This window comes from Neobacillus muris (assembly GCF_943193175.1).
GTDB classification, from domain to species: Bacteria; Bacillota; Bacilli; order Bacillales; family Cytobacillaceae; genus Neobacillus; species Neobacillus muris.
In genome coordinates this window covers 1-114,754 of record NZ_CALPDF010000009.1, presented here as the reverse complement: position 1 = coordinate 114,754, position 114,754 = coordinate 1, and the positions used below count along the sequence as shown (strand labels likewise).

At 42.2% G+C, this 114,754-nt stretch carries 123 protein-coding genes and 1 riboswitch; of the genes, 100 read left to right on the top strand and 23 right to left on the bottom strand.

The window, feature by feature from the left end; genetic code table 11:
• The first annotated feature begins 24 nt into the window (after positions 1–24).
• The 9 genes from NFS43_RS09300 (at position 25) to NFS43_RS09260 (ending at position 7,172) form a co-directional block, all read left to right on the top strand.
• Positions 25–582, top strand: coding sequence for a DUF4912 domain-containing protein (locus tag NFS43_RS09300; RefSeq protein ID WP_251551384.1), 558 nt, complete (start codon positions 25–27; stop codon positions 580–582).
• Positions 575–1,813: a glycosyltransferase family 4 protein gene (locus NFS43_RS09295; RefSeq protein WP_251551383.1), complete on the top strand. Its 1,239-nt coding sequence runs from the start codon at positions 575–577 to the stop codon at positions 1,811–1,813. The genes NFS43_RS09300 and NFS43_RS09295 overlap by 8 nt, the downstream gene beginning before the upstream one ends.
• Positions 1,814–1,833: 20 nt before the next feature.
• Positions 1,834–2,466, top strand: a complete 633-nt coding sequence (locus NFS43_RS09290; RefSeq protein WP_251551382.1) for a hypothetical protein — start codon at positions 1,834–1,836, stop codon at positions 2,464–2,466.
• A gap of 56 nt (positions 2,467–2,522) precedes the next feature.
• Positions 2,523–2,672 (top strand): 50S ribosomal protein L33, encoded by a 150-nt coding sequence (gene rpmG, locus NFS43_RS09285; protein ID WP_042355049.1) that lies wholly within the window; start codon positions 2,523–2,525, stop codon positions 2,670–2,672.
• Positions 2,673–2,722: 50 nt separating this feature from the next.
• Complete coding sequence (locus NFS43_RS09280; RefSeq protein ID WP_251551381.1) at positions 2,723–3,289, top strand: 5-formyltetrahydrofolate cyclo-ligase; 567 nt, start codon at positions 2,723–2,725, stop codon at positions 3,287–3,289.
• The gene (locus NFS43_RS09275) at positions 3,286–4,068 is read left to right on the top strand and encodes a DUF92 domain-containing protein (protein WP_251551380.1); all 783 of its coding nucleotides are present in this window, start codon (positions 3,286–3,288) and stop codon (positions 4,066–4,068) included. The genes NFS43_RS09280 and NFS43_RS09275 overlap by 4 nt, the downstream gene beginning before the upstream one ends.
• An 86-nt stretch (positions 4,069–4,154) precedes the next feature.
• Complete coding sequence (locus NFS43_RS09270; protein ID WP_251551379.1) at positions 4,155–5,099, top strand: L-lactate dehydrogenase; 945 nt, start codon at positions 4,155–4,157, stop codon at positions 5,097–5,099.
• A 125-nt stretch (positions 5,100–5,224) separates the two neighbouring features.
• Positions 5,225–5,422 carry a hypothetical protein gene (locus tag NFS43_RS09265; protein ID WP_251551378.1) on the top strand — a complete coding sequence of 66 codons (198 nt, stop codon included), beginning with the start codon at positions 5,225–5,227 and terminating at the stop codon, positions 5,420–5,422.
• A gap of 220 nt (positions 5,423–5,642) precedes the next feature.
• Positions 5,643–7,172, top strand: coding sequence for a rhomboid family intramembrane serine protease (locus NFS43_RS09260; protein ID WP_251551377.1), 1,530 nt, complete (start codon positions 5,643–5,645; stop codon positions 7,170–7,172).
• On the opposite strand, the gene NFS43_RS09255 is transcribed toward NFS43_RS09260, so the two are convergent.
• The gene (locus NFS43_RS09255) at positions 7,135–7,998 is read right to left on the bottom strand and encodes a hypothetical protein (RefSeq protein WP_251551376.1); all 864 of its coding nucleotides are present in this window, start codon (positions 7,996–7,998) and stop codon (positions 7,135–7,137) included. The two genes, NFS43_RS09260 and NFS43_RS09255, sit on opposite strands and share 38 nt — an antisense overlap.
• 214 nt (positions 7,999–8,212) lie before the next feature.
• On the opposite strand from NFS43_RS09255, the gene NFS43_RS09250 reads away from it, so the two are divergent.
• The 4 genes from NFS43_RS09250 (at position 8,213) to NFS43_RS09235 (ending at position 11,067) form a co-directional block, all read left to right on the top strand.
• Entirely contained in the window at positions 8,213–8,425 is a 213-nt protein-coding gene (locus tag NFS43_RS09250; protein WP_251551375.1) for a YqgQ family protein, read from the top strand.
• Positions 8,426–8,434: 9 nt separating this feature from the next.
• Positions 8,435–9,415, top strand: a complete 981-nt coding sequence (locus tag NFS43_RS09245; protein WP_251551374.1) for an ROK family glucokinase — start codon at positions 8,435–8,437, stop codon at positions 9,413–9,415.
• 111 nt (positions 9,416–9,526) lie between these two features.
• Complete coding sequence (locus NFS43_RS09240) at positions 9,527–10,669, top strand: YqgU-like beta propeller domain-containing protein (protein ID WP_251551373.1); 1,143 nt, start codon at positions 9,527–9,529, stop codon at positions 10,667–10,669.
• 80 nt (positions 10,670–10,749) lie between these two features.
• On the top strand, positions 10,750–11,067 hold the full coding sequence (locus NFS43_RS09235) for an MTH1187 family thiamine-binding protein (RefSeq protein ID WP_251551372.1): 318 nt from the start codon (positions 10,750–10,752) through the stop codon (positions 11,065–11,067).
• A gap of 28 nt (positions 11,068–11,095) precedes the next feature.
• On the opposite strand, the gene NFS43_RS09230 is transcribed toward NFS43_RS09235, so the two are convergent.
• Positions 11,096–11,272, bottom strand: a complete 177-nt coding sequence (locus NFS43_RS09230; protein WP_042458374.1) for a DUF2759 domain-containing protein — start codon at positions 11,270–11,272, stop codon at positions 11,096–11,098.
• Between the two features lie 253 nt (positions 11,273–11,525).
• On the opposite strand from NFS43_RS09230, the gene NFS43_RS09225 reads away from it, so the two are divergent.
• Positions 11,526–12,161: an MBL fold metallo-hydrolase gene (locus tag NFS43_RS09225; protein ID WP_251551371.1), complete on the top strand. Its 636-nt coding sequence runs from the start codon at positions 11,526–11,528 to the stop codon at positions 12,159–12,161.
• Positions 12,162–12,303: 142 nt separating this feature from the next.
• The gene (locus tag NFS43_RS09220) at positions 12,304–13,395 is read left to right on the top strand and encodes a class I SAM-dependent methyltransferase (RefSeq protein WP_251551370.1); all 1,092 of its coding nucleotides are present in this window, start codon (positions 12,304–12,306) and stop codon (positions 13,393–13,395) included.
• 44 nt (positions 13,396–13,439) lie between these two features.
• On the opposite strand, the gene NFS43_RS09215 is transcribed toward NFS43_RS09220, so the two are convergent.
• Both NFS43_RS09215 and NFS43_RS09210 read right to left on the bottom strand, forming a co-directional pair.
• A complete protein-coding gene (locus NFS43_RS09215; protein ID WP_251551369.1) occupies positions 13,440–13,682 on the bottom strand; it encodes a DUF2626 domain-containing protein in 243 nt (80 codons plus the stop codon).
• An 85-nt stretch (positions 13,683–13,767) separates the two neighbouring features.
• On the bottom strand, positions 13,768–14,463 hold the full coding sequence (locus NFS43_RS09210) for a helix-turn-helix transcriptional regulator (protein WP_251551368.1): 696 nt from the start codon (positions 14,461–14,463) through the stop codon (positions 13,768–13,770).
• Positions 14,464–14,688: 225 nt separating this feature from the next.
• Here NFS43_RS09210 and comGA point away from each other — a divergent pair, with 225 nt between their 5' ends.
• From comGA to NFS43_RS09170, 8 genes are all read left to right on the top strand, one after another.
• On the top strand, positions 14,689–15,774 hold the full coding sequence (gene comGA, locus NFS43_RS09205) for a competence type IV pilus ATPase ComGA (protein WP_251551367.1): 1,086 nt from the start codon (positions 14,689–14,691) through the stop codon (positions 15,772–15,774).
• Positions 15,761–16,792, top strand: coding sequence for a competence type IV pilus assembly protein ComGB (gene comGB / locus NFS43_RS09200; protein WP_251551366.1), 1,032 nt, complete (start codon positions 15,761–15,763; stop codon positions 16,790–16,792). Before comGA ends, comGB begins: the two co-directional genes overlap by 14 nt.
• Positions 16,793–16,810: 18 nt before the next feature.
• On the top strand, positions 16,811–17,170 hold the full coding sequence (comGC, locus tag NFS43_RS09195; protein WP_251551365.1) for a competence type IV pilus major pilin ComGC: 360 nt from the start codon (positions 16,811–16,813) through the stop codon (positions 17,168–17,170).
• Positions 17,167–17,607 (top strand): competence type IV pilus minor pilin ComGD, encoded by a 441-nt coding sequence (comGD, locus tag NFS43_RS09190; protein WP_251551364.1) that lies wholly within the window; start codon positions 17,167–17,169, stop codon positions 17,605–17,607. Before comGC ends, comGD begins: the two co-directional genes overlap by 4 nt.
• Positions 17,591–17,926, top strand: a complete 336-nt coding sequence (locus NFS43_RS09185; RefSeq protein ID WP_251551363.1) for a hypothetical protein — start codon at positions 17,591–17,593, stop codon at positions 17,924–17,926. The genes comGD and NFS43_RS09185 overlap by 17 nt, the downstream gene beginning before the upstream one ends.
• Positions 17,874–18,350 carry a competence type IV pilus minor pilin ComGF gene (comGF, locus tag NFS43_RS09180; protein WP_251551362.1) on the top strand — a complete coding sequence of 159 codons (477 nt, stop codon included), beginning with the start codon at positions 17,874–17,876 and terminating at the stop codon, positions 18,348–18,350. The genes NFS43_RS09185 and comGF overlap by 53 nt, the downstream gene beginning before the upstream one ends.
• Positions 18,347–18,727: a competence type IV pilus minor pilin ComGG gene (comGG, locus tag NFS43_RS09175; RefSeq protein WP_251551361.1), complete on the top strand. Its 381-nt coding sequence runs from the start codon at positions 18,347–18,349 to the stop codon at positions 18,725–18,727. The genes comGF and comGG overlap by 4 nt, the downstream gene beginning before the upstream one ends.
• Positions 18,728–18,789: 62 nt before the next feature.
• A complete protein-coding gene (locus tag NFS43_RS09170; RefSeq protein WP_251551360.1) occupies positions 18,790–18,978 on the top strand; it encodes a YqzE family protein in 189 nt (62 codons plus the stop codon).
• 46 nt (positions 18,979–19,024) lie between these two features.
• Here the strand turns inward: NFS43_RS09170 and NFS43_RS09165 are convergent, their stop codons facing one another.
• Both NFS43_RS09165 and NFS43_RS09160 read right to left on the bottom strand, forming a co-directional pair.
• Positions 19,025–19,816, bottom strand: a complete 792-nt coding sequence (locus tag NFS43_RS09165) for a YqhG family protein (protein ID WP_251551359.1) — start codon at positions 19,814–19,816, stop codon at positions 19,025–19,027.
• Positions 19,794–21,485 (bottom strand): DEAD/DEAH box helicase, encoded by a 1,692-nt coding sequence (locus NFS43_RS09160; RefSeq protein WP_251551358.1) that lies wholly within the window; start codon positions 21,483–21,485, stop codon positions 19,794–19,796. Before NFS43_RS09160 ends, NFS43_RS09165 begins: the two co-directional genes overlap by 23 nt.
• A 149-nt stretch (positions 21,486–21,634) precedes the next feature.
• A riboswitch (glycine riboswitch) is annotated at positions 21,635–21,725 on the top strand.
• 209 nt (positions 21,726–21,934) lie between these two features.
• On the opposite strand from NFS43_RS09160, the gene gcvT reads away from it, so the two are divergent.
• Genes gcvT through gcvPB form a run of 3 tightly spaced genes read left to right on the top strand, consistent with a single transcriptional unit; the run spans position 21,935 to position 25,862 of the window.
• The gene (gcvT, locus tag NFS43_RS09155; RefSeq protein WP_251551357.1) at positions 21,935–23,041 is read left to right on the top strand and encodes a glycine cleavage system aminomethyltransferase GcvT; all 1,107 of its coding nucleotides are present in this window, start codon (positions 21,935–21,937) and stop codon (positions 23,039–23,041) included.
• Between the two features lie 18 nt (positions 23,042–23,059).
• The gene (gcvPA, locus tag NFS43_RS09150) at positions 23,060–24,406 is read left to right on the top strand and encodes an aminomethyl-transferring glycine dehydrogenase subunit GcvPA (protein WP_251551356.1); all 1,347 of its coding nucleotides are present in this window, start codon (positions 23,060–23,062) and stop codon (positions 24,404–24,406) included.
• Complete coding sequence (gene gcvPB, locus NFS43_RS09145) at positions 24,399–25,862, top strand: aminomethyl-transferring glycine dehydrogenase subunit GcvPB (protein ID WP_251551355.1); 1,464 nt, start codon at positions 24,399–24,401, stop codon at positions 25,860–25,862. Before gcvPA ends, gcvPB begins: the two co-directional genes overlap by 8 nt.
• A 34-nt stretch (positions 25,863–25,896) precedes the next feature.
• Here the strand turns inward: gcvPB and NFS43_RS09140 are convergent, their stop codons facing one another.
• The gene (locus NFS43_RS09140; protein WP_420910315.1) at positions 25,897–26,241 is read right to left on the bottom strand and encodes a rhodanese-like domain-containing protein; all 345 of its coding nucleotides are present in this window, start codon (positions 26,239–26,241) and stop codon (positions 25,897–25,899) included.
• 216 nt (positions 26,242–26,457) lie between these two features.
• Between NFS43_RS09140 and NFS43_RS09135 the strand changes: the two genes are divergently transcribed.
• From NFS43_RS09135 to NFS43_RS09105, 7 genes are all read left to right on the top strand, one after another.
• Complete coding sequence (locus NFS43_RS09135; protein ID WP_251551353.1) at positions 26,458–27,294, top strand: lipoate--protein ligase family protein; 837 nt, start codon at positions 26,458–26,460, stop codon at positions 27,292–27,294.
• Between the two features lie 332 nt (positions 27,295–27,626).
• Positions 27,627–30,185 carry a vitamin B12-dependent ribonucleotide reductase gene (locus tag NFS43_RS09130; protein ID WP_251551352.1) on the top strand — a complete coding sequence of 853 codons (2,559 nt, stop codon included), beginning with the start codon at positions 27,627–27,629 and terminating at the stop codon, positions 30,183–30,185.
• A 307-nt stretch (positions 30,186–30,492) separates the two neighbouring features.
• On the top strand, positions 30,493–31,227 hold the full coding sequence (locus NFS43_RS09125; protein ID WP_251551351.1) for an urease accessory protein UreH domain-containing protein: 735 nt from the start codon (positions 30,493–30,495) through the stop codon (positions 31,225–31,227).
• A 166-nt stretch (positions 31,228–31,393) separates the two neighbouring features.
• Entirely contained in the window at positions 31,394–31,600 is a 207-nt protein-coding gene (gene copZ, locus NFS43_RS09120) for a copper chaperone CopZ (protein WP_251551350.1), read from the top strand.
• Positions 31,601–31,682: 82 nt separating this feature from the next.
• On the top strand, positions 31,683–34,091 hold the full coding sequence (locus NFS43_RS09115) for a heavy metal translocating P-type ATPase (RefSeq protein WP_251551349.1): 2,409 nt from the start codon (positions 31,683–31,685) through the stop codon (positions 34,089–34,091).
• Positions 34,092–34,213: 122 nt separating this feature from the next.
• Positions 34,214–34,900: a response regulator transcription factor gene (locus NFS43_RS09110; protein WP_251551348.1), complete on the top strand. Its 687-nt coding sequence runs from the start codon at positions 34,214–34,216 to the stop codon at positions 34,898–34,900.
• Positions 34,901–36,277, top strand: a complete 1,377-nt coding sequence (locus tag NFS43_RS09105) for a sensor histidine kinase (protein ID WP_251551347.1) — start codon at positions 34,901–34,903, stop codon at positions 36,275–36,277.
• 46 nt (positions 36,278–36,323) lie between these two features.
• Here NFS43_RS09105 and NFS43_RS09100 read toward each other — a convergent pair whose 3' ends face one another.
• Positions 36,324–38,114, bottom strand: coding sequence for an urease accessory protein UreH domain-containing protein (locus NFS43_RS09100; protein ID WP_251551346.1), 1,791 nt, complete (start codon positions 38,112–38,114; stop codon positions 36,324–36,326).
• A gap of 222 nt (positions 38,115–38,336) precedes the next feature.
• On the opposite strand from NFS43_RS09100, the gene NFS43_RS09095 reads away from it, so the two are divergent.
• Entirely contained in the window at positions 38,337–39,221 is an 885-nt protein-coding gene (locus tag NFS43_RS09095; protein ID WP_251551345.1) for a patatin-like phospholipase family protein, read from the top strand.
• Between the two features lie 29 nt (positions 39,222–39,250).
• On the opposite strand, the gene NFS43_RS09090 is transcribed toward NFS43_RS09095, so the two are convergent.
• Positions 39,251–39,631 (bottom strand): SA1362 family protein, encoded by a 381-nt coding sequence (locus tag NFS43_RS09090; protein WP_251551344.1) that lies wholly within the window; start codon positions 39,629–39,631, stop codon positions 39,251–39,253.
• Between the two features lie 363 nt (positions 39,632–39,994).
• On the opposite strand from NFS43_RS09090, the gene NFS43_RS09085 reads away from it, so the two are divergent.
• From NFS43_RS09085 to NFS43_RS08895, 39 genes are all read left to right on the top strand, one after another.
• Positions 39,995–40,498, top strand: coding sequence for a YqhR family membrane protein (locus NFS43_RS09085; protein ID WP_251551343.1), 504 nt, complete (start codon positions 39,995–39,997; stop codon positions 40,496–40,498).
• 68 nt (positions 40,499–40,566) lie between these two features.
• On the top strand, positions 40,567–41,628 hold the full coding sequence (locus tag NFS43_RS09080; protein ID WP_251551342.1) for a M24 family metallopeptidase: 1,062 nt from the start codon (positions 40,567–40,569) through the stop codon (positions 41,626–41,628).
• 24 nt (positions 41,629–41,652) lie between these two features.
• Positions 41,653–42,210: an elongation factor P gene (gene efp / locus NFS43_RS09075; protein ID WP_251551341.1), complete on the top strand. Its 558-nt coding sequence runs from the start codon at positions 41,653–41,655 to the stop codon at positions 42,208–42,210.
• A gap of 160 nt (positions 42,211–42,370) precedes the next feature.
• Positions 42,371–42,817 carry a PCYCGC motif-containing (lipo)protein gene (locus tag NFS43_RS24520; protein ID WP_338150597.1) on the top strand — a complete coding sequence of 149 codons (447 nt, stop codon included), beginning with the start codon at positions 42,371–42,373 and terminating at the stop codon, positions 42,815–42,817.
• A 10-nt stretch (positions 42,818–42,827) separates the two neighbouring features.
• Positions 42,828–43,505, top strand: a complete 678-nt coding sequence (locus NFS43_RS09065; RefSeq protein ID WP_251551340.1) for a c-type cytochrome — start codon at positions 42,828–42,830, stop codon at positions 43,503–43,505.
• A 220-nt stretch (positions 43,506–43,725) separates the two neighbouring features.
• The gene (locus NFS43_RS09060) at positions 43,726–44,787 is read left to right on the top strand and encodes a hypothetical protein (RefSeq protein ID WP_251551339.1); all 1,062 of its coding nucleotides are present in this window, start codon (positions 43,726–43,728) and stop codon (positions 44,785–44,787) included.
• Between the two features lie 15 nt (positions 44,788–44,802).
• On the top strand, positions 44,803–45,255 hold the full coding sequence (locus NFS43_RS09055; RefSeq protein ID WP_251551338.1) for a cytochrome c maturation protein CcmE: 453 nt from the start codon (positions 44,803–44,805) through the stop codon (positions 45,253–45,255).
• Between the two features lie 25 nt (positions 45,256–45,280).
• The gene (locus tag NFS43_RS09050) at positions 45,281–47,263 is read left to right on the top strand and encodes a heme lyase CcmF/NrfE family subunit (RefSeq protein ID WP_251551337.1); all 1,983 of its coding nucleotides are present in this window, start codon (positions 45,281–45,283) and stop codon (positions 47,261–47,263) included.
• A gap of 1 nt (position 47,264) precedes the next feature.
• Complete coding sequence (locus tag NFS43_RS09045; RefSeq protein WP_251551336.1) at positions 47,265–47,768, top strand: cytochrome c-type biogenesis protein; 504 nt, start codon at positions 47,265–47,267, stop codon at positions 47,766–47,768.
• Positions 47,769–47,780: 12 nt separating this feature from the next.
• Entirely contained in the window at positions 47,781–48,155 is a 375-nt protein-coding gene (locus NFS43_RS09040) for a hypothetical protein (RefSeq protein ID WP_251551335.1), read from the top strand.
• Positions 48,152–49,147, top strand: a complete 996-nt coding sequence (locus tag NFS43_RS09035; RefSeq protein WP_251551334.1) for a hypothetical protein — start codon at positions 48,152–48,154, stop codon at positions 49,145–49,147. Before NFS43_RS09040 ends, NFS43_RS09035 begins: the two co-directional genes overlap by 4 nt.
• A gap of 25 nt (positions 49,148–49,172) precedes the next feature.
• The gene (ccmA, locus tag NFS43_RS09030; protein WP_251551333.1) at positions 49,173–49,877 is read left to right on the top strand and encodes a heme ABC exporter ATP-binding protein CcmA; all 705 of its coding nucleotides are present in this window, start codon (positions 49,173–49,175) and stop codon (positions 49,875–49,877) included.
• Complete coding sequence (locus tag NFS43_RS09025; protein WP_251551332.1) at positions 49,874–50,554, top strand: heme exporter protein CcmB; 681 nt, start codon at positions 49,874–49,876, stop codon at positions 50,552–50,554. The genes ccmA and NFS43_RS09025 overlap by 4 nt, the downstream gene beginning before the upstream one ends.
• A gap of 3 nt (positions 50,555–50,557) precedes the next feature.
• Positions 50,558–51,319, top strand: a complete 762-nt coding sequence (locus NFS43_RS09020) for a cytochrome c biogenesis protein (RefSeq protein WP_251551331.1) — start codon at positions 50,558–50,560, stop codon at positions 51,317–51,319.
• Positions 51,320–51,330: 11 nt separating this feature from the next.
• Entirely contained in the window at positions 51,331–51,462 is a 132-nt protein-coding gene (locus NFS43_RS09015) for a CcmD family protein (protein ID WP_251551330.1), read from the top strand.
• A gap of 70 nt (positions 51,463–51,532) precedes the next feature.
• On the top strand, positions 51,533–52,042 hold the full coding sequence (locus NFS43_RS09010) for a TlpA family protein disulfide reductase (protein ID WP_251551329.1): 510 nt from the start codon (positions 51,533–51,535) through the stop codon (positions 52,040–52,042).
• Between the two features lie 230 nt (positions 52,043–52,272).
• Complete coding sequence (gene spoIIIAA, locus NFS43_RS09005; protein WP_251551328.1) at positions 52,273–53,190, top strand: stage III sporulation protein AA; 918 nt, start codon at positions 52,273–52,275, stop codon at positions 53,188–53,190.
• The gene (gene spoIIIAB, locus NFS43_RS09000; RefSeq protein ID WP_251551327.1) at positions 53,191–53,706 is read left to right on the top strand and encodes a stage III sporulation protein SpoIIIAB; all 516 of its coding nucleotides are present in this window, start codon (positions 53,191–53,193) and stop codon (positions 53,704–53,706) included.
• 11 nt (positions 53,707–53,717) lie between these two features.
• Positions 53,718–53,921, top strand: a complete 204-nt coding sequence (spoIIIAC, locus tag NFS43_RS08995) for a stage III sporulation protein AC (protein ID WP_251551326.1) — start codon at positions 53,718–53,720, stop codon at positions 53,919–53,921.
• 16 nt (positions 53,922–53,937) lie between these two features.
• Complete coding sequence (gene spoIIIAD, locus NFS43_RS08990; protein WP_251551393.1) at positions 53,938–54,327, top strand: stage III sporulation protein AD; 390 nt, start codon at positions 53,938–53,940, stop codon at positions 54,325–54,327.
• 88 nt (positions 54,328–54,415) lie between these two features.
• Positions 54,416–55,615 (top strand): stage III sporulation protein AE, encoded by a 1,200-nt coding sequence (spoIIIAE, locus tag NFS43_RS08985; protein WP_277613918.1) that lies wholly within the window; start codon positions 54,416–54,418, stop codon positions 55,613–55,615.
• Between the two features lie 16 nt (positions 55,616–55,631).
• Positions 55,632–56,267: a stage III sporulation protein AF gene (spoIIIAF, locus tag NFS43_RS08980; RefSeq protein ID WP_251551324.1), complete on the top strand. Its 636-nt coding sequence runs from the start codon at positions 55,632–55,634 to the stop codon at positions 56,265–56,267.
• Entirely contained in the window at positions 56,257–56,925 is a 669-nt protein-coding gene (spoIIIAG, locus tag NFS43_RS08975) for a stage III sporulation protein AG (protein ID WP_251551323.1), read from the top strand. The genes spoIIIAF and spoIIIAG overlap by 11 nt, the downstream gene beginning before the upstream one ends.
• Before the next feature lie 14 nt (positions 56,926–56,939).
• The gene (locus NFS43_RS08970; protein ID WP_251551322.1) at positions 56,940–57,500 is read left to right on the top strand and encodes a SpoIIIAH-like family protein; all 561 of its coding nucleotides are present in this window, start codon (positions 56,940–56,942) and stop codon (positions 57,498–57,500) included.
• Between the two features lie 356 nt (positions 57,501–57,856).
• Positions 57,857–58,372: an acetyl-CoA carboxylase biotin carboxyl carrier protein gene (accB, locus tag NFS43_RS08965; protein WP_251551321.1), complete on the top strand. Its 516-nt coding sequence runs from the start codon at positions 57,857–57,859 to the stop codon at positions 58,370–58,372.
• 13 nt (positions 58,373–58,385) lie between these two features.
• Positions 58,386–59,741 (top strand): acetyl-CoA carboxylase biotin carboxylase subunit, encoded by a 1,356-nt coding sequence (gene accC / locus NFS43_RS08960; RefSeq protein ID WP_251551320.1) that lies wholly within the window; start codon positions 58,386–58,388, stop codon positions 59,739–59,741.
• Positions 59,742–59,759: 18 nt separating this feature from the next.
• Positions 59,760–60,167 carry an Asp23/Gls24 family envelope stress response protein gene (locus NFS43_RS08955; protein ID WP_251551319.1) on the top strand — a complete coding sequence of 136 codons (408 nt, stop codon included), beginning with the start codon at positions 59,760–59,762 and terminating at the stop codon, positions 60,165–60,167.
• Positions 60,168–60,345: 178 nt separating this feature from the next.
• Positions 60,346–60,744 (top strand): transcription antitermination factor NusB, encoded by a 399-nt coding sequence (gene nusB, locus NFS43_RS08950; RefSeq protein WP_251551318.1) that lies wholly within the window; start codon positions 60,346–60,348, stop codon positions 60,742–60,744.
• Positions 60,745–60,775: 31 nt separating this feature from the next.
• On the top strand, positions 60,776–61,630 hold the full coding sequence (gene folD / locus NFS43_RS08945) for a bifunctional methylenetetrahydrofolate dehydrogenase/methenyltetrahydrofolate cyclohydrolase FolD (protein ID WP_251551317.1): 855 nt from the start codon (positions 60,776–60,778) through the stop codon (positions 61,628–61,630).
• Between the two features lie 122 nt (positions 61,631–61,752).
• The gene (gene xseA, locus NFS43_RS08940) at positions 61,753–63,117 is read left to right on the top strand and encodes an exodeoxyribonuclease VII large subunit (protein ID WP_251551316.1); all 1,365 of its coding nucleotides are present in this window, start codon (positions 61,753–61,755) and stop codon (positions 63,115–63,117) included.
• Positions 63,101–63,334, top strand: a complete 234-nt coding sequence (locus NFS43_RS08935) for an exodeoxyribonuclease VII small subunit (RefSeq protein WP_251551315.1) — start codon at positions 63,101–63,103, stop codon at positions 63,332–63,334. Before xseA ends, NFS43_RS08935 begins: the two co-directional genes overlap by 17 nt.
• A 2-nt stretch (positions 63,335–63,336) precedes the next feature.
• Positions 63,337–64,227, top strand: coding sequence for a polyprenyl synthetase family protein (locus tag NFS43_RS08930; protein ID WP_251551314.1), 891 nt, complete (start codon positions 63,337–63,339; stop codon positions 64,225–64,227).
• A gap of 147 nt (positions 64,228–64,374) precedes the next feature.
• A complete protein-coding gene (gene dxs, locus NFS43_RS08925; RefSeq protein ID WP_251551313.1) occupies positions 64,375–66,270 on the top strand; it encodes a 1-deoxy-D-xylulose-5-phosphate synthase in 1,896 nt (631 codons plus the stop codon).
• 4 nt (positions 66,271–66,274) lie between these two features.
• Complete coding sequence (locus NFS43_RS08920; RefSeq protein WP_251551312.1) at positions 66,275–67,105, top strand: TlyA family RNA methyltransferase; 831 nt, start codon at positions 66,275–66,277, stop codon at positions 67,103–67,105.
• Between the two features lie 178 nt (positions 67,106–67,283).
• Entirely contained in the window at positions 67,284–67,733 is a 450-nt protein-coding gene (gene ahrC / locus NFS43_RS08915; protein WP_251551311.1) for a transcriptional regulator AhrC/ArgR, read from the top strand.
• A 16-nt stretch (positions 67,734–67,749) separates the two neighbouring features.
• A complete protein-coding gene (recN, locus tag NFS43_RS08910) occupies positions 67,750–69,447 on the top strand; it encodes a DNA repair protein RecN (RefSeq protein WP_251551310.1) in 1,698 nt (565 codons plus the stop codon).
• 145 nt (positions 69,448–69,592) lie between these two features.
• The gene (gene spoIVB / locus NFS43_RS08905; RefSeq protein WP_420910312.1) at positions 69,593–70,888 is read left to right on the top strand and encodes a SpoIVB peptidase; all 1,296 of its coding nucleotides are present in this window, start codon (positions 69,593–69,595) and stop codon (positions 70,886–70,888) included.
• A gap of 268 nt (positions 70,889–71,156) precedes the next feature.
• The gene (gene spo0A, locus NFS43_RS08900; protein ID WP_251551308.1) at positions 71,157–71,951 is read left to right on the top strand and encodes a sporulation transcription factor Spo0A; all 795 of its coding nucleotides are present in this window, start codon (positions 71,157–71,159) and stop codon (positions 71,949–71,951) included.
• A gap of 150 nt (positions 71,952–72,101) precedes the next feature.
• Positions 72,102–72,827: a glycerophosphodiester phosphodiesterase gene (locus NFS43_RS08895; RefSeq protein ID WP_251551307.1), complete on the top strand. Its 726-nt coding sequence runs from the start codon at positions 72,102–72,104 to the stop codon at positions 72,825–72,827.
• Between the two features lie 33 nt (positions 72,828–72,860).
• Here the strand turns inward: NFS43_RS08895 and NFS43_RS08890 are convergent, their stop codons facing one another.
• Entirely contained in the window at positions 72,861–73,100 is a 240-nt protein-coding gene (locus NFS43_RS08890; protein ID WP_251551306.1) for a DUF2627 domain-containing protein, read from the bottom strand.
• Between the two features lie 168 nt (positions 73,101–73,268).
• Between NFS43_RS08890 and NFS43_RS08885 the strand changes: the two genes are divergently transcribed.
• The 13 genes from NFS43_RS08885 (at position 73,269) to NFS43_RS08825 (ending at position 89,777) form a co-directional block, all read left to right on the top strand.
• Complete coding sequence (locus tag NFS43_RS08885; protein ID WP_251551305.1) at positions 73,269–75,341, top strand: sigma 54-interacting transcriptional regulator; 2,073 nt, start codon at positions 73,269–73,271, stop codon at positions 75,339–75,341.
• 196 nt (positions 75,342–75,537) lie between these two features.
• Positions 75,538–76,641, top strand: a complete 1,104-nt coding sequence (gene bcd, locus NFS43_RS08880) for a branched-chain amino acid dehydrogenase (protein ID WP_251551304.1) — start codon at positions 75,538–75,540, stop codon at positions 76,639–76,641.
• A 113-nt stretch (positions 76,642–76,754) separates the two neighbouring features.
• Positions 76,755–78,176, top strand: coding sequence for a dihydrolipoyl dehydrogenase (gene lpdA, locus NFS43_RS08875; RefSeq protein WP_251551303.1), 1,422 nt, complete (start codon positions 76,755–76,757; stop codon positions 78,174–78,176).
• Positions 78,177–78,213: 37 nt separating this feature from the next.
• Positions 78,214–79,206, top strand: coding sequence for a thiamine pyrophosphate-dependent dehydrogenase E1 component subunit alpha (locus tag NFS43_RS08870; protein WP_251551302.1), 993 nt, complete (start codon positions 78,214–78,216; stop codon positions 79,204–79,206).
• A gap of 12 nt (positions 79,207–79,218) precedes the next feature.
• On the top strand, positions 79,219–80,202 hold the full coding sequence (locus NFS43_RS08865) for an alpha-ketoacid dehydrogenase subunit beta (RefSeq protein ID WP_251551301.1): 984 nt from the start codon (positions 79,219–79,221) through the stop codon (positions 80,200–80,202).
• A 77-nt stretch (positions 80,203–80,279) separates the two neighbouring features.
• A complete protein-coding gene (locus tag NFS43_RS08860) occupies positions 80,280–81,560 on the top strand; it encodes a dihydrolipoamide acetyltransferase family protein (protein WP_251551300.1) in 1,281 nt (426 codons plus the stop codon).
• A gap of 120 nt (positions 81,561–81,680) precedes the next feature.
• Entirely contained in the window at positions 81,681–83,543 is a 1,863-nt protein-coding gene (locus tag NFS43_RS08855) for a methylmalonyl-CoA mutase family protein (RefSeq protein WP_251551299.1), read from the top strand.
• 40 nt (positions 83,544–83,583) lie between these two features.
• A complete protein-coding gene (scpA, locus tag NFS43_RS08850) occupies positions 83,584–85,722 on the top strand; it encodes a methylmalonyl-CoA mutase (RefSeq protein WP_251551392.1) in 2,139 nt (712 codons plus the stop codon).
• Positions 85,723–86,772 (top strand): methylmalonyl Co-A mutase-associated GTPase MeaB, encoded by a 1,050-nt coding sequence (meaB, locus tag NFS43_RS08845; RefSeq protein ID WP_251551298.1) that lies wholly within the window; start codon positions 85,723–85,725, stop codon positions 86,770–86,772. It abuts the gene before it with no gap.
• Between the two features lie 89 nt (positions 86,773–86,861).
• Positions 86,862–87,299, top strand: coding sequence for a BrxA/BrxB family bacilliredoxin (locus NFS43_RS08840; RefSeq protein WP_251551297.1), 438 nt, complete (start codon positions 86,862–86,864; stop codon positions 87,297–87,299).
• Between the two features lie 243 nt (positions 87,300–87,542).
• Entirely contained in the window at positions 87,543–88,322 is a 780-nt protein-coding gene (locus NFS43_RS08835) for a transporter substrate-binding domain-containing protein (RefSeq protein ID WP_251551296.1), read from the top strand.
• A gap of 80 nt (positions 88,323–88,402) precedes the next feature.
• Positions 88,403–89,062, top strand: a complete 660-nt coding sequence (locus tag NFS43_RS08830) for an amino acid ABC transporter permease (RefSeq protein ID WP_251551295.1) — start codon at positions 88,403–88,405, stop codon at positions 89,060–89,062.
• Complete coding sequence (locus tag NFS43_RS08825; protein ID WP_251551294.1) at positions 89,055–89,777, top strand: amino acid ABC transporter ATP-binding protein; 723 nt, start codon at positions 89,055–89,057, stop codon at positions 89,775–89,777. The genes NFS43_RS08830 and NFS43_RS08825 overlap by 8 nt, the downstream gene beginning before the upstream one ends.
• A 130-nt stretch (positions 89,778–89,907) precedes the next feature.
• On the opposite strand, the gene prli42 is transcribed toward NFS43_RS08825, so the two are convergent.
• A complete protein-coding gene (prli42, locus tag NFS43_RS08820) occupies positions 89,908–90,006 on the bottom strand; it encodes a stressosome-associated protein Prli42 (RefSeq protein ID WP_251551293.1) in 99 nt (32 codons plus the stop codon).
• A 161-nt stretch (positions 90,007–90,167) separates the two neighbouring features.
• Here prli42 and mce point away from each other — a divergent pair, with 161 nt between their 5' ends.
• The 4 genes from mce to NFS43_RS08800 all read left to right on the top strand — a co-directional run bounded on the left by mce (position 90,168) and on the right by NFS43_RS08800 (position 94,694).
• Entirely contained in the window at positions 90,168–90,581 is a 414-nt protein-coding gene (gene mce, locus NFS43_RS08815) for a methylmalonyl-CoA epimerase (protein WP_420910311.1), read from the top strand.
• Complete coding sequence (locus NFS43_RS08810; protein ID WP_251551292.1) at positions 90,581–92,131, top strand: acyl-CoA carboxylase subunit beta; 1,551 nt, start codon at positions 90,581–90,583, stop codon at positions 92,129–92,131. The genes mce and NFS43_RS08810 overlap by 1 nt, the downstream gene beginning before the upstream one ends.
• A 91-nt stretch (positions 92,132–92,222) precedes the next feature.
• Positions 92,223–93,344, top strand: coding sequence for a tripeptidase T (locus NFS43_RS08805; protein WP_251551291.1), 1,122 nt, complete (start codon positions 92,223–92,225; stop codon positions 93,342–93,344).
• Between the two features lie 75 nt (positions 93,345–93,419).
• Entirely contained in the window at positions 93,420–94,694 is a 1,275-nt protein-coding gene (locus NFS43_RS08800; protein WP_251551290.1) for a DNA polymerase IV, read from the top strand.
• A gap of 116 nt (positions 94,695–94,810) precedes the next feature.
• Here the strand turns inward: NFS43_RS08800 and zwf are convergent, their stop codons facing one another.
• Positions 94,811–96,280, bottom strand: a complete 1,470-nt coding sequence (gene zwf / locus NFS43_RS08795; RefSeq protein WP_420910314.1) for a glucose-6-phosphate dehydrogenase — start codon at positions 96,278–96,280, stop codon at positions 94,811–94,813.
• A gap of 225 nt (positions 96,281–96,505) precedes the next feature.
• Between zwf and rnz the strand changes: the two genes are divergently transcribed.
• Both rnz and NFS43_RS08785 read left to right on the top strand, forming a co-directional pair.
• Complete coding sequence (rnz, locus tag NFS43_RS08790) at positions 96,506–97,432, top strand: ribonuclease Z (RefSeq protein ID WP_251551288.1); 927 nt, start codon at positions 96,506–96,508, stop codon at positions 97,430–97,432.
• A 54-nt stretch (positions 97,433–97,486) separates the two neighbouring features.
• Positions 97,487–98,614: a Gfo/Idh/MocA family protein gene (locus NFS43_RS08785; RefSeq protein ID WP_251551287.1), complete on the top strand. Its 1,128-nt coding sequence runs from the start codon at positions 97,487–97,489 to the stop codon at positions 98,612–98,614.
• A 112-nt stretch (positions 98,615–98,726) separates the two neighbouring features.
• On the opposite strand, the gene namA is transcribed toward NFS43_RS08785, so the two are convergent.
• Together namA and proC are read right to left on the bottom strand one after the other, a co-directional pair.
• Complete coding sequence (gene namA / locus NFS43_RS08780; protein ID WP_251551286.1) at positions 98,727–99,749, bottom strand: NADPH dehydrogenase NamA; 1,023 nt, start codon at positions 99,747–99,749, stop codon at positions 98,727–98,729.
• A 90-nt stretch (positions 99,750–99,839) separates the two neighbouring features.
• Entirely contained in the window at positions 99,840–100,679 is an 840-nt protein-coding gene (gene proC / locus NFS43_RS08775; RefSeq protein WP_251551285.1) for a pyrroline-5-carboxylate reductase, read from the bottom strand.
• Between the two features lie 513 nt (positions 100,680–101,192).
• Here proC and NFS43_RS08770 point away from each other — a divergent pair.
• On the top strand, positions 101,193–102,155 hold the full coding sequence (locus NFS43_RS08770) for an MBL fold metallo-hydrolase (protein ID WP_251551284.1): 963 nt from the start codon (positions 101,193–101,195) through the stop codon (positions 102,153–102,155).
• Positions 102,156–102,186: 31 nt separating this feature from the next.
• A complete protein-coding gene (locus tag NFS43_RS08765) occupies positions 102,187–102,984 on the top strand; it encodes an SDR family NAD(P)-dependent oxidoreductase (protein WP_251551283.1) in 798 nt (265 codons plus the stop codon).
• Between the two features lie 82 nt (positions 102,985–103,066).
• Here the strand turns inward: NFS43_RS08765 and NFS43_RS08760 are convergent, their stop codons facing one another.
• From NFS43_RS08760 to NFS43_RS08750, 3 genes are all read right to left on the bottom strand, one after another.
• Positions 103,067–105,175 (bottom strand): MMPL family transporter, encoded by a 2,109-nt coding sequence (locus tag NFS43_RS08760; RefSeq protein ID WP_251551282.1) that lies wholly within the window; start codon positions 105,173–105,175, stop codon positions 103,067–103,069.
• 105 nt (positions 105,176–105,280) lie between these two features.
• Positions 105,281–105,859: a TetR/AcrR family transcriptional regulator gene (locus NFS43_RS08755; RefSeq protein ID WP_251551281.1), complete on the bottom strand. Its 579-nt coding sequence runs from the start codon at positions 105,857–105,859 to the stop codon at positions 105,281–105,283.
• Positions 105,860–105,922: 63 nt separating this feature from the next.
• Positions 105,923–106,114 carry a YqzH family protein gene (locus NFS43_RS08750; RefSeq protein ID WP_251551280.1) on the bottom strand — a complete coding sequence of 64 codons (192 nt, stop codon included), beginning with the start codon at positions 106,112–106,114 and terminating at the stop codon, positions 105,923–105,925.
• A 157-nt stretch (positions 106,115–106,271) separates the two neighbouring features.
• On the opposite strand from NFS43_RS08750, the gene NFS43_RS08745 reads away from it, so the two are divergent.
• Together NFS43_RS08745 and NFS43_RS08740 are read left to right on the top strand one after the other, a co-directional pair.
• Positions 106,272–107,531 (top strand): Y-family DNA polymerase, encoded by a 1,260-nt coding sequence (locus NFS43_RS08745; protein ID WP_251551279.1) that lies wholly within the window; start codon positions 106,272–106,274, stop codon positions 107,529–107,531.
• A 179-nt stretch (positions 107,532–107,710) separates the two neighbouring features.
• Positions 107,711–108,046, top strand: a complete 336-nt coding sequence (locus NFS43_RS08740) for a YolD-like family protein (protein ID WP_251551278.1) — start codon at positions 107,711–107,713, stop codon at positions 108,044–108,046.
• Positions 108,047–108,088: 42 nt separating this feature from the next.
• On the opposite strand, the gene NFS43_RS08735 is transcribed toward NFS43_RS08740, so the two are convergent.
• The 4 genes from NFS43_RS08735 to NFS43_RS08720 all read right to left on the bottom strand — a co-directional run bounded on the left by NFS43_RS08735 (position 108,089) and on the right by NFS43_RS08720 (position 110,554).
• On the bottom strand, positions 108,089–108,295 hold the full coding sequence (locus NFS43_RS08735) for a CDGSH iron-sulfur domain-containing protein (protein WP_251551277.1): 207 nt from the start codon (positions 108,293–108,295) through the stop codon (positions 108,089–108,091).
• A gap of 110 nt (positions 108,296–108,405) precedes the next feature.
• Positions 108,406–109,323: an alpha/beta hydrolase gene (locus NFS43_RS08730; RefSeq protein ID WP_251551276.1), complete on the bottom strand. Its 918-nt coding sequence runs from the start codon at positions 109,321–109,323 to the stop codon at positions 108,406–108,408.
• Positions 109,324–109,441: 118 nt separating this feature from the next.
• Positions 109,442–109,582 carry a hypothetical protein gene (locus NFS43_RS08725; RefSeq protein ID WP_251551275.1) on the bottom strand — a complete coding sequence of 47 codons (141 nt, stop codon included), beginning with the start codon at positions 109,580–109,582 and terminating at the stop codon, positions 109,442–109,444.
• 57 nt (positions 109,583–109,639) lie between these two features.
• On the bottom strand, positions 109,640–110,554 hold the full coding sequence (locus NFS43_RS08720; protein ID WP_251551274.1) for a hydroxymethylglutaryl-CoA lyase: 915 nt from the start codon (positions 110,552–110,554) through the stop codon (positions 109,640–109,642).
• Between the two features lie 174 nt (positions 110,555–110,728).
• On the opposite strand from NFS43_RS08720, the gene NFS43_RS08715 reads away from it, so the two are divergent.
• Entirely contained in the window at positions 110,729–110,980 is a 252-nt protein-coding gene (locus NFS43_RS08715; protein ID WP_251551273.1) for a YqkE family protein, read from the top strand.
• Complete coding sequence (locus tag NFS43_RS08710) at positions 110,981–111,508, top strand: GrpB family protein (protein ID WP_251551272.1); 528 nt, start codon at positions 110,981–110,983, stop codon at positions 111,506–111,508. It begins immediately after the preceding gene.
• A 20-nt stretch (positions 111,509–111,528) separates the two neighbouring features.
• Here the strand turns inward: NFS43_RS08710 and NFS43_RS08705 are convergent, their stop codons facing one another.
• Both NFS43_RS08705 and mciZ read right to left on the bottom strand, forming a co-directional pair.
• Complete coding sequence (locus tag NFS43_RS08705; RefSeq protein ID WP_251551271.1) at positions 111,529–112,440, bottom strand: aldo/keto reductase; 912 nt, start codon at positions 112,438–112,440, stop codon at positions 111,529–111,531.
• Between the two features lie 66 nt (positions 112,441–112,506).
• Positions 112,507–112,638 carry a Z-ring formation inhibitor MciZ gene (gene mciZ, locus NFS43_RS08700; RefSeq protein WP_251551270.1) on the bottom strand — a complete coding sequence of 44 codons (132 nt, stop codon included), beginning with the start codon at positions 112,636–112,638 and terminating at the stop codon, positions 112,507–112,509.
• A 74-nt stretch (positions 112,639–112,712) separates the two neighbouring features.
• Between mciZ and NFS43_RS08695 the strand changes: the two genes are divergently transcribed.
• Together NFS43_RS08695 and NFS43_RS08690 are read left to right on the top strand one after the other, a co-directional pair.
• On the top strand, positions 112,713–113,267 hold the full coding sequence (locus NFS43_RS08695) for an NUDIX hydrolase (RefSeq protein WP_251551269.1): 555 nt from the start codon (positions 112,713–112,715) through the stop codon (positions 113,265–113,267).
• Entirely contained in the window at positions 113,264–114,427 is a 1,164-nt protein-coding gene (locus tag NFS43_RS08690) for an endonuclease Q family protein (RefSeq protein ID WP_251551268.1), read from the top strand. Before NFS43_RS08695 ends, NFS43_RS08690 begins: the two co-directional genes overlap by 4 nt.
• The last annotated feature ends 327 nt before the right edge of the window (positions 114,428–114,754 follow it).

Sequence of the window (114,754 nt, the reverse complement as noted above, 5' to 3'; positions counted from 1 at the left end):
ATGATAGGTTAAGGTTGAAGAACTATGATGAAGCTTAATAAAATCAACGAATTGGCACAACTGAAAAAGAAAGAGGAACCCTCCGTCTATTCGCTGCCGCCTCACTTTGAACCTCCGATAAATGAAATAAAAATGAGGCTGGTTTCTCCTGATAAAATCGCATTATTCTGGGATACAACAGATCTGCCAAAAAAAATAATCCAATCGTTTTTTTGTCTCCGGTTTGACGACTTAATTACCGTTATCAGAATATATGACGTTACTGATATTAATTTTAATGGAAACAATGCTCATCACTTCTATGAATTAGCCATCCCCTATCAGAATGGCTGCTGGTTGATTAAGGGATTGTCCGGAAATCGCTGGTATTTGTCGGAAATAGGGGTGTACCTGAATGAAAAGCAGTTTTTCCCATTTTTTCGCTCCGGCAGCATTCAGCTGCCAAATAACCAGCATCTGAATGCCTATGATTCCAATCATGAATTGCCGCAAGTTAAGCAGGCTAATCAGGGTGGCCCTAACTGGCGTGATTATGTCAGTACCTATAGTTATTATCGGAACCGGGAGGGCAATCATGACTGATGTTCTTCAAAAGGGTATCACTCCCTCAGGGTTAAAGATACTAATGCTTTGTTGGGAATATCCTCCAAATGTAGTCGGCGGATTATCCAGACATGTCTTTGGTTTATCGGTTCATCTCGCCAAAGCCGGTCATCAAGTTCATGTAATTACTGCAAGTATTGAGGGTCTAACGCCATTTGAAATCATTGATGGAGTGCATGTTCACCGCGTAAAGCCCGTCAATGGCGATGATGGGGATTTTCTGGCATGGATTGCCGGGCTAAATTTGGCAATGGCCTTTATGGGAGATAAATTGAACGGAGGAATGAAGTTTGATTTGATTCATGCCCATGATTGGCTTGTCGGGGCAGCAGCGATTGTTTTAAAGGACTCATTAGGTGTTCCCGTCTTATCAACCATACATGCCACCGAGCATGGCAGAAATAATGGCATCCATACAGAATTTCAGCGGTTTATACATGAAAGAGAGCAGCAGCTAATTTCAGAATCCCAGCATTTGATCGTCTGCAGTGATTATATGAAGCAGTCCTTAACCACTGTTTTTTCAGTGACTCCGAACAAACTTTCAGTCATTCCAAATGGAGTTGGCACTTCTACTTCTGTACAGGTAATGGTGGAGGAAATCTTTCCTTCATTAAGTCAGCGTAAATATATTTTTTCAATTGGCAGAATGGTCAAAGAAAAAGGATTCGAAACGATTATGGAGGCGGCAGCAATCGCCAAACAGAGGAAGCTGGATTATTTTTTTGTTATTGCCGGCAAGGGGCCAATGCTGCTTGAATATAAGAAACAGGTTGAACAGCAGGGCTTAACCGATTTTGTAGAATTCATTGGCTTTGTAACGGACGTACAAAGAAATTCCCTTATAGCTGGCTGTGAAATGGCTGTCTTTCCTAGTCTTTATGAGCCCTTTGGCATTGTCGCCCTTGAAACGATGATTTTTGGGAAACCGACGATCGTTTCTAATACAGGAGGGTTAAAGGGAATTGTGAAACATCTGAAAACAGGCTTGCTGATGAATCCAGGAAATGCCGAAAGCCTGTTAAATCAAGCTGCCTATTTGATGGAGAACCCAAAAATATCGAAAGAAATAGGTTCTAGGGGCAGACAGATAGCGTTGAGTTTATATGGCTGGAAGAGAATTGCTAATGAAACTGGGAAATTAATGGAGGACATTGTATTAGGCATGCAGGTACATGGGGATGAGGAAACCTTTACAATGAAATCTTAATAAAAATTGGGGTAATGAAGATGAAATTAATCAAACCGCAAAAACCGAGTGAGACTGTCAAGCGCCGATATTCAGCGGAACACCTTCAATTTGTGCCTGGAATATGGGTGAATGAGAAGTACTATTGGCTTTATAACAGTACCGAAAAAGTGATTTATGATGAGTCATTAATTGTGAGAGTGAAACAGGAGCATATTCATTCGAAAATTCGTTTTTCAAAAATAATCGTCAGTAATCACAGTCATCAAGAAAAAGATATCAAGCTCATGGCCATGCATTATTTTCCATCTATTGACCAAGACCACTTGACCTTTGTTTCCCCGGCAGATAATCGCATTTTTCATCTAAATGGTGAGGAAGTATTTTTAGTTAACGGTAAAACGGCTGATAGCGGAATCCACCAATACACGACAATCCCAATTTGGAAGGCTTTTACCAGCCACATATGGAATTCACCGCAAAATGGGGCATTAAAGTATCAGCCGATGGCTAAAGGGCCGGCAGCGAGTATTTTTGCCATGGATCTGAAGGTGGAACAGCATGGATCCATTAAAGCCAATACATGGACGATTACTGGAGCAGGGAGAAATGAAGTAATTTCTATGGAGCAAGCTCTTTTAAAAAACAGACTAGCATTTCCCTTTGAAAAATGATATTATAGAAAAGTCGTATGGACTTTACTAGCTTAATCGTTTGGAGGGAAATGAACATGCGTGTAAATATTACGTTAGCTTGCACTGAGTGTGGAGACCGTAACTATATTTCTACAAAAAATAAACGTAACAACCCAGATCGTCTTGAGCTTAAAAAATATTGCCCAAGAGAAAAGCGTACAACTGTACACCGTGAAACAAAATAAGCAGCAGGGCTTCCTGCTGTTTTTTTTATATGAAAAAAGGAGGGAGAGCCATGTCGGATAAAATCTCTATTCGAGCTGGGATGAAACAGGCCCTTTCTAAACTGAGTAAACCGATTTACGAGGATTATTCATATAAGATTGCCTGCAGACTTTATCAGGAAAAAGTGTGGAATGAAGCACAAGTCATAGGCATCACTGTTTCAAAGCCGCCTGAACCTGATACATACCAAATTATCCGCAAAGCATGGGAAGCAGGGAAACAAGTGGCTGTCCCAAAATGCCATTCCCGTGACAAGCAGTTAACTTTTCGGACTCTAACTGAATTTTCTCAGCTTGAATCTGTTTTTTTTGGATTATATGAACCGAGGGAGGAAATGACTAACGAAGTAATTGCGGATCGGTTGGATTTAGTTATCGTGCCGGGATTAGCCTTTTCAACGGACGGCTTCCGTATTGGCTTTGGCGGCGGATATTATGACCGTTTTTTAAGCCGTTATTCAGGAAATACGCTATCGCTGGCATTTAATGAACAAATCATGGATGAGCTTCCTGCTGAAGACCATGACATCCCTGTTCAATGCATTATTACTCCTGATAGGATTTTGAAAATTAGATGAACCAAACCGTTTTTTTCATCGTCGTTATTGTGTTAGGCGGCTTAGCTGGTTATCATTTTAAATTTTTAGATAAATCCGGGGCCATTGCAGCCATGGCGGTTGGAATTTCTATTTTAATCGGGATTGGCCTCAGAGGCTTATTGCTGCTGGGTATATTTTTCACTACCTCTAGTTATTGGTCTATTTATAAAAAATCGGCAAAGCACCGTATGGAAGAAAAATTGGCTAAGGGCTCAACAAGAGATTGGCGCCAAGTTGCAGCGAATGGAGGAGCAGCCAGCCTTTATAGTATCCTATACTATTTTGATCATAACCCAGTCTGGTTTATCGGCTTTGCCGTTAGTCTTGCCAGTGCCAATTCTGATACATGGGCATCCGAAATAGGCAGTTTAAGTAAAAGAGAACCAATTTTTATTAAAACGATGAAACCGGTTGAAAGAGGGACATCTGGTGCGGTCAGTTTATTGGGAAGTATTGCAGCACTGGCAGGCTCCCTGTTAATTGCCTTCATTAGTTATTGGCTGTTTAGTCTAACCTTTTTCGTTAGTCTGGCTATTTTTATTTTTGGATACATAGGGAATGTCATTGATACTTTGATTGGTGCTTTTTATCAACAAACTTACCACTGTCGGATTTGTGGTCTCACGACAGAGAAAAGGGTTCACTGCAGTCAGCCTACGGACAAAATAAAAGGCATTTCATTGGTGGACAATGATATGGTGAATTTTTTATCAAGTTTGCTGGCCTCCATGGCGGCAATTGGATTCTTTTTATTATAATAGGCAAAGGGTTCATCCAAATGGCAGATGACCATTTGGCTATCAAAATTTTTTTGTTTAATACAATCTTTTTCGGAGGGATGGCTATGTTACATCGGGTAAATCGAGTAGCGCTTATAGGCACAGGATTTGTTGGTTCAAGCTATGCGTTTGCTATGCTGAATCAAGGAATAACAGAAGAACTTGTCTTAATAGACTTAAATAAAGAAAAAGCTGAAGGGGATGCCATGGATTTAAATCATGGTCTTCCTTTTGCTCCGTCACGCACAAAAATTTGGTTTGGCAGTTATGAGGATTGTGGGAAAGCCGATATTGTGGTCATCACTGCGGGGGCCAATCAAAAACCTGGTGAAACCCGTTTGGACCTTGTTGAAAAAAATACGAAAATTTTTAAGAGTATTGTTGATGGAATACTAGCAAGCGGATTTGATGGGATTTTCTTGGTGGCAACCAATCCAGTTGACATTTTGACCTATGCTGTTCGAAAATTCTCTGGTTTTCCAAAAGAGAGGGTCATTGGCTCTGGAACCATTTTGGATACCGCACGTTTTCGGTTTTTGCTGGGGGATTATTTTGATGTAGATACCCGAAATGTTCATGCTTATATCATTGGCGAACATGGTGATACAGAACTCCCTGTTTGGAGCCATGCCGATATTGCTGGTATGGAGATAGAAAAATGGAAGAAAACGCACGGAACCAGCCAGAAAGATTTAGATCAAATGTTTGAGAATGTCCGAGATGCAGCCTACCATATCATCGAGCGCAAAGGGGCTACCTATTATGGGATTGCCATGGGGCTGGTGAGGCTGACAAAAGCCATTTTGCAAAATGAAAACTCTGTACTGACCGTTTCCGCCTATTTGGATGGGGAATATGGACAGAATGATATTTATATTGGCGTGCCGGCTATTGTAAATCGAAAGGGAATTAGAGAGATTGTAGAACTGGAATTAAATGAAACTGAGAAACAAAAGTTCGAGCATTCTGTCAACGTCTTAAAGAAAACAATGGAATCTGTTTTTAAATAATCCTGACCTCAAATAACGGCTGTTTCAATTTGGTGCCTGCCGGAAGGTATGTATTGAAGCAGCAGTTATTTTTTATGGATAAAATTTGCGTGTATTTCAAAGGATAATCAATAGGAGGGATTTACATGTCACGCATTTTATCCACTATTTTGATGATTGTCTCATTAGGGTTTATTGTTTACAAGTACCGTTACCGGATCATTAACATTCTCCTTGGCTTAAGCTGGATACGCCGGCTGGCGGTCGGTTCAATGATGCGTTTGCCGGGTGTAAAACAAAAATTAATGGGATCTGCATTTGGAGGAGGACCATCTGAATGGTGAATGCCGCAGATGGTTTTTTTTTTTTTGAAATCGTTACTACTATTTTTTAAATGTTTAGTCATTAATTTTCTATGGCATTTCATATAATCCTATCTCCCGTTTTCGATTATAATGAAGGTATGGCAAACGAATAAGATGATGTTAAGCAAAAAATAATACATACTGTTTAATGGAAAGTAGGGGAGAAATGAGCAATAGAGAGAGTTATGTTTTCTGGAGGATGGCGAATGCTTTAATAACTGAACATGGGTATCGAATCATTCAACTATTCGAAAACCAAAGGGAACTTTGGCTTGAAAAAATGGAAAACAGGAATGCCCCAGTAATTAGAATGTTACTCGAAAACATGGACTGGGGAAATGCGATGCAGCGTGATATAGAATTTACTGCCGCTAATGGGGAAAGCGTGCGCAAGCAGCTTGGCCGAAATAAGTTAGATGTAATAAATATATATATTAGTGAGTTTCCCCCGGTTGATGATTATAAGTTTCGTCTCGAGAATCCATTTGTTTTTCCGGACAAAAATAAAACAACGGTCCATTCTTTTCTTTTTGCAAGGGGCATAAGTGAAACAGCTTTTCAGCTGCTTTCAACCCGGCTTGGAAAAGATCTTCAATTTTCTATTGCTGATGATTATTCAGAGCAGGAGATTCATCTGCAGAAAAAGGCTGCTGTGGATTATGCGATTAATCAGGTAAAACAAGACCGGGCCATTTTGCAGAATAGTAAACCTTTGTTTACCTATGTGTTTATCATTATTCAAATAGCCGCTTTTTTATGGCTGGAGCTAAATGGCGGCAGCACCAACACATCCACCCTTATTAAATACGGCGCAAAAGTCAATCAGCTAATTGATCAAGGAGAATGGTGGAGGTTTATCACACCTGTCTTTCTTCATATAGGCCTTTTGCATTTGGTCATGAATACGATTTCCTTATATTTTTTAGGAACATTGGTCGAACGTATATATGGCAGGTTCAGATTTCTGCTGATTTATTTGATTGCCGGATTTGCAGGAGTAATAGCCAGCTTTATTTTTAGTCCGAACCTTTCAGCAGGAGCGAGTGGCGCCATATTTGGCTGCTTCGGGGCCCTGCTGTATTTTGGCGCCGCAAATCGCAAACTATTTCTCCGTACCATGGGTTTAAATGTCATTATTATTCTGATTATTAATCTTGTTTTTGGATTCACTACATCAGGCATTGATAATGCTGGCCATTTGGGAGGATTAGCCGGAGGGTTCTTGGCTGCCGGAATCACCCATTTTCCTAAAAAAAGAAGCGTTTTGCGCCAGTTAGGCTTTTTGATTTTAACAGGAGGCATTGTTTGGGCCTCGCTATCCTATGCGTTTAGTGGATCGGGGCATTCTCAAGATGAGAGTACTGTTTTGGTTTTAGCCCAAGACTATCTGAAGCAAAATAATTATCAAAAAGCGTATGAATTGCTCAGCAGATTTGAAGGCACTTCAGAATCTCCTACAGAAAGAACTTATTTTCTGTTGTCGTATGTTGAAATAAAGCAGGGTAAACTAGATGATGCCAAATTACATCTTCAACAGGCAATTAAACTAGATTCAGGTTTCCATGAAGCCTATTTTAATCTGGCGCTTGTTAATCTTGAGCAAAATGATTTAGAACAGGCAAAAATAAACGCTCAAAAAGCCGCTGACCTAGAACCGGACCAAGAGGAATATTCTGCATTGGTCCAAGAAATCAATGGGCGGCTTCAATCATCTGGCGAAGAAGAATAGGGCTGCCGTCCTTTGTCTCTGTCAGAACTAATAAATGAGTTTGATTTTTAGCTAAAAGAATGAGCGGGATGGTGCTGCCTTCAGGAGAGACGGTAGTGCCATCCTGTTTTTTTATGCCGTTAATATAATTTTTATAGATGCCTTCCCAAAGCTGCCCTATGATTTTGTCCGAGGCAGCTTTTGAAAAACCAGGGAGACCGGTTTTGGCACGATTATTGAAAATGGGCAGCGGATAGGCCTGGTATTCACTAAGTGGAACGGAAAAATGCCTCACCCCTCTATTCCAGCTGTAATAGAGCATCCGCTCTGTTTGTTCATCCAATTTCTGTTTCCATTCCCGCTCTGAATTTGTTTTTGGTGATCGAAATGAAAAAACAGAGTTCGGAGGCTGAGAAATAATATACAAAGAGTCTTCCGACATCGCCTGCGAGCTGAAAATTTCGCTGTTCCCCTCATGGAGCTCGGCATGATGAAAGGTGATTGCTTGAAGCAAGCCGGTTTGCCTTGGAAGACTTTTTTCTTGCGCAAGTGAAGCCGTATTTTGCTTCCACTCCCCAAGTTTTTCAATCAGCCGGCCATTCAAAAATAACAAGCCGGCATCTTGGCGCAAATATGCCTTTCGGTCCAAAGTAGAGCTGATTTTCCAAGAAATGGATTTAGGATCCTCCAGTGAAAGCGAGGTCTTAACCGTCTTAAAGGAGACGTTTGGTTCGATTGGAAAAAAAGTAATACTTTCTATAGCCTTTGGGGCACTAAGAAAGTGAAATATAATATAGGCTGCTATGGCAATCATACCTAATCCTGCCGCATAATATGTGTTTTTCAAGAAAGCATTCATCCCTCCGCATTTTTTTGGACAGTAAAGATTGTCCTACTATTGTTATATGGGATTAGAATGCATGAAATGCCTAAAACAAATGGGGGGATCTGGGAAATTTTAATCCGCGGGGATGACAAGATTGCCTTGAGGACTCATTTGCCATAGGGTATACTTTGATTGTAGATTATGCTCTCCATAATAGGTTAAGGTGAAAGAAACTATGAAAACGATTTATGAAATTCAACAATACTTGAAAAGATTTGGATCCATTATTTATATTGGTGACAGAACAGCAGATCTTCAATTAATGGAATTGGAGTTAAGGGATTTGTATCAGTCACAGCTTATTGAAACGAAGGATTATCAAACTGCTTTGTTAATTTTACGGCATGAAATTCAATTAGAAAAAGAGAAAAAGTCTAAGCAAAGTTAGGTGAAGAGAATGGCAAATCAATGGATTGCAGCAATCGACTTGGGTGGGACCACTTCTAAAATTGCCTTTATTTCTCAAGGCGGAGAAATTATTCATAAATGGGAAATTCCTACTGATAACTCAAATGAAGGTGCAAATATAACTGCCAATATAGCAGCATCCATAGATGTAAAGCTAAAAGAAATCGGGGCCACCAAGGAAGATTTACTGGGAATTGGTATGGGCGCACCGGGCCCTGTAGATTATGAAACTGGGGTTATATTAAATGCGGTTAATTTGGGCTGGAAGGATCATTTTCCGTTAAAGCAAAGTTTGGAGGCAGCCAGCTTATTGCCAGCTGCTGTTGAAAATGATGCCAATTGTGCAGCACTAGGTGAAATGTGGATGGGTGCAGGAAAGGGAGCAAGGGATCTGGTTTGTGTCACACTTGGAACAGGTGTGGGAGGTGGGGTTATCGTCGATAGCCGCATCGTCCAAGGCGTAAATGGGGCTGCAGGAGAAATTGGCCACAGTACAGCTGTTCCATTTGGTGGTGCCCCTTGCAATTGCGGTAAAACTGGCTGTCTTGAAACGATTGCTTCTGCGACTGGTATTGTTCGTTTGGCACTGGAGGAAATTAAGAAGGGTGATCTCCAAGGAGAATTAACATCCATGTATGCTAATCAGCAAAAAATTACTGCTAAGGATGTTTTTGATTTGGCGAAGACCGGGGATCCGATTGGACAAAAAGTGTTAAATGAAGTTTCCTTCCATTTAGGATTAATTTTGGCGAATTTAGCGAATACCCTTAATCCGGAGAAAATTGTGCTTGGCGGAGGTGTTTCCAAAGCGGGCAGCATTTTGCTAGACTCTGTTAATGACTATTTTGCAAAATTTGCCTTTCCAGCCGTGAAAAATTCTACTAAACTAGCCTTAGCTACTTTAGGAAATGATGCGGGAGTCATTGGGGCTGCCTGGCTCATTAAAAATAATTTGCCATCCACTATTTAGTGCCTGCTGAAATGCAGGTTTTCTTTTTCGAATAAATGACTGTCTGAATTTTTTAGAAATTGAAACATTACGATAGGATTTAACGTAATATCATGTGAGAGGAGGGGGGAAATGCTTCTTAATCACTGGAGAGATTTTTCAAAAGAATATACTCTGATTTTACTTGTCATGGTGATTACCCTTCTCTTAGGGGCATGTAAAAATCAAAATCCGTCCAAGCTTGCTAATCCGGCTGAAAATGAAATAAATAACCCTCCGGCAGAAGCGTCAGTGGGACAATGGAAACTGCCCATATCTATTCAAGAGGGTGAATTTTATAAAGTTATAGGCTGGACCTCTGACACGGAAGTGGTCTATATAACCAATCAGGGGCAAACTTCTTCCATCTATCGATACAATCTCTTATCAGGGACGAGTGAGCTCATCTATCGAAGTGAATCACCTGTTGTTACAGGGCTCATCAGCCCATCCAAGCAATTTATTTTAATCCATTCTTCCCCTTCCACCTATGAGGGGGTCGTGACAATCATTGATTTAAAAGGAAACCAAAAGCTGACCCAATCAATTCCTTCCCATGAGCTAAGTTTTGAGTGGAATCCTTACAATGAAGCGGAAATACTTGTATCCAAATTCAATGAGGATTGGACATACCAAACTTTCCTGTTGAATGTAAAGCAGGGAACGATGCAGGAGCTGCTGCTGCCTCAGCCGTTTATCAAATGGCAGGATGAAGGAAGGATGGTCTATTTAGATTGGGACAAAGAAGAGCCAGGTTTATTTGCTCCTCTGATCGTAAGAAGCCTTGCTGAAGGATCAGATAAAACATTATTTGAGGCGGTTATCCATTACAACATGTTTGGAAACCGCTTGTTGACCATAACTGTGGACGGCAAAGACCCATCTGAATCTACCTATTCCTTATATAATGAACAGTTTCAGGAAATCTTTTCCTTCTCAATTCCGCAGCTTTCCATGTACTCCGATTGGTTAATCCCGTATTATGACTACAATGGAAACAAGAAACAATTTATGACGCTGCAGCCAGTCACCAGCGGGGAAGCTGATTTCTATACGGATGGGTTTGATATGGTCAGTTACGATGTAAAGAATGGGAATCATCAGTTGATCCTATCCGGCATAGAAAATGAGCCAATTCTGTTTTCTCCATCCGGTGACATGCTGCTTTACGGTCATCAACTTGAAAAGGCAATCGATTTGAAGGAAAAAAAAGTTTACCATTTATTTGGGGAATGATTTCCAATGGTCATTCTTTTTCTTTTGTGCATGACTGTGTTAAAATCACGTTGATGTTTACATAAGTGGAGGTGCAGCAAATGGCGATTGTGGATGTAACCGTGATTCCGATTGGGACGGAAACTCCCAGCGTGAGTAAGTATGTAGCTAGCGTGCAAAAGGTATTGCAGAATTATGAAAGGGATGGGAAAATCCGTTATCAGTTAACTCCTATGAATACGGTCATTGAAGGAGAGTTACCTGTCCTGTTTGAAGTGATTCAAGCGATGCATGAAGTCCCATTTTCTGAAGGAATTCAACGGGTTTCAACGACGATTCGAATCGACGACCGAAGAGATGTGAAGCGGACAATGGAATATAAGGTTGAGAGGGTCCAGCGGCTTTTAGAGGAAGAGTAACAAAAAAAGACTGTCATTTGACAGTCTTTTAATGTGTTCCAGTAGGATATCCTGAATTGATAAGGGTCATGACGGTGAACCAGCCGAATACGGCAAAAGATGCTACTCCCCAAAATGCGCCCAAGAAATTTTTGCTCTTCAGGGACTTCAATGCCCCAAGTGCAGCAAGTATTGTTACTAAAGCGAAAATAATGACTAATCCCATGATAATCCCCCTTTTTCCGTTTGAAACAAGCCGTGCTTGACTATTATTAGTATGTACCAATGTTATTGCATTCGTTACCTATTTTATATTTTTTTCCTGAATTTGTCGAGGTAAAATATAAATTCTCTGACAATATGACCAAAGGAACCGCCTAATTTTGGCATTGGCCTTTTTTATAGCCTCCAATTCTTTCTTAGAATGGATATTTGGTGTAATATTATTTTATCGTAATTCGGATTGGAGGTAACAGATTGTGAAATGGCAGCAAATTCCCTTGGGAGGGATTCAAACAAACTGTTATATAGTCGAAAATGCAGATCGTACCTGCCTTATCTTCGACCCTGGCGGTGAAGCGAAAAAGCTGATTAATCTTCTAAACAGCAGAAGATTAAAGCCGCTTGCAATTTTGCTGACGCATGCTCATTTTGATCATATCGGTGCAGTTGATGTGGTAAGGGAGCGTTATAGCATCCCTGTTTATTTACATAAACAAGAGGAAAAATGGCTTGGCGACCCTAAAATGAATGGTTCCGACTTTTTCTCACTTATTGAGCCTGTCATTGTTAATCCTGCAGATGAAATCATGAAAGAAGAGGGGGCCCTTCAAATTCATGATTTTGTGTTCCATGTCTATCACACCCCGGGCCATTCGCCGGGAAGCGTCTCCTACTATTTTGATAAGGAGGGCTTTGTCATATCAGGCGATGCCCTATTTCAAGGCAGCATTGGCCGGACAGACCTGCCTGGAGGAAATCAAATACAGCTGTTAAAAAGTATTCATGATAAACTTTTGACACTGCCAGAAGAAACCTATGTCTTGTCTGGACATGGGCCAGTGACGACCATTGTGGATGAAATGGACAGCAATCCATTCTTAAACGGTTTCTAACGATAGAAAGACCCTTCTCATTTGAGAAGGGTCTTTCTGGGGGATGTTCTATTCATATAATGGGAGGGATATTGTTAAGCTACTATCCTACAATATTATAAAGTTTTCACTATGTCAATAGTGTTAATGTAAAGGAGTTCCAATGATCACCTATTTGCAAAAATTAATTTCCAATTCCCAAGATAAAATGATTTCTTATGCAGATTTTATCTCCGAAGCGCTTTATCATCCTGAATATGGATATTACATGAAAGACTCCCAGAAAATCGGGCGATTGGGGGATTTTATTACTACGAGCAACGTCTCGGATCTATTCGGGAAAATAATGGCGAAATGGCTGTTGTCTGTTTTTCATCAATTAGATATGGCTCCGTCTATCTGTGAAGTTGGCGCTGGCAATGGCCGGTTTGCCTATGCCTTTCTTCAGGAATGGCATAGATTGGTTGACGAGCCGATCCGATACATCATTGTGGAAACCAGTCCTTATCATCGAAAACTGCAGAGCCAATTGTTAAAGGGTTTTTCATCGGTCACCCAATTAGAAAGCTTAATGGACGTAAAGGGATTTGAAGGGGTTTTCTTCAGTAATGAGCTTTTTGATGCATTACCAGTCCATGTCATTGAACAGCAAAACGGTAAGCTAATGGAAATTATGGTGGGCTGTGAGAATGGCAAGCTGACCGAGAGAAAGATATTGCTTACAAATCCTGCAATCCTAGCGTTTTTACAGCAAAGCAAACTAGAGTTAACAGAAAACCAACGAATCGAGATTCCTTTAGTAATGGAAAACATACTTGGCCAAATTTCTTCAGCCATTGCGAAAGGCTTAGTGATATCTGTGGATTATGGCTATACAAATACAGAGTGGATGGAGCCAAGCAGGAAAAACGGAAGCTTGCGAGGATACAGTCAACATAAGATGCTGGACAATGTTCTAGTCCATCCTGGGGACATAGACATCACCACACATGTTCATTTTGATTATTTGATTGAAAAAGGAAACGAATTGGATTTACGTTTCTGTTCCAAGCTGCGGCAGGATGATTTTTTGATAAAAGCCGGCATTCTAAAGGAATTGGAAGAATCGTACGACCCCAATCCGTTTTCTGAAGCGGCCAAGCGAAACCGGGCCATTCGAAGTTTAATCCTGCCTGGAGGAATGAGCTCTTATTTTCATATGATCATCCAACAAAAAGGAATTAAAATAGACGAATCAGCATTGTTTGAGAATTGACAAAAGAGAAAAAAACGCCGGATAGTTCCGGCGTTTTTTCGTGCTTACTTATTGACTCCAAGCTGCATCATGAACGTAGTCCAATATGTAAAGCCTGCGAAAAAAATGGTTAAATATGCCCCGAATACATACATATACATGCGTTCAGATAGCTTCAAGTAGCTAAGAAGTACAAAGAACCCAGTTTGGGCTAAAAATAGCATTGCCGTTTTATTCATATCACCTAGATAAAACATAACAGTAAAAATACCTGTCCAAAAACCCATTACCCTGAACATCCGATCCATATGTATCCCTCCTTTACCCCTCAATAAATACCATCAATTCTATATTATAAGGAAAGGAAGGAAGAAAGTAAATATTCGTTTCAACTTAATTGGCTATCACTACTTGATAGGAACAGGTATCGCAGCCAGAAATCATATTTTCCTGCTCAATCAGTTCAACAGAATCAAATAAAGTTTCAAACATGCCTTTTAAAAATTCATGATGCATACTGCAAACGGATTCGGTCTCCTCTGCCACTTCTTTAAATGGGCAGTTGAAAATTTGAAAGTAAATTTTTGTATTATCGCTGTTTGCCTCAAATTCTGGATAAAAACCAGCAAGAGTCGCTGCACTTTTTAGTATGGATAACTTATCTTCAAAGGTTAAATCTTCGCCAACCGGCCTTTTGGCCATTTCTTGTTCCATCACTTCTGTCCCAAATTGTTTGCCTGTTAAAAAGAGTGCTCTTTTTCCCAAATCACCCAAGGACATCATGGTTTTTATGGCAACCTTAGATAAAAGCATATAATCACGGTACGGGAAATGAAGCTGGATTACATCGTCAGACAACCGATACAGTCTGCTTGGCCTGCCGCCTTTACCGGTTTTCTTTGTTTCAGAAACCAGCATGTTAACATCTTCGAGTTTTGACAAATGCAATCTGGCTACATTTGGGTGAATGTTAAAATTATCTGCTACCTCTTGAACAGTTACTTCTTTGTGGCGTTTTGTGATGTATTGATAAATGTAATAACGTGTTGGATCTGACAAAACGTTTGTTATCTTTAGTGTTTGTTCCATCTCGGTTCACCTCGGACCCCCATAATTTATTCTATTATAATATAGGGGGGATAAAGTGGGAACGCAGTTAACAATGTAAACACTATATGTTTAGAAAATGTTCACAATTTAAGACGATATATTGTAACAATTAAAAAAAGATACTGAAAAAAATATTTATTTTTTATAAAATGAAGCAGGAGGGTGATGGAACTTGTCGAATTATAGAAGTGATTAATAAAAAAGGTGGTGGTTCCCATTGTAAGTGACATTGAAATTTTAGCAGACAGGATTATCTCCGATGCTGCACGAAACCAGGCAACAGATATTCACATCATTCCCCGTAAAAATGATACGCTCATCCAATTCCGTTTAACAAACAGGCTAATTCCCCGATTAACTTTACCTAAAGATGAATGCGACCGGCTCATTTCCCATTTCAAATTTAAGGCAAATATGGATATAGGCGAAAGAAGACGCCCTCAAAGCGGTGCCATTTTTTGTGAAGTGAATGGAGAATTAATGGGCCTCCGGCTCTCGACACTTCCATCCAATAACAGGGAAAGCCTAGTGCTTCGGCTTCTGCCCCAACAAAATCAAATCCCCTTTCACCAGCTCTCATTATTTCCATCCATGACAAGAAAATTGTTAGCTCTCCTTAAACATGCCCACGGCTTAATCATCTTTACTGGTCCGACAGGCAGCGGCAAAACAACCACGCTCTACTCCTTAATTAATGAAACAGCCCACTTATTTCAGCGCAATGTGATCACTCTTGAGGATCCGATTGAGAAGAATTACGACTCGGTGCTGCAAGTCCAGGTGAATGAAAAAGCAGGTGTCACCTATGCGGCCGGACTGAAAGCGATATTGCGGCATGATCCTGACATTATTATGGTGGGGGAAATCCGAGATGCAGAGACCGCCAGAATTGCTGTAAGAGCTGCGTTGACCGGTCATTTAGTCTTGAGCACCATGCATACAAGAGATGCAAAAGGGGCCGTGTTTCGGCTTCATGAGTTCGGGGTTAACTGGCTGGAGGTAGAGCAAACATTAATCGCTGTCACAGCCCAAAGATTGGTGGAATTAACCTGTCCGTTTTGTGAAGGAGAGTGTTCGCCTTATTGTTATTCCTACGGAAGATGGAAAAGAGCCAGTGTATTTGAATTATTGTCGGGGAGAAATTTGTCTGCTGTGATGAAATCGGCAAAGGGAGAAAAGACGGAAACAAGGTATCGGACACTAAAAGATATGGTCAAAAAAGGGATCGTCCTCGGGTATATCCAAGAGTCCGAATACAACCGCCTGGTGTATGACGATGAACAGACGTAAATGGCCAGTAGATGAGCAGGCTAGTTTCCTTAGACGAGTTGGTGAATTGCTGGCACGGGGATACCCGATTGCGGAGGCAATCGAATCGATATCCTTGCATTTACCTAAACACCGAAAGGAGGTGTTAAAGGATTGTTTGCAGGAATTAAAAAGAGGGATCCCGTTTCATGATGTATTGGACCAACTTGGTTTTCACAATGATTTAATTGGATACGTATATTACGCAGAACAGCATGGCAGTTTTGCGGAAGCGCTGCTTGAGGGCAGCAGTCTCGTTCAGCTAAAGGACCGGGATTTAAAAAAACTGTTAAGAATGCTCCAATACCCCCTTTTCCTCCTTTTATTGACCGGCCTATTATTTGGCTTCATAGAGAATACGCTGCTGCCAAGATTCACCAGTTTATTTGCTTCACTGGGTTTGGAGGACAATTTTTTTACGAAGATAGTTTATGCATTTGATATTTATTTTCCCTTTGTCGTGAAGGTTTTTATCGCGATCATTTGCGTCATTGCCTGTTACTATTTCTTCATCTTCAGGAAGTACTCCGTTTTAAAACAAAGAACACTGCTTGTCGGACTGCCTATTGCAGGCAGGGTCCTCAAATTACTGTTCACTCATTACTTTGCCATTCAATTAAGCTTCCTTTTGCAAGGAGGGATTTCAGTCTCTGAGGCATTATCATTGTTCGAACAAAATCACAAACAGCCTTTTTTTAGCCAGCTTGGGAGAGGTATTAAAACAAAGCTTGTGACAGGGGAAACATTGGGGTCGATTTTAAGTTCCTTTTCCTTCTTTGAAAAGGAGTTCCCGGTCATTGTTAAACACGGCCAAGAAAATGGAAAATTAGAGCAGGAATTATTGTTTTTTAGCAAGCATTGTATTGTGGAAATGGAGGAAAGAATCGAAAAAACTTTAAAGATCGTTCAGCCGCTTCTATACCTTTTCATCGGGTTTCTGGTTGTATCTATGTATTTAGCCATATTATTGCCAATGTTTCATCTGCTGGATAGCATTTAATAATGGGAGGTTAAGGAAATGTCGATACAAAAACTGAAAAATGAACAAGGCTTTACACTGATTGAAATGATGATTGTCATGCTGGTTATATCCGTAATATTGATTATTACGATTCCAAACGTCGCAAAGCACAATACAAATATTAATAATAAGGGCTGTGAAGCTTATGCTAAGATGGTTCAAGCACAAGTGCAAGCCTATCAAATGGATAAAAATAAAGTTCCTACGCTTGAGGAATTAAAGACTGATGGATATTTAAATGGGGATGCTGCAAGCTGCGGGAACACGAAGAGTATCGTCATTGATGGTACGACAGGAGATGTCACAATCGCTGATTCCTCTGCTCCGATTGCACCAACAAACTCTTCTTCGCAATGACCTCCAATCAAACTGGGTTCACTTTAGCCGAATCTTTAATCGTTCTCTCCATTTTTATGATCCTCACCCTTTTTACGGTCTTTTCCTTGAAGCCCCAGCATTCGGCTCTTGAGGAACAGGCATTTATCACTCAATTAAAGGCTGACTTATTATTCGCTCAAACCTATGCAATATCCCATCAGCATGAGGTTTCCGTCATCTTTTTGCCGGATCAATATCAATATTATATGATTATGCAGCATGACGTGCCGCCAGTTGTCCTAAGGGGATATTCAAAAAATATTTATCTGACAGAAGGTACTCTCCAATTATATTTCACATTTTCATCAGACGGAAATGTGAATAAGTTTGGGACCTTCTATATCCGCACTTCAACAAGGACCTATAAGGTGACTATTTTGATAGGACGGGGAAGATTCTATGTTACAGAGCAATAGAGGTTATTTCCTGCTTGATTTGCTGCTGTCGCTATCAGCTATGCTGCTAATAGGAGGAAGTCTAGTCCCATTACTGATTGAGTTAAGAAACCAGTCCGCCATGCTGGAGATAAGCAATCAAGCGCGGCAAATCGTGTATGAAGAACTGCATGCGAAATTAACGGATAACAGTTTTACTGATTATACAACAACTTGTAATGCGATTGAGTATCAGATTCATTGGAAGGCCGTAGTAACGGGGGATTTGAAGGAGGTGTGCGTAAAGGTTGAGGAAAGCCATTTGCATCAAGGAACTGAAATCTGCGGCAAGCTTGAATGAAACAGCTTTTACACTAATAGAAGTCATGCTTGCTCTTTCCATTCTTTCCATCGTCATTTTCTTGTCGACGCCTGCATTTCAAATCATGCTGGACAAACGGGAAACGAATGCAAGTCTGCAGATGATGGAATGGCAGGTCTTTAGCAGCCAATTTAAAAAGGAAATCCGTAATTCCAGCAAGGCTGAGATCGTGTCCAACCGATTGCTGCTGACAAAGAGCACAGACACTGTCCTCTATGAGAAATATGAGTCAAGCTTAAGAAGAAGGGTAAATTCAACAGGACATGAAATTGTTCTGCAAAATGTTGCGGCATATTCATTTTCTTTAATAAAAAATGCAGTGAAGCTGACGGTTAGAGACCTGCGGGGGAAAGAGTATTCAGTAACAGCCTACTTCTATGGGAATGGGGGAAACGGGACATGAGACACCGTGAAGAAGGATTCATCTATCCGCTTACTTTATGCCTTTTGATTGTCTTTCTCCTATTTTTCTCGATTCAGATCGGGCAATTAACGGCTCAAAGAAAACAATCTCACGAAGCAGGCAGCATTTTACTTGAAGAATATTATCTCCATTCATCTGTAACAAAAATCGAAAATCTGCTTCTAGCAGGGGAGAACATTCCGGCAAAAGGGATAATTGTTTATCAGAAAGGGAAAATCGATTATACGGCGGAGACGCCAAATGGAACGGTCCAAAGGGTAAACTTTACGTTAACGCTGCAGTCTGGGGAAAGTGTTTTTGCCAGAGGATATTTCGATACCGGCATGAAAAAGTTTATCAGATGGGTGGAAGGGTAAATTCTGGTTATGAAATTTAAAATATTGGACATACTTGTGAATGAAAAAGGCAGGTGTGTGTAATGAAGTCAAATGATTATGTAAAATATATGACCCAAACGCTGGTTAAATATGCCGACCAGCCAAAAGAGGAACGAAAAAGACTGCGTTTAGAAAAAAAGCAGGCCAAGGCCTCCCTTTGGTATCGCTGGTTCGGAATCATGCCTTATGTCCTGTACTCTGAGATAAAAAGAATTCGAAAAGTTAAATAGATACAAAAAATCCCCCAAGCCATTAAAGGCCTTTGGGGGATTTTTGTTAGATGGCCCGTTCCGTTAAATAAAACAGCCCGCCATTAATAAAGGATATATTGATTTTTGGTTCATATTGTTCCTTGAGCGCTTGTTTTTCTATGAGATAGCTTTCGTTTTCCTCCTCTGTATCTTCGTAAAAGTGGTCTAAAAGCTGTAAATCTTTCTCCCATCGTTTCCTTGCCTCGTCCGCCCAAGAATGGTCCTCTTCTTCAATGGCCATCCTTAGATAGTTTTCAATTCTTTTCATGCCGCTGATGGGTTTTACCAGCGGGGATAAAGTAAAAGAATAATCTGGTATTTTCGGTGTTAAAGGAATTTTAAGCAGCTGGTCATGGAAATCTTCTACCATCCTGCCGTTGATCAGCTGCAGGCCGATGGATTTATAAATATCGCGTTTACGGTCACATTGGTACGAGATTTTGACATTCATGCATAGCCATGGATACAAGGGCGTTTGTCTGCTTCCATTGGGATGGTGTTCATATAGGCGGATATATTTCGATAAATTTTTCGTCGATTCAAAGATCTGATGCAGCCGTGGTGAACCAAAATGAATAATTTCACCTCTTAATTTTTCTGGAGCCGTGTTTTTATCCGTAATCAAGGTGAGTTTCATCGGATTCGGGATCCCGCCTGTTCTTTCTAAGTAATGCCAGTAAAAGGGGCGGTTCATCAATTCCTTATCCAGTTCAATGGTAAGCTGCACTGTCAGATGACCAGAGTGGTTCTCAATGATTGGACATTCGTTAGCTTGAAAATATTTTAACAGAAAGTTATGAATTTCCTGCTGCTGCACGGGAATTTCCCTCCTCCTTCATATTTTGGGCAAATTCAATCATGGAGGACAGGTTCTCCATCTTAATTCTCATTTCACCTTCAGAACGCGATTTTCCAAAAATATCGATTAAATGGTCCTCTAAATTCCCAAATTCCAATTTGGTTAAAATATCATCAAGTTCGCCAATTACTTTTTCAAACAAGTCAATTTTTTCATATAAAAGCTTTAAAATATGCTCCTCTACCGTATTTTTAATGGCGAAGTTATAGATTTTGACATCCTGTTCCTGGCCAAGCCGGTGAATCCGGCCGATTCGCTGCTCCAGCCGCATCGGGTTCCATGGCAGGTCAAAGTTAATGATATGATGGCAGAATTGCAGGTTAATTCCTTCTCCGCCTGCTTCTGTAGCAATCAGGACCTGCATATTATTTTGGAATAATTGCCGCATCCAATCTTTTTTTCCCCGCTTAAATCCGCCTCGGAAAGGGACGGAAGATATGCCATGCTGTTTTAAAAACCATTGCAAATACAACTGGGTGGCGCGGTATTCCGTGAAAATAATCACCTTATCATTCATTTGCTGGATTAATTCCAGCGCCTTTTCTGCTTTTGAATTGGTTTGGACCGCTTCCACTTTTTTGATTAAAAACGCAATTTGATCCTCGTAAGCCTGCGTAGGATTTTCGTGCTTTTGCAGCATGTTTTTAAGTGTATAAAACACTGCTTCCCTGCTGCTGCATGCTTCGCGCTGTAAGGTCATCACAGAAAAACTGCTTGCCTGGATCCAGTCGCCTGCCGATTTAAGGTCATTGATGGCATCGTACAGCTCTTTTTCTGATGGGGAAAATTCGATGGGAATCGTTTCTACATGACGTTTCGTCCATTCAATGCCAGTATCAGCCCTGCGGTTGCGGATCATGACCTTGTTCACTAATTCTTTTAGATGCTCATCACCATTGAGTGAGCGGGCATCCCGTTTATATTTTTCATAAAATGCCGTTTGGCTGCCTAAATGGCCTGGCTTTAACAGCGAAACAAGGTTAAAAATTTCTTCAATCCGGTTTTGGATTGGCGTGGCAGTTAACAGTAAACAAAATTTTTTTTTCAGGTTTTGGACAAATTCATAGTTTTTGGTTTTATTATTTTTGAGTTTATGGGCTTCATCAATAATAATCAGATCGTAATTCTGTTGATAAATGATATCCCTGTGCGGATTTCGTTTGGCCGTGTCAATAGAAGATACTACGACATCCGCTTGCTCCCAAACATAGCTTTTCCTTTGGGTAATTGCCGGAATATAAAATTTATTGTTTAATTCTTGCGCCCATTGGGTAACCAGCGAGGCGGGCACAAGAATCAGCACTTTTTTCACCAGTCCGCGAATCATATACTCTTTTAAAATAAGGCCGGCTTCAATGGTTTTCCCAAGACCCACTTCATCCGCAAGAATGGCTTTTCCATTCATATTTTCAATCACCTGTTTGGCCGTTTCAAGCTGATGGGGCAGCGGGGTTAAGTTTGGCAGATGTTTGGGTGCCTGCAGTCCTTCAAACTCTGGAATGACCAGCTGTTTTTCGATATCAATGGCAAGCTTAAACAATTCCCAATTTCCCCATGGGCCATCATGGTCGATTTTATGTAAAAAATCATCCTGCCAGGAGGAATCAAAATGGATGTCAACGGTCATGTTATCAGCTCCTTTAAAAATGATTGCTTAAACCTTTGGTTTAATGGTAGGATGATAATAGCTTAGAAAGTTTTAAATATTTTCATAAAGAGTATCTTTTTAATTAAGTATATTTATTATGACCAACTTGGAAAATATTATAAATGCGGATGAGAACAAGGGGAGAGACTGCGTTGGCAGCGCCGAAGGAGCAAACAGATAACCTGTGAATCTCTCAGGCAAAAGTACACTTGTTTGACGCAGCTCTGGAGAGTGCTGCCAAAAGGCAGCCACCAAAGGGGAACGCCATAATTGGTTAAACTTTCAGGTGCAAGGACAGAGACCACTTTTCGTAGAAAAGGGAGGTCTCTGTCTTTTTTTATGCCCTTTGCAGCCTGAATTTTTTCAACTCTTATAAAAGAAAGAAAACTTAATTCTATGAGCCATCATTAAATGTAGGGGGTTATCGAATGTCCGATTTAAAACGAACTCCGCTGTTTGAGGTATATTGCGAATACGGCGGGAAAACGATTGATTTCGGAGGCTGGGAGCTGCCTGTCCAATTTTCCAGCATCAAGGAAGAGCATGAAGCGGTAAGAATGAGAGCAGGTTTGTTTGATGTATCCCATATGGGAGAAGTGGAAGTAAAGGGTGTTGACAGCCTGAAATACTTGCAAAAAATGATGACCAATGATATTGCCAAACTAGCAAATGGCAGTGCCCAATATACCGTGATGTGCAATGAAAATGGCGGTACAGTGGATGATTTGCTTGTTTATAAACTTGAGGATGATCACTATTTACTCGTTGTCAATGCATCCAATATTGAAAAGGACTATAAGTGGCTTGAGGAACACTTAGAAGGCGATGTGTCCATTGATATTTTATCTGAAACGACTGCCCAGCTGGCATTGCAGGGACCGCTTGCCCAACAGGTTTTGCAAAAGCTTGTACGGAGCATTGATTTAGAGCAAATGGGCTCCTTTAAATTCCAACAGCAGGCAGACCTAAATGGCATCACTGCCCTCATTTCAAGAACAGGATATACGGGTGAGGACGGATTTGAGCTCTATTGCCATGCTAAAGATGCTGTCGCTTTATGGAGGTTAATTTTAGCAGCTGGGAAGGAAGAAGGGGTTATTCCTTGTGGATTGGGTGCACGTGATACGCTTCGTTTCGAAGCAAACTTAGCTCTTTACGGCCAGGAATTATCTCCAGAAATTTCGCCGCTTGAAGCAGGGATTGGTTTTGCCGTGAAATTGAGTAAAGCAGCTGATTTTATCGGAAAACCTGCTTTATTGAAGCAAAAAGAACAAGGACTGGCAAGGAAAATTGTCGGAGTTGAAATGATTGACCGTGGAATCCCGCGCCATGGCTATCCTGTCTATAAAGGCGGCCAGAAGATCGGGGAAGTTACGACGGGAACCCAGTCACCATCCTTAAAGCGAAACATCGGGTTAGCGCTAATTTCAACTGAATTCAGTGAATTGGATACTGAAGTGGAAATAGAAATCCGCGGAAAACGGTTAAAAGCAAAAGTGGTTTCAACACCTTTTTATAAAAGAGAAAAGCAATAGCAGGAGGGAGAAAACAAAATGCAACATCGCTATTTACCTATGACTGATCATGATAAGCGGACCATGCTCGAGACAATCGGAGTTTCGTCCGTAGATGAACTTTTCAGCGATATCCCTGAAAAGGTGAGGTTTAAAAGAGAATATAATATCAAACCAGCCAAATCGGAACCGGCTTTGATGAAAGAGCTGTTTAAGCTGTCAAGCAAAAATGCTGATTTAAAAACAAATGTCTCCTTCCTTGGGGCTGGAGTTTATGACCATTATATTCCAGTCATTGTCGATCATGTGATTTCCAGGTCGGAGTTTTATACAGCGTATACACCGTATCAGCCGGAAATTTCTCAGGGTGAGCTTCAGGCCATTTTTGAATTCCAAACGATGATTTGTGAATTGACCGGGATGGATGTCGCGAACTCCTCCATGTATGATGGCGGGACCGCACTTGCTGAGGCAGCGATGCTGAGTGCCGGCCACACAAAACGAAAAACCATTATTGTTTCAGAAGCCGTACATCCTGAATCACGGGAAGTACTTAAAACGTATGCAAAGGGTCAGCATCTACAGGTGTTGGAGGTTCCGGTGAAGGATGGGGTTACAGATGCAGAGGCATTGAAGAATCTGATCAATGACGAAGTGGCTTCTGTCATTATTCAATATCCGAATTTTTTCGGAAGAATTGAGCCATTAAAGGATCTGGAAGAAATCATCCATCAGCACAAAGCGTTGTTTGTCGTATCCAGTAACCCATTATCTTTAGGAATATTGACTCCTCCTGGCAAGTTAGGCGCCGATATTGTCATTGGAGATGCCCAGCCTTTTGGCATTCCAACAGCGTTTGGCGGCCCGCACTGTGGGTATTTTGCAGTTACTTCCAAGCTGATGCGAAAGGTTCCAGGACGATTGGTCGGGCAGACAACAGATGAAGAAGGGCGCCGCGGCTTTGTGTTAACCCTGCAAGCTAGGGAGCAGCATATCCGCCGCGATAAAGCCACCTCCAATATTTGTTCGAATCAGGCATTAAATGCCCTTGCTGCTTCGGTTGCAATGACGGCTCTTGGGAAAAAAGGCGTCAGGGAAATGGCTGCGGCTAATGTGCAAAAAGCCCACTATGCAAAAACGGCTTTTAAACAAGCAGGCTTTGAAATTGTTTATGACGGCTGCAGCTTTAATGAATTCGTCATTAAACTTAACAAACCGGCAAAAGAAATAAACCAGCAGCTGCTGCAAAAAGAAATCATTGGCGGCTATGATTTAGGCAGGGATTATCCGGAACTTTCCAATCATATGCTGATTGCCGTTACCGAACAAAGAACGAAGGAAGAAATCGACACATTTGTAAAGGAATTGGGGGATTTGCATGCATAATCAAGACCAAGCGCTCATTTTTGAAATTAGTACACCTGGCCGGATAGGATATAGCCTCCCAGAAATGGATGTGCCTGAATTTGACCTAAAGAGTTTGGTTCCAGAAGGATATTTGCGAGAAGAGGAACCTTTACTCCCAGAGGTCTCAGAGCTTGATATTATGCGCCATTATACTTCTCTTTCACGGAGAAATCATGGTGTTGATTCCGGATTTTACCCGCTGGGGTCTTGTACGATGAAATACAATCCGAAAATCAACGAAAACGTCGCCCGATATAATGGATTTGCCCATATCCATCCGCTTCAGGATGAGAGCTCTATCCAAGGAGCCCTTGAATTATTATATGATTTGCAGGAGCATTTAAAAGAAATTACGGGCATGGATGAGGTAACGCTCCAGCCTGCTGCGGGCGCACATGGGGAATGGACCGGATTAATGCTGATTCGTGCCTATCATGAAGCTAACGGGGATTTGAATCGGACCAAGGTCATCGTACCAGATTCGGCACATGGAACAAATCCTGCTTCCGCTGCGATAGCGGGATTTGAAACGATTACAGTCACATCCAATGAGCAAGGTTTAGTGGACCTGGAAGATTTACGAAGGGTTGTCGGAGAAGATACAGCAGCGTTAATGCTGACCAATCCGAACACGCTAGGCCTTTTTGAAGAAAATATCCTTGAAATGGCGGAAATTATCCACGAAGCTGGCGGAAAGCTCTATTATGACGGGGCTAACCTAAATGCAGTCCTTTCGCAAGCCAGACCAGGTGATATGGGCTTTGACGTGGTTCACCTAAACCTTCATAAAACCTTTACTGGACCTCATGGCGGAGGCGGGCCAGGTTCAGGTCCTGTTGGGGTGAAGGCGGACTTAATCCCGTTCCTTCCAAAACCAGTTATTGCAAAGCAGGCTTCAGAGTTTGTGCTCGACTACGATCGTCCGCAATCAATTGGACGCGTAAAACCGTACTATGGAAACTTTGGCATCAATGTCCGCGCTTATACGTATATTCGTTCCATGGGGCCGGACGGTCTAAAGGCTGTCACTGAAAACGCTGTGTTAAATGCCAATTACTTGATGAGACGGCTTGCTGAATATTATGACCTTCCATTTGATAAGCATTGCAAGCATGAATTTGTGCTAAGTGGGAGGAGACAAAAGAAACTGGGTGTCCGGACGCTTGACATCGCCAAACGTCTCCTTGATTTCGGCTATCATCCGCCAACCATTTATTTCCCGCTAAATGTGGAAGAATGCATTATGATTGAACCGACAGAAACTGAATCAAAAGAAACACTAGATGCCTTTATTGAGGCCATGATCCAAATTGCAAGGGAAGCCGAAGAAAATCCGGAAATCGTCCAAGAGGCTCCGCATACAACAGTTGTGAGCCGGCTGGATGAAACGACTGCGGCACGCAAGCCGATCTTAAAGTATCAGAAAGCAGAATAAAAACAAGGCACCGAAGAAATTCGGTGCCTTGTTTTTATTTCTTTGTCTTAACTTTTCCAGACCACTTTTTAAATCCGCCTTGAAGCTGGGTCAGATCTTTATAGCCATTCTTATACAGCATTTGAGCTGCACGGGCACTGCGCGTACCGCTTTGGCAATATAAATAAACAGGAAGATCGGGCCGGAGTTCTTTCATCCGCATTTTTAATTGCGACATCGGAATATTCCGGGCGCCTAGAATATGACCGCCTTCAAACTCATTTGGTTCACGAACATCTATCAATTGTGCCTTTCGATAACCAGCACGAAATTCTTCTTCAGATACCGTTTTTACAATCTTTTTTTGACGAAAATAATTAGCAATGGAGTAAATAGCCATAGCGCCGATGATAACTAGTAAATAAATAAGTGTATTCAACTTCTTTTGCTCCTTTCAGGCTTTTCTGCACTAGTATTTATTATAGTGGTCAAACCCATAAAGATAAAGATGAATAGTAAAAAATCTTGATAAAAAATTATCCCAGTATCTCTAATTTTGAAATTCAACTAGAGTTTGATAGACTGAAAAAGATAAATTCGTAAAAGAGGTTTTTGCATGAATAAGGAAACATGGCGTTTTATTGATTCGGGGAATTGCTCACCGTCGTTTAATATGGCGCTGGATGAAGCGCTGCTTGATTGGCATAGTGAAGGGAAGTTTCCCCCGGTCATACGGTTTTATGGCTGGAATCCGCCAACCTTATCTGTTGGCTATTTTCAAAAGGTGGAAAAGGAAATTGACATGGAGGCCGTTAAGGCTCATCAGCTTGGATTTGTGAGAAGACCAACAGGCGGCCGAGGCGTGCTCCATGAGCATGAGTTAACCTACAGCGTAATCGTAACGGAAGAGCATCCTAAGATGCCGAAAACAGTGACGGAAGCATATCGGGTCATTTCAGAAGGGATATTAAAAGGGTTCCATCAGTTGGGTTTGGAAGCGTATTTTGCTGTTCCCAGGACAGCTGAGGAGCGGGATGCTTTAAAGAATCCCCGGTCTGCTGTATGTTTTGATGCGCCAAGCTGGTATGAGCTGGTTGTGGAAGGCCGGAAGGTAGCCGGCAGCGCCCAGACGAGGCAAAAAGGGGTTATTCTCCAACATGGTTCCATTTTATTGGATTTAGATGAGGACAAACTGTTCAGCTTGTTCAAATATCCAAACGACCGGGTAAAGGAAAGGATGAAAAAGTCCTTTAAGAATAAAGCGGTTGCGATTAATGAAATCAGTCCAAGGAAGATCACGCTGGAGGAAGCGAAGGAAGCTTTTTATAAGGGATTCGCTGAAGGGCTTGAAATTGAATTGGTGCCTTATCAGCTAAGTGATGAGGAAATGGAGCACGTTGAGAAATTAGCGAAAGAACGATATGAGAACGATGATTGGAATTTTAAACGCTAAAACGGAAAGCGGTGTTTGCCGCTTTTTTCCTTTTTTTGGGGACGTTCGGTTTCTTTAAAGGCAACCCGCAAAATTTGTTAAAATTACTTGTTTTATAGAGAAAAATGTAGAAAATCTATTATTCTCTCGTAAATCTATTTATTTTTGTGTTTGACAAAATAAATATTCTTTGCTCGTTATACAATATATTGTGGTGTCGAAATTAATTTGGATACTATATATTGATTTTTTTGGCCCAGCTATGATACCTTTAGTATATGAAGTCAACTAGATCTAGCTTGGACAACTAGAATCTAGCACATAGAGATATATTAGTTGAAGGAGTTGTTCTCATGTCTGTTGTTTTTAGACAAAAATTAAATATTGATTTTGAAAGGTTGAATGAGGATATCCGCTTATTTCCCCAGGTACACCCAGTTACCCCAGATATGAAAATAACTCACAAAGGTGTATCACGTTTGGTTATGCTTGATCGCTACACCTTTAAGGACACTGAAAAAATTACCCTTACAAATGGTGACTTTGTTGTTTTGACGATTAAGGAAGACCCTAAGTTTCCTGCACGCGGATTAGGGTATATTCAGGAAATTGATTGGGAAAAGAAAAAGGCAAAGGTTTTAGTGGAGGAAGAGTTTCGCGGCGTATTGGATGGCCCAGATGAATCGAGTACAGGAATCATTTGGCGGTCACTGGATGTGATTGAAAAACCGCTCGAATTGTTTTATGAGCAAATTGCCAAGCGTGTGGCAACTGGGCTGGCTGAAGTGGAAATGACGGAAGAGAAGCGGATTGAGTGGACCGAGAAGTTCTACCAAGAGCTTGTTAATTTGAACTTCATTCCGGCTGGCCGTGTTCTTTACGGAGCGGGCACGGGTACCGAGGTAACCTATTTTAACTGTTACGTCATGCCGTTTGTAGCGGATTCTCGTGAAGGGATTTCCGACCACCGTAAACAGGTAATGGAAATTATGAGCCGCGGCGGCGGGGTTGGAACCAATGGTTCAACGTTACGGCCTCGAAATACTTTGGCAAGGGGGGTCAATGGGAAGTCATCTGGATCCGTTTCATGGCTGGATGATATTGCGAAATTGACCCATTTGGTTGAGCAGGGTGGCAGTCGCAGAGGTGCACAAATGATCATGCTGGCTGACTGGCATCCAGATATTATTGAATTTATTATTTCCAAAATGCAAAATCCAAGAATCTTGCGGTTCTTAATTGAAAATACAAAAGATGAAACAATTAAAAAGCTTGCTAAAGATAAGCTGAAGTTTACACCATTAACAGCACAGGAAAGAGCAATGTATCAAGGGATTGTGAACTATAAAGTGATTCCTGGCTTAGGAGGTTTCTCGGAAGAAATTATCGCTGAGGCAGAAGAAAAACTGGCAACTGGCGGCCATTATGCCGTTCATAATCCTGAATTCTTAACAGGTGCAAACATCTCTGTATGCTTAACAAAAGAATTTATGGAAGCTGTTGAAAATGATAGTGAATACGAATTGCGTTTCCCTTATGTTGAAGCATACGATCAAGAGGAAATGAAGATTTACAATGAACAGTGGCATCAAGTTGGAGATGTTCGTGAGTGGGAGAAATTGGGGCACAAAGTACGGGTCTACAAAAAGATTAGAGCTAAAGAACTTTGGAATCTGATCAATATTTGTGCAACTTACTCAGCAGAGCCTGGAATCTTCTTCATCGACAATGCCAATGACATGACCAATGCAAAAGCATATGGACAGCAAGTAGTAGCAACAAATCCATGTGGGGAACAGCCGCTTGCACCTTATTCAGTGTGTAACCTTGCAGCTGTAAACCTAGCGGAAATGGCAGACAAGGAAACCAAAACGGTCAATTTTGAAAAGCTTAAGAAAACGGTAGCTGTTGGCGTGCGTATGCAGGACAATGTGATCAATGCCACTCCATACTTCTTGGAAGAAAATAAAAAACAAGCTCTTGGTGAGCGCCGAGTCGGTCTCGGCGTAATGGGACTGCATGACCTGCTTATCTACTGTGAAACTGAATATGGTTCACCAGAAGGAAACGAGCTTGTGGATAAAGTATTTGAAACAATTGCAACAACTGCATATAGAACATCTATTGAATTAGCAAAAGAAAAAGGCAGCTTCCCATTCTTGACTGGGGAAACGGAAGAAGAAACAAACCGTCTAAGACAAGCATTTATTCAGACTGGTTATATGAAAAAAATGCCTGAAGATATCCGTCAATCAATCCTTGAAGCGGGAATTAGAAATTCACATTTGCTTACTGTTGCTCCTACGGGATCCACTGGGACGATGGTTGGAGTTTCTACAGGACTGGAACCTTATTTTTCCTTTTCTTATTTCCGGAGCGGACGTCTTGGCAAATTTATTGAAGTTCACGCTGATATCGTACAAGAGTATTTAGGCCGCCACCCAGAAGCTGAACAAAATAATCTGCCAAACTGGTTTGTTACTGCAATGGAATTGGCACCAGAGGCACATGCTGATGTTCAATGTGTCATCCAGCGCTGGATTGACAGCTCTATCAGCAAAACAGTCAATGCACCAAAAGGCTATAGCGTTGAGCAGGTTGAAAAAGTATACGAGCGTCTATACCGCGGCGGCGCCAAAGGCGGTACTGTCTATGTAGACGGATCGCGTGATTCCCAAGTATTGACACTCAAGGCTGAAGAAAATATTGAAGAAGAAAAACTGGTCTTCAAAGAAAAACCAAAACAGCACGTCGTTCTAGTTGATACCATAAGTGATCTTCGTTCAACAGACGTAACGATTGGTTCTGAGGTTGGCAATACATGTCCAGTCTGCCGTAAAGGAAAAGTTGAAGAAATCGGGGGCTGCAATACATGTTCAAACTGTGGTACCCAATTAAAATGCGGGCTATAAGGAATAAAATATAAAATTTTAGGTGAATTCACTTATTAAAAATCGTGAATTCACCTTTTTTACTTCCATACATATATGTTCATCATCTTTATATAGTTCTTTAACTTTTCCATATTTAGCAGCCCCTTTATACCCGAGGGATGACTGGAATATCTTCATTTTATGGATAAGTGGGCTGGGAGGATGGAACAAAAGTCATAAGCCTTTTCCTAATATACGTCGATTATATGAACAATCTTCTATCTTCAAATTTTCTTCATTTTGCTATGGTATTCTAACACTATTAAACTAGAAACAGGGGGTTTACATGTATAGTTTCCTTAGTCAGATCAGCCATTTCTTTAGCAGCCCTTTATTTAATATAGCCAACAGTTTAGAATCATGGCCGATCGTTTTTGCATTAATCTTGGGACTGATAGGTGCGCTTGCGCCTTGCCAGCTGACAGGGAATATTAGCGCAATTACTCTTTATGGGAACTACTCCATCCAAAAGAAAATAGTCTGGAAGGATGTTTTTAGTTTCACGCTGGGAAAAATTGCTGCTTTCACACTTTTGGGGGGATTAGTGTGGCTGCTGGGCAAAGAAATAGAACAAAATTTAACTCTGTATTTTCCTTGGATGCGCAAGATCATGGGTCCAGTTTTAATAATCGTAGGCATATATATGACAGGCTTCATCAAGTTAAAGGGGACATTGACATTATTTAAGCAATTTGAGGGACGTTCAGGGGAACATCGATTTGGGTCATTTATGCTCGGGTTTAGTTTTTCCTTAGCTTTTTGCCCAACCATGTTTATTCTGTTTTTTGTTACATTAATGCCGGTTACTTTATCCGCTTCATATGGTTTTATCCTTCCCGCGATCTTTGCTCTTGGAACCGCCCTTCCCCTGCTAGTGGTCGTTTTCCTTATATGGTATTTTGGAGGCAGCGGGGCTATGCTAAAAAATGGCCGGAGATTTGGCATCCATGTACAAAGAATTGCCGGGATCTTTATGTTGATAATAGGTATATTCGATACATTAACCTATTGGACACTGTAATGATTATTCATAAGCTTTTATGAACATTTTGTGAATGTGACTAAGTAATTTAAAAAAATTCGTATTTAATGCTTAACATAGGATGGGGGGGTATGGTAAAATAAATAGGTAAAGTTAACAACAACTATTTATCATCCATATACAAAGGAAAGGAAGTATTGAAAAAATGGAAAAAGTAACCCTAAATGTAGAAGGAATGTCTTGTAATCATTGTGTAAAAGCAATCGAAGGCAGTGTTGGAAAACTGGATGGCATTGGATCCGTAAAAGTAAACCTGGATGCTGCAACCGTTGATGTTGAATTCAATCCACAACAGCTTTCATTGGAGCAAATTAAAGAAACGATTGATGACCAAGGCTATGATGTAAAATAATTGAAAGAGTCCGTGCTAAATCCTTAGCACGTTCTTTTTACAATGAAATATACCGGTGTGGGGTATAAGGAGCTGGCTTTATATGAGTCAAAGTTTAAAAGAAACGAGTTTGCAAATCTCTGGAATGACATGTGCTGCCTGCGCAGCAAGAATTGAAAAAGGCCTAAACAAATTGACTGGAGTGGAGACTGCTACTGTCAATCTGGCTTTAGAAAAATCATCCATTCAATATGACCCTTCACAAATCAATATAGACGCCATAGAAAACAAAATCAGAGATTTAGGGTATGAGGTCGTAACGGAGAAGGCTGAGTTTGAAATAACCGGAATGACATGTGCCGCCTGTTCAGCAAGAATTGAAAAAGGCTTAAATAAATTAGATGGGGTATTGAAGGCTAACGTTAATTTAGCACTGGAAAAAGCGACAGTCGAATACAATGGCATTGCTGTAACGCCTGCGGAAATTATTAAAAAAGTAGAAAACCTGGGGTATGGCGCACACTTAAAGGAAGATGCGAAGGAAACAAGTGATTACCGCCAGAAAGAAATTAAAAAGCAATCCAAAAAATTAATTTTCTCGGCAATCCTCGCATTTCCGCTTCTTTGGGCTATGGCAGGACATTTTTCGTTTACTCAATTCATTTGGGTGCCTGATCTATTTATGAATCCTTGGTTTCAATTAGCCTTAGCGACACCGGTTCAGTTTATTATTGGGGGCCAGTTCTATGTTGGAGCTTTTAAAGCTTTAAAAAACAAAAGCGCGAATATGGACGTACTGGTAGCATTAGGAACATCCGCAGCATACTTTTATAGTTTATATTTATCGATCATGACTCTCATGGGAAAAGGCCATGCCATGGAGCTTTACTATGAAACCAGTGCGGTGTTAATTACCTTAATTATTTTAGGCAAGCTTTTTGAGGCGAAGGCAAAAGGCCGTTCATCGGAAGCTATCAAAAAATTGATGGGGCTTCAGGCAAAAACGGCCGTCATTGAACGGGACGGAAAAGAAATCGTTATCCCGATTGAGGAGGTAGCAGTAGGAGATGTCCTCCATATCAAGCCGGGTGAAAAGATTCCTGTCGATGGAATCATTCAAGAAGGCCAATCAGCCATAGATGAGTCGATGCTGACCGGTGAAAGTGTCCCAGTAGATAAAAAAACCGGGGATGAAGTCATTGGCGCAACGATCAACAAGAATGGCTTTTTAAAAGTAAAAGCAACAAAGGTTGGAAGAGATACTGCGTTGGCACAAATTATTAAAGTGGTGGAAGAGGCACAAGGCTCAAAGGCTCCGATTCAACGGCTGGCCGATCAGATTTCCGGGGTGTTTGTTCCAATTGTCGTTGCTATTGCCGCTGTCACTTTTATCATATGGTATGTTTGGGCAAGTCCTGGAAACTTTGCCGAAGCTTTAGAAAAAATGATTGCAGTCCTTGTTATTGCCTGCCCATGTGCATTAGGCCTGGCTACACCTACATCGATCATGGCCGGCTCTGGCCGTTCAGCTGAGTATGGCATTCTCTTCAAAGGCGGAGAGCATTTGGAAATGACTCACCGAATTACCACGGTAGTCTTGGATAAAACGGGTACGGTTACGAATGGCACTCCAGTTTTAACGGATATTATAACGGATGGTGCTGAGGAAGAGTTCTTATCTTTAGTCGGTTCTGCAGAAAAGCAGTCAGAACACCCGTTGGCACAGGCGATTGTCCAAGGGATTAAGGACAAAGGAATCGTCCTGGCCAATCCTGAAAAATTTGAAGCCATTCCAGGGTTTGGAATCCGTGCATTCGTAAGCGGTAAAGAATTACTAGTTGGAACTAGAAAATTAATGAATGAGTACAATATAGAGATCACTAGCGCTCTTGCGAAAATGGAGGAGCTGGAAAAGTCGGGAAAAACAGCCATGCTGGCTGCGATTAATGGACGATATGCCGGCACAGTGGCCGTTGCCGACACGATCAAGGAAACTTCCAAAACAGCGATTACTCGACTCAAACAAATGGGATTGGATGTCATCATGATTACCGGTGATAATCAGCAAACCGCACAGGCAATTGCCGCACAAGCCGGTATTGATCAAGTCATTGCCGAAGTACTTCCGGAAGGAAAAGCAGCCGAAATTAAAAAGCTTCAAGCAGCAGGTAAAAAGGCAGCCATGGTCGGAGATGGAATCAATGATGCACCAGCCCTTGCTGTAGCTGATATTGGCATGGCAATTGGGACAGGGACAGATGTGGCCATGGAAGCGGCTGACATTACGCTGATCCGGGGTGATTTAAATAGTATTGCTGATGCCATCTTCATGAGTAAAAAGACGATCACCAATATTAAACAAAATCTTTTCTGGGCACTAGCCTATAACTCAATCGGCATCCCGGTCGCTGCATTTGGATTCCTGGCTCCATGGCTGGCTGGCGCAGCCATGGCATTCAGTTCAGTATCGGTAGTCCTAAACTCATTGCGTTTACAAAAGGTGAAATTGTAGTATCGAAATTTAGAGAGGAAAAGGCTGACACATAATTGTCAGCCTTTTGTCATTTTTGCACTATTTATAACTAGTATACTAAAACTAGATTAATATCATTAAGGATGGATTGGGTGATAGGAATGAATTCAATCTTGATTATTGAAGATGAAAAAAGTGTATCTGAGGTGATTAAAGCCTATTTAATAAAGGAAGGCTATCAGGTTTATTGCGCATCTGCGGGGATGGAAGGAATCGATATTTTCAAGACCCGCCAGATTGACCTAATCATTTTGGATTTGATGCTGCCAGATATCTGCGGGGAAGAGATTTGTAAAATCATCCGCCAATCTTCAGATGTACATATATTCATGCTGACGGCAAAAGGTGCACTTAATGACCGCATTGAGGGATTAACATTAGGGGCTGATGAATACTTAATTAAACCACTTAGTCCAAGAGAACTGACGGCCAGAGTAAATGCCTTGTTCCGCAGGATGAATCGTGGATTTCATTCAGTGGGCTTTTTGTTTAATGATGGAAATTTGATCATTGATAGTGAGAAAAGAACGATAAAAGTCCGAGGTAATGAAGTATCATTTACCCCAAATGAATTTGATATTCTATCAGCCTTGGTCATCAACAAAGGACATGTCCTTTCTAGAGAACAGCTGATTGCCAAAATTTTCGGAGAGGACTATGGCGGCTTTGATCGGACTATTGATGTCCATATTAAAAATATCCGGAAGAAAATAGAAGAGGATACAAAAAGTCCGAAATATATTCTCACAGTTACGAAAGCTGGGTACAAATTTGGCGGTGAATGGTAAGTGTACTCCATTTATCGAAAATTAAGTCTATTATTTATTACTTGCACCCTCGCCGCTATCTTTTTAGTAACATTGTTTGTAAATGTGACCGTGACGAATAAATTTAATCGTTACATGATTGATATCCAAAATAAACGATATGAAAAAATTGTCTCCTATTTTCAAGAAGCCTATAAAAGGGACGGTAAGTGGACAGAAAAGACCGGGATTGAACTTATGCATGAAGCCTATATGGGCAATTATTGCATCACTCTTTTGGATCAAAATAAGCAGCCTGTTTGGGGGATGGATCCAAGTGATATAAAAAGGCAGTTAAACGATGAATCCATGCCGATAAAGGACAGCGGTGTTTACACTTCAAAATTATTTAAAATAATAGTAGACGAGAAGGTTGTCGGGTATGCAAATATCGGGCAATATTCTTCCGTATTGCTGTCTGAGGAAGACGTTCAATTTAAATCCTCCATCAACAAGAGCATTGTAGCGAGCGGTGTTATTACCTTAATCATTGTTAGTATTTTAAGTCTCTATTTCTCCAAACAGTTTTCCAGCCCGATAAAGGAAGCAGCCAATATGTCTGTCAGGCTGTCAAAAGGGGACTTTAACATAAAATCATCGAAAATGAGCAACATTAAGGAAATAGAGGATCTTCGAAGAAGTGTGAACGACCTGGCCAGCAAGCTGAAATATCAAGACATGCTGCGAAAAAAACTTGTTTCAGATCTATCGCATGAAATAAGGACCCCGTTGAATGTATTGCAAAACAATGTGGAAGCGATGGTTGATGGAATATTTCCTGTCACAACCGAGAATCTGCAATCGTTAAATGAGGAGGTCATTCGTTTTGGCAAATTAATCAATAACTTAAATGAATTGAAGGAGTTTGAGTCTGAAGCAGCCAAACTGAACTTCGAAGTGATTTTTCTGGACGAATTAATTACTGAAATATGCCATGATTTTAGTCTTGCGGCAGAGAATAGAGGCGTTAAATTATCGATTGCCACTCAGCCAAACTATAAGTATCGTATCTCAGGGGATAAAGATCAATTGAAGCAAGTATTTATTAACCTATTGTCTAACAGCCTCAAATTTACGCAGCCAGGCGGGGGTGTCTGGATTAACTTATTTGAAAAGAATAAAACGATTGTGGTGGAAGTTCAGGATAATGGAATGGGCATTCACCAGGAGGACCTGCCGTATATTTTTGAGCGGCTGTATCGCGGTGACAAAAGCAGGAATGTCATCGAAGGGAGTGGAATCGGCCTTACAATTGTAAAGAATATTCTGCAGCTGCATAATGCAGGGATTGATGTCGAAAGCCAGGAGGGGAAGGGAACTAAGTTCTCCCTTTATTTTTCCAAAGATTTGAATAACTAAATGAAAAAAACGGGCTTTGGGTGGGCATTCCAAAGTCCGTTTTTTATTACTCCAAGTATTTGCTTCTGATTTGTTCTAAGTCAGCGCCGTTTACATCATTAACTGCTTCAATTACCCCAAGCAATTGATCCTCGTTTAAGTAAATTCCATAGGAACCAGGTTTTTCGATTGTAAATTCAACGTCGACCATTCCTTTAGATCCCGTGAAATCTGTGACAATTTGTTTCGTGTTGGCATTCATAATTAAAAAATACCCTTCAGGCTGATCAAAGGAGGTTAAATCAATCGACATCTTTGTTTTAATGCCCGAAGCTGTCACCATAATAAGCGGTTCTAATTCATAGCCAATTCCTTTAACGGAGAAGCTTTGCCCGCCTTCAGCCAAAGCCGCTTTATTTACCAAACGGCCAGTTGGCACTTGACTGATATCTTCCCCATAAATGCTGGGAGCTGTTTGGGAAGACGCGGATGATGTCGCATTGGTTGAAGCATCTACACCCTTTCCATCACTGCTTTTCGCTGATACCTGATCAAGATTGTCGACCACCTTTATGACGCCGCGTTTCATGCCCATCCAGCAGCTAAAAGAAATATCTTCATTTCCAGGAGTGAATTCAATAATATTTTGTCCGCTTTGAAGCTTCTGTTCTACATTCATATCCGGGATAACGATGGTATTATTACAGCCAGTCAATTCTTTGGCATCAACAACCCATTTGACGGGAGTATCCTTTTTGACATACAGAGTTTGCGGGGTATAGCCGTATACATCTGCTGTCATATTCAAGACCTGGACCCCATCCTTCATGATTGCTTTAACGGCATTAGCAGAATTTCTGTCTGTTGAGCCTCCTATACCTGCAATCATCGAACTAGGGCTAAAATTCATCCCAGCCAGTGCCAGGCCTCTATTGCTCATAATGATTCCTAAAACCACAATTAAGATACCGCTGAACTTTAGAATTTTCTTTGTGTACCCTTTACTTAATAGGCTTGATAGGGCACCGAATGTTAACATTAAAGGTACGGTTCCGATTGCAAACATAAACATGGAAAGAGCACCGCTTATGGCACTGCCCGTACCTAAGGCATACAGCTGCATGGTTTGCAGCGGACCGCAGGGCATGAACCCATTTAATAGACCTACAAAGAACGGCGTTCTTGGTTTAGGTTTACTGACTATTTTCATTATGGATGCAGGCATTCGCAATTGAAATTTTCTAAAGGCTTTGAATCCTGCCATGTTGAAGCCCATTATTATCATAAAAATACCAGCAAAAATTTGCAGTCCTGCTTTAGCCGTGAGTGAAAGGGCAAACACAGACCCAATCGCGCCAATGACACCACCGATAATGGTATAAGATAAGACTCTCCCCAGATTGTATAAGATAGCTGGTTTTAATGTATCAAACCTAGACCTGCTTTCATTGCCAATCGTTTGGGAAAGCATGATTCCACCGCACATCCCGACACAGTGAAGGGAGGTAATTAATCCTACTGTAAATAAAACGGCATAGGAAGCATTCTGTAATTGATCATCCATATTAAAGCTTCCAGTGTTGATTCCCAGAAGAATAATAGCGGCCACGACAATAAAAATGCCTATAAGTTTAAATCCTTTTCCGTTTTCAGTGCTATAGCCGACATGCTGAATGGCCTTTTTTATTTGGTTTTGGTCACATATTTCGTCATTATATTCAATATCTGCAAATTGCCCAGTAAAATCGGCCTTAACATGGGAAACACCTTCCAATTTTTTGACGGCTCTTTCAATGCGTCTTTCACAGGATGTACAAGTCATATCGTATACTTTAATTCTCTCTTTTTTTAAGCCCATATATTTCCCTGCCTTTACTTTGACAATAATGAAGGATAAAGCAATTGTAAGGAAGTAATGTGTTGATAATATGAAGAAACAAATGGTCCTAGTGAACATTTTGTAGACAAATTGTTACTAATTAATGAAGAGTGAACAAAAATTTTATGCATGTCCGCTGTACTATTTTGAATGCCAGGCGCTTAAAGATGTAGAAAGGAATCCATCTTTAGGAGTGCTGCCATGAATATAGACGGGGTTTTTTCCGGAGGGGGTATTAAAGGGTTTGCCCTGATTGGGGCATTTGAGGAAATTGAAAGCAGGGGCTTGCAATTTGTAAGGCTTGCAGGTACAAGTGCCGGTTCTATTATTGCTGCCTTGATTGCTGCCGGCTATACCAGCAAAGAGATGTACCAGTTAGTGGATGAACTGGATTTGTCCCAAATGCTGGACGCCCGAAAAACTTTCATTCCTTCGAAAATAGCAAAATGGCTGTTGCTGTACTGGAAACTGGGACTTTACAAAGGAAACGAACTGGAAAAATGGATAAAGGGCATGCTGGAGAAAAAGGGACTGAGAACCTTTTCTGACCTGCCTCCACAAACACTCCGGGTGGTCGTTTCTGATCTTTCAAATGGCCAAATGGCGGTTTTGCCGGACGACCTAGAAAGGTACGGCATATCTCCTGGGTCATTCTCGATTGCCAAAGCGATTAGAATGAGCTGCAGTGTTCCCTATTTTTTTGAACCTGTCAAAATGCGTTCTTATGATGGGCTTAATATCATTGTGGATGGCGGTGTATTGAGTAATTTCCCCATGTGGCTGTTCGACAAAGAAAATATTAAAAAAGTGAGGCCCGTTCTCGGAATTAAGTTAAGCCCGAGTGAGCAAGAACACGAAAAACATAAAATCAGCAACGGAATCGAAATGTTTGGGGCCTTATTTGAAACGATGAAGGATGCACATGACGCCAGGTATATTTCTAGAAAACATGCCCAAAACATCATATTTATCCCTTCAAAAGAGGTAATATCAATGGAATTTCACTTAACCGAAGAACAAAAACGGCAGCTATTTGAACTGGGGAGAAATCATGCAAGGCAGTTTTTAAATCAATGGAGTTATTAATTCTTTTATAAGGGAAAAAAATCGAACGTCTAAAATGACGCTCGATTTTTCTTTTTGCTTTTTTTTCCTTCAATTACGGTGAGATGAGCAGGGGGCTTCTTTTTGGTTTTATTTTTCTTAATGGTTGCCAGCGTGCCGAATGTGGAACTTTTTGAAGCAGTCTCTCCGCTCTTTTGCTGCAGTCGTTTCTTGGATTTTTTAGCCGCTTTTAGAAATGCCCGCTGCTCCCTTTTTTGAGGGCTTGAAGTTGAAAACCGACGAACAAGGAAAAAAATCAGTAAACCAATTAATGCGAAAACAGCAATTTTTTGAATAAAACCAGCAGGATTTGCTGTAAATGAACCGAAAAGCCCTATTAAAGCCAGGATAAAAAGTCCCCCAATTATAAAAGCAGATGTCCGATTTTTCAAGTAAAGCCACCTCCCTAAGAGCATCTTAAGCAATTTTTTATCCTTTTAAACACTTTAGAGGAAAGATTTAGACAATTTATTCGTTTTTCGCTGTCCATGTGCAAATTTCAATAAAAATCCTAAGATTTTAATGATTCAAGCAGAAACATGCCAAAGAATAAGAGACAATTGGCAATCTCTATGTACTTAAATGTATTCTACTTGAAAAATCAAAAAACCTCTATAAAATGTCAGGTAATTTGCATTTCGAGTGAAAATATTTTTTTATGAAAAAGTACCGGGTCCAAAGGGCATATTATTCCTATACTGTTAACAAGTGTTGTTACGATTCGGATCAAAATCGCGCCAATTGGAGGTTTTTTTATGTCAAAAATACGTAAAGCAGAGTACTATCCAAAAGCTATGCCATTTCCAGTAATGGTGTTTTGGACTGGCCTGTTTGGGGGAGTCTTTTGGAGTGCTATTTGGTACATTTCGTATTTCTTTCATTTAACTGAAATCCGTCCAAATGGGATCTTAGAACCATGGGCGGCGGGTGATTGGAAGTACGGCTGGGGGGGATCCATGCTTTCCATACTTTTATTAGGGATTATTTCGGTATGTGTATCGTTTATCTATTTCGCTTTGTTAAGAAAATTCAATGGCATTTGGGTTGGCATGGCTTATGGGCTCATATTGTTTCTGATCGTCTATTTTGTTTTAAATCCCTTGCTGCCAGGAATCAAGCAAATCACTGACCTCAGCCGCAATACTGTCATAACCTCGATTTGTTTATTTGCGCTTTACGGAATCTTTATCGGTTACTCGATTCAATATGAGCATGAAAGCAGGAATCTCCTAGATAAAGAGGCGGCCCCGCAGATTTAATTAGTATGATTTCTATAGTTGTGATAAAATATTTTTATCTGTGTGGATCAAAAGGAGAGTGGAAACCATTGGGAAAATTAGAGAGTCTTAGAGGGCAATTTGCCGCATTTGGTATTGATGGAATTCTGATTACAAGCCCTTACAACCGACGTTACATATCAAATTTCACTGGATCCTCTGGGGTCGTTTTAATTAGTGAAGAAAAGGCCCAGTTTATAACTGATTTTCGTTACATTGAACAAGCGTCTAAACAATGTGAAGGATTTGAAGTTGTTAAGTACTCTGATTCGATTCCTAAAGAAGTGGCTGAGCAGTCCAAAAAATTAGGGATTCAGAAGCTTGGAGTGGAAGAGGATTTTTTAACTTACTCTTCCTTTAAAGTATATGAAAAAGAAGTAACAGCTGAACTTGTCCCAATCTCTGGTGTAGTTGAAAAGTTACGCTTGATTAAGAGCGAGGCAGAGATTAAGATATTAAAGGATGCTGCGGACATTGCAGATGCTGCATTTAAACATGTTCTTGATTTTATCCGCCCAGGAGTCACTGAACTTGAAGTTGCGAATGAGTTAGAATTTTTCATGAGAAAAGCCGGGGCCGCTTCTTCTTCCTTTGATACGATTGTTGCTTCCGGAGTCAGGTCTGCCCTGCCGCATGGTGTGGCTAGTGATAAAGTCATTGAAAAAGGTGATATGGTGACCATGGATTATGGTGCCTATTATAAAGGGTATGTCTCGGATATTACCAGGACCATTGCAGTAGGTGAACCGGCTGAAGAGCTGAAGGAAATTTATCAAATTGTTTTAGAAGCACAGCTCCGAGGGATGGAAGGAATCAAACCGGGGATGACTGGTAAACAGGCAGATGCCTTAACAAGAGATTATATTACTGCAAAAGGCTATGGTGACAATTTTGGACATTCTACTGGCCATGGGATTGGTCTGGAGGTTCATGAAGGTCCTGCTCTTTCGATGAAATCAGATATCGTTTTAGTGCCTGGCATGGTGGTAACAAATGAACCAGGCATTTATGTCCCGGGTCTTGGAGGAGTTCGTATAGAAGATGATTTGCTCATTACAAATGATCTAAACGAACCGCTTACGCATTCTGCAAAAGAACTTATAATATTGTAATTTATTTAGGAGGATTTTTTAAACATGATTTCAGTTAACGATTTCCGTACCGGATTAACCATTGAAGTGGATGGCGGCATTTGGCGCGTTATCGATTTCCAACACGTAAAGCCAGGCAAAGGAGCTGCATTTGTCCGCTCCAAACTACGTAACCTGCGGACTGGTGCCATTCAAGAAAAAACATTCCGTGCGGGTGAAAAAGTAGAAAAAGCGCAAATTGATAATCGTAAGATGCAATATCTATACGCAAGCGGTGACCAGCACGTATTTATGGATATGGAATCTTATGAGCAGGTAGAACTGCCGGCAGCAAGCATTGAATATGAATTGAAATTCTTAAAGGAAAACATGGAAGTTCATATCATGATGTTCCAAGGCGAGACACTAGGTGTAGAATTGCCAAATACAGTGGAATTGGAAGTAACAGATACAGAGCCTGGCATTAAAGGAGATACAGCATCAGGCGGAACTAAACCTGCTACTGTAGAAACAGGCCTTGTCGTACAAGTTCCATTCTTTGTTAATCAAGGAGACCGTTTAATTATCAATACTGCAGACGGTACCTATGTATCAAGAGCTTAATATGCAGAAAAACGCCTAATCTTCACATGAGGATTAGGTGTTTTTTTTATGGACAAATTAAAAACTTCACCAAATAGTAAGATTTACGAACCTTTTCAAGAAAACATATTTGCTAAAATGAAGTCGTAAACAAACCTAGAGCAAAGAGGTGATACTACTGATGAAAAAGCTTTCTTCTCTAATGGTGCTATGCCTGGCAATAGTGCTGATTGCAGCTGCCTGCAGCTCGAATAAGGCTAATACAAAGCTTGATAAAAAACATGCACCGCTTCCTGATTATGTTTTAAATGCTCCGGAAAAAGTTCAAGAAACCTATAAAATGGTTTCTAACTACCCAGAGGTTGTAGCGGGGGTTCCCTGCTATTGCGGCTGTTATGTTTCCGATGGCCATAAAAGCAATTTAGACTGCTTCATTGATCATTTTGGCGAGGACAACGCTGTTGAAGAATGGGACTCTATGGGTATAGCCTGAGATGTTTGTGTAGATATCGCCCGGGAGGCGATCGACATGAATCTTAGCGGAAAAAGCCCAGCGAAAATTTACGACTTAATAACCAAAAAATATGAAGATTTTGGGGAACCAACTCCAACACCTGAGCCAAAATAAGGAGTGACCCATGAAGAAACTGTTAATCGGAATCTATATTTTGATTATGATTGGCATTGTTTTTGCTATAGGAAACAGTAACCTATTTGATAACGAAAATTCCAAAGCAATAGCTGCTGGAGAAAAGGTTTATAACAAAAACTGCCTTATTTGCCATGGCGAGACAGGGAAAGGTGAAGGGAAAAATGCTGGAACGGCTCTAAACAATCAGCATTTTTTAAACTCTGTTTCCGATCAAGATTTGTATAACTATATAAAGCATGGCCGGGAAGGCACCGCAATGCCGGCGTATGGACCAAGATTATCGGATAAAGAGATCAAAAATCTAACCGTATTCATAAGAAATTGGCAGACGGAGAAAATCGATCTTGAAGCTCCCAAATCCATAACAGGCAGCCCTGAGAATGGGGAAAAACTGTACAGTTTATATTGCCTTTCCTGCCATGGTGAGGCAGGAGCCGGCATCCTGAAAATGGGACCGGCATTATCCAACCCTCAATATTTAAAAGATACTGCCGATTCTCAAATTTGGATTGATACAGCTTATGGCCGTGAAGAAACGAGGATGGGACCTTCCTTAAAAGGACAAGAAGGAGTCCGTCAGCTGAGGAAGCAAGACATTTCTGACATTGTGAGCTATATCCGATCTTTAGAACAGAATAATGCACCTTCAAAAACCGCTGAATGAACTGTTGATTTAGCGGTTTTTTTGTATGGCCATTTCAAATGGAATTATGAACATTTTGTGGTTATTTTATGTCGAAAACGTAACGTTTTCAGCCCTTTAACAAAATGTTCAAGAGTGTTTCTGCCGTTAGGCCGTGATAAAGAATATATTTATTTCAAAGAGGACTATAGTGGAAAGCATTAACATTTTTGCAGTTGTTTTCAAATCAAGGAGGATTTTTATGCGAAAGAGAAGGTTTGCTGCTTTTTTGGTAATCGGTTTATTTTTAACCGGCTTTATCACTCCAAAGGCCTATGCAGAATCTGCATTTCAAGCGGATAAGTTTCCCTTTAAATCCATGCAGATTCAAATAATGCCGGAGTTTGACTATCCTGAGGACTGGGAATCACGGGACATCCCATCCTTATTAATCAGCCAGTATGGAACTATTACAAATAACAGCGGCCAAGATTATGATGGAAAGATTGAAATTCCCGTGCCAGCCAACGATAAAGGCTTTGAGGCCATTTTAGTGGCTGACTTCCCAGAAACTGATCAGCCTGAAGTGCAGCGCCCCTATGATGTTGACAAAGAAAAAGGGATCATTTCCTGGAAACCGTCAAACCCAATTAAGAACAATGAAACATATGAATTTGTCATTGAGTACTACACCCAAACGATTGAGGTAAAAGACAGCAAGACCTTTACATATGAGCTTAAGAATAATGCGGAAATTGAGCAGTTGGACATTGTTTATTATGCCCCTATGAATGCGTCGGATATCCAAATGGAGCCTAAAGCACAGGAAACCTCCAAGGATGATTATGGAGAGGAGCTCTACTTTTATCAATACAGCAATGTGAAAATTGGTGAGCCGCTAAAATATTCTTTCTCCTACAAAAAAGATGGAACCGAATCATCCATGGAGGCTATTAGCAAGCTGGATCCCCCAAATGATGAAAATCACGAAGGGGTGAATGGTACAGCTACCGACCAGATTGCAAGCGGCAGCAAATCGGGCAGTTCCAATAAGCCCCTCATTGGAATTGGCGGTGCTTCCATCATCGGGATTGCCCTTATCATTGCTGGAATATTTGTATATTTGGGGTTAAAAGCAAATTCTCAAAGTATGGCGAAGACTGCAAGATCAAACTCAAACAAGCAGACTCCCAAAAAACAGGCTGCGGCAAAAAAAGACAACAAGCAAGATCATTCAGAAGAAAAAAAGGAACTCCGAAAAAAGCTTCTTACAGGAAAAATAGACCAAGACACCTATGAAGAGGAAATGAAAAAGTTAATCTAATGTGAGGTGAGCAGAATGAAGAAAAATACGCTTGTCATCATTGGCGGATTTATTATTGCAGGGGCCATTGTATTCCTCCTGATGGCTGCCACTCCAGGTTCGAGCGGAGTGGAATTAACGTTAGACAAGCTTTTGGCCACCCAAGACCAGCATAAAGATGATTTTGTTACGGTGGAAGGATTATTAATTGAAGACTCGATCAAATGGGACCCGGATAAAATTGAATTGAAATTTGATGTGAAGGATAACGATGGGAATCTGATGCATGTCATTTACAATGGGACGAAACCAGACAACTTTGTAGAAGGTGTCATAACGATTCTTGAGGGATCCCCAACAAAAAAAGACACATTTGTGGCAGAGAACGTCAAAACAAGATGCCCTTCGAAATATGAAGGTCAGGATATCAAAAATTATGATCCTGAGACGCACAAAGACAAGTTAAATCAGCCGCCGAAAGAACAATAAAAGGATAACTTTAGAAGGTGACCAAATGTATCTATTCTCAAACGCAACGATCTATTTAGGATTAGCGCTTGCAGTATTCTCACTGCTTATCATCACTCTAGGCATCAGCACGAAGAATCAAAAGATGGTTAACAGCGGAAAAGGCGGAATGCTTGCCTTATTGATTTGTGCTTCAATGGCCATGCTGTCATTATTCTATCTCCTGGGAACATCACAGTTCCAGTATGAATATGTCACAGACTATACGAGCAGTGAACTGCCGCTCATTTATAAACTAACAGCTCTATGGGCTGGCAACGCAGGTTCTTTATTGCTGTGGACGTTCTTCTTAACTCTTTATGCCGTCATGATTGCTTTTTCAAGAAAAATGAAAGGGAATCCAATGATTCCTTATATCTCTGCCATACTTATGGCGAATGCTGTATTCTTCTTTATCATCTTGGCATTTGTGGCAAAGCCATTCGTATTATTAGACACCATTCCGGCAGAGGGAAAAGGTTTGAATCCAATGCTGCAAAACCCGGGAATGATTATCCACCCGGTCACTCTCTATCTCGGGTATGTAGGTCTTGCAGTGCCGTTTGCCTTTGCCATGGCAGCGCTGATTTTGAAAAATGCTGATGACTTCTGGATCAAAATGACTAGACGCTGGACTATTGTTGCCTGGTTATTTTTAAGCCTTGGAAATATTTTTGGCGGCCAATGGGCTTATGTAGAGCTTGGCTGGGGCGGATATTGGGCATGGGATCCAGTTGAAAATGCCTCATTTATGCCATGGTTGACAGCCACAGCCTTCCTGCACTCTGTCATGATTCAGGAACGGAAGAATATGCTGAAGGTTTGGAACATCAGTTTGATTATTGTATCCTATGCCTTAACCTTGTTCGGCACTTTCTTAGTAAGAAGCGGTGTACTAACAAGTGTCCATGCTTTTAGTAACTCCAATCTCGGTTTATATTTCTTAATCTTTATGGCTATTGCCGTTATTGGCGGGCTTTATGTGTTAATGAGCCGTTACAATTTGTTAAAACGAAGTGCCGGTGAATTCCAATCGCTCGTTTCAAAAGAAAGCAGCTTCCTGGTGAACAATCTTCTGCTTGTCGGCGCCGCTTTTGCTGTATTCTGGGGAACAATTTTTCCGCTGGTTTCAGAAGCTGTTCGAGGAACAAAAGTTACCGTAGGTCTTCCATTTTTCAACAAAGTTGAGGCGCCAATTTTATTATCGATGATGTTTGTAATGGCGGTTTGTCCTATGCTTGCCTGGCAAAAATCCACCGTCAAAAACCTTAGAAAAAACTTTTTGATTCCTGCCATCCTTGCTGTGATCGCCATGGCCTTAATGATTGCCTTGGGAATGCATAAAGCATGGGCTGTAATTGGATATGGGATCATTAGTCTCTTGCTGGTCACCCATTTCTTGGAATTCTACCGAGGGGTTAAGGCCCGAAGAAAAATGACCAAGGAAAGGCCGCTTGTTGCTTTATATCGGTTAATGATCCGCAATCGCCGCCGGTATGGCGGATATTTGGTCCACTTGGGAATTGCTTTTATTGCCATGGGAATTATCGGCTCCCAAAATTATGATGTAGAGACCATGAAAACAGTACCACTAGGCGGCTCAATAGAACTAGGTGATTACCGGCTCAACTATGAACGTCTTGATCAGAAAAAAGAAGGAATCAATGATATCGTATACGCGGATGTGACTGTATTTAAGAACGGTGAAAAACTAGGAACCTATCAGCCGGAAAAAGTTTTTTATGGCAACTGGGACCAGCCCTCTTCTGAGGTGGCGATCATCTCGTCCGTGAAAGAGGACCTATACATTGTCTTAAGCGCATGGGAGGATGACGGAAAGGCGACTTTCGTTGTTAAAATAAACCCTATGATGAATTGGTTGTGGATTGGATCCTTCATGATTGTCATAGGTGCACTTTTTGCGATATGGAATGGGAAATATGGAAATGTCACCCCGAGGTATACTGGGGTGCGCAAAGAGGTGGCATAGCATGAAAAGGAAATTCTATTTAGCTTTTCTTTTGATTTTCATCTTATTACAAACCTCAATCATACAAGTAAAGGCAGCAGAAATTGATTACAAATCTGCCGAGTTCAAGGCTGTCGCATCGCAGTTTCGCTGCACTTGCGGATGTGGGCAGGATCATTATGAATGTGACCCAAACACATGCAGTGAAACCAAAGAGTTTAAGAAAGATCTAGTTGATATGATGAATAAAGGCTGGGATAAAGATAAAATCCGAGATTATTATGTCAACATCTATGGAGAGGAAATACTGACCGCTCCTGAAAAAAGCGGGTTTAGTTTGACGGCTTGGATTCTTCCTTTTGCAGCTTTAGGCATCGCTGGAGCCGGATTATTTTTTGTCATCCGTAAGTGGGTCAAGAGAAATGGCCCTGAGGAGACAGCTGCAGTTGAGCAGAATATCGAAGAAGAAGTTGAGGATGAAATCCTATCATCCTTAATTGATGAAGAACGTAAAAAGTATCTTTAGGATGTGAACATTATGCCGGATATCTCCATTGTTTCCATAATATTTACTGCTGCGTTAGTGTTAGTTTGCCTATTTTTAATCTTATCCCCGATGTTTAAGTGGGACACTTACTTTCATTTTAGGCCAGGCAGCCAGGATTTATCAGCAACAAAAGAGTCCCTGCTAACGACTTTAAATGAATTGGAATTCGAGTACAAAATGGATAAGATTTCTCATACCGATTACAAAAATTTAAAAAAGCAATATGAGGTGGAAATTGCGAACATTTTGCAGGAAGAAGAACAACTGCAGACAGTCAGCATTGACCAAGAGTTAATGGATGAAGTGGAAAAAGAAATTGAAGAACAAATGAAATCCTACAGGAAGCAAAAGGGGGATGTAAAGTGATTAAGAAAATCCCCGTATTCCTCCTTGGCTTGCTGTTGCTTTTCCCTATTTATGGTAAAGCAGCATCTGACTCTAACATTGTGATTGATATGGATTATCTTGTTGTCAGTCCCGGGGAGGATGGATCCACCAATATGATGTACATGGTGAACTATTCCAATACATCTGATCAGGAATATAAAGGTGATGGAGAAGGCGAGGCAGTACTGAAGGTAACCCTTCCGAAAGGGATGAAGGACTTAAATTTTTCAGATAACACAATTGCCTTTAAACAGACAGAAACTGGTTTTATTACCACTACTCCAATACCTGCCAATCAAACCATGGTACTGCCTTACAGTTACAGGGTCGAAAAAGGGGAGGAGATCAAACTCACTGTAGACTATCCGGTACAGTTGTTCCAAATTCTAGTGCCGGAGGGTATGGGAAGTATTGAAATAAAAGGAATGGATTTTACCAGCCAAGGGCTTTTCAAATTTGATGATCAAAACTATTGGGGTTACAGTATTGAAAATATCAAGGCGGACCAGACGTTTACGATGGTCTATAACAAGGACGTTCAGCCTAAAAGTGATGATGCCGTGCAGGCGGAGACCGATGGAACAAATCAAAGCACCAGCTCTGTCACACATACCGCACCTGCTTTCCATAACCCCGGACACTTAAGAATGTGGGCCCAATCACCATTGCACCGATTTAATCCGCATGTGTTTTTGATCATCATGGGAGCCATCATCATAGCAGGGGTTTCCTACTTTATATATTTTAGAAGGAAAGCTAGATTAGACCAGGAACGTCTAGGAGCAGATAAGGAAGAGAAGGCCTTTAAACTGCTCATGTCCAAACAAAAAGCGATTATGGATAAAATTATCGAATTAGAAGAAACCTTTGGTGATGGTAAGCTGAACGAAGAAGAATATCAGGCAAAGCTTAATGCCTATAAACAGCATTTAGTGCAGGTGAAATTAAGTTTGCGCCAATTCATTGAGTAGCTTGCTAGTATGGGAGGGACTGCAAATGATAGACATAACCAAGCTGACAAAGCAAGCGGACAATAAGTTGATTTTGCGCGGCATTGACCTCAAGGTAAAAAAAGGAGAAACATTAGCCATCCTGGGACCAAATGGAGCTGGTAAAAGTACACTTTTAAAGATTATGGCAGGCTTGATTAAACCCACTTCCGGGTTAGTCAAGATGAAGGGGCTCGACTTGAGGAAAAATGCCAATGAAGTAAAAAAAAGCATCGGTTATTTGCCCCATGCAAGCTTACTTTATGACCATTATTCACCACTGGAGAATCTTGTTTTTTTTGGAAAATTATACAGAGTGGATAACGCGGAAGAGCGTGCCATTCAACTAGTAAAAGAGGTAGAGTTATCTTACTTTTTACATGACCCAGTAAAAAACTTTTCGCGCGGGATGATTCAAAGAATAGCCATAGCCAGAGCGATAATCCACAACCCGGAAATTCTGCTTTTGGATGAACCGCATACTGGCCTGGATCAGGGAGCAATGACGATCTTAAACAATGTCATCCTTTCTATGAAAGAAAAAGGGACGACCACATTAATGGTCACCCATGATTTTAAGCAGGCAGCCGAAATCTGTGATCGGATTATTATCTTAAAAAATGGAAAAATAGTGGATGATTTTACAGTGAAAGATCAATCTTTGGGAATGGTAACTGAAAAGTATAAGATTCAGATGGAGGGAGTTTCATGAACCTATTAAAATCTTCCCTCCTGCTGGCAAAAAAAGATTTGTTTTCTGAATGGAAAACGAAACAGGTGCTTGTCACCCAGATTATTTTTGCCAGTTTGGTGATTGTGGTATTCAGCTTTGCTTTTGACCCTTCCAATAATATGACAAAGGCCGTGATCCCGGGAATTATTTGGGTTATTATCGTGTTCGCTGGTGTTTTGGGCTTAAACCGATCCATTGTTTCAGAACAGCGAAATGAAACCTTGCATGCCTTATTAGTGGCACCCATGGCGCCAGCTGGCATTTTTTTAGGGAAATTCTTATCCAACTTCACGATGATTATCATTGTTGAGATCATTGCGATTCCGTTTTTGTTTTTGCTGTTTGATTTTAACATGGCAGGAAGTATCCCTTATTTTATTCTGATTATTTTTGTTGGCAGCTTTGGTTTTGTTTCCATCGGAACGTTTTTAGCAGCGTTGGCCGGGAATTCAAAAAGCAGTGAAATGCTGCTTCCTTTATTGCTGTTTCCAATTGCAAGTCCAGTTCTGATCGGGGTTACCCAGGCAACTAGGATCATTTTATCAGATATGAGCAAATTATCGAGTGCACTGGCATGGACCCAGATGGTTGCATCCTATGATGTTATTTTCTTTGTCATTTCATTATTTTTAATTGATTATGTGCTGGAGGTTTAAGCAATGAGTATGAATCTAGAACGTGAAAAACCGGTGCTCCCTGAAACAAAGCTTTCGGAAACGAAGCGCTCGTATCTGCCAAAGGTATTATTGGGCAGTACCATTGTGACAATGTTGACGTCAATCTATTTTATCTTCCTTTATGCAGAGGAAGAAAAAACAATGGGCGCTGCCCAAAAAATCTTTTATTTCCATGTAAGTTCCGCGTGGGTTGCCTTTTTTGCCTTTTTTGTAACTTGTGTGTTTAGTATTCTGTTTCTAGTAAAACGACAAAGGATATTTGATACATATGCCTATGTGTCAGCGGAAATTGGTGTTGTATTCACCATCATTGTTTTAACAACAGGTCCCATTTGGGCGAAGTCAGCGTGGAACACATGGTGGGTTTGGGAGCCGAGGCTGATTACCACCCTGATTCTATTTTTTATTTACATTGCTTACATTATGATTCGCCAAATGGATGGAGTTTGGGATAAAAAGGCAAGGCTGGCGTCTGTCTTTGGCATTATTGGGTTTGTGGATGTTCCGATCGTATTCTTTGCCATTCGCTGGTGGCAGACAAAATTGCATCCGGTCGTATTTGGTGAAGGATCGGACCAATCAGGAGGCGGCATAGCCCCTACCATGCTTGCCGCATTGTTAATTTCGATACTAGCTTTCACTGTTCTTTATGGTTATCTGTTAAATAAGGGTGTCACACTTGAAAATATGAAAATAAAGGTAGAGCATTACAAAGAAAAATTAAGAGCAGATATGGAAAATTAGGAGGAATTAAGATGAATTATCAATATATGTATGCCGCATATACGGTTGCCTGGGTTGTTATTTTTGGCTATATTTTTATTCTGGACAGAAAACAAAGCAAACTGAAGAAGGAAATTGAATTTTTAAAACTGCTGGAGAAATAAATTGAATTAGGCTGGCGATTACGCCGGCGTATTTCGTACAATACCCATGGGTGGTAGGGGAGGCGATACGATGAAGAAACCGATCATTAAATCACTCGTGTTGATTCTAATTATTAGCATGTTTGGTTTTTTTGGATATAGCTTGGTCACAAAAGGAAAACACACGGATGTAGGTGACCAGGCTTATAAATTCGAACTGCCAAATTATGATGGGAGTACAACCAAACTTTCGGATTATAAAGGCGAAGTGGTGATTTTGAATTACTTTGCGAGCTGGTGTGCTCCATGTAAGGAAGAATTTCCAGAGCTGGCGGCCTTTCAAAAGGATTATGGGAACAAATATCCTTTACTGATGATAAATCGTGGTGAAACCATTGATCGTATCAAAAAGGTTTCTGAAAACAATAAAGACAAAATGACGTATCTCTTTGATTATAACGCCAAGGTGGCAAAGCAGTTTAATGTAACGGGACAGCCGGAAACCTTTGTCATTGATAAACAGGGAGTCATCAGAGAACATTATAACGGTCCGGTAACGGAAATGCAGTTATACAACTGGGCAAAAAAATACGACAACTAATAGGAAAAGGATTGGCCTTTATTAAGGTTCAATCCTTTTTTTGTTTGCAAATTCAATCAGTAGATTAAAAGAATAGCGTGATTTGACAGTCATAATGTGGCCAAGCAGGCATACATTTTAAATAGCAGATACTAGAGAGGCCAGTAACAAGGATGCGAAACAAGCAAGATATCCCAAATGGAATCCGAAAGAAGTGTTTAATAAGCCAAAGAACTAAAGGAGGCAGCTATGTGGAAACCATTCAAAGCTTTTTGCCAAAAAACATTGCAGAACAAATGAAACAAATCCCTCCTAAACAGCTAGAAGAATTGGAAGAAATCAGAATTAGAATTCACCGGCCGATTGAGCTGTCGATAAAGGGGACCCCGTGTTTTTTGCCGTATATCATTCAGCCGGAGGATGCCATTCACTTGTTAAATAAAATCAGCCACTTTTCGATCTATACCCTGGAAGAGGAACTTAAACGAGGTTATATAACAGTTTCCGGCGGTCATCGAATAGGGCTGGCCGGAAAAGTCATCTTGGAAGAAGGCAGGGTAAAGGCGATTAGGGATGTTTCGTCATTTAACATTCGAATCGCCAGGGAAAAAATCGGAAGCGCTCAAGGCATCATTCCATTTATATATAACGGAACCTGGCAGAATACCATGGTAATCGGAGCGCCTCAAACAGGAAAGACCACCTTGCTTCGAGATATTGCCAGAATTATTTCAACCGGCGGCAGAAATATTCCTGCCTGCAAGGTTGGAATTGTCGATGAACGAAGTGAAATTGCCGGATGTGTCAATGGGGTTCCGCAATTAACATTCGGGCACCGCCTGGATGTGCTGGATGCCTGTCCAAAAGCGGAGGGAATGATGATGATGATCCGCTCCATGAGTCCAGAGGTGTTAATTGTGGATGAAATTGGCCGCTGGGAAGACACCGAGGCCATACTGGAGGCTGTCCATGCCGGAATTAAGCTGATCATGACAACGCACGGGACGAGCTTGGAAGAGATAACGGGGAGGCCGACGCTAAAAGAGATAATCAGCCAGAAAATTTTTCAGCGTTTTGTTGTCCTTAATAGAAGCGATGGTCCTGGAACGATTACTCATATACTGGATGAATCCGGAAGAGAATTGAAGCAAAAAGTGAGTGTGACATAGATGGTAAAACTGATTGGCGCCATATTTATTATTGTGGCCACCACATTGACCGGCTTCGAGGCCTCCAGGCATTTTAGTGACCGTCCCAAACAGTTAAGGGCGTTAAGGAGCGCCTTGCAATCGCTTGAAGCAGAAATTATGTATGGGCACACCCCCTTGCATGAGGCAGCAAGGAGGCTGGCAGAACAATTGTCTAAGCCGCTTTCCACCTTCTTTTCCACCTTTTCTCAAAAATTAATGGATACTGAAACGACAGTAAAGGAGGCCTGGCAGTCCAGTCTAAAAGAAGTTTGGAATGCTACGGCCCTCAAAAAAGCAGAATTTGAGATTATGAAGCAATTTGGAGAGACCTTGGGGCGCCATGATCGCTTTTCCCAGCAAAAGCAGATTATGCTGACTCTTTCCCATTTAGAAAGAGAAGAAGCTGAAGCTGTCCAAGCACAGGCAAAATACGAAAAAATGGTCAAGAGTCTGGGATTTTTGTCAGGCTTGCTGTTGATTATTCTACTATTTTAGGGGGAAAAGCAATGGGTTTAGAAGTGGATATTATTTTTAAAATAGCCGGAGTGGGAATTGTTGTGGCATTTCTTCATACCGTGCTGGATCAAGTAGGCAAAAAAGAGTATGCCCAATGGGTGACATTGTTTGGATTCATCTACATTCTTTTCCAGGTGGCATCGATTGTGAGTGATTTGTTCCAAAAAATTAAATCGGTGTTTTTGTTTCAATAGAAGGGAGGGCTTTGCGATTGAGATTCTTAAAATAGTTGGAATAGCGCTGGTTGCTACCTTTCTCTCCTTAATTATTAAAGAGCAAAAACCAAACATTGCCTTCCTGTTAATTGTGTTTGTCGGCTGCTCCATCTTTCTTTTTTTAGTAGATAAAATTTATGAGATCATTCATATGCTCGAGCGGCTGGCGCTGAATGCAAAGGTAAATATGGTTTATGTGGAAACAATCCTCAAAATCATTGGAATTGCCTACATAGCCGAATTTGCTGTCCAGATTACCAAGGATGCCGGCCAGGGAGCAATCGCTTCAAAAATTGAATTAGCAGGAAAAATCATCATTCTAGCCATGGCTATACCGATCCTGACGGTGCTAATTGAGACGATTATCAAGCTGATTCCAAGTTAAAACCAGGACTGAAGTAAAAAAGAAAACGGAGCGCTGGAGTACTAATGGCAAGAGAGGAGCGCTTGGCGTTTTTAAAGAGGTGTAACCATTGAAGCAAAGGCTGCAGTTCATTCCTATAATGATAGTTCTATTTATGTTTTTTTTTACGTCAGGTGTACAAGCTGTCGAGAATAATGAAGATTCGAAAACTCCTTCCTCACCTCAGGAACTGGTAGATGCTCAGCTGGAAACATTGGATTTATCTGAACTCACAAAGTTTTGGGAAGATATCTCCCAAAAATATGGCGGTTTTCTGCCCGAAAGCCAAAAGGGGAGCCTCTATGAGTTTATTAAAGGGGAGAAGGACTTTTCGTTAAAAGAGTGGGGGCAGGGATTTTTAAAATTTGTCTTCCATGAGTTCACAGCGAATGGAAAATTGCTGGGCACTTTAATTATGCTGGCTATTTTTAGTATGTTCCTGCAATCGATGCAAAACGCGTTTGAAAAAAGCAATATTAGCAAAATTGCCTATGCGATTGTTTATATGGTTTTGGTCATTCTTGCGCTCAATAGCTTTCACATTGCCATCAGTTATACCACTGAAGCAATTGAAACGATGATATCATTTGTGCTTGCGCTGATTCCCATTCTCCTTGCTTTAATTGCTGCTTCCGGAGGACTTGTGTCAGCAGCCTTTTTTCATCCAGTTATCCTGTTTTTAATGAATACCAGTGGGTTGTTCATGCAATACATTATCCTTCCGCTGCTTTTTCTAGGCACCTTGCTCAGTGTTGTCAGCACCATATCTGAACAGTATAAGGTTACACAGCTGGCTGGGCTGCTGAGAAATTGGAGCATCGGATTAATGGGATTGTTTTTAACGGTATTTCTAGGGGTTATATCCGTGCAGGGGGCATCAGCTGCCGTCACGGATGGAATCACGATCCGAACTGCAAAATTTATTACGGGAAACTTTATACCGGTTATCGGCAGAATGTTTACCGATGCGACCGATACGGTCGTAAGTGCCTCCGTGTTGTTAAAAAATACGGTTGGCATCGCCGGAGTGGCAATCCTGCTGATCATTGTGGCATTTCCAGCTTTGAAAATTTTAATGATTTCTTTTATTTATAAATTTGCCGCTGCCATCCTTCAGCCGTTAGGCGGCGGGCCAATCATTACCTGTTTGGATATTATCAGCAAGAGTGTGATTTATGTATTTGCAGCATTAGCCATTGTTTCACTTATGTTCTTCTTAAGCATTACGGTCATTGTGGCCGCTGGAAATTTAACGATGATGATGAGATAGGAGGTGCGCAGCCGAGATGGAATTTTTAAAAGAGTGGGTTACTAATATCATTCTCTTCATTCTGCTGGCGACCGTCATTGATATGCTCCTTCCAAATTCCAGCTTTCAAAAATACACCAAAATGGTGACAGGGCTACTATTAATTGCGATTATTCTCACTCCGATTTTGAAACTTATCTCCAATGACTTCGAATCAGCGATTGCAGCCATTCCATCGGCAGGAAACTCAGGAGAAAAAAATATGGAAAATTTAATAGATTTGAAGAAAAAAGAAATACAAGCCTCACAAGATGCATATATTTTAGAAGAAATGGCTGTCCAGCTGAAAAGCGGAGTTAAGGAGGAGTTGATGGAACAATACGGATTGGAGATAGCAAAAATCGATATTGAAACGGATGAACAAGTGGACAAAGCATTTCCTGAAAACCTCCAAAAGGTAATGATTCATTTAAAACAGCCGGATACAGGCAGTAAGGCAGTGGAAGCAATCAAGCCCATAGAAATTGATACAGAAACACCTCTTCCATCATCTCAAAAGTCATCAGGTGAAACTGAAAAAATAGCAGCATTTCTATCGCAAAAATGGAACGTATCCAAAGAAACAATCGATGTTTCGATAGAAGGGGGGATCCAGTCGAAAGATGAGCAATAATCAAGGACCGTTTTCATGGTTCAAAAAACTATTGAAACTTAACAATGAAACGAGCGAAGAAAAACCCGGAAAAAAACCAGGGAAATATCAGTATATGCTGCTTGTCCTCTGTATAGGGGCAGCCTTTATGATTGTTGGCAATGTCGTTATGACACCTGGAAAGAGCTCCGGGGAAAACCAACAGTCAAATGCAGCCCCAACTGAATCAGACGAAGATGTTCCGGCATTCGGCTTGAAAAAAAGTTCAACGAATCAGGCGATTGAAGATTATGAAGAAAAGTATGAAAGCCAGCTGGAAAAGGCTCTCCAAGAAATATTGGGTGTCAATGATGTAACGGTTGTTGTTACGATTGATTCAACTGATCGCAAGGTTCTCGAAAAAAATCAGGTGACGAAGGAACAGACTACCGAGGAAACAGACCGGGAAGGCGGCCAAAGAAAAGTCCAGGATATCTCAACAGATGAACAAGTTGTTATTATTCGCAATGGCGAAAAAGAGGTTCCCATTGTAGTTGAAACCAAAAGGCCTGATATTCGCGGTGTCATGGTAGTAGCCAAGGGCGCCGAAAATATTCAAGTGAAAAAGTGGATTGTGGAAGCAGTAACCAAGGCATTGGGCGTCCCAAGCCATCGCGTTGGGGTATTTCCTAAAAAATAAAAGGGGGATTTTACATGCTATTGAAAAAACAAACAGTTTGGTTATTAACCATGTTAAGTCTTGTCGTCGTATTATCAGTCTATTACATTACTTCACCAGAGCAAAAAACAAACAATCTTGCCCAGGTGCAGCAAGAGGCAGCAGATAAGGCAGAAACTAAAACGAAATCAAGTGCAAAATCCAATGAGGATGAAAAGACCATTGTTTCTACCATTGCCGGCGATGCTGAATTTGAAGAAATGCGGATGGAGCTTGATGAATCCCGAAGCAAGCAGGAAGAAGATTTAACCAATACGATTGCATCCACCAATCTCCCGCCTAGTGAGCGCAGCAAAGCCAAGGATCAAATGGAGCAGCTGAGGGAAACTGCCCAAAAGGAAGAACTGTTGGAGGGCTTAATCAAAACAATGGGATATGAGGATGTCCTCGTCAGAGCCGATGGGGAAAAAGTAAATGTGACGGTTAAATCAAAAAATAAACCATCCGCTTCTGAAGCAAACAAAATCATTCTTGAGGTTAAGAAAGAAATGGGAGAAACCAATTTTGTCGCTGTAACCTACCAGCCTTCCAAATAAAAAACCTAGGAAAAACAAGGTATCATTACCATTAGTCAAAAAGGAGAGCCGGAACGGCTTTCCTTTGTTTATTTATTGTTAAAAAGGAAAAAATAAACTTTTGATAGTCATTAAAGGACATCAAATTTCACATTTTTACCAGAACATATTAATATGAAAGAAGGGGAGTCTCTCCATAATACTAAAAATAGCTTATTGAACTAATAGGAGGTATTATCGTATAGTATTAGTAGCTAGTCATAAATTCAGTCGCTTCATTCATGATTTCTAAAGAGTCAATTTATGAAGCAGTTAGAATTTAGACAGCGGCAATAATCATAAAACAGTACATTATAAAGTACAAGGGGTGTATGTTAATGCTGAAAATACAAGAAATTCGCGAATTAATTAAACTAGTGGATCAGTCTAGCATTGATGAATTTGTGTATGAGAATGACGGTTCAAAAATTAAAATGAAGAAGATTGGAACAGCAGCAGTGACAACGGTTCAGCCAATTGTGCAAGCAGCTGCTCCACAAGTGCCTGCTGCGCCTCAAGTGACGTCTGCAGCGGTCAGTGAGCAAGCGGCACCGGTTTCTGGAGAAAAGCCAGCACAGGAAACAGCAAAAGCGGAATCACCTGCTTCTGAAAATCTACATAAAATTACTTCTCCTATGGTTGGCACATTTTATGCTTCTCCAAGTCCGGATGCTGATGTATACGTAAAACCAGGTTCAAAGGTATCCAAAGATACAGTAGTCTGTATCGTGGAGGCTATGAAATTATTTAATGAAATTGAAGCCGAAGTAAATGGAGAAATTGTCGAAGTATTGGCGAAGAATGGACAGCTAGTAGAATACGGCCAACCGTTATTTTTGGTAAGACCTGAATAAGGAGCGTAACAGGATGATAAGAAAACTGTTAATTGCAAATAGAGGAGAAATAGCAGTCAGGATCATTAGGGCCTGCCGTGAGATGGGAATCGAGTCAGTTGCTGTATATTCTGAGGCAGACCGCGAGGCATTGCATGTGCAGCTGGCTGATGAAGCGTACTGTATTGGACCCACATCGTCAAAGGACAGTTATTTAAACGTAGCAAATATAATCAGTGTAGCCAAATTAACAGGCTGTGACGCCATTCACCCAGGCTATGGTTTCTTAGCGGAAAATGCCGATTTTGCTGAACTTTGCCGGGAATGCAATATTACCTTTGTCGGTCCAAGTCCAGAAGCCATTAACAAGATGGGAACGAAGGATATAGCAAGAGAAACCATGAGAGAAGCTGGTGTTCCGATTGTGCCTGGATCGCAAGGAATTATCAGTGATATCGATGAAGCCATTAATTTGGCCCGCAAAATTGAGTACCCTGTAATCATAAAAGCAACTGCCGGCGGAGGCGGGAAAGGAATCCGCGTTGCCAGAAATGAGCAGGAATTGATCAAAGGCATTAATATTACCCAGCAGGAAGCATTAACAGCCTTTGGCAACCCTGGGGTCTATTTGGAAAAATATATTGAAGATTTCCGACATGTTGAAATTCAAATCCTTGCTGACAATTACGGCAATGCAATTCATTTGGGCGAAAGGGATTGCTCCATCCAGCGGCGCCTGCAAAAACTGCTGGAGGAATCACCTTCACCGGCACTTGATGGAGAAATTCGTGCAGAAATGGGAAATGCGGCTGTTAAGGCTGCAAAAGCAGTTGATTATTCAGGGGCGGGAACGGTAGAATTTATATATGATTACCGAAATCGCAAATTTTATTTCATGGAAATGAATACCAGAATTCAGGTGGAGCACCCAGTAACGGAAATGGTAACCGGGACAGATCTAATTAAAGAACAAATCCGGGTTGCAAATGGTGAAAAATTATTGTTGGCCCAGAAGGATGTCACCTTTAACGGATGGGCAATCGAGTGCCGGATCAATGCTGAAAATCCGGAGAAAAACTTTCTCCCTTCAGCTGGAAAAATTAAGATGTACTTGCCGCCTGGCGGCCTGGGAGTCCGAGTGGATTCTGCCGCGTATCCTGGGTACACCATTCCGCCTTATTATGATTCGATGATTGCCAAGGTAATTGCATATGGCAGTACAAGGGATGAGGCGATTGCCAGAATGAAGCGGGCACTGAGTGAATTTGTTGTGGAAGGCATTCACACCACCATTCCGTTTCACTTAAAACTCCTCGAACATGAAAAGTTTGTTGAAGGGGCATTCAACACCAAATTTCTTGAAATGTACGATGTGATGAAAACTGTTTAATAATTGGAGGTGTTTGGGATGAGTGAGTTTAATATTCTAGAAATGGAACAAGACAATGAAGGACTTGGAAAGATTGAGATTGCTCCAGAAGTAATCGAGGTGATTGCCGGCATAGCAGCATCTGAGGTTGAAGGTGTGTCTGGAATGCGCGGGAATTTTGCTGCCGGAGTAGTAGAACGGTTAGGAAGAAAAAACCATGGTAAAGGTGTAAAAGTAGAACTAGACGATACCGGCATCAAAATTGATGTGTACTGCCTAATAAAATTTGGCATTTCCATTCCAGCTGTTGCTGGAAAGATTCAAGAAAATATCCGCCAGGCTTTATTAAACATGACAGCTTTAGAGGCTGAGGAAGTTAATATCCATGTCGTCGGGGTTCAATTTGAAAATCAAAAGCAAGAACCCGCCGTTGAGGAAGAAGTCTAACCGAAAAACCAAAGGGCAGCCTTTGGTTTTTCTATTGCCACTTTTATTTCTGACCGTGCTAAACCTTGTTAGTTATGCTATTATCTTTTTATGTGTAAGGTTTTCTATTTGTTTAATACTAAATGATGTATATAAATAGACAAAACTAGTTAATACCGTAAAAGGAGATATATGTATAATGAAGAGACGAACAGCCAGAGAAAAGGCAATGCAAGCACTATTTCAAATTGATGTCAGCAGCAGTGAGCCATCAGAAGCGATCGGCCACGTATTGGATGGACAAGCTGGGGATGATTATCTATCAAACCTTGTTTTAGGTGTAATCGATCATAAACAAGTAGTCGACCAGCTTATTGTTAAAAACCTTGAAAAATGGTCGATGGACCGCCTGGCAGCTGTTGACCGGAATATCCTGAGGATTGCTGCTTATGAATTAAAATATTTGCAAGGGGAAGTGCCGGCAAATGTCGTTATAGACGAAGCCATCGAGATTGCCAAAATCTACGGGGACGACCAGTCAAGCAAGTTCATTAATGGTGTGCTATCCAAGGTGAAACAACAACTGACTGGCGAGTGAATAATCAAAGGGTAAGGGGAGAATGAGTGACATGACTGCACAGTTGATTAATGGCAAGGATATTGCCGCAAAAAAACGGGTTGAAATCGCCAAAGAGGTGCAAATTCTAAAGGGCAATGGGATTACCCCAGGGTTGGCTGTCATTTTGGTAGGGAACAATGATGCGTCAAAAACCTATGTACGCAATAAAGAAAAAGCATGTCAGGAACTTGGCATGAACTCTTTGCTAATTGAACTGGCAAACGGGGTGCCTGAGCAGGAGTTACTTGCCAAGATCGAAGAATTAAATGATGATCCCGCCATTCATGGAATTCTGGTGCAGCTCCCGCTTCCAGACCATATTGACGAAAGAAAAGTGATTGAAACGATCTCGCCATTAAAAGATGTGGATGGGTTTCATCCGATAAATATCGGCAGAATGATGACAGGGCAGAATGCCTTTTTACCTTGTACCCCATATGGAATAATGGTACTTCTTGATGAGACAGGAATTACTGTTGAAGGAAAACATGTCGTTATTGTTGGAAGAAGCAATATTGTCGGCAAACCAGTCGGACAGTTATTTTTAAATCAAAATGCAACGGTGACATATTGCCACTCCAAAACAAAGGATTTAAAGTTACATACCAGGCAGGCTGATATTGTTGTAGCAGCCGTAGGAATTCCAAACTTTATTACCGCAGACCATATTAAAGAAGGGGCAGTCGTAATTGATGTAGGGATCAACCGCAATGAAGCAGGGAAGCTCTGCGGTGATGTGAAATTTGATGAGGTAAGCGAAAAAGCAGGTTTTATTACCCCAGTTCCTAAGGGTGTGGGCCCCATGACAATTACGATGCTGATGTATAATACTTTAAAATCAGCGGCAGAAAGTTTAAACCAATAGAGTGTAATGTGAATTGTCCTTATCTTTTATTCAGCCGGTTGGTTCATCATCCTGACAAAACCATGTGCTGAATATATAATAGATAAGGACAGTTTTATTCTCACTTTTAAGAAGGAGCCGTTATGCAGGAACAACCATATTTAACTGTACATGCGTTAACTAAATACATAAAACGGAAATTTGATGCAGACCCCCATTTGCGTGACATCCATGTCCGCGGAGAAATTTCAAACTTTAAACAGCACTCTAGCGGCCATATGTATTTTACCTTAAAAGATGAAAACGCCCGCATTTTGGCAGTTATGTTTTCGCGGGAGTCCAGGACCATGAAATTTTCTCCGGAAAACGGGATGAAGGTCATCGTGAAAGGTGATATCACTGTATATGAACCGAGCGGCCAGTATCAAATATATATAAAAGCAATGCAGCCAGATGGGATCGGGGAGTTATTTTTAGCATATGAACAATTAAAACAAAGATTAGAAGCAGAAGGATTGTTTGCCTCTCAAAATAAAAAGCCTCTCCCGATGTTTCCTCAGACCATCGGGGTAATTACTTCACCGACAGGCGCTGCGATCAGGGACATCATAACGACCATAAAAAGACGATATCCAATTGGAAAAATCCTTGTATTTCCCGCTCTTGTCCAAGGGGATCATGCTGCACCATCGATTGCCAAAGCCATTGAACGAGCCAATGCGATGGGAGAAATGGATGTTTTAATTGTTGGGCGCGGCGGCGGGTCAATTGAAGAATTATGGGCTTTCAACGAGGAACTTGTCGCCCGGGCGATATACCAATCGCGGATTCCGATTATATCTGCGGTTGGCCATGAAACGGATTTTACGATCGCGGATTTTGTTGCTGACCTTCGGGCTCCAACCCCAACCGGCGCTGCAGAACTGGCAGTACCGCATATCGAGGAATTAATGGATAGAGTATTGCAGCGGCAGTCAAGGCTTCTTAGATCCATGCGGGAAAGATTCCGATTTGAATCAGAACGGCTGAACCGAGTGAAAAAATCTTATGCCTTCCGCTACCCGCATCGGTTATATGAGCAAAAGTTGGAACAGGCCGACAAGCTTACTGAAATGCTGGAACGGAATACCTTACGTTTAATTATGGGGAAGAAGGAACAACATGAAGTTTTGTTCCAACGAATTCAGCGAAATCATCCCCGCCAGGTGTTAGAGGATGCCAAACAAAAGTTTGAGAGACTACAAAAGGAAATGAACCGGGCCCTGCAGCATACGGTTACCAAAAAACAAACTGATTTTGACAAAATTCTTTCCACCCTTCAAGCGCTGAGTCCATTGAAGATTATGGAACGGGGCTATAGTTTGGCCTATACAGTGGATCATCGGCTTTTAAAAAGTGTTACGCAAGTCGAGCCGGATGAACAAGTTCAAATACAATTAACAGATGGGCAAGTATACTGTAAAGTAGAGACTATCGAGGGGAGTGAAAAAAATGCCAGCGGAAAATAACCTTTCTTTTGAAGAGGCAATGGCAAAATTAGAGCAAATTGTTGAAAAGCTTGAAGAAGGAGATGTTCCTTTAGAAGAGGCAATCAGCTTTTACAAAGAGGGCATGGAATTATCGAAACTTTGTCATGATAAATTAAAAAATGTTGAGGAACAATTAACCCAAATCATTACAGAGGACGGGCGTACGGAGAGCTTTTCAATTGATGAGGAGGATTAGTGGTGGAAACCAGGTTAGACTCATTTGCTGATGAATATAAAAAATTGCTTGAGATGGAACTGCGCTTGTTGGTGGAACAGCTGGATGCTCCGCCAATATTGAAGGAGTCGATGATATATTCTCTTGAAGCCGGCGGGAAGAGAATGCGGCCATTGCTTTTATTTGCCACACTTGATGCTTTCGGCATTGACCCGAAAAATGGCCTCCGGGCGGCAGCGGCCATTGAGATGATTCACACTTATTCACTCATCCATGATGACCTACCAAGTATGGATAATGATGATTTAAGACGTGGAAAACCAACCAATCATATTGTATACGGCGATGCGGTAGCCACGCTTGCTGGAGATGCTTTGTTAACTTATAGCTTTGAAGTGATAGCAAGTACTCCGTCAGAATTTGCTTCTCCTGAGACCAAACTTAAGCTAATTGCTGAAATGGCCAAAGCGGCAGGGACGGAAGGCATGGTTGGCGGACAGGTGGCAGATATGGAAGGGGAAGGAAAGGAACTTTCCATCGAGGAGCTTGAGTACATCCATATTCATAAAACCGGTAAGCTGTTAGGATTTAGTGTTCAGGCAGGTGCGATCTTGGCTGAGGCAAGCCAAACATTGCTTGACCAGCTTCGCGGATATGCCCATCACCTTGGACTTGCCTTTCAAATTCAGGATGATATTCTTGATTTGGTAGGCAATCAACAATTAATCGGCAAGCCAGTTGGCAGTGATACAGTTAATCATAAAAGCACTTACCCTAAAGTTTTGACTTTGGAAGGCGCAAGGGATGCCCTCAGGAACCACATACTGAGCGCCAAGGAATATCTGCAGCTCACAGGTCTAAATACGGGTTTGCTAATGGAATTATCCGATTTAGTTGCTTCACGGGACCGTTAAAAAACAGCTATTTGAGGCAATATAATTAGTATGTTATAATGAATTGAAATCTAGAACCGTGAACAATGCCGTTATCACGCCCGTGTTAGCGGCTTATTTTTAACTAGCCGCTAGAGAAGAAAAAGTATGAAAGTGAGTGATCCATGTATGGATCTATTATCAATCAAAGACCCTGCCTTTCTAAAAGGGCTGTCAAATGCTGAACTCGAGGTATTAAGCAGGGATATCCGCCGCTTTTTAATCGAAAAGCTCTCCGTTACCGGAGGCCATATTGGACCCAATTTAGGAGTGGTGGAATTAACCATCGCTTTACATAAATGCTTCGACAGTCCCAAAGACAAGATTATTTGGGATGTTGGGCACCAGTCATACGTCCATAAAATCCTGACAGGGAGAGCTGGTGAATTTGATACATTAAGACAGTTTAAAGGACTATGCGGCTTTCCAAAAAGGGTCGAAAGTGAACATGATGTCTGGGAGACTGGGCATAGTTCTACCTCGTTGTCCGCTGCAATGGGGATGGCGATTGCTAGAGACCTCAAAAAAGAAAAGCATTATGTGGTACCTGTAATCGGTGATGGGGCCTTGACCGGCGGTATGGCGCTAGAGGCTTTGAACCATATTGGACATGAAAAAAAGGACATGATTGTCATATTAAATGATAATGAAATGTCGATTGCCCCAAATGTGGGAGCTGTGCATAATATCCTTGGACAATTACGCACAGCAGGAAAATATCAATGGGTAAAAGATGAACTGGAGGTCCTCTTGAAAAAGGTTCCTGCTGTGGGCGGCAAATTGGCTGCTACCGCAGAACGAATTAAAGACAGCCTGAAATATCTTTTTGTTTCCGGCATGTTCTTTGAAGAATTGGGATTTACTTATTTAGGGCCAATCGATGGACATAATTTTGAAGCTCTTTTCGAAAATCTGGCCTATGCCAAAAAAACTGAAGGGCCAGTTCTTCTTCATGTAGTGACCAAAAAGGGTAAAGGGTTTAAACCGGCGGAAACGGATAAAATAGGTACTTGGCATGGCACAGGGCCCTATAAAATGGATACAGGCGATTTTGTGAAACCCAGCAAAAAACAGCCGCCAGCCTGGAGCAGTTTGGTTAGTGAGACAGTTAGGCGGATTGCCCGTGATGATAACAGGGTAGTAGCCATCACTCCGGCTATGCCTGTCGGTTCTAAGCTTGAAGGATTTGCCCGTGAATTTCCTGACCGCATGTATGATGTGGGGATTGCCGAACAGCATGCGGCAACAGTCGCAGCAGGTCTGGCAACTCAGGATATGAAGCCATTTCTGGCGATCTATTCCACTTTTCTGCAGCGGGCATATGATCAAGTGGTTCATGATATTTGCCGGCAAAATTTGAACGTGTTTATTGGCATTGACCGTGCGGGGTTAGTTGGAGCAGACGGAGAGACCCATCAAGGAGTTTTTGACATTGCGTTTTTACGGCATGTTCCTAATATAGTATTAATGATGCCGAAAGATGAAAATGAAGGCCAGCATATGGTTTATACGGCTTTAAATTATGATAAAGGGCCAATTGCCATGAGATTTCCGCGCGGCAATGGAGTCGGTGTTCCTTTGGATGAGAACTTGCAGGCCATCCCGATTGGGTCCTGGGAGGTTTTGAAAGAAGGCTATGATGCAGCGATCTTAACCTTCGGAACAACCATCCCAATGGCACTTGATGCCGCCATGAAGCTTGAAAAGCAGGGGATATCGGTACAGGTTATCAATGCCAGGTTTATCAAACCATTTGATGAAACAATGCTGACGAATATTTTGGATAAGCATATCCCAATTCTTACCATTGAGGAAGCTGTTCTTCAAGGGGGATTTGGCAGTGCCGTTCTTGAGTATGCCCATGACCAGGGGTATTATCACACGCAAATTGACAGAATGGGTATACCGGACCAATTTATTGAACATGGAGATGTGGATTCACTGCTTGGAGAAATTGGACTTACCGCAGAGGAAGCTGTAAAAAGAATCTCTATTATGGCCGGCAAAAAACAGCAAAGGGCTTAACATAATGAAAACGAAAGAACGATTAGATGTTTTATTGGTTGAAAGAGGTTTATGTGAAACGAGAGAAAAGGCAAAACGGGCGATTATGGCGGGGTTGGTCTATTCCAATGAAGAACGCCTTGACAAACCAGGTGAAAAAGTCAAAATGGATATTCCGCTTCAAGTTAAAGGCAATGCATTGCCTTACGTTAGCAGGGGCGGGCTAAAACTAGAAAAAGCGCTAAAGGTATTTGATGTTTCAGTAGCTGATAAAATCATGCTGGATATTGGTGCATCAACAGGGGGATTTACTGATTGCGCTTTGCAAAACGGTGCCAAAATGTCCTACGCTTTGGATGTTGGCTACAACCAACTGGCATGGAAGCTTAGGCAGGATGATCGAGTCATTGTGATGGAGCGGACTAATTTCCGTTATGTAACCCCAGCTGATTTGCAAGAGGAAATGCCAACGTTTGCTACCATTGATGTTTCCTTTATCTCCCTAACCTTAATTTTGCCAGTATTAAAAACGCTGCTTGTGCCAGGAAGCGATATTGTTGCCCTGATTAAGCCACAATTTGAGGCGGGGCGGGAGCAAGTCGGCAAAAAAGGAATTGTGCGGGACGAAAAAGTTCATCTTCAGGTGATTGAAAAAATTATGAATTTCTCTCTTGAACAAGGGTATGATATCCGGAATCTTTCCTATTCACCCATTACTGGCGGAGACGGAAATATCGAATTCCTGATTCACCTGAAATGGCTCGGAAACGATGATCTAGGTATTAATCATTTGCCGTTTCCTCCTGTTGATGTAGTAAAGGAAGCGCACCATGCGTTCCATTCCAAACAAGAATAAGTGATGATGCAGGTGTTTTTTGGAAAAGGATAAGCCGCTGAGCTTATCCTTTTTATACATTTTTGCTTATTTTCATACAAACATTGCATGACAAATTTGGATAAATCGGCTAACATATGGGTAGAAGAGACATGTTAGCAGTTATATACTAAGGTGTCTTAAACTTTGAGGTGAAAGAATGAATAAGGGACAAAGACATATCAAAATAAGAGAAATTATTGCCAGCAATGATATCGAAACACAAGATGAGCTCGTCGATGAGCTTAGAAATGCAGGCTATAATGTGACTCAGGCGACCGTTTCCCGAGATATTAAAGAGCTGCATCTTGTTAAAGTGCCATTAACTGATGGCCGTTACAAATACAGCCTTCCTGCCGATCAAAGGTTTAACCCGCTGCAAAAACTAAAACGGGCATTGGTTGATGCCTTTGTCAGGATTGATTCGGCAGGACATTTGCTTGTGATGAAATGTCTGCCCGGCAATGCCATGGCAATCGGCGCTCTAATTGACCATCTCGACTGGGATGAAATACTAGGCACCATTTGCGGTGATGATACGATGCTCATTATCTGCCGGACACCGGAAGATACAGAAACCATCACACAAAGGTTCCTGGATATGCTCTAATTTGGGGGAGTGTTTCATGCTTTCAGAACTATCAATTAAGAACTTTGCGATTATAGAGAAGTTAACTATTTCATTCAAAAAGGGTTTGACTGTCTTAACTGGAGAAACCGGTGCAGGCAAATCCATTATTATTGATGCAATCCATTTATTAATCGGCGGGAGAGGGTCGGCAGAATTTGTCCGCCACGGTGAGGAAAAGGCGGAGATTGAAGGATTATTTCAAATCGATAATGACAGCCATCCCATATATAAAAAAGCTTTGGAATTTGGGATTGATATTGAAGAAGGCATGGTCATTTTGCGCCGCGATATTGCCAAAAATGGAAAAAGCATTTGCCGGATTAACGGAAAGCTGGTGACCATTTCCACTTTGCGGGAGATCGGCGGAACGCTGGTGGATATTCATGGTCAGCATGAACACCAAGAACTCATGGATGAAACAAGGCATTTGCCGCTGCTGGACCAATTTGGGGGGGACGGAATTTCTGCTTCGCTCAAGGAATATCAAGAGGTTTTCCGCCGGTATGAACACACTAGACAAAAGCTAAAGGCGTTAAGTGAAAATGACCAGCAAATGGCCCATCGTCTCGATCTCATTTTATTTCAGTTAAATGAAATACAGAATGCAGATTTAAGGCTTGGTGAAGATGATGAGCTGTATGAGGAAAAAAGGAAATTAGGGAACTTTGAGAAAGTATTCGAGGCCTTCCAAATGAGCTATAATGCTTTAAATGGAGAGCAAAAGGGTCTTGATTGGCTTGGAATGGCGATGAGCCATTTGGAGGATGCTGCCTCACTTGATTCAGCCTACCGGCCTGTATATGAAACGGTGACGAATTGCTTTTATCAATTGGAGGATGCCTCTAATTTATTAAGACAGGAATTGGACCGATTAGAATATGATCCCCAGCGTTTAAATGAAATTGAAGCCAGGATAAATGAAATTAACCATTTAAAAAGAAAATATGGGAAAACGATTCAAGAAATTTTAGAATATGCGGCAAAAATTGAAGAGGAAATCGATAATATCCAAAATAAAGAATCACGAATCGACGAGCTAGAAAAGGAACTGGCATCGGTTAGAAAAGATCTTATTTTAGAAGCCAAGAATTTGAGTGAACTACGTCATAAATCGGCTAAAAAACTGACAGGGCTCATACATAAAGAATTAAAGGAATTATACATGGAGAAAACGGTCTTTGAAATCCGGTTTGAAACCGACTGGCAGCATTTTTCAAGCACTGGTGCAGACCATGTAGAATTTTATATTTCGACCAATCCGGGTGAGCCATTAAAACCATTGTCAAAAGTGGCTTCCGGCGGTGAACTGTCACGAATCATGCTGGCATTAAAAAGTATTTTTTCTAAACATCAGGGTGTCACGTCAATCATCTTTGACGAGGTGGATACCGGTGTGAGCGGCAGGGTGGCTCAGGCAATTGCTGAAAAAATATATAAAGTTGCAGTAAATTCGCAGGTATTGTGCATTTCACATCTTCCGCAGGTAGCAGCCATGGCAGATACTCATTTATTTATCTCTAAAGAAATTAAAGCGGGCAGAACCAAAACATCCGTACTGCCATTAAATGAAACAGAAAAGATAAAAGAAATCGGCCGGATGATTTCTGGAGCAGAAATTACCAGCCTAACCAAACAACACGCTGAAGAGTTATTGCAGCTGGCGGTAAAAATCAAAGTGGAAACTCCCGTTTAGTATTTCAAAAAACATGTTAATTTTATAAAAAGATGAAAAGCTATCCAACTTGGGTAGCTTTTTTATCTGGGACCGAGTTATAAATGATTGTCAAGGAGGCAAAATTAAAGATGTAGCCATTTATATTGCAAAAGAAGCGAGGAGAGTGAAAAAATTGAAGTTAGAGCTATTGCGAAGAATTATTGGTGGAATTCTCCTTGTTTCATTAATCAGCCTTATTTTTTTTCAGCCTATGCGTGAATATGTAAGTATCCCTAAAACGGTTACCGTTTTTGAAGGAGAAAATATACATTTTTCCAAAGCTTCTCCGGTTTCAGCTCATATCAAGTCCCAAAACAATCTCACACTTGATCAGGGAAAGCGATCCATTTCTTTAACAGCATCAGAACCAGGAAAGAATGAGATGCTGTTAGAATATGCAGGAATCCCCATAAAAAAAGTAGATGTTAATGTACTCAAAGATTTTCGGGTGCTACCAGGAGGCCAGTCAATTGGGGTCAAATTAAATACCGTTGGAGTTTTAGTTGTGGGGCACCATTTAGTCAATACTCCTGATGGAAAAAGGTCCCCTGGTGAATTGGCAGGTATTAAAGTTGGCGATATCATAACGGAAATCAATGGAAACAAAATAGAAAAAATGACTGATGTAGCACCATATGTTCAAACAGCAGGACAAAGCGGAAAGCCGCTTGACATGGAAATAAGCAGGGAAAATGGAAAGTTTACCACAAAATTAACTCCATTAAAGGATAAAGGAGAAAATACCTATAAGCTTGGTTTGTATATTAGGGACTCAGCTGCGGGTATTGGAACCATGACTTTTATCCATCCGCAATCAAAGAAATATGGAGCATTAGGCCATGTGATATCGGATATGGATACGAGGAAACCTATTGTTGTCGAAGATGGACAAATCGTCCGTTCGACTGTTACTTCCATTGAAAAAGGGAGTAATGGAGACCCGGGAGAAAAATTAGCCCGTTTTTCCTCGGACCGTGAAATAGTGGGCAATATCACAAAGAATAGTCCATTTGGCATTTTTGGAGAACTAAACAAAGAATTAAAAAATGGTGTCATGGATAAGCCGCTTCCTATTGCATTATCCCATCAGGTTAAAGAAGGACCAGCTAAAATATTGACAGTAGTGGATAATGACAAGGTGGAAGAGTTTAACGTTGAAATTGTAAGCACGATCCCGCAAAAATTTCCAGCGACTAAAGGCATGGTTATCAAGGTAACGGATCCGAAGCTCCTTGAAAAAACAGGAGGGATTGTACAGGGAATGAGTGGAAGCCCGATTATTCAGGACGGAAAACTGGTGGGGGCTGTGACACATGTCTTTGTAAATGATCCAACCTCTGGTTATGGAGTCCATATCGAATGGATGTTAAATGAAGCGGGAATTAACATATATGAAATGCCTAAAGAAAAAGCAAGTTAACTCCGGAGCAAAATAGGTAAAAATTCCTATTTTGCTTCTTTTTTAAATGGAGATTTTTCGACAAAAAGAAGATAATCATCGGATAAATATCGTTTCAAGTCGAAAAAACGAGAAAAACTAAGAAAAGATAAGATTTTATCACTATTTTATGAAATATTAAAAAAATGAGAGGAATTTTTGTTGCATTGTCGAATTTCTAATTTAGAATAGAGTTAGATGATTATGTTAAATAAAAAATAGATGGTATTCGCATTGAGGAGGAACCAAGTTGAAAAAAATAAAAGTCTGTGTCGTTGATGACAATAGAGAACTTGTTGAATTATTAGAGGATTATATATCATCCCAGGAAGATATGGAAGTTGTCGGAGTCGCCCATAATGGCCAGGAATGTTTAGATATTTTAAGCTCAACCGATCCTGATGTTCTCGTGCTGGATATTATAATGCCTCACCTTGACGGACTGGCTGTTCTGGAACGGCTTCGTGAATTGAAAAAGGGAGTCCTGCCGAATGTCATTATGCTGACGGCCTTTGGCCAGGAAGATGTGACAAAGAAGGCAGTTGAACTTGGGGCATCTTATTTTATTTTAAAACCATTTGATATGGAGAACTTAGGCAGCCATATTCGCCAAGTGAGCGGCAGCAGAACAACAGTTTCTGCTAGAAAGGCAGCGGCAGGCAGCTACCGGCCCCAAGCAGAGGCGAAGCCGAAAAACTTGGATGCTTCCATCACCAGCATTATCCATGAAATTGGTGTTCCGGCCCATATTAAAGGGTATTTATATCTTCGTGAAGCCATTGCTATGGTTTACAATGATATTGAATTATTAGGTTCGATTACCAAGGTGCTGTATCCTGATATTGCAAAAAAATATAATACAACAGCCAGCCGAGTGGAACGGGCCATCCGCCATGCGATTGAAGTTGCGTGGAGCCGCGGCAATATTGACTCCATCTCGTCTTTATTTGGCTATACAGTCAGCATGTCAAAAGCAAAACCGACAAACTCTGAATTCATTGCCATGGTTGCGGATAAACTGCGCCTTGAGCATAAGGCATCTTAATTTTTATAACTGTGCAATCGTAAAAACCCCCGTTCCTTGAGGCATTTTTATCAATCTTTTGGGAAAATAGGGGAAAACTCACAGAACTTGCATAAGCTGGTCTTGGAAGATATTTTGCAGACTGCATATTGATAGTTAGGATGTGAGTAGATGACACAGATATTTGCACACCGGGGATATTCCGCCTCTTTTGCAGAAAATACAATGGGCTCCTTTATAGCTGCAGAGAAGGCAGGGGCAGATGGGATTGAATTGGATGTCCAATTATCAAAGGATGGAGAAGTGGTTGTCATCCATGACGAAAAGGTCGACCGGACGACCAGCGGCAACGGATTTGTTAAAGATTTTTTGTTTAAAGATATCAGGAAACTGAATGCCAATAAAAAAGGGATAAGAAAAGAACCAATTCCCGCCCTGGAAGAAGTGCTTGAATGGCTGAAGACAAATAAGCTGATCTGTAATATTGAATTCAAAAATGGATTAATTCCGTATGAAGGCATGGAAGATAAGGTCGTCAATCTTGTCCAAAAATACAATTTATCAAACAGGATTATCTTTTCCTCCTTTAACCATTACAGTATTGTTTATAGCTATCGAATCGCGCCAGAAATTCAAACAGCGCCTCTGTTTATTGAGAGCATCTATATGCCATGGGTTTATTCGCAATCCATTCGGGCGAAAGGGATTCATCCAAGACATTCGACGCTGCCTGATGAAATTATCAAAACAACGATGGAAAATGGAATCGCCGTCCGTCCATATACAGTCAATAAAGATGCCCATATGAGGCGTTTCTTTCAAATAGACTGTACTGCCATCATTACCGATGACCCTGTCAAGGCGTTAAACCTTAGAAAACTTTATCAAAAAGGATGACCCATAATTGAGTCATCTTTTTTGTGTCTTGCTTTAATTGGATTTCTTGAATTTAGTTTGAACTTTATTTCGTTTTCGGTCACGGTGCAAAATAAAACCTGCAATAAAACCAATACCGCCAACGCATAAGATAAGTCCAGCCAAAAATTGAAGCCAATAGAAAGGAAAGGGTTCATCTAAAATGCCAAAGGTCATATCCCGCATTAATTTTATTCCCCAAACCGCAAGTATTCCCGGAAACACTAAAATCAATAGAGCTATAATTCGCTTCATTTTTAAGTTCCTTCCACCATTCTTTTCCCTTACAAAAATAATAGTATATGGTTGCCATTTGTCAAGATAACTTATTCAATTTAAAATGAAAGTATGAAAAAGATTTCATATATTTCCCACATGGTTGAAAAAATTTTCTCGATCCACCGTTAAGAAAGGGATGGGAACATGCAGAACGTTATGATTGTTGGAGCGGGAAAAGGCGGAACGGCCGTCCTAAAGATATTAAAAGAATCCGAAGTATTAAAGGTAAAAGCCGTCATTGACCGCAATCAAAGTGCTCCCGGCATTATTCTTGCGGCAAAGGAAGGAATTCCAACTGGGGCAGATTGGGCTCCTTTTTTGACTGATCATATTGACATTGTGATTGAAGTAACTGGAAATGAGGATGTTTTTCAAAGTTTACGGAAATCTAAGCCGAAACAAACGGTATTAATTCCTGGCAGTGTTGCTTTTCTCGTTTCAAAGCTAATGGAGCAAAAGGAAGAGCTGATCCATAAGCATCAATATGAATCCTATCTGCAGGAATTAATTTTTAACGCCACCAATGATGGGATGGTTGGTATTGACAGCCAAGGGTCCGTCATTTTATTTAATAGGCGTGCCGAAGAAATGATGGGGGTAAAGCGAGAGGATGCCCTTGGAAGATATGTAGCCGAAGTGATTCCAAAATCCCGTCTGCCGCTGATCCTAAAAACGAAACGGGTCGAAACGAATCAAGAAATGATGCTGGGCAATGGGAGAAAAGTCATAACGACAAGGATTCCAATTATAGAGGAAAATGGAACATTGATTGGAGCCCTGGCTGTATTTAAGGATATCACAGAGGTTGTGAAACTTGCGGAGGAAATAACCGATTTAAAAGAAATTCAAACCATGCTGCAGGCAATCATTCAATCAAGCGATGATGCCATTTCAGTTGTGGATGAATTCGGGCGGGGAATTCTTATTAATCCCGCCTATACGAGAATTACCGGACTTACTGAGGAACAAGTCATCGGCCAGCCGGCTACTGCTGATATTTCAGAAGGCGAAAGCATGCATATGAGGGTCCTGCAAACTAGAAAAGCGGTCAGGGGGGTTCCGATGAGAGTCGGGCCGAGTAAGCGGGAAGTCATTGTCAACGTGGCACCTATCATTGTAAATGGAAATTTAAAGGGGAGTGTTGGCGTTATTCACGATATGTCTGAAATGAAATCGCTCAGCAGAGAATTAAATCGAGCCAGACAGCTGATTCGGACATTAGAGGCAAAATACACCTTTGAGGATATAATTGGAACATCAGACGAAATGATGCTTGCAATTGAGCAGGCCAAATTGGGGGCTAAAACCCCGGCAACGGTCCTCCTTAGGGGGGAATCTGGTACAGGGAAGGAATTATTTGCCCATGCCATACATAATGCGAGTGACCGAAAATATAACAAATTCATTCGGGTCAATTGTGCTGCCCTTTCTGCCTCTTTATTGGAAAGTGAATTATTTGGCTATGAGGAAGGGGCATTTTCAGGAGCTGTCAGGGGCGGAAAAAGAGGCCTATTTGAAGAAGCTAACAATGGAAGCATATTTTTAGACGAAATTGGTGAACTATCTGCCAATACTCAAGCCAAACTGCTCAGGGTGCTTCAAGAAAATGAAATTATCCGTGTAGGAGGCACAAAGCCTCTCTCCATTAACGTTCGGGTCATAGCAGCCACGAATGTCAATCTGGAAAGGGGGATTGCTAAAGGTACGTTTCGGGAAGACTTGTATTATCGGTTAAATCGAATGCCCATACATATTCCTCCATTACGGAAAAGAAAGGAAGAAATTCCGTCATTATGTGAAAGGCTAATAACGAAGCTTAATCGTGACTATGGCCGGAATGTAGAAGGAATTTCCCAGTCTGCACTAAACCAGCTTATGCGCTATGATTGGCCGGGCAATGTTAGAGAATTGGAAAATATTCTTGGCCGGGCGATTATTTTTATGCATTATGCGGAAACAATTATTGAAGTTCATCATTTGCCCGAATTAATCAATCGTAAACAGGTGAATGATTCAGCTGTCGATGACAACATTGCATCCATTTTCGGCCAGCCTTTATCGAAAATGGTCGAAGAGTATGAGGCAAAAATTATATCTCAGGCCCTATTGCGTTTCAATGGAAATAAAACCTTAACGGCTAAAACATTGGGTCTTTCGGTGCGTAATTTATATTATAAGCTTGAAAAATATAAACTTGAAAATAATAGCATGCAATAATTTGCATGGTGAGAAAAACATTGCAGACTTTATCTCCGATTGTAAAGCGTTTACAAAGAAATGTAACATGGCACGAAATTTGCATATTACTTTATCGGAGTGGTTTTAAAAGAAAAATGGAATTCTGGAAACAAATAGACCATCTAACGTGAAGGCCGATATTTTTTTTCTCAATTTTAAGGAGGAAACAATAATAATGGAGATTTTTAACTATCTAGAAAAATATGATTATGAGCAGCTTGTTTTTTGTCAAGATCAACCTTCTGGTTTAAAAGCCATTATTGCGATACACGATACTACACTTGGACCTGCATTAGGAGGAACCCGGATGTGGACGTATGCTTCAGAAGAGGCTGCGATAGAAGATGCGCTAAGGCTGGCACGAGGAATGACCTATAAAAACGCAGCAGCTGGATTAAATCTTGGCGGCGGAAAGACTGTGATCATCGGAGACCCTAGGAAGGATAAAAGCGAAGAATTGTTTCGGGCGTTTGGAAGGTATATCCAAGGCCTAAATGGAAGGTATATCACAGCCGAAGATGTGGGAACAACCGTTGCTGATATGGATCTCATTCATGAAGAGACTGATTATGTAACAGGCATATCGCCAGCCTTCGGATCATCTGGCAATCCTTCGCCTGTTACGGCTTATGGTGTGTATAGGGGAATGAAAGCTGCGGCCAAGGAAGCGTTTGGCAGTGATTCTCTTGAGGGAAAAGTGGTAGCGGTTCAGGGCGTTGGCAATGTCGCCTACACGCTTTGCCGCTACTTACATGAAGAAGGTGCCCAGCTCATTGTAACCGATATTAATAAAGAGGCCGTAAATCGCGCTGTTGAGGAGTTTGGTGCAGCAGCGGCCGATCCAAATGATATTTATGGGGTGGAATGCGATATTTATGCTCCATGTGCGCTGGGAGCAACCATCAACGATCAAACCATTCCGTTGTTAAAGGCTAAAGTCATTGCCGGCTCTGCTAATAACCAATTAAAGGATTCAAGCCATGGGGATATGATCCATGAGATGGGGATCGTATATGCTCCTGATTATGTGATTAATGCTGGCGGTGTCATTAATGTGGCAGATGAGCTTTACGGTTATAATCATGACAGGGCAATGAAAAAAGTCGAACAGATTTACAACAGTATTGAAAAAGTGATTGAAATTTCCAAGCGTGATGGTATACCGACCTATTTGGCGGCGGATCGGCTCGCAGAGGAAAGGATTGAAAAGGTACGCAATTCGAGAAGCCAATTTCTGCAAAATGGCCATCATATTTTAAGCAGAAGAAGGACCAGGTAACTTACATCCCCAAATTATGGATCGATATGTTTTTGGGAATAATAGGGAACTATAAAGGGTTATCCATGACATTGTATACCTGTAAAAAGGCGGAATCTTAGGGAGGAAAAGTTGTGGCACAAGAGTATGATTTAGTCATTCTTGGCGGTGGCACTGGCGGTTACGTCGCTGCCATCCGCGCCTCACAGCTTGGGTTAAAGACAGCGATCGTTGAAAAGGGGAAACTCGGAGGCACCTGCCTCCATAAAGGCTGTATACCAAGTAAGGCACTGCTGCGAAGTGCTGAAATTTATAAAACTGCAAAGAATAGTGAAGAGTATGGGGTCTTTGCCAATGACGTCACCGTTAACTTCGCAAAGGTTCAAGAACGGAAAATGAAAATCGTTGACACACTCCATCGCGGAGTTGAACAATTAATGAAAAAGGGGAAAATTGATGTTTATCAAGGGATAGGCCGAATTCTCGGACCATCGATTTTTTCTCCGCTGCCCGGAACCATTTCTGTTGAAATGAACAGTGGGGCAGAAAATGAGATGCTGATCCCCAAGAACGTGATTATTGCTACTGGATCGAGACCAAGGCCGCTTCCTGGTTTGGAAATTGATGGCGAGTATGTCCTGACCTCTGATGAAGCGTTGGAGCTAACGGCGATACCAAAATCGGTTATCATCGTGGGCGGCGGAGTAATTGGAATCGAGTGGGCATCTATGCTCTCCGATTTTGGGGCCGAGGTTACAGTGCTGGAATATGAGGACCGCATCATACCGACTGAGGACAAGGAAGTTTCAAAGGAAATGCAGCGGCTGATGAAGAAAAAGGGGATAAAAATTATAACAAAGGCAAAAGTCCTGCCAGAAACACTCAGTAAAGATGGCGAAGTATCCATTTTAGCGGAAGTGAACGGTGCCAATCGAGAATTTATAGCCGAGCGGCTGCTTGTATCGGTAGGGAGGCAAGCAAATATAGAAGGATTGGGCTTGGAAAATACGGACATACAGGTTGATAGAGGCCATATTGTCACCAATCTATATTATCAAACAAAAGAATCCCATATCTATGCCATTGGGGATGTCATTGGGGGATTGCAGCTGGCCCATGTCGCTTCCCATGAAGGAATTATCGCTGTAGAGCATATGTCCGAAAACAAACCCTCTCCCCTTGATTACGATTTGGTTTCTAAGTGCATTTATAGTAATCCCGAGGCCGCAAGCGTAGGCTTGACAGAAGAACAGGCCGTTCAAAAGGGGCATAAAGTAAAGGTCGGAAAATTTTCTTTTCGTGCAGTTGGCAAAGCCCTTGTATTTGGAGAGGCTGATGGATTTGTGAAAATTGTTGCCGACACAGTGACCGATGATATTCTTGGGGTACACATGATCGGTCCGCATGTCACTGACATGATTTCTGAAGCGGGTTTGGCGATGGTTTTAGATGCGGTTCCATGGGAAATTGCCCATACGATTCACCCGCATCCTACTCTATCTGAGGCTATCGGGGAGGCTGCGCTGGCAGTCGATGGCAGAGCCTTGCACGGATGAGTATTGAATGATTTGGACAAATGGGAGGTAAACATGGATGGTTAACAAGCGTCATGAAGCATTAGGCTTAAATGATGATACAGTATTGGAAATGTATGAAACGATGCTTTTGGCCCGGCGCATTGATGAACGGATGTGGCTGTTGAACCGCGCTGGAAAAATTCCGTTTGTGATCTCATGTCAAGGGCAGGAAGCTGCCCAAGTCGGCGCCGCTTTTGCTTTGGATCGCAATAAGGATTATGTGCTTCCATATTATCGTGATATGGGAGTCGTATTAACCTTTGGAATGACCGCTAAGGATATTATGCTCTCCGCCTTTGCAAAGGCAGAAGACCCTAATTCAGGCGGCAGGCAAATGCCTGGCCACTTTGGCCAAAAAAAGAATCGGATCGTTACTGGTTCTTCTCCTGTGACAACACAGGTGCCGCATGCAGTCGGTATTGCACTGGCGGGGAAAATGGAAAAAAAGGATTTTGTTTCATTCGTAACCTTTGGGGAAGGTTCCTCCAATCAAGGGGATTTTCATGAAGGGGCCAACTTTGCAGGCGTTCATAAGCTGCCGGTGATTTTCATGTGTGAGAATAACAAGTATGCGATTTCGGTTCCGGTTGAAAAGCAGTTAGCCTGCGAAAAGGTTTCCGACCGTGCCATTGGTTATGGAATGCCCGGGGTAACGGTAGATGGGAATGATCCATTAGAGGTTTATCAAGCAGTAAAAGAAGCTGCCGGCCGTGGCCGGAGGGGGGAAGGCCCGTCCTTAATTGAAACGGTATCGTATCGGTTGACCCCGCATTCTTCAGATGATGATGACCGCTCCTACAGGGCACCAGATGAGGTGGCTGAAGCTAAAACATTAGACCCAATTATTACATTCGGTGCCTATCTGAAAGAAACGGGTGTGATGGATGACAATCTGGAATCACAAATAAATGACAGGGTAATGAAGATTGTCAATGAGGCTACAGATTACGCGGAGAATGCTCCATATGCAGAACCAGAGCATGCCTTAAACTATGTTTATGGAGATTAAGGGGGAAGGAACATGGCAATAATTTCATACATTGATGCGGTCACAATGGCCATTCGTGAAGAAATGGAACGTGACCCTCGGGTATTTGTCCTGGGGGAAGATGTGGGAAGAAAGGGCGGGGTTTTCAAAGCAACTCAAGGTTTGTATGAGCAATTTGGAGAAGAACGGGTAATCGATACGCCGCTTGCGGAATCAGCCATTGCAGGTGTAGGAATAGGTGCCGCCATGTATGGAATGCGGCCAATTGCTGAGATGCAGTTTGCCGATTTTATTATGCCCGCCGTAAACCAAATTATTTCCGAAGCGGCGAGGATCCGTTATCGTTCCAACAATGATTGGAACTGCCCGATTGTTATTCGGGCACCATATGGCGGCGGTGTTCATGGGGCACTTTACCATTCCCAGTCGGTTGAATCCGTTTTTGCCAATCAGCCAGGCTTAAAAATTGTCATGCCATCAACTCCGTATGATGTAAAAGGGCTGCTGAAGGCCGCCATTCGCGATAATGACCCTGTTTTATTCTTTGAACATAAACGGGCCTACCGGTTAATAAAAGGCGAGGTGCCCGCTGAGGACTATACAGTGCCAATTGGCAAAGCAGAAGTAAAACGGAAGGGTGAAGATCTCACGGTTATTACCTATGGTCTTTGTGTTCATTTTGCCCTGCAGGCAGCTGAAAAATTAGCGGGGGATGGAATCTCAGTTCACATTCTTGATTTGCGTACAGTTTACCCGCTTGATAAAGAAGCCATTATCGAAGCCGCCTCTAAAACAGGCAAGGTACTATTGATTACAGAAGACAACAAAGAAGGAAGCATCATAAGTGAGGTAGCTGCCATCATTGCCGAACATTGTTTGTTCGATCTAGATGCACCCATTAAACGGCTGGCAGGCCCAGATGTACCAGCCATGCCTTATGCGCCGACAATGGAGAAGTTTTTTATGGTAAATCCGGATAAGGTTGAGAAAGCCATGCGGGAGCTGGCCGAGTTTTAATCAGAATGAATGGCGGTAGTGTCGATTCTGTCGCATAAATCTGAGCTGGAACAGAAGTTTCACAGGGGGTATGACCATTGGTTGTTGAACATATTAAAATGCCTCAATTAGGCGAAAGTGTAACAGAAGGCACCATCAGTAAATGGCTTGTTGCGCCGGGAGACCGCGTTAATAAATACGACCCGCTGGCAGAAGTCATGACCGATAAGGTCAATGCGGAGGTCCCATCTTCCTTTTCAGGTGTTATCAAACAATTACTCGCCGAAGAGGGAGATACATTGGCAGTTGGAGATATGATCTGTACGATTGAAATAGAGGGAAATACAGGTGAAGTTTCTGTTGTGGCACCGGAAAAGCAGCCTGAAGCACCGGTTCAGGCGGCCGGGAGTCATCATGCGGCCAAAGCACGGTACTCTCCAGCTGTGTTAAAAATTTCCCAGGAACACGGCATTGACTTAATGCAAATAACAGGGACAGGTGCAGGCGGCCGGATTACCAGAAAAGATTTACTAAAAATAATTGAATCAGGAACCATTCCAATAGCTGGCCAGCAGTCTGAAGTGCCGAGTCAGCCTGTTTTAGTTTCAAATGAGCACCAGCCCGTCAGCGGTGCGCCGGAGGCACCAGCAGCACCGGCTGTGAATATCCCAGTGGCTGCAGGGGACATTGAGATACCGGTAAACGGTGTCCGGAAAGCAATTGCCATGAATATGCTGCGGAGTAAGCATGAGGCGCCGCATGCGTGGACCATGGTCGAAGTGGATGCTTCCAATCTTGTTGGCTACCGGCATTCGATAAAGGAAGAGTTTAAGTCCAAAGAAGGTTTTAATTTAACTTATTTTGCGTTCTTTGTTAAAGCGGCCGCCCAGGCCTTAAAAGAATTCCCGCAAATCAATTCGATGTGGGCGGGGGAAAAAATTATTCAGAAAAGAGAGATCAATATTTCCATTGCCGTTGCGGCGGAGAATGCTTTATTCGTTCCAGTTATTAAAAATGCCGACGAAAAAACGATCAAAGGCATTGCCCGTGAAATTTCTGAGCTCGCTGTTAAGGCAAGAACGGGCAAACTTCGTCCGGAAGATATGCAGGGAGGCACATTTACCGTAAATAACACGGGTTCTTTTGGCTCTATCCAATCAATGGGCATTCTAAATTACCCACAGGCCGCCATTTTGCAAGTGGAATCTATAGTGAAACGCCCAGTGGTGATAAACGGAATGATCGCTGTTCGGGATATGGTAAATCTTTGCATGTCACTCGATCACCGGATATTGGATGGTTTGATTTGCGGCCGATTCCTTCAACGTGTTAAAGAAATAATCGAAAATACATCCAAAACCACGACACCTATCTATTAAATATATCGCTGTCAAACATGGCAGCGTTTTTTTTATTGATTGATAACGCTTTCTATCCTACAATAAAATTGATTGAATTTTATGATTTTATTATTTTTTAGGAAGGGGGATGAAGAAGGTATGGAAAGCATCAGAAATCAATCTTTTCCTTCTCCATCAATAAAGGAGTGGGAAGAACGGGCCAAAGAGTCTTTAAAAGGAAAACCGCTTGAAGCATTAACGGGCACTACATATGAAAATATTACGTTGAAGCCTCTATATTCACGATTAGACGAACAAGCTGTGCCACAGTATCCCGGCGGCTCTGATTTAAGAAGAGGGGTCTATCCTTTAGGATATTTGGCAAATGAATGGAAGATTGCCCAACGGTTAAAAGCGGATACACCAGAAGTACTAAAAGATAAACTTAACCACGCATTTGAAAACGGACAAACAGCCATCTCTTTTGAGGTAACGATGGCGCTGTTAGAAAATAGCAGTTATACAGATTTTTGCTCACATTACCCATTCGCAGTGAATTCAAAATGGCTCCATGCCGAATTTTTAACGCATCTTTTTAACCACCGATATGCTCCTGGACATATAACTGGATATATTGCCAATGATCCCCTCTCTTTGTCAGTGGAGCGGGGTGAACTCAATCTAAATATTTTTAAACCATGGTCCGAGTATATTGTAAAAGCGAATCAGTATTATCCCAACTTACGAACAGTTCTTGTTGATACATCCCCCTATCATAATGGCGGGGCAAACGCGGTCCAAGAGATTGGCATTGCAGCGGCCATCGGCGTTTTTTATCTTGAGCAGCTAATGGAAGCTGGTATGAGTCTTGAGAGTGCCCTATCTAAACTTATTTTTCAATTCTCAATGGGCTGCGAGTTTTTTATCGAGTTAGCCAAGCTGAGAGCAGCCCGGATTGTTTGGGGAAGGATTGCCTCCCTATATGGGGCAGGACAACAGGCGGGGGGGATGGAGATAGCTGCAGAGACATCCCGGTTTACGATGACGGTAACAGACCCGCATGTAAATCTGCTTCGGACAGCTGATGAAGCGTTCGCGGCCGTTTTAGCCGGCGTGCAGTATTTGCACATCACACCATTTGATGAAATAACTGGATCGACCCCTCTCTCGGAACGGATTGCCCGCAATATTCAGCTGATTTTAAAAGAAGAAACCCAGCTAAAAAAAATCATCGACCCTGCTGGCGGCTCGTGGTATCTCGAAACGCTGACCAATCAACTGGCTGGGGAAGCATGGGCATTTTTCCAACGGATTGAAGCAAAAGGGGGCATCCTTGAAGTCGTAAAAAACAATTGGCTGCAAGAGCAGGTTGAAGCGACTTTTATAAAAAGAAACGAAGATATTCAAACAAGAAAGAAAAGCATTGTCGGAACCAATGTCTATGTTAAGGTAGATGAGAATCCTCCTGAGCCAGTGCCAATCAAAACGCAAGCGGCAGACATTCATGCCGGACCAGGCATCCAAATCGCGAGCATTCCACAGAGAAGATTATCAGAGCCCTATGAGCAACTTAGATACAGGGCAAAACAGCTCGAGGCTAAACTGGGCACTCCGGCCGCTGTCGGGATGCTTTGTCTTGGAAATCTGAAGCAGCATAAACCAAGGCTTGATTTTATTAAGGGATTTTTGGCGCCAGGCGGTATCCAAACAATTGAAAGCAGGCCAATTTTTGATTTGGAGGAGGCAAAGCAATTTGTCAAACAGGAACAGCCAAAATGGGTTTGTTTATGCGGATCTGATGATCATTATGGACAAATGGGGCTTGAGCTGCTCTCTGCTTTAAAAACGGAATTTCCCCATCTGGTATTCTGTTTAGCAGGCCTGCCCGGCCAAGAGAAACAGGAGCAGTGGAAACAAGAAGGGATCGAGCTGTTTATACATGCAAAAAGCAATTGTTATGAAACCTTATCTGCTATTATAACCAGCCTGGAGGTGACATCCATTGAAGAAACAAAAGCCTGATTTTACTAGCTTGCCCTTGTTTGATCAACCAGACTTTCTTATGAAAGAAGAATGGGAGGAACAGGCGGAAAGAGAGCTTCAAGCTTCACTTGAAGATTTACTCTTTGAAACAAATGAACAAATCAGCCTAAAACCCATTTATACAAAAGCTGACCTGGAAGGATTGGAGCATCTTGATCATCTTCCGGGAATCCCCCCATTTACAAGGGGGCCATACCCGACCATGTATGTGAACCGGCCTTGGACGGTCCGCCAATACGCCGGATTTTCAACCGCAGAGGAGAGCAATGCCTTTTATCGCCGCAACCTGGCAATGGGGCAAAAGGGATTGTCAGTTGCCTTTGATTTGGCTACACATAGAGGCTATGACTCTGACCACCCGCGGGTGGTGAGCGATGTCGGCAAAGCAGGGGTTGCCATTGATTCTATAATGGATATGAAAACACTTTTTGAAGGAATCCCTTTAGACCAAATGTCCGTTTCAATGACTATGAACGGGGCGGTACTGCCGATTATGGCTTTTTATATCGTAACAGCCGAAGAGCAGGGAGTGACGCAGAATCAGCTTGCCGGCACGATTCAAAATGATATTTTAAAAGAATATATGGTCCGCAATACGTACATTTATCCGCCAGAAATGTCGATGAAGATTATTGCCGATATTTTTGAATATTCGTCTAAATACATGCCGAAGTTTAATAGTATCAGTATTTCCGGCTATCATATGCAGGAAGCTGGGGCCCCAGCTGACCTTGAGCTGGCCTATACACTGGCAGACGGATTGGAGTATGTGAGAACTGGGTTGAAGGCAGGAATTGATATCGACTCCTTTGCACCAAGGCTGTCATTTTTCTGGGCTGTCGGCATGAATTATTTTATGGAAGTGGCCAAGATGCGGGCGGCTAGGTTTATTTGGGCAAAAATGATGAAATCGTTTCAACCAAAAAATGAAAAGTCGATGGCACTCCGCACACATTCGCAAACATCAGGATGGAGTTTGACCGAGCAGGATCCTTTTAATAATGTGACGAGAACCTTAATTGAAGCGCATGCAGCAGCCGTGGGTCATACCCAATCACTGCATACCAATGCATTGGATGAAGCGATTGCCCTCCCTACCGATTTTTCAGCACGGATAGCCAGAAATACGCAATTATTTTTGCAAGAGGAAACAGGCATCACCAAAGTCATTGACCCTTGGGCAGGCTCCTATTATGTGGAGAAGCTGACGGATGAACTAGCCAAACGGGCTTGGACCCATATTGAAGAAATTGAGAGTCTCGGCGGCATGGCAAAAGCGATTGAAACAGGGCTGCCAAAAATGAGGATAGAAGAGGCAGCAGCACGGCGGCAGGCGCAAATTGACTCAGGCAAAGAAATCATTGTTGGGGTTAACCAATACCGGCCGGAAAGGGAAGAGCCAATTGATATATTGGACATTGATAATACAGCTGTCCGATTGAAACAAATTGAAAAACTAAATCATCTGAAAGCAGGCCGCGATGGCCAAAAAGTGGAGGAAGCTTTGCACGCATTAACAGCGGCTGCGGCAGGCGGAGAGGGCAACTTATTGGAACTGGCCATTCAGGCAGCACGGGTCCGGGCGACACTGGGGGAAATCTCTGATGCAATCGAAAAAGCGGCCGGACGGCATAAAGCCGTGATTCGTTCGATTAGCGGCGTATACAGCACAGCCTTCAATCAGGAAGAGGACATCAAAGAGGTTCAAAAAATGACCGAGGAGTTCTTGGAAAACGAGGGAAGAAGACCGAGGATCTTAATTGCGAAAATGGGCCAGGACGGCCATGACCGCGGTGCAAAAGTCATCGCAACCGCGTTTGCGGATTTAGGATTTGATGTTGATATTGGACCGCTGTTTCAAACGCCGGAGGAGACAGCTGTACAGGCGGTCGAAAATGATGTTCATGTCATTGGAATGAGTTCGCTTGCCGCTGGACACAAGACATTGCTGCTTCAACTTGTGGAAGAATTGGAAAAACTCGGCAGAGAAGACATTTTAGTGGTAGTCGGAGGGGTTATACCTGCCCAGGATTATCAGTTTTTATACGATCATGGTGCGGCGGCCATCTTTGGTCCGGGCACGATTATCCCTGTTGCGGCCCAAAAAGTGATTAAAGAAATCTATAAACAGCTGGGCTATGAGGAAGTGGCACAATAAATGGCGATTGACCAACATCCTGAATCGATTCAAAAAAATATCCGGTTTCAAAAGCGACGAAACCTGGAGCCAACTATTGATGAATTGTATCAAGGAGTGATCCAAGGTAATCGGAGTTATTTGGCAAGAGCCATCACGATGGCAGAGAGCAATTCGGAGCAGCATTTCCAAAAAGCCCAATCACTGCTGCAAAAATTGCTGCCTAACACTGGAAAATCCATTCGAATAGGGATTACCGGTGTGCCGGGGGCTGGAAAAAGTACGTTTATTGAAGCCTTCGGGATGCATTTATGCAATCAGGGGTTTCGTGTAGCCGTTTTGGCCATTGACCCGAGCTCCAGCATCAGCGGCGGCAGCATCCTTGGCGACAAAACAAGGATGGAGCAATTATCAAAACATCCGCTGGCGTTTATTCGTCCTTCTCCTACAGCAGGAAAGCTGGGCGGGGTTCACCGCAAAACAAGGGAGGCTATGCTGATTTGTGAAGCTGCCGGTTATGATGTCATTCTGATTGAAACGGTTGGGGTCGGGCAAAGTGAGGTGCTGATCCGCGATATGGTAGATTTTTTCATGCTGCTTGTCCTGACTGGTGCCGGGGATGAATTGCAGGGAATGAAAAAGGGGATTATGGAGCTTGCAGACGCTGTTATTGTCCACAAGGCAGATGGAGCCAATAAACTAAAGGCGGAAAAGACAAGGCAGGAATATAATCGGATTTTGCATTTCTTGCAGCCTGCCACTAAAGGATGGGAAACGAAAGCCTATACTTGCTCTTCCTTAACTAATGAGGGTATTGGCGAGCTGTGGCAGATGATCCAATCCTTTGAAGAAGCAGGGAAGGCTTCTGGGGTTTTCGAAGCAAGAAGAAAAATGCAGGCAAGGGAGTGGCTATATTCCATTATTGCCGATCAGCTCCATTATCAGTTTTATCATCATCCGCAGGTAAAGGCGGAGCTCCCTAAATTGGAGAATCAGGTAATTGCCGGTGAAATGACAGTGGCCAGTGCAGCTAATGCGCTATTTAGACTGTTTATGGAACATAAACAATAATCCTTGGCCATTGTTGGAATCATTCATTTGTATAAAACCTGTTTCAACTGTTATGATGTAGGTATATAGATTGAAAAAGGAGTGATCTTATGAGCATGGATTTTAATATATTCATGAACGATGTGGTCCGCCAGGCGCGGCAGGAAATCGTTTCTGCAGGATATGAAGAGCTAAAAACGCCGGAAGAAGTGGATGAGACACTGACGCAAAAAGGCACAACATTGGTCATGATTAATTCTGTATGTGGATGTGCTGGAGGTGTTGCACGTCCTGCAGCCGCTTATGCCGTTCATTATGATAAGCGTCCGGATCGTTTTGTAACTGTTTTTGCAGGACAGGATAAAGAGGCTACGGAAAGAGCAAGAAGCTATTTTACTGGGTATCCTCCATCCTCTCCATCCTTTGCCCTGTTAAAGGACGGCAAAATATGCACAATGGTTGAAAGGCACCAAATTGAAGGCTATGATCCTGCAACGGTCGTGGCAAAACTGCAGCAAGAATTCGATAAATACTGCGAAGAAGTATAAATTTTAAAAGGTCAATTTCCTCTGGGAAATGGCCTTTTTTTATTGGAAAAATTTACTGAGAAAAAATATAAAAGAATTATTAAAAATATATTTGCATAATTATTTATCTGTGTTAAAATTCATTACGTTGAATAAATATTAATCCGATAAACTACTAATCTGCTGATTGGGTATATAATTGGATTCATATTATGTAAAAAACAATAACTAGAATAATCAGATAACTTTATAGGGGGAAAACAAATGAAAAAGGGATTAATTTTATTATTGTCAATGGTTTTGGCTGCAGGACTGCTGGCTGCTTGTGGTTCCAGCGAAAAGACGAGCAAAGCTGCCAGTGATAAGAAGGTATTGGTCATGGGAACTTCTGCAGATTATGCCCCTTTCGAGTATATCGAAACGGAGAAAAGTGATGAAATTATCGGCTTTGACGTGGATTTGGCGAAGGCGATTACTAGTAAGCTCGGATATAAGATGGAAGTAAAAGACATGGATTTCAACGGTCTTGTGCAAGCTCTGAAATCTGGCCAGGCAGACTTTGTTTTAGCCGGAATGACTCCAACAGAAAAAAGAAAGAAAAACGTCGATTTTAGCGACATCTACTATACGGCACAATTCATGATCGTTTCTAAAAAGGACAGCGGCATTTCAAAATTAGAAGACTTGAAAGGGAAAACTGTCGGCGTGCAGCTTGGATCGATTCAAGCAGATAAAGCAAAAGAAATTAATGAAGAGCTTCCTATTAAGATTGAAGACCGCAATCGTATACAGGATCTTATTCAAGAAATTAAATCGGGCCGATTCGATGCGGCGATTATTGAAGATACCGTTGCGAAGGGCTATTTCACAAAAGAGACTGAGCTAGAAGGCTTTACACTTAATGACGACCCTGAAGCAGGCTCTGCCATTGCATTTCCAAAGGACAGCGATTTAACTGAAAAGTTTAATCAAGAGCTAAAGAAAATGAAGGAAAATGGGGAACTGGATGAATTAATCATTAAATGGTTTGGCGATCAACAATAACATTGATGTCGAAATGAGACGTTTGGAAGAATTATGGCTTCTGGACGTCTCTGCTATTTTTATTAGGAAGGACGATAAACATGAATTTGGATTTTACGCAATTTATCCCTTCTCTGCCCTACATTTTAAAAGGTGTTATAGTAACCTTAAAAATTGTTATTTTAGCAGGGGTATTGGGATTTATCTTTGGTATTATTTTATCTTTATTTAAAATAAGCTCGATTAAAGTACTTGGCTGGTTTGCCGATCTATATACATCGATTTTCCGTGGAACTCCTCTCGTACTGCAGCTCATGCTGATTTATTTCGGGTCACCGCAGATTTTTGGCTTTCAAATCGAACCATATACAGCTGCCGTATTATCTTTTTCACTCAATTCTGGTGCTTACATTTCCGAGATTATCCGGGCTGGAATTCTGGCAGTCGATAAAGGACAGCAGGAAGCGGCGATGGCTTTAGGTGTACCGTACGGGAAAATGATGTGGGATATTATTCTGCCACAGGCATTAAAGAATATTCTGCCGGCATTATTGAATGAATTTATTTCCTTGACCAAAGAATCCGCCATTGTCACAACGATTGGGGTAATGGACATTATGCGCCGCTCTTATCAGGTAGGCGCGGAATATTACTCCTACTTTGAACCATTATTAATTGCCGGGTTGATTTATTATCTCATGGTAATTACATTAACCTTCTTAGGAAAAGCGGTTGAAGGGAGAATGAGACGCAGTGATTAAGGTAGAGAATTTATTTAAAAGCTATGGAAAACTTGAGGTATTAAAAGGGATCACTACTTCTATAAAAACTGGCGAAGTGGTGGCCATTATCGGTCCATCGGGATCAGGGAAGTCCACTTTCCTGCGCTGCATGAACCATCTTGAAAAACCGACAGGCGGAAGAATCTGGATTGGCGATCAGGAGCTGACCAATAAGAAAACCAATATTATGAAAGTCCGGCAAAATGTAGGCATGGTGTTTCAGCACTTTCATTTATTCCCGCATAAAACCGTTCTGGAAAATCTAACTTATGCTCCAGTTAAGACAAAAGGTTTAACAAAAGCTGAAGCGGAGAAAATAGGCTTTGAACTCCTTGGGAAAGTAGGCTTATCTGACAAGGCCAACGAATATCCTAATCGGCTGTCTGGAGGCCAAAAGCAGCGGGTAGCCATCGCAAGAGCACTGGCTATGCAGCCGGAGGTCATGTTATTCGATGAGCCGACTTCAGCGCTGGACCCAGAAATGGTCAAAGAAGTATTAGACGTTATGAAATCATTGGCCCATACAGGCATGACCATGGCGATCGTGACCCATGAAATGGGCTTTGCCAGGGAAGTAGCAGACAGGGTACTCTTTCTTGATAATGGAATGCTTATCGAAGACAGCGCTCCGCAAGAATTCTTCACAAGCCCGAAGAGCCAAAGAGCACAAGAATTCTTACAAAAAATGCTTTAATAAAAATCTGTTTAAAGATGGTCATCATTGGCCATCTTTTATTTTTGTGAACATGATAATTTTCAAATGAAGGCAAAGAGGATGACTTTTATGGGTGTACACCCATAAAAGTCATCCTCTTTTATGTTCACTAATTTAAAAACTTGGCGATTCCAAGGAGGAGGGTGGAGGCGAGCATAGCGAACAGCATCAAATAGACAATTATTTTTCTTGTTTTCTTATTTCTCAATGGATAAGTACCTCCTTATCACAAATCTATACAAACATTTTACATGGATGGGGCAAGTTTAACAACGGAACGGATATGGGAAATTAGGAAGGATTTATGAATTTTTTCTAGAATAATGTAATTGTCAAATAAATGTTAATATTGAGACTAGGGGAGAAATCATGATTAAAAAGGTAGACCATATTGGTATAGCAGTCAAGTCACTTGAAGCTGTTCTTCCTTTTTATACGAAGGTGCTGCAGCTTCCGCTGTTAAAGATTGAAGAAGTGGACAGCCAAAAGGTCAGAGTTGCCTTTCTGCAGGCAGGGGAAACGAAGCTTGAACTTTTGGAGCCTATCTCACCGGAAAGCGCTGTCTTCAAGTTTATAGAAAAACGCGGAGAAGGCATCCATCATGTTGCGCTGGGGGTTGAATCCATTGAAGAAAGAATCAGGCAATTGGAGGAACAAGGGATTCGGATGATTGACGAAAATCCAAGGCTGGGTGCTGGGGGAGCACACATCGCCTTTATGCATCCAAAATCGGCTTCTGGTGTGTTATTTGAGCTATGCGAAAAGAAAGGGATGAAGGGGTAATGATCGACATCTTTGAAAAAATTAATGAATTATATGATAAAAGAAGGGAAATCGAGCTTGGCGGCGGTGATGAGCGGATCGATAAACAGCATGCCAAAGGGAAGCTGACAGCAAGAGAACGGATTGATTTGTTAGTTGATAGCGGAACCTTTGTGGAGTTGAATCCGTTTATTGAACATCGGACCAATGATTTTGGCCTGGACGAACAAAAAGGGCCAGGTGATGGAGTCGTTACTGGTTTTGGAAAAGTAAACGGGCGGCCCATTTATTTATTTTCGCAGGACTTTACCGTCTTTGGCGGAGCCTTAGGGGAAATGCATGCCAAGAAAATCGCCAATGTCATGGATTTGGCGGCCAAGAATGGAACGCCGTTTGTTGGGTTGAATGACTCCGGAGGGGCGCGGATTCAAGAAGGAGTCGTTTCACTCGATGGATACGGGCAAATTTTTTATCGGAATGCCATTTATTCTGGGGTCATCCCGCAAATTTCAGTGATTATGGGCCCGTGTGCCGGAGGGGCCGTGTATTCACCTGCTATTACTGATTTTGTTTTTATGGTGGAAAAGACAAGCCAAATGTTTATTACAGGTCCAAAGGTGATCGAAACCGTAACAGGAGAAAATATTTCGCCGGAAAACTTAGGCGGTGCAGCCGTCCATAATTCGATCAGCGGTAATGCCCACTTTAAAGCGGCGACAGAAGAAGAGGTTTTGCAAAATGTCCGCAGGCTGCTAAGCTATTTGCCTCAAAACAATCAAGAGAAGCCCCCACGGCAAGATCATGACGAGCAGGATGATTATCGGCCAGACTTAATCGATGTCGTTCCGTTTGATGCCATCCGTCCATACGATGTCCGTAAAGTCATTGAACAGGTGGTTGATGAGGATTCGTTTATGGAAATCCACCAGGATTTTGCCAAAAATATTGTGGTTGGATTTGCCAGAGTGAAGGGAGAAACTGTCGGGCTTGTCTGCAATCAGCCTAAGGTCATGGCCGGCGGCCTGGATATTGATTCTTCTGATAAGGCGGCAAGGTTTATCCGGACCTGTGATTCTTTTAATATCCCAATTATTACATTTGAGGATGTCACCGGGTTTTTTCCGGGTGTCAAACAGGAGCATGGCGGAATTATCCGTCATGGGGCAAAGATTTTATTTGCTTATTCAGAAGCGACTGTTCCGAAGCTTACCGTTATTTTAAGAAAAGCATATGGAGGGGCCTATGTAGCTTTAAATAGTAAGTCGATAGGAGCTGACCTGGTTTTCGCCTGGCCTAATGCCGAAATTGCTGTTATGGGTCCTCAGGGGGCCGCGAATATTATTTTTGCCAAGGAAATTCAAAACAGCGAAAATCCTGAATGGACCAGGCAGCAAAAGATTGAAGAGTATCGGCAAAAGTTTGCCAATCCTTATGTTGCCGCCAGCAGGGGAATGGTGGATGATGTCATCGATCCAAGGGACACACGAATTAAGATTGTCCAGTCATTAGAAATGCTGCGGACTAAGCAAGAATCAAGACCGAATAAAAAACATGGGAATATTCCGTTATAAACAAGAATCGTGCCAGGTCAGCCTTTCATTTGATGATAGGAATCTGAAAAGGTATACTGATATAGTCAGTACATATTTGGAGGTCTTCGAAATGATTAATCAGGAACGACTGTTAAACGAATTTTTAGAGCTCGTTCAAATTGAATCGGAAACAAAAAATGAATCGCAAATTGCCAAAGTCCTTAAACAAAAGTTTACCGGCCTAGGCCTTGAAGTGGTGGAAGACGATACTACATCAGTGACCGGGCATGGTGCAGGTAATCTTATTTGCACCCTTCCGGCAACAAAAGAAGGGGTTGACCCAATTTACTTTACATCCCATATGGATACTGTGGTTCCGGCAAAAGGGGTAAAGCCATCGATTAAGGATGGATATGTTGTAACAGATGGTACCACCATATTAGGTGCCGATGATAAAACCGGCTTGTCCGTCATGCTGGAGACCATTCGGGTACTAAAAGAACAAAATATCGAGCATGGACTCATTCAATTTGTCATTACGGTCGGAGAGGAATCCGGTCTGGTCGGTGCCAAAGCATTAGACTCATCATTGCTGAAGGCAAAATACGGCTATGCGCTAGATAGCGACGGTTTAGTCGGTAACGTAGTGGTGGCTGCTCCGACCCAAGCAAAGGTAAAAACTGTGATATATGGAAAAACCGCTCATGCGGGTGTGGCTCCTGAGAAAGGCGTTTCGGCTATCACAATTGCTGCTAAGGCGATTTCGAAAATGCCATTAGGCCGAATTGATAAAGAAACGACTGCCAATATTGGCCGTTTTGAAGGCGGGCAGGCTACGAATATTGTATGCGACCGTGTTGATATTTTAGCAGAGGCCCGCTCACTTGTTCCTGAAAAAATGGAAGCCCAAGTCAGCAAGATGAAGCATGCTTTTGAAACGACAGCTGAAGAAATGGGCGGCAGAGCCGAAGTAAATGTGCAAGTCATGTATCCTGGCTTCAAATTTGGCGAAGGTGACCAAGTCGTGGAAATTGCCCGTAAAGCAGCAGCAAAAATTGGCCGCCGCTGTGAACTGCAGGAAAGCGGCGGCGGCAGTGATGCGAACGTCATCAATGGGTTAGGAATTCCAACTGTCAACCTTGCTGTTGGATATGAAGATATTCATACAACCAAGGAACGCATGCCAATTGAAGAATTATACAAATTGGCTGATATGACATTAGCGATAATAGATACCGTGTCTAATCAGTAGTTATTCTTTAAAGGAGAGCCATTGGCTCTCCTTTTTGTTATACTTAGGTCATAGATATGAACAAGGATGATCAAAATGAAAGAAATGTATCCGAAAAAAGGACGGGTCATTTTACATGTTGATATGAATAGTTTCTATGCTTCGGTAGAGATGGCTTATGATCCCAGTTTAAAGGGGAAGCCGCTGGCGATTGCCGGAAATGTGGAGGAGCGAAGAGGCATTATTGTCACTTGCAGCTACGAGGCGAGGAAATTTGGCGTGAAAACAACGATGCCGCTTTGGGAAGCTAAAAAATTATGTCCGCAGCTGATTGTGAAAAAACCTAACTTTGAGCGGTATCGTGCGGCGTCTATTGGTATGTTTACCATTTTAAGGAATTATACGAACCTGGTCGAACCTGTATCGATTGACGAAGGATACATGGATATCACCCATTCCTATGAATTGGGCAGCCCTATTGAAATTGCCCAAAATATTCAAAAGCGAATTTATGAACAGCTTGATTTACCTTGCAGCATAGGGGTTGCACCCAATAAATTTTTGGCAAAAATGGCCTCGGATATGAAAAAGCCAATGGGGATTACGATTCTGCGCAAACGTGATATTCCTTCAGTCCTGTGGCCTTTGCCCACTGATGAAATGCACGGAGTCGGCAAGAAAACGGCCGAAAAACTAAGGACGATTGGAATTCATACGATAGGTGATTTGGCAAAGGCTCATGAATTGCAGCTGAAAGCATTGCTTGGAATTAATGGAGTTCGTTTGAAGGAAAGGGCAAACGGAATTGATTTTCGCCCGGTAGATCCAGAATCGGTAGAGGAATTTAAAAGCATTGGCAATTCTACTACGCTGCCGATGGATGTCAGCCATCAGCAAGAGCTTTTTCAAGTGCTGGATTCGCTTGCGGAGACCGTTTCGATACGCATGAAGCGCAAGAATGTTCTTGCTGCGACAGTAGGAATAACGATCCGGTATAAGGATCGCAAAACCATAACAAGGAGCAAGAAACTAGAGAATCCAATCCAGCAGCAGGAGGATATTGCCGCCAACGCCAAACAGCTTTTGCTGAAGCATTGGAATGGTGATCCTGTCCGATTGTTAGGAATCACTGGTTATGACTTGGTGGAGCAGGATTCAGCCTATAAGCAGTTGGATTTGTTTACCTATGAAAAGGATGCAAAAAAAGAACCGTTATTAAAGACGTTATCGAATCTTCGGGATAAGTATGGCAAATCCATTATTGAAACTGCTGGTTCCCATAAGGAGGACCCTGCCGATGTTGGGACGGCTACAAGCTTTAATAAAGATTTTCTTCGCTCGTTTCCAAATAAACATCAAGAGGAAGAATAAACAGGCTCCATTGCATGACAGCAAATGGAGCCTGTTTATATATGTCGTCATTTGAGTTAATTGTCATGAGGACAAAAACCAAGCAAGGGAGCTGAGTTATGTCGCCATGAAGCCAATTATTTACAAACATCCACATCCATATTATTAACTGGCCACCAAAAGAAACCGTCTTTTTCTAAAAGCTCATCGGCTGCTTTAGGCCCCATGGATCCCGCTGGATAATTTGGAAAACTCTCTTCTTTGTTCTGTTCCCAATAATCTGAAATTTTATCAACAAATGCCCAAGAATAGGCAACTTCATCCCAATGAGTAAAATTAGTGGCATCACCGCGCATGCAATCCCAAAGCAGCTTTTCATAGCCCTCAGGCGTATTCATGGCATTCGTTCCTGTATTGGCAAAACTCAATTTAACCTCTTGTGCATCGAGGTGTCCACCCGCCTTTTTGGCATTGAGATGCAGAGTAATTCCTTCCTCCGGCTGTATGTGAATGACCAGCAGGTTAGGGTTCAGAACCTTTTCGGTCTGATAATATAAATTCATCGGAATATCTTTAAATTGAACAACAATCTTTGTTGTTTTTGCCGCCATCCGCTTCCCAGTTCGGATATAAAACGGAACACCGGCCCAGCGAAAATTATCAATTTTGATTTTTCCTGCCACGAAAGTTTCTGTATTCGAATCTTTTTCTACCATAGGTTCATCGCGATATTTAGGAACTGACTGATCATTGATAGTCCCTTCTCCATATTGCCCGCGGACAAAATAATCGTTTACCGCTTCTCCCTCAATCATTCTAAGCGCCCGGAATACTCTGACCTTTTCAGAACGGATTTCATCAGTAGTCAGCCGAATCGGCGGTTCCATCGCAAGCAATGCGACCATTTGCATCATATGATTTTGCACCATATCCCTAAGTGCCCCGCTTGTTTCGTAATAACGCCCGCGTTCCTCTACTCCCAGCGTTTCACTAGAGGTTATTTGTATATTGGAGATATAACGGTTGTTCCATAGCGGCTCGAAAATGGCATTAGCGAACCGGATTACTTCGATATTCCGAACCATTTCCTTTCCTAAATAATGGTCAATCCGATAAATCTCATCTTCGGAAAAGGCAGTTCGGATTTGATTGTTTAACTCAATGGCGGAAGTAAGGTCATGTCCAAACGGCTTTTCTATCACCAGCCGCTTGTAGCCTGTTACATCCGTCAGACCGTCAGATTTCAAATGAAGGGCAATCGTCCCAAAAAACTCAGGAGCCATGGCCAGATAAAAAATTCTGTTGCCCTCCAACTGATAGTGATGATCTATTTGATCGGCTAAATTTTTTAACGCCACATAGGAGGCAGAATCCGTTACGTCATGTGATTGATAGAAAAAATGGGAAACAAACTCATCAAGATTGTTTTTGTCCCCTAATGAAGACACGACTGAGTTACGGATATTCTGCTGGAATTCCTCGTTAGTTAACGGCCTTCTAGCCACGCCGATGACAGCAAATTTATCCAGTTTGTTTCGCTCGTATAACCGATAAAGGGAGGGGAATAATTTCCGCATGGCTAAATCGCCAGTAGCCCCAAAAATCATAATTAATGAAGACATGTTTTGTTCCACTATTTGAAACCTCGCTTTTTACTGGCATTTTTTTCTTATGTAAATCAAGATTAAATTTTAACGGTTTTTCTTAGAATTCTCAAATATAAAGGATTGCATGTATTCTATTATGTTCTATAGTAGTGAAGAGCATTAATTAAAAGTTTATGCTATATTAACCTATAGGAAGGGCAGTAACGGAAGAGAGGTGTTTTTGTTTTGGAGATTTTTTTCTTGGGGACAGGTGCAGGAGTGCCGGCAAAACTTCGAAATGTCACATCGATCGCTCTTAAGCTTCTTGATGAACGGGGAACGATCTGGTTATTTGATGCCGGGGAAGCCACGCAGCATCAAATTTTACATACATCCATTAAACCGCGGAGAATTGAAAAAATATTTATTACTCATCTCCACGGTGACCATATTTATGGCCTTCCCGGGTTATTAGCCAGCCGTTCATTTCAAGGCGGGGAGTCAGAAGTGACCGTATATGGGCCAAAAGGCATTAAAGATTATTTACAGGCGAGCCTTTCAGTCAGCCAGACCTATTTAAAATACCGATTAACGGTCATCGAAATTGAGGAAGGTGTCATTTTTGAGGACGGTCAATTTTTCGTAGAAGCGCGGCTCTTGGACCATGGGATTCCTTCCTACGGGTATCGGATTGTAGAAAAAGACAAACCCGGGACCCTGCTTGCTGAAAAGCTGAGGGAGGCAGGTGTACAGCCCGGCCCCATTTTTAGAAAAATAAAAAATGGGGAAACGGTTTTGCTTGAAGATGGCAGAGTGATCAATCCGGCTGAATTTCTTGGCCCTCCCCAAAAGGGGAGAATTGTTGCCATTTTAGGTGACACCCGCTTTACAGAGAATGCGGCTAAACTTGCGGAAAAGGCAGATATTCTCGTTCATGAAGCCACATTCGCTAAGGGAGAAGAAAAGCTGGCATATGAGTATTTCCACTCCACGGCCTATCAGGCAGCAATGATTGCCAGGCAAGCTGGCTGCAAACAATTATGTTTAACCCATATCAGTGCCAGGTACGACCGAAATGCTTCCAAAGAATTGGTGAAAGAAGCCATGGAGGTCTTTCCCGCTATCGATATAGCCGAAGATTTTAAGGAAATTTCGATTCCGCTTTCTAAATAATTCATGAGTTTTCACATAAGCCTTTTTAAAATAACATTCAAATGAGGGAGAAGCATGAGTGTAAAGGTTGGTATCATTGGGATTGGACAAATGGGAAAATCCTATGCCCTGAAATTAGACAAGGGTTTCATTGAAGGAGCTGAGTTAACGGCTGTTTGCGGCCGGCTGACTCAACACGAATGGGCAATCACTAATTTGAAGGACCAAGTGAAATTTTACGAGGATGAAAGTGCATTTTTTAATGAATCAGGGATTGAGGCAGTTTTAATTGCAACACCACATTACAGTCATCCTGAGCTTGCCATGAAAGCTTTTGCAAAAGGCATGGATGTTCTTTTGGAAAAGCCGGCGGGTGTTTATACGAAGAATGTATTAGAAATGAATGAGGCAGCGGCCAGGAGCGGGAAAGTGTTTTCGATGATGTTCAACCAGCGGACAAACCCGCTATATCAAAAACTGCGGAATCTGATCCTTTCTGGTGAGCTTGGTGAAATCAAACGGACAAATTGGATTATCACCGATTGGTACCGTTCCCAAAGCTATTATGATTCAAGCCATTGGCGTGCCACTTGGAAGGGGGATGGAGGAGGTGTCTTATTAAATCAAGCTCCTCACCAATTAGACTTGTGGCAATGGACGACTGGTCTTTTGCCAACGCGTGTCCATGCATTTTGTCATTATGGAAAATACCATGATATTGAAGTGGAGGATGATGTGACAGCGTACGTGGAATATGAAAATGGGGCAACGGGCGTATTCATTGCCTCTACGGGTGAGGCCCCGGGGACCAATCGTTTCGAAATCCAGGGGAACCGCGGGAAAATTGTAATAGAAAATGATGCCCTTTCATTTTATCGGTTGACTCAGTCGGAACGGGAATTTAATGCAGTCTATAAAGGCAGCTTTGGAAAACCGGAATGCTGGACCATTGATATTCCAATTACCGGGGAAAACACTGGCCATCAAGGGATTATCCAAAACTGGATTGATGCCATCATAAAAGGGACACCGCTGCTTGCGCCCGGCGAAGAGGGAATCAAGGGAGTAGAACTAGCCAATGCGATTTACTTATCTTCATGGCTAAATCAAACCATTGAATTGCCAGTTGATGCCGATCTTTACTATGAAAAATTACAGGAAAAGATCCATCAATCCCAATTTGCGAAACAAAAGAAAGTTTAATTCATTGAATATAAACATGCAATTATGGTTGAGGCCTTAGGAATGTTAAAAAAGTAGTGCAATGTGAAAAAGCACTACTTTTTTATTTTTAAACCCGATGTACGTCCGTTGATTAGAAATTCCAGCCCCGCTCGTATGGCTTCGGTGAATCAATAGAAACCCCCAACTCTTTGGCAGCCCTTCGTGACCAATATGGGTCACGGAGTAATTCACGCGCAAGAAAGATTAAATCTGCCCGATTGTTCTCTAAGATTTCCTCTGCGTGGGCAGGGGAGGTAATCAATCCTACAGCGCCTGTTGGCACATCAGCGCCATTTCGAATGGTTTCAGAATAAGGCACTTGGTAGCCAGGATATGAATGGATATGAGCAGGCACAACCGCCCCGGAGCTGACATCAATCAAATCCACACCCTGTTCTTTCATCCATTTTGCAAATGGCACATAATCCTCAGGCACCAGTCCGCCTTCTTGATAATCATGTGCGGACACCCTGACGAATAATGGCCCGTCCCAAACGGTTTTAACTGCATCAATGACCTCACGAAGAATCTGATAGCGATTTTCCTTCGTGCCGCCATATTCATCGGTCCGTTGATTGCTAAGCGGGGAGAGAAATTCATTAATTAAGTATCCATGGGCTGCGTGGATTTCAATGACATCAAACCCGGCTTTTTTTGCCCGTTCTGCACCGTCCCTGAAAGCAGCCACTGTTTCTTTAATATCCTCTAATGTCATTTCTTTTGGTGTCTTGCTTTTTTCATTAAAAGCAATAGCTGAAGGAGCAATGATTTCCCCTTCTAATACAGCTTTTCTGCCGGCGTGGGCGAGCTGGATGCCAATCTTGGCCCCATGCTCTTTTACGAGTCCGGCCAGTTCTTGCAGACCCTCGATATGCTCATCACTCCAGATGCCCAAATCCTGTGGAGTGATGCGGCCTTGTGGTGTCACGGCAGTCGCTTCGACAATGATCAGGCCGACCTGGCCGACAGCTCTCGAGGTATAGTGAGTGCGATGCCAGTTCAGTACATGCCCGTCTTCATTATGGCTGGAATACATGCACATTGGCGCCATGACGATTCGATTTTTAAATGTCACGTCCTTGATTGTATAAGGAGAAAATAATTTTGCTGTCATTCAAATGCCCTCCTGTATGTTTGATTAACCAAGACTAGTATAGCAAATGATGACCCATTCCTGTGTTCCCCGTGTTCGGCGAATTTTGAGTTAGCGTTTTTCTACTGTCAGCTTGGAACTTAAAGCAGCTCCCAATCTTCTTGATTGGGCAGTGGCTGCTTTAATGCAGGAAACGAATGCCTGCTTGACGCCGTGTTCTTCTAGGACGCGGACTCCGGCTTCTGTTGTGCCGCCCGGGCTTGTGACTTCCCGGCGCAATTGTTCTGGTGGTTTAGCGGAGTTTTTTACCATTTCTGCTGCCCCGATTAAAGTCTGGACAATCAGCTGTTTGGCCATTTGCTTTTCCAGGCCAATCTCCGCGGCGCTATTTTCCATAGCTTCGATTAAGTAATAAATATAAGCAGGTCCGCTGCCGGATAATCCGGTTACTGCATCAAGCTGATCTTCTTCCACAAAGGAGGTTAAACCAACCGATTCAAACAGTTTCCTTGCGGTTTCAATCTGATGATCGGTCACACGTTCGTTCACAGCAATGGCAGTAGCTGATTTTCCTACTGCCGCGGATGTATTCGGCATGGCACGGGCGATGGCTAATGGCTTTTCCGCCAGAGCTTCAATCGTGTCCATCGATACTCCGGCAAGCACGGAAACAATCAGCATGGATTCGGTTAAATGCCCGCCAATATAGTCGATGGCAGTTCCCGCATCCTTTGGTTTCATTGCCAGCATAACAATCTCCGCACCATCAAAGAGTGCGTTTAAGTCATATGTGGCTTGGATGCCATACCGCTCCTGCACTTGAGATAATCTTTCTTGGTTAGCGTTGTTGGTCACCCAAACATTTTTTCTGTCAATTAATTCCTTTTCAAGAATGCCTGAGATAAAGGCCTCAGCCATCGAACCGGCACCAACAATGGCAATCTTTTGCATCCCTATTCCTCCTTTTCATCCTAAAAATAGCCCAGTTGATTATGTTAACAATAAAAAGACCCTTCATCCATAAAGGACGAAAGGTCTTAAAGCCTCCGCGGTACCACCTTCATTTACTCCAATAATGCCTTCTGCTTACTAGAGTCCACTCGAACCCGTTAACGCCGGGATTACGCCAGGTTTTCCTAAGTGCTCATAAGGTAGGTTCAATGATCAAGCGGGCGGTGAAGCCTTTCAGCCTGAGGACTTCACTCTCTTTCGCCATTTCTCATTTACTGGCCTTAGTCATCGCATAAAAAATTAAATTTTACTAGTGATTATGCAAGATAAACAGCATATCTGTCAATAGATAAGATTATTGAATTTTTAAAAACTTTTTTGGGTATTTTGCAAAAATAATGACAATCACTAGAAAAATCGCTAAACTTTTATTCATAATAGAAAAATCCCCATAAAATTTACCAATTAGAAAAGGACTTATTATTTAACCATATCAACTAAGGAGTTTTGTTCATGACTGAATGGAAAGATGGAATAGCCAAGATCACACTCCCGACTCCTTTTCCGGTCGGGGATGTGAATGTTTATTTGATTGATGGAGACCGGTTGACGCTTGTGGACGTCGGCCCTAAAACAAAAGAAGCATGGGAATCATTGAATTGGCAGCTGCAGGAGTTAAAGGTATCTCCTAAGGATATTGAACAGGTGGTGCTTACCCACGACCATCCAGACCATGCGGGCATGCTTGACTTTTTTCCTGACTCGCTTGAAGTCATTGGCCATCCGTTGAATGAGCGCTGGACCTGCCCATCGGAAGAATTTTTGCATCAACTGGAGGATTTCTTTGGTTCGCTGTTTCAGAAGGCTGGACTGCCTCAGGAGTTTGCCTCCTATGCAGCTAACTTAAAAAAAATGTTAAAGCATTCCTGCAGCCGATCGTTGTCGGGATTTTTGTCAGAAGGGATGCGGCCGCCCGGCCTGCCAGATTGGCAGGTGATAGAAACACCGGGCCATGCCCAAAGCCAGATTGGGCTTTTTCGGGAAAGGGACGGTGTTCTTATTGGCGGTGATGTGATCTTGGCGCATATATCGCCGAATCCTTTGCTCGAACCGCCGGTGCCTGGTCAGACAGAGAGACCAAAACCTCAGCTGCAGCATAATTATTCCATGCAAAAACTCCTGTCCTATCCGATTCAAATGGTTTACACAGGACATGGCAGTGAGGTGTTTGAACTGAAGGAGCTGGTGGAGAAAAGGCTAATCCGTCAGCACGAACGCGCGATGACTGTCAATGAGTGGCTGAAAACCGAACAGCTGACGGCATTTGAAATCTGTCAGCGCCTGTTTCCTTCGGCATATAAGCGTGAGCCATTTTTAACGATATCGGAAACAGTGGCACAGCTTGACTATTTAGCATCCATCGGAGAAATTAATAGTATGGATACGCAGCCTATCCTTTTTTATGCAAAGGCGTAATGCATAAGGATCACTCAGATGAGGTGTTAACATGGCAAGTGAAAAGCTAAAAGGAAAAAATATCGTCATTACGGGTGCTTCAGGCGGAATCGGTGCTGAGATTGCCAAGCTCTGTGCCGCACGCGGGGCTGATCTGGTCCTGCTTGCCCGCAGCATCGACAAGCTGCAGCAGCTTGAAAGTGAACTTGAACATAAGCATGGAGTAAACGTGGAAGTTTTTCAGTTGGATGTAGCCCGTACCGACCAGGTGCAGGCGGTCTTTGAACAGGTTTTTCGTGATATTGGGCACATTGATATACTAGTCAACAATGCTGGGTTTGGCGTTTTTCGTGAAGCACATGAAGCCAAGATGGATGAAATCAAAGAAATGTTTGAGGTCAACGTCATTGGGTTAATGGCCTGTACGAGCATGGTGCTGCCGAAAATGCGGGCTAGGCGGTTTGGCCATATCATTAATATTGCTTCTCAGGCAGGCAAGATTGCCACTCCTAAATCAAGTGTTTACTCCGCGACTAAACATGCGGTTCTCGGTTATTCGAATGCCCTGAGAATGGAGCTTGATGATTACCATATCCAAGTTACAACAGTGAATCCAGGACCGATTGCCACCAACTTTTTCAGCATTGCCGATGAAAAGGGAACGTACGTAAAAAGTGTCCAGCGGTTCATGCTGCAGCCAGACTTTGTTGCCCGTAAAGTGGTGGACAGCATGCTGACGAGAACACGGGAAATTAACTTGCCGCGCTGGATGAATATGGGCAGTGTGGCTTATGTTTTATTTCCGCGGCTGTTTGAACGGATTGGGAAAAAAGTGCTGAATAAGAAGTAGATGGATTTTTGCATGATAAAAGGAGCTTGTTTTGAAACAAGCTCCTTTTTATCTATCTGTATAGTAAACAAATGAACCTGGTTTATTTATCTGCACTTACTGTTTTATCCTTTTCCAATAACACAATTAGACTAGGCAATAGCATTCCTCTTATAAGGAAGGTATCCAAAATAATGCCGACTGCCACGATAAAGCCAAAGACAAATAGCAATTCAATTGGCTGGGTCATGAGGACGGCAAACGTTGCCCCAAGAATAATGCCGGCTGAGGAAATCACGCCGCCGGTATTGGCAACGGCAATTTCAACGGCTTCCTTGACGGAGTGTGTCTTTCTCTCCTCCTGGTATCTGGAAATGAGCATAATATTGTAATCAATCCCTAGTGCAACCAAGAATACAAACGAATAGAGCGGGACACGGTTACTGATCGAATCAATCTGAAAGAACAGATGGCTCAAGAACATTCCAAGTCCAAGCGCAGCCAGGAAGGAAACCAATATCGTTCCCATCATGTAAACAGGCATCTTGACAGATTTAGTTAGGATAATCAAAAGGGCGAAGATTAACACGGTTTCTAAGATGACAATCAGGATGACATCGCGATTATTCACATCACGGTCATCTACTTTTGCTGCGGTTTCTCCTGCAAAATAAAGCTTTCCATCAAGACCGCTTTCCTTGACCATTGCTGCGCTCTTGTTGATTATTTTTTCCATCGCATCGATGGTTTGGACTGAATAAGGATTTCCTTTAAACGTCAGGCTATAGTTAACAACTTTTTGATCTTCTGTTCCCCCGTTAATACGCACGCTGCTGACGGGCGGCTGTTTTTCAAGCGTACTCTTTAATTCCGCTTGCTGTCCTGCTGTCAAGGCTTGTTTCGATTCAAATAACACGGTTGCCGGCGCAAGGTCTCCCGCTTCAAACTTATCTCCTAAAATTTCATACCCCTGACGGGAAGGCATATCCTCCGGAAAAGACTTCATGGTGTCAAATTCATACTTTATATTCACTATATTGCTGGCTGCAGCCACGAGTAAAAGGCCAATGACGGCCGCAGACATTCCCGGTTTTTTTGAGACAAACCGTCCGATTTTCGCCCAGAGCGTATGCTTATGGATGATTTGTTCGCCGACACGTGGTATCCGCGGCCAGAAGGATTTTCGGCCAAATAATGTAAATAAAGCCGGCACGAGCGTGACTGAGGCAATCATGATGATAGCCATTGCCGTTGCGAAGGTCGGAGCAAAGTTACGGTAATCGCCAAACTTAGCGAAAAATAACACCAGCATTGCGGCTAAGACGGTGCCGCCAGAAAAGAACACGGGCATGCCAGTTTCTCTCATAGCCGCCTGCATCGCTTCATACTTGCTTGCATGGAGGCTAAGCTCCTCACGATAGCGGGAGAAAACAAATAAAGAATAATCAATCACCGCCGCAAACAACAAGATCGACATGATCGAAACCGTTTGGCTGCTGATGGCCAGCCCTGATGCTCCCATGATGCCAAGAATCTGACTGACGACTTCATATACGAACACAGCGGCCAGCAGTGGAATCAACGCCAGCAGCGGCGATCGGTAAATGACTATTAATAATACTAAAATAAGTCCAACCGTTGAGAATAATAAGACAAAATCTGCGCGGGAAAATAAATCGATTGTATCGACCGCAATTCCAGCTGGGCCTGTTACATATAATTTTAAATCGGATGAATCTTTTACCACCTTGCTGATTTTTTCGATAGAGGTGCGGATTTCCTTCGTTTCGATTGAGGAATCAAACGTTAAAGGAATGACAGCGGTCGTTTTATCATCTGAAAAAAATCCTGCTGCTGCTTGAGGCGGCAGTTGGGATAAGGAAACAACCTGCTGTACCCCATGAATTTTTTTCTGGTGTATTTGATCTAGCAGAGAAGCGAGCTCGGTATAGTCAATTTCTTTATTATTTGCCTGGAAAACTAAAATGGCAGGTGTCCCGTCATTGTTTTCAAAATACTGGTCCACTTTCTTTTGGGCAACCACAGATTTAGCATCATCCGGCAGTGAGTCAATTCTAGAAACCTCATAATCTCGTACACTTGGTGCAAACACAGCCAAAGCCATTGTAATGATTAGCCAGGCTGCCAGGGTAATCCACATGCCTTTTTTGGTTGTTGTTCGATCGGTAATTGCTTGTAAAAATGTCTTCATCCTGTTCTCCTTTCAAAAAAATCTAAGGTAACATAAATGTCACTTTTTGTGTGGATAAATCACTGACACTTGTTATCATGATTATCCTTCAAAGTGACACAAGTGTCAATTACTCCGTTTTAAGATTCCATGGCACAACAATTCTTGAATGGAAGCAGTCCATTCTGACTGAGGGATATGTAAGCGATTAGGAATCATAATTGCTTGAAAAATCATCCCGATAATAACGGAATCTGGAATGGAAGACTTTATTTTTTGTTCCATCTTTCCTTTTGTGACCAGTCTTTGGCAATAGTTATACATTTCAAAATGCAGCCGCCCCAGACTTTCAATATTTTGCCTCACTTTGTTGTTTCCATTGATTGGAATTCGCCGCCCGATTTCAATCATGTAGGGAACAGCAGAATTTTGAAAGATTAGGTTTAATAAAATAGTGAACTGTTCTTCGAAGTCTTTGTGCAGTTCGATTTGCTTTAGTTCGGCGAGAAATCTTCCCATTTCATAAATCATATATTCGGTGATTAATTCCTCGCGGTTGTCAAAATATTTATAAAGTGCCCCTCTTGAGACTTCTAATTGTTCTGCCAGCAGACTAAAGGTAAATCCCTCATAGCCGTGCTGGAGCAGAATTTGCTCAGTGGCCTGAAATAAGTCAGCCGTTGTGAATTTACGTTCTCGTGCCATTTGTGCATACCCCCATTCATTTATATGTCATTCATTCATTGCCGCTCCGCTTTTAGTTTAAAATCAGCCGGTTAAAAATTCATATACTTTGTCATTGATCACTTCGTATAAATCAGCGCCCGGGTCCTGCTGTTTTTCTAAGAGAATCTGCCTGGCCAGCCCGTCTAATTCTTTTTCGCCTATCGGTACAGTATCGGGTTCACTGTACTGTTTAAAACAATTTAAGATCATTTTGGTTATTAGTTTTTTCTCCAACGGAATGCACCTCATCCACATTATACCGTTTTTCCGAAACGGTGCCACTTTGGAAATAGGACAAAAAATTTCCATTGAATGCGAACGCATATTCGCTTAAAATAATAGATATAATAAAAGAACAGGTGTTCGATATTGATACAAAGAGGGAAATGACATGGTCGATTACAGCACGTTACCGCAGAATACAATTTTATGTGTCGATATGAAGAGTTTTTATGCCAGCTGCTCGGCTGTTATGGAAGGGCTTGATCCTTTGGACTGCTATGTAGCCATTGTGGGTGACAAGGAACGGCAGGGGAGTGTCGTGCTGGCTGCTTCCCCGAGGTTAAAAAAGGAATTTGGCATTAAAACGGGCTCACGGCTGTTTGAGATTCCCAAAGATCCTAGAATTAAAATTGTTGAGCCTAAGATGGCCACGTATTTACGGATTTCTACAGAAATCACCCGTTTGTTCAACCGCTATGTCCCAAAAGAAGCGATTCATGTCTATAGTGTGGATGAAAGCTTTATTAAGGTGGATGGCGTCCTGCACTTGTGGGGGGATGCATGGACAATTGCCAGAAAAATCAAGGACGATATTGAGCGGGAATTTCAGCTGCCCTGCGCAATTGGAATTGGTCCTAATATGCTGCTGGCGAAACTTTGTCTGGATTTGGATGCCAAGCATCATGAAGTTGCCGAATGGACGTATGATGATGTGCAAACAAAGCTCTGGAAGGTAGCGCCGTTAAGCGAAATGTGGGGGATTGGCCGCAGGGTCGAAAAAACATTAAACGGTATGGGGATTTTTAGCGTTGGCCAGCTGGCTTGCTATGATTTGGAAAAATTGGAAAAGAAGTTCGGCGTTATGGGCAATCAGCTGTACCACCATGCCTGGGGTGTTGATCTTTCTGATTTGGGGGCACCGATTATAGAAGGCCAGATCAGTTTTGGCAAAAGCCAAATTTTGCTCCGCGACTATAAAGACGAAGAAGAAATCAAGCATGTCATCTTAGAAATGTGCGAAGAGGTAGCCCGGAGAGCGAGAACGCGGTGCAAAGCCGGGCGGACGGTTACTCTTGGAATTAGCTACAGCCAGGATGAATTTGGCGGCGGCTTTAATCGGGCCAGAACCGTCAAGGAGCCGACAAACGTGACGATGGATCTTTACCGGGTTTGTCTCGAATTATTTCACGAGCATTATAATGGCAAGACAGTAAGGCAGATTTCAATTTCCCTTGGCAATATTGTGGAAGACTGTGAGATGCAGCTCGATTTGTTTGACATGGGGGCCTATAAAAGGCGGGAGCTTGGTTATGTGGTTGACTCGGTTCGCAGGCGTTTTGGTCCGGGGGCTCTCTTAAGGGCGGTTTCTTATACCTCCGGTGGAACGGCCAAACACCGGGCAACCCTTGTGGGCGGACATAAAAGGTAAAAAGAAAAGCGGAAGCGCCTTGACCAGGGGCGACAGGCATAAGACGAGCCGGCGGGAAGGCTGTTTTTTGGCCTTCTTGACGGATTGGCTTATGACCCAGAGCCCCTAGGCGCTGGAGCTGGACAAAAGAAAAGCGGAAGCGCCTTGTGGCATTTCCAGTATGAAAAGAGGTGAGGCGGATGATTCGGGACCGTGGAAGAATAAAATGGACGTCGATGATGCTGCCTGAACACGTAAAAATGCTTAGAGACTGGGTTAAGGAAGATCAGTATGAACAGCCAAAGGAAATGGATGAGCAGCAGCTTGAACTCATGAATGAAACATTATCGGAGGCGATTGAATTCGATCAAAATGTCACCATTACCCATTATTGCCATTCCCGCTATGAAATTGTCATTGGGAAAATTCATTATTGGGATGAATTGGCTCAGAAGCTTCATGTGGTTGACCATTTTGGCGAGGCGCATAGGATTCCTATGAAGGCAATTGCCGATATACGGCTGACAGACTTATAATGGCCAAAAAGCGGCTGATTTTGATCAACCGCTTTTTGCATTTTATTCTTCTTTTGGAACCCGGACTTGTGATTGGAAATTCCCTTTATGGGAGCCGTCGCAAAAAGGTTTGTTATTGCTCATTCCGCAGCGGCACAGGGAAAAGGATGGCTTTGTCGTATAAGCATTCCCCTCGCCATCCAGCAACTCCACATCCCCGGTAATTCTCAATGATCCATTGTCATTCACTTTAATCTGCACTTTTGACATGCAAGCACCCCTTCATAAAAAATGTATTAATTTGAGATTAAATGGAAGAAGAGGAAATTGCAAGAAGATTTCGCTTTTAATTCTTGTTCCAACAATTAGATACTCTCTTTTTAATTAGGCTGAGCTGCTACATACCGGCCTAAAAATTCATCCACCACCCGTTCATAATCTGAGCGGTTTTCATTAAACGACTGAGCATGGCGTCCATTTTCAGCAATATATATCATCTTTGGACCTTGTTTATGCTCGTATAAATCATTTGTCATCGAAGGCAGAATAAAATCATCATCCCGGCTGTGAATGAACAAAATGGGCTTTTTAATATTTTCAATCACTGAAATGGGAGACACATTCCGTATGGAATATTTATCCCGCAAGCGCAAGAAAAGGTCCCCAATTGGAAGCAGCAGCCCAGGGCGGATTTTGAAATCCCGTTTAATCACATGTGCGAGCTGTTCCTTGAAATCAGAAAATGGGCAGTCCGCCACATAAAAATCGGCTCCATCCTCCAATAATCCGGCATACAAGAGCATGGTCGCGGCTCCCATTGATTCCCCGTGAATTCCAAGAAGCAAATCTTGGCCTTTCTCGTTTTTCAGCCAGTCAACTACGGCCTTTAAATCGAATTTTTCATAGTGTCCAAAGCTAGTTGTTTTTCCGCCGGATTCCCCGTGGCGGCGATGGTCATAAATCAAGGTGTTAAAGCCGCGATCGAGAAAGAGTTTCATATACTTAACGGAATTGATTTTGGTCTCGGTTACTCCATGAGAGATAATCACATAACGGTTCGTATCATGAGGTTCCACCAGCCAGGCTTTGATGGTATAGCCAAATGGGGAAGGAATGTCAACATCCCGTTTTGGCAGGGACTCTAATTCCTCAGGATGAAACCTTCCCGCATCTTTCTCCCGCTGCAAGATGAAATCCTCATCCTTTTTCTTCATATACATCAGCCGGTTTGTAAAATATAAACCAATCGCCAGCCAGAAAAAAAGTATAAAAAACAGGACACGAAATGCCTTTTTCATACTGTGGCACCTCCAGAAGTAAGTGAATAGAACGGTGAAATTTGGATAATTTTACAAGTTTTATTTTAACAAAGAAAGAGCCGCTGATACCAATAAGCGGCTCTGAACATTTGTTTCATTACGCTTCCGCGTTATGCCGTTTGGTCGGGTGGATGGCCTTTTCTGCTTCTTCAGCGGCCATCATCCGCTTGCCTCCGCCTGCGGATTCAGCAAAGTCTTTCCCTTTTTGGCTGTAGCCTTTATCACGTTTATGGCTCATGGATGAGTCTCCCTTCAAGATGGTCTCATTTAATAAGATGCATTGATAGAAGGGGCATTATTCGTGAGATTGAACAGACTTTGCATGCAAGCGGTAAAAGCCGCTATCGATGGGTCTGGAAAGGTGAGGGAGGACAATGTTAATGGCAGCCGTGAGACGGTCCAGGTCAATGCCGGTCCTGATTCCCATCCGCTCCAGCATGTACACGACATCCTCCGTTGCCGCATTACCGCTTGCCCCGGGGGCAAATGGGCAGCCGCCAAGACCGCCAGCTGACGTATCAAATCGGGTAATGCCCGCTTGCAGCGACGCTAAAATGTTGGCAAGTGCCATTTTTCTCGTGTCATGGAAATGAGCGGTCAAAAGGACATGGGGAAATTCCTGGACCAATTTTGAAAACAAGGAGTAAGCCTCATGGGGTGCCGCCATTCCAATGGTGTCCGCAACGCTTAACTCATCGACCCCAGCTCTGGCGAATTCCCGGCATAACTTAATTGTATCCTCTTCGCTGATTTTTCCCTCGTAGGGGCAGTGAAAGGCGGTCGAAATACAGGCCCGCACAAAATAATGTTTTTCCTTCAGCTCTCTAAGAATTGGAACGAGTTCTTCCAAACTATCCTTGGTTGTTTTATTAATATTTTTTTGATTAAAAGTATTGCTGACCCCGACGAACACGGCAACGGCGCTGCAGTTGGTTGCAAACACCCGGTCAAAGCCTTTGCGATTAGGGACAAGCACAATGTTTCTAGTTTGGCCATCCAGACAGTTTGCCACAATGTCAGCTGCATCCCCCATTTGCGGCACCCACTTGGGCGACACAAAGGAGGTCAGCTCCATCTCCTGAATTCCGGCAGTTTTTAATGCCAAAATAAATAGCTTCTTCACTTCCGTTGGAACAAACGACTTTTCATTTTGTAATCCGTCACGCGGGCCAACCTCGATTATCGTGACTTCTTTAGGCAATGTAAGCATCCTGTACCTCCTCTATGGGATGATACTTTTATTGTGGAGCGGGATTCTTGAAAAATCAAGAATAAAGAGAATATTGAGAAAATAAGAGGGAGTAGTATAATTCTTTTCAAATGATTTAGCCATTTAATGGTGCTATAATGATAAAAATATTAGTTCTTTAAGGAGCGTCATAGAATGAAGAAAAGGCACAACAAACCCGCAGCCAAACCGAAAAAGGACGAAGCAGCCGTAACATTAAAAGACCGGATGAATCCCAGCTTACTGAAACAGCTGACGGAACAAAAAGAGCAGCTGAGAGCGGAAGAGGAAAAGCGGATCGAAGCAGAAGAGCAAAGAAAGCGCGAAGAAAGAAAATTAAAAGAGAAAAATAAATCATTTGAAGAATTATTGAATGAAAGCAGCATGAATTGGAAGGAATTCAAATAAATGAACGTAAGAAAAGTAGAGGTAGTACCTTACCGCACTGAGTGGATGGAACTTTTTCAGCAGGAAAGCCAAAGGATCAAAAGCATTTTCGTATCGCATGATGTAGCCATTCATCATATAGGCAGCACTTCTGTGCCGGGATTATCGGCAAAACCAATCATTGATTTACTGGCAGAAGCATCAGATATAGACATCTTCGATGAAGCGATTCCCATTTTTGAGGCGGAAGGATATATCGCAAAAGGAGAAAATGGGATAGCCGGCAGAAGATTCTTTATTAAAAATAATGCCAGCGGAGAACGGCTCTATCATCTCCATGCATTTCAAACGGGCAGCCCGGACATTCATAGACACCTCTTATTCCGGGACTATCTGCGTCAACACCCGGAAGAAGCCGCACGTTATGCAGAAATAAAAATAACTGCTGCCAAGCAGTATCCAAATGATATTGCCTCTTATATCAGCTATAAAGACTCGATCGTGAAAGAAATCGAGACAAAAGCGATAGAATGGGGACAAACCAGATAAAGGAGAGCCCGGGCTCTCCTTTATCTGTGCTCTTTATATGTGTTTGCCTTTGTTAATTTCTTAATAACGGCAATCTCATCCTCCGTCAACGGCTTGCTGTTTACGGCAGCTGCGTTTTGTTTGACTTGATTTGGGCTGCTGGCTCCAGCAACAATCGATGCGACGGCAGGATTTGCAAGATTATAGTGCAGCGCCACCTCCGTAAACGGGCGTTGGGCCGCCAGTTTTTCTTTTAGTAAAGGCAGGATTTCCTGCAAGTCTTGTAAACTATAATCCAAATAACCTGCGTCTGCCGCTTTTTCCAACAGCATATCACTCAGCAGGCCTTTAGCAACCGGCCCGCGGGTGACAACGCTAATGCCATGCTCCTCGAGCAGCGGCAAAGCCTCTTCTTCAGGCCGGCGGTCCAACATGCTATATTGCATCATCACAGAGACGATATTGGATTTCTTGACATATTCCCGGATGACATTTGGGCGGATCGAGGAGATGCCATAATAGCGAATCAAGCCTTCAGCCTTCAATTCTTCAAATGCCTCAATCGTTTCATCAATCGGATCCTGGATGGTCCCTCCATGCAATTGGTAGAGGTCGATATAATCAGTTCCAAGTCTCTTTAAGCTGCCTTTAACCGCTTCTTTTATGTAGGCCTTGGAGGGGTCCCATGTCCAGCCAGTTTTGTCTGGTTTCCAGCGATTTCCTGCTTTTGTGGCAATAATCACCTGATCACGAACTTTTTTTAAAGCTTCCCCGACTAATTTTTCATTTTCGCCTGCATCGTATAAATCGGCTGTGTCAAAATAATTGACGCCCTCTTCCAGAGCTGTTTCGATAATGTTCAAGGCGGTGTTTTCGTCTGTCCCAATCGACATGCACCCAAGACCAAGTTCGCTTACGTACAAATCGGAACTTCCAAGTCGTCTTTTTTTCAAAAAAATTCCCCCTGTTCTTTTACCGTCAATTTTATCTAAAACAGGGCAGACTATCAAACGGCAGCTTTATTTTTGACTGACTGCTTTCATCCATTCGGAAACGGTAGTATAGTCTTTGTTATATTCTTTAAGCTTTTGAAGAACTTCCCAGCATTTGCCGGCCAGAGTGATTCCTTTGTCATGTACATACACTTTCATCTTTATACCCCTCCAGTTAAAGTATGGTAAAATGTATGTCGACAGTTGAACGGAATAGAACGGAGTGACAGAAAATGAACAAATTAGAAGAAAAAACAATAAGCAGTGAAGAAATTTTTTCAGGAAGAGTCATCAGCCTGCACGTACAAGAGGTAGAGCTTCCCAATGGGAATCATTCGAAACGGGAAATTATTAAACATCCGGGAGCTGTGGCCATTTTGGCTGTGACGGATGACAATAAAATTTTGATGGTCGAGCAATTCCGCAAAGCGCTGGAAAAAACGATTGTCGAAATACCAGCAGGGAAATTGGAAAAAGGGGAAGATCCTGCAGAGTGTGCCCGAAGAGAGCTGGAAGAGGAGACTGGGTATGAATGCAAAAGCCTGGAACGGATAGCATCCTTCTACACGTCACCTGGGTTTGCCGACGAAATTGTCTATGTGTTTTTAGCCAGTGGGTTATCGAAAAAAGAAAATGCTGCCGGCCTTGATGAAGACGAGTTTGTAAATTTGGAAGAAATCACGCTTGAAGAGACGCTGCAATATGTTGAACAGCAAAAAATCTATGATGCCAAAACCATCTATGCCATTCAATACTTACAGCTGCAAAAGGCAATAGGAGCAAAATGAATCGGTATTATGTAGATTTACATATCCATATTGGGCGGACATGGACAGGTAAACCGGTCAAAATTACCGGAGCCAAATCGCTGACGTTTACCAATATTATAGAGCACGCCCGGCATGTAAAAGGACTGCAAATGGTCGGGATCATTGACAGCCATTCCCCAGAGGTTATGGAGGAGATGGAAAGCTTGATCAAGAGTGGGGAAGTTTACGAGCATCCGGAGGGCGGCTTGGTTTTTGGAGATTTAACCATCATTTTAGGTTCAGAACTGGAAATTTACGATGAGCAATGCAACGGCCCGATTCATGTATTGTGTTTTATGCCCGCACTTAAGGAAATGAAGGAGTTTTCCCGCTGGCTATCCAGCTATTTGAAAAATATCCAGCTTAGTTCGCAGCGGGTTTACATGACCGGACTTGTTTTGCAGCGGAGAGTAAAAGAAATGGGCGGACTTTTTATACCGGCCCATGTTTTTACGCCGTTTAAAAGCTTGTATGGAAAAGGGGTCAATCGTTCCTTGACAGAAGTATTTGATCCAAACTTAATCGACGGAATAGAGCTTGGCTTAAGTTCCGATACTCAAATGGCGGACCAATTGGAGGAACTCCATCACTATACGTTTGTGACGAATTCAGACGCCCATTCATTGGCGAAAATTGCCCGTGAGTATCAAGTAGCGGCAATGGAGGAACCGTCGTTTGCCGAGCTGCAAAAAGCTCTTAACAGAGAAGATGGAAGAGCGATTATTGCTAATTATGGGCTGGACCCTTTGCTAGGCAAATATCACAAGACTGTCTGTGCCAAATGTTTGAATCTGCTTGGAAGTGAGGACCAAATCTGTGATTTCTGCGGCAGTAAAAAGGTTATTAAGGGTGTGGCAGACAGGATCTTAGAATTAAAGACAGCTGAATCGAGCCCGTCTTGGCGGCCGCCTTATATTCATCAGGTTCCTCTTGAGTTTATTCCCGGATTGGGGCCGCGCCTGCTGGAAAAACTGATTGATCATTTTGGCAGCGAAATGGCGGTTTTACATGAAGTTCCTTATGAGGCACTGAGCCAGACAGTTCCTGTGAAAATAGCTGAAATGATCATGAAAGCCAGGGAAGGGACAGTAAATCTGGCGGCTGGCGGCGGTGGAAAGTACGGAAAAATATCGGAATAAACGGTCTCTAGTTAGGGGCTGTCCATTAGGGGTCTGACTCTACGCCTAGACCAATATATAGAAAATAGAACGTTTTTTCTATATATTGCGGGGTGGTGTCTGACCTCTTTGCTTTTTGGACAGTCTCTTCTTATGGTTAGAATCAATGTTTTTCGTTTCTGAATAATATCTTTTTTTATAAAGGCATTTGATAGAAAAATGTAATTCAAATGACCGGAGGCTGTGGAAAAGAGTCTATAGGGTAAATAGGGTGTTTATTGCAAAATAAAAGTACAGAGGTTTGCGAGGAATTTGTGCAGAATCTAACTGCATAAAAAATAGGCTTGC

Excerpts from the sequence above, each read along its gene's own strand:
- NFS43_RS09300 (WP_251551384.1), top strand. The coding sequence starts at position 25 with ATGATGAAGCTTAATAAAATCAACGAATTGGCACAACTGAAAAAGAAA.
- NFS43_RS09295 (WP_251551383.1), top strand. The coding sequence starts at position 575 with ATGACTGATGTTCTTCAAAAGGGTATCACTCCCTCAGGGTTAAAGATA.
- NFS43_RS09290 (WP_251551382.1), top strand. The coding sequence starts at position 1,834 with ATGAAATTAATCAAACCGCAAAAACCGAGTGAGACTGTCAAGCGCCGA.
- rpmG (WP_042355049.1), top strand. The coding sequence starts at position 2,523 with ATGCGTGTAAATATTACGTTAGCTTGCACTGAGTGTGGAGACCGTAAC.
- NFS43_RS09280 (WP_251551381.1), top strand. The coding sequence starts at position 2,723 with ATGTCGGATAAAATCTCTATTCGAGCTGGGATGAAACAGGCCCTTTCT.
- NFS43_RS09275 (WP_251551380.1), top strand. The coding sequence starts at position 3,286 with ATGAACCAAACCGTTTTTTTCATCGTCGTTATTGTGTTAGGCGGCTTA.
- NFS43_RS09270 (WP_251551379.1), top strand. The coding sequence starts at position 4,155 with ATGTTACATCGGGTAAATCGAGTAGCGCTTATAGGCACAGGATTTGTT.
- NFS43_RS09265 (WP_251551378.1), top strand. The coding sequence starts at position 5,225 with ATGTCACGCATTTTATCCACTATTTTGATGATTGTCTCATTAGGGTTT.
- NFS43_RS09260 (WP_251551377.1), top strand. The coding sequence starts at position 5,643 with ATGGCGAATGCTTTAATAACTGAACATGGGTATCGAATCATTCAACTA.
- NFS43_RS09250 (WP_251551375.1), top strand. The coding sequence starts at position 8,213 with ATGAAAACGATTTATGAAATTCAACAATACTTGAAAAGATTTGGATCC.
- NFS43_RS09245 (WP_251551374.1), top strand. The coding sequence starts at position 8,435 with ATGGCAAATCAATGGATTGCAGCAATCGACTTGGGTGGGACCACTTCT.
- NFS43_RS09240 (WP_251551373.1), top strand. The coding sequence starts at position 9,527 with ATGCTTCTTAATCACTGGAGAGATTTTTCAAAAGAATATACTCTGATT.
- NFS43_RS09235 (WP_251551372.1), top strand. The coding sequence starts at position 10,750 with ATGGCGATTGTGGATGTAACCGTGATTCCGATTGGGACGGAAACTCCC.
- NFS43_RS09230 (WP_042458374.1), bottom strand. The coding sequence starts at position 11,272 with ATGGGATTAGTCATTATTTTCGCTTTAGTAACAATACTTGCTGCACTT.
- NFS43_RS09220 (WP_251551370.1), top strand. The coding sequence starts at position 12,304 with ATGATCACCTATTTGCAAAAATTAATTTCCAATTCCCAAGATAAAATG.
- NFS43_RS09215 (WP_251551369.1), bottom strand. The coding sequence starts at position 13,682 with ATGGATCGGATGTTCAGGGTAATGGGTTTTTGGACAGGTATTTTTACT.
- NFS43_RS09210 (WP_251551368.1), bottom strand. The coding sequence starts at position 14,463 with ATGGAACAAACACTAAAGATAACAAACGTTTTGTCAGATCCAACACGT.
- comGB (WP_251551366.1), top strand. The coding sequence starts at position 15,761 with ATGAACAGACGTAAATGGCCAGTAGATGAGCAGGCTAGTTTCCTTAGA.
- comGC (WP_251551365.1), top strand. The coding sequence starts at position 16,811 with ATGTCGATACAAAAACTGAAAAATGAACAAGGCTTTACACTGATTGAA.
- comGD (WP_251551364.1), top strand. The coding sequence starts at position 17,167 with ATGACCTCCAATCAAACTGGGTTCACTTTAGCCGAATCTTTAATCGTT.
- NFS43_RS09185 (WP_251551363.1), top strand. The coding sequence starts at position 17,591 with ATGTTACAGAGCAATAGAGGTTATTTCCTGCTTGATTTGCTGCTGTCG.
- comGG (WP_251551361.1), top strand. The coding sequence starts at position 18,347 with ATGAGACACCGTGAAGAAGGATTCATCTATCCGCTTACTTTATGCCTT.
- NFS43_RS09170 (WP_251551360.1), top strand. The coding sequence starts at position 18,790 with ATGAAGTCAAATGATTATGTAAAATATATGACCCAAACGCTGGTTAAA.
- NFS43_RS09160 (WP_251551358.1), bottom strand. The coding sequence starts at position 21,485 with ATGACCGTTGACATCCATTTTGATTCCTCCTGGCAGGATGATTTTTTA.
- gcvT (WP_251551357.1), top strand. The coding sequence starts at position 21,935 with ATGTCCGATTTAAAACGAACTCCGCTGTTTGAGGTATATTGCGAATAC.
- gcvPA (WP_251551356.1), top strand. The coding sequence starts at position 23,060 with ATGCAACATCGCTATTTACCTATGACTGATCATGATAAGCGGACCATG.
- gcvPB (WP_251551355.1), top strand. The coding sequence starts at position 24,399 with ATGCATAATCAAGACCAAGCGCTCATTTTTGAAATTAGTACACCTGGC.
- NFS43_RS09140 (WP_420910315.1), bottom strand. The coding sequence starts at position 26,241 with ATGGCTATTTACTCCATTGCTAATTATTTTCGTCAAAAAAAGATTGTA.
- NFS43_RS09135 (WP_251551353.1), top strand. The coding sequence starts at position 26,458 with ATGAATAAGGAAACATGGCGTTTTATTGATTCGGGGAATTGCTCACCG.
- NFS43_RS09130 (WP_251551352.1), top strand. The coding sequence starts at position 27,627 with ATGTCTGTTGTTTTTAGACAAAAATTAAATATTGATTTTGAAAGGTTG.
- NFS43_RS09125 (WP_251551351.1), top strand. The coding sequence starts at position 30,493 with ATGTATAGTTTCCTTAGTCAGATCAGCCATTTCTTTAGCAGCCCTTTA.
- copZ (WP_251551350.1), top strand. The coding sequence starts at position 31,394 with ATGGAAAAAGTAACCCTAAATGTAGAAGGAATGTCTTGTAATCATTGT.
- NFS43_RS09115 (WP_251551349.1), top strand. The coding sequence starts at position 31,683 with ATGAGTCAAAGTTTAAAAGAAACGAGTTTGCAAATCTCTGGAATGACA.
- NFS43_RS09110 (WP_251551348.1), top strand. The coding sequence starts at position 34,214 with ATGAATTCAATCTTGATTATTGAAGATGAAAAAAGTGTATCTGAGGTG.
- NFS43_RS09100 (WP_251551346.1), bottom strand. The coding sequence starts at position 38,114 with ATGGGCTTAAAAAAAGAGAGAATTAAAGTATACGATATGACTTGTACA.
- NFS43_RS09095 (WP_251551345.1), top strand. The coding sequence starts at position 38,337 with ATGAATATAGACGGGGTTTTTTCCGGAGGGGGTATTAAAGGGTTTGCC.
- NFS43_RS09085 (WP_251551343.1), top strand. The coding sequence starts at position 39,995 with ATGTCAAAAATACGTAAAGCAGAGTACTATCCAAAAGCTATGCCATTT.
- efp (WP_251551341.1), top strand. The coding sequence starts at position 41,653 with ATGATTTCAGTTAACGATTTCCGTACCGGATTAACCATTGAAGTGGAT.
- NFS43_RS09065 (WP_251551340.1), top strand. The coding sequence starts at position 42,828 with ATGAAGAAACTGTTAATCGGAATCTATATTTTGATTATGATTGGCATT.
- NFS43_RS09060 (WP_251551339.1), top strand. The coding sequence starts at position 43,726 with ATGCGAAAGAGAAGGTTTGCTGCTTTTTTGGTAATCGGTTTATTTTTA.
- NFS43_RS09055 (WP_251551338.1), top strand. The coding sequence starts at position 44,803 with ATGAAGAAAAATACGCTTGTCATCATTGGCGGATTTATTATTGCAGGG.
- NFS43_RS09050 (WP_251551337.1), top strand. The coding sequence starts at position 45,281 with ATGTATCTATTCTCAAACGCAACGATCTATTTAGGATTAGCGCTTGCA.
- NFS43_RS09045 (WP_251551336.1), top strand. The coding sequence starts at position 47,265 with ATGAAAAGGAAATTCTATTTAGCTTTTCTTTTGATTTTCATCTTATTA.
- NFS43_RS09040 (WP_251551335.1), top strand. The coding sequence starts at position 47,781 with ATGCCGGATATCTCCATTGTTTCCATAATATTTACTGCTGCGTTAGTG.
- ccmA (WP_251551333.1), top strand. The coding sequence starts at position 49,173 with ATGATAGACATAACCAAGCTGACAAAGCAAGCGGACAATAAGTTGATT.
- NFS43_RS09025 (WP_251551332.1), top strand. The coding sequence starts at position 49,874 with ATGAACCTATTAAAATCTTCCCTCCTGCTGGCAAAAAAAGATTTGTTT.
- NFS43_RS09020 (WP_251551331.1), top strand. The coding sequence starts at position 50,558 with ATGAGTATGAATCTAGAACGTGAAAAACCGGTGCTCCCTGAAACAAAG.
- NFS43_RS09015 (WP_251551330.1), top strand. The coding sequence starts at position 51,331 with ATGAATTATCAATATATGTATGCCGCATATACGGTTGCCTGGGTTGTT.
- NFS43_RS09010 (WP_251551329.1), top strand. The coding sequence starts at position 51,533 with ATGAAGAAACCGATCATTAAATCACTCGTGTTGATTCTAATTATTAGC.
- spoIIIAB (WP_251551327.1), top strand. The coding sequence starts at position 53,191 with ATGGTAAAACTGATTGGCGCCATATTTATTATTGTGGCCACCACATTG.
- spoIIIAC (WP_251551326.1), top strand. The coding sequence starts at position 53,718 with ATGGGTTTAGAAGTGGATATTATTTTTAAAATAGCCGGAGTGGGAATT.
- spoIIIAF (WP_251551324.1), top strand. The coding sequence starts at position 55,632 with ATGGAATTTTTAAAAGAGTGGGTTACTAATATCATTCTCTTCATTCTG.
- spoIIIAG (WP_251551323.1), top strand. The coding sequence starts at position 56,257 with ATGAGCAATAATCAAGGACCGTTTTCATGGTTCAAAAAACTATTGAAA.
- NFS43_RS08970 (WP_251551322.1), top strand. The coding sequence starts at position 56,940 with ATGCTATTGAAAAAACAAACAGTTTGGTTATTAACCATGTTAAGTCTT.
- accB (WP_251551321.1), top strand. The coding sequence starts at position 57,857 with ATGCTGAAAATACAAGAAATTCGCGAATTAATTAAACTAGTGGATCAG.
- accC (WP_251551320.1), top strand. The coding sequence starts at position 58,386 with ATGATAAGAAAACTGTTAATTGCAAATAGAGGAGAAATAGCAGTCAGG.
- NFS43_RS08955 (WP_251551319.1), top strand. The coding sequence starts at position 59,760 with ATGAGTGAGTTTAATATTCTAGAAATGGAACAAGACAATGAAGGACTT.
- nusB (WP_251551318.1), top strand. The coding sequence starts at position 60,346 with ATGAAGAGACGAACAGCCAGAGAAAAGGCAATGCAAGCACTATTTCAA.
- folD (WP_251551317.1), top strand. The coding sequence starts at position 60,776 with ATGACTGCACAGTTGATTAATGGCAAGGATATTGCCGCAAAAAAACGG.
- xseA (WP_251551316.1), top strand. The coding sequence starts at position 61,753 with ATGCAGGAACAACCATATTTAACTGTACATGCGTTAACTAAATACATA.
- NFS43_RS08935 (WP_251551315.1), top strand. The coding sequence starts at position 63,101 with ATGCCAGCGGAAAATAACCTTTCTTTTGAAGAGGCAATGGCAAAATTA.
- dxs (WP_251551313.1), top strand. The coding sequence starts at position 64,375 with ATGGATCTATTATCAATCAAAGACCCTGCCTTTCTAAAAGGGCTGTCA.
- NFS43_RS08920 (WP_251551312.1), top strand. The coding sequence starts at position 66,275 with ATGAAAACGAAAGAACGATTAGATGTTTTATTGGTTGAAAGAGGTTTA.
- ahrC (WP_251551311.1), top strand. The coding sequence starts at position 67,284 with ATGAATAAGGGACAAAGACATATCAAAATAAGAGAAATTATTGCCAGC.
- recN (WP_251551310.1), top strand. The coding sequence starts at position 67,750 with ATGCTTTCAGAACTATCAATTAAGAACTTTGCGATTATAGAGAAGTTA.
- NFS43_RS08895 (WP_251551307.1), top strand. The coding sequence starts at position 72,102 with ATGACACAGATATTTGCACACCGGGGATATTCCGCCTCTTTTGCAGAA.
- NFS43_RS08890 (WP_251551306.1), bottom strand. The coding sequence starts at position 73,100 with ATGAAGCGAATTATAGCTCTATTGATTTTAGTGTTTCCGGGAATACTT.
- NFS43_RS08885 (WP_251551305.1), top strand. The coding sequence starts at position 73,269 with ATGCAGAACGTTATGATTGTTGGAGCGGGAAAAGGCGGAACGGCCGTC.
- bcd (WP_251551304.1), top strand. The coding sequence starts at position 75,538 with ATGGAGATTTTTAACTATCTAGAAAAATATGATTATGAGCAGCTTGTT.
- NFS43_RS08870 (WP_251551302.1), top strand. The coding sequence starts at position 78,214 with ATGGTTAACAAGCGTCATGAAGCATTAGGCTTAAATGATGATACAGTA.
- NFS43_RS08865 (WP_251551301.1), top strand. The coding sequence starts at position 79,219 with ATGGCAATAATTTCATACATTGATGCGGTCACAATGGCCATTCGTGAA.
- NFS43_RS08855 (WP_251551299.1), top strand. The coding sequence starts at position 81,681 with ATGGAAAGCATCAGAAATCAATCTTTTCCTTCTCCATCAATAAAGGAG.
- scpA (WP_251551392.1), top strand. The coding sequence starts at position 83,584 with ATGAAAGAAGAATGGGAGGAACAGGCGGAAAGAGAGCTTCAAGCTTCA.
- meaB (WP_251551298.1), top strand. The coding sequence starts at position 85,723 with ATGGCGATTGACCAACATCCTGAATCGATTCAAAAAAATATCCGGTTT.
- NFS43_RS08840 (WP_251551297.1), top strand. The coding sequence starts at position 86,862 with ATGAGCATGGATTTTAATATATTCATGAACGATGTGGTCCGCCAGGCG.
- NFS43_RS08835 (WP_251551296.1), top strand. The coding sequence starts at position 87,543 with ATGAAAAAGGGATTAATTTTATTATTGTCAATGGTTTTGGCTGCAGGA.
- NFS43_RS08830 (WP_251551295.1), top strand. The coding sequence starts at position 88,403 with ATGAATTTGGATTTTACGCAATTTATCCCTTCTCTGCCCTACATTTTA.
- mce (WP_420910311.1), top strand. The coding sequence starts at position 90,168 with ATGATTAAAAAGGTAGACCATATTGGTATAGCAGTCAAGTCACTTGAA.
- NFS43_RS08810 (WP_251551292.1), top strand. The coding sequence starts at position 90,581 with ATGATCGACATCTTTGAAAAAATTAATGAATTATATGATAAAAGAAGG.
- NFS43_RS08805 (WP_251551291.1), top strand. The coding sequence starts at position 92,223 with ATGATTAATCAGGAACGACTGTTAAACGAATTTTTAGAGCTCGTTCAA.
- NFS43_RS08800 (WP_251551290.1), top strand. The coding sequence starts at position 93,420 with ATGAAAGAAATGTATCCGAAAAAAGGACGGGTCATTTTACATGTTGAT.
- zwf (WP_420910314.1), bottom strand. The coding sequence starts at position 96,280 with ATGATTTTTGGGGCTACTGGCGATTTAGCCATGCGGAAATTATTCCCC.
- NFS43_RS08785 (WP_251551287.1), top strand. The coding sequence starts at position 97,487 with ATGAGTGTAAAGGTTGGTATCATTGGGATTGGACAAATGGGAAAATCC.
- namA (WP_251551286.1), bottom strand. The coding sequence starts at position 99,749 with ATGACAGCAAAATTATTTTCTCCTTATACAATCAAGGACGTGACATTT.
- proC (WP_251551285.1), bottom strand. The coding sequence starts at position 100,679 with ATGCAAAAGATTGCCATTGTTGGTGCCGGTTCGATGGCTGAGGCCTTT.
- NFS43_RS08770 (WP_251551284.1), top strand. The coding sequence starts at position 101,193 with ATGACTGAATGGAAAGATGGAATAGCCAAGATCACACTCCCGACTCCT.
- NFS43_RS08765 (WP_251551283.1), top strand. The coding sequence starts at position 102,187 with ATGGCAAGTGAAAAGCTAAAAGGAAAAAATATCGTCATTACGGGTGCT.
- NFS43_RS08760 (WP_251551282.1), bottom strand. The coding sequence starts at position 105,175 with ATGAAGACATTTTTACAAGCAATTACCGATCGAACAACAACCAAAAAA.
- NFS43_RS08755 (WP_251551281.1), bottom strand. The coding sequence starts at position 105,859 with ATGGCACGAGAACGTAAATTCACAACGGCTGACTTATTTCAGGCCACT.
- NFS43_RS08745 (WP_251551279.1), top strand. The coding sequence starts at position 106,272 with ATGGTCGATTACAGCACGTTACCGCAGAATACAATTTTATGTGTCGAT.
- NFS43_RS08740 (WP_251551278.1), top strand. The coding sequence starts at position 107,711 with ATGATTCGGGACCGTGGAAGAATAAAATGGACGTCGATGATGCTGCCT.
- NFS43_RS08735 (WP_251551277.1), bottom strand. The coding sequence starts at position 108,295 with ATGTCAAAAGTGCAGATTAAAGTGAATGACAATGGATCATTGAGAATT.
- NFS43_RS08730 (WP_251551276.1), bottom strand. The coding sequence starts at position 109,323 with ATGAAAAAGGCATTTCGTGTCCTGTTTTTTATACTTTTTTTCTGGCTG.
- NFS43_RS08725 (WP_251551275.1), bottom strand. The coding sequence starts at position 109,582 with ATGAGCCATAAACGTGATAAAGGCTACAGCCAAAAAGGGAAAGACTTT.
- NFS43_RS08720 (WP_251551274.1), bottom strand. The coding sequence starts at position 110,554 with ATGCTTACATTGCCTAAAGAAGTCACGATAATCGAGGTTGGCCCGCGT.
- NFS43_RS08715 (WP_251551273.1), top strand. The coding sequence starts at position 110,729 with ATGAAGAAAAGGCACAACAAACCCGCAGCCAAACCGAAAAAGGACGAA.
- NFS43_RS08710 (WP_251551272.1), top strand. The coding sequence starts at position 110,981 with ATGAACGTAAGAAAAGTAGAGGTAGTACCTTACCGCACTGAGTGGATG.
- mciZ (WP_251551270.1), bottom strand. The coding sequence starts at position 112,638 with ATGAAAGTGTATGTACATGACAAAGGAATCACTCTGGCCGGCAAATGC.
- NFS43_RS08695 (WP_251551269.1), top strand. The coding sequence starts at position 112,713 with ATGAACAAATTAGAAGAAAAAACAATAAGCAGTGAAGAAATTTTTTCA.
- NFS43_RS08690 (WP_251551268.1), top strand. The coding sequence starts at position 113,264 with ATGAATCGGTATTATGTAGATTTACATATCCATATTGGGCGGACATGG.